The organism is Sphingopyxis sp. PAMC25046 (genome assembly GCF_004795895.1).
GTDB lineage: Bacteria > Pseudomonadota > Alphaproteobacteria > Sphingomonadales > Sphingomonadaceae > Sphingopyxis.
The window spans coordinates 3854542-3966252 of sequence record NZ_CP039250.1 but is presented as its reverse complement, the minus strand read 5'-3'; the positions used below and the strand labels follow the sequence as shown (position 1 = coordinate 3966252).

111 protein-coding genes and 2 tRNA genes (2 of these 113 cut by a window edge) are annotated in these 111711 nt (G+C 66.1%); 55 read left to right on the top strand and 58 right to left on the bottom strand.

Annotated elements, in window-relative coordinates; translation table 11 throughout:
- From hisB to E5675_RS18590, 5 genes are all read left to right on the top strand, one after another.
- On the top strand, positions 1-441 hold the 3' portion of the coding sequence (gene hisB / locus E5675_RS18610) for an imidazoleglycerol-phosphate dehydratase HisB (RefSeq protein ID WP_136175819.1). Its footprint begins 147 nt before the window's first position; 441 of the gene's 588 nt are visible here — the last part of the coding sequence; the start codon falls outside the window, past its left edge; the stop codon is at positions 439-441.
- 9 nt (positions 442-450) lie between these two features.
- Positions 451-1059: an imidazole glycerol phosphate synthase subunit HisH gene (hisH, locus tag E5675_RS18605; RefSeq protein WP_136175818.1), complete on the top strand. Its 609-nt coding sequence runs from the start codon at positions 451-453 to the stop codon at positions 1057-1059.
- Entirely contained in the window at positions 1047-1793 is a 747-nt protein-coding gene (gene hisA, locus E5675_RS18600) for a 1-(5-phosphoribosyl)-5-[(5-phosphoribosylamino)methylideneamino]imidazole-4-carboxamide isomerase (protein WP_136175817.1), read from the top strand. Before hisH ends, hisA begins: the two co-directional genes overlap by 13 nt.
- 115 nt (positions 1794-1908) lie before the next feature.
- The gene (gene hisF, locus E5675_RS18595) at positions 1909-2673 is read left to right on the top strand and encodes an imidazole glycerol phosphate synthase subunit HisF (RefSeq protein WP_136175816.1); all 765 of its coding nucleotides are present in this window, start codon (positions 1909-1911) and stop codon (positions 2671-2673) included.
- 65 nt (positions 2674-2738) lie between these two features.
- Positions 2739-3827 (top strand): ionic transporter y4hA, encoded by a 1089-nt coding sequence (locus E5675_RS18590; protein WP_136175815.1) that lies wholly within the window; start codon positions 2739-2741, stop codon positions 3825-3827.
- 116 nt (positions 3828-3943) lie between these two features.
- Here E5675_RS18590 and E5675_RS18585 read toward each other — a convergent pair whose 3' ends face one another.
- Positions 3944-5080, bottom strand: a complete 1137-nt coding sequence (locus E5675_RS18585; protein ID WP_136175814.1) for a beta-ketoacyl-ACP synthase III — start codon at positions 5078-5080, stop codon at positions 3944-3946.
- A 192-nt stretch (positions 5081-5272) separates the two neighbouring features.
- On the opposite strand from E5675_RS18585, the gene E5675_RS18580 reads away from it, so the two are divergent.
- Positions 5273-5824, top strand: coding sequence for a hypothetical protein (locus tag E5675_RS18580; RefSeq protein WP_136175813.1), 552 nt, complete (start codon positions 5273-5275; stop codon positions 5822-5824).
- Between the two features lie 218 nt (positions 5825-6042).
- Here the strand turns inward: E5675_RS18580 and E5675_RS18575 are convergent, their stop codons facing one another.
- From E5675_RS18575 to E5675_RS18565, 3 genes are read right to left on the bottom strand one after another with little or no spacing between them, the layout of a single operon-like run.
- Positions 6043-6576 (bottom strand): SRPBCC family protein, encoded by a 534-nt coding sequence (locus tag E5675_RS18575; RefSeq protein WP_136175812.1) that lies wholly within the window; start codon positions 6574-6576, stop codon positions 6043-6045.
- The gene (locus E5675_RS18570; protein ID WP_136175811.1) at positions 6560-6955 is read right to left on the bottom strand and encodes a metalloregulator ArsR/SmtB family transcription factor; all 396 of its coding nucleotides are present in this window, start codon (positions 6953-6955) and stop codon (positions 6560-6562) included. The genes E5675_RS18575 and E5675_RS18570 overlap by 17 nt, the downstream gene beginning before the upstream one ends.
- 48 nt (positions 6956-7003) lie before the next feature.
- Positions 7004-7690: a hypothetical protein gene (locus E5675_RS18565; RefSeq protein WP_136175810.1), complete on the bottom strand. Its 687-nt coding sequence runs from the start codon at positions 7688-7690 to the stop codon at positions 7004-7006.
- A gap of 216 nt (positions 7691-7906) precedes the next feature.
- Between E5675_RS18565 and E5675_RS18560 the strand changes: the two genes are divergently transcribed.
- The 9 genes from E5675_RS18560 (at position 7907) to E5675_RS18520 (ending at position 18486) form a co-directional block, all read left to right on the top strand.
- On the top strand, positions 7907-8599 hold the full coding sequence (locus tag E5675_RS18560) for a peptidylprolyl isomerase (RefSeq protein ID WP_136175809.1): 693 nt from the start codon (positions 7907-7909) through the stop codon (positions 8597-8599).
- 61 nt (positions 8600-8660) lie between these two features.
- The gene (locus E5675_RS18555; protein WP_136175808.1) at positions 8661-9455 is read left to right on the top strand and encodes an outer membrane protein assembly factor BamD; all 795 of its coding nucleotides are present in this window, start codon (positions 8661-8663) and stop codon (positions 9453-9455) included.
- Positions 9456-9589: 134 nt separating this feature from the next.
- Positions 9590-11260: a DNA repair protein RecN gene (recN, locus tag E5675_RS18550; protein ID WP_136175807.1), complete on the top strand. Its 1671-nt coding sequence runs from the start codon at positions 9590-9592 to the stop codon at positions 11258-11260.
- Complete coding sequence (locus E5675_RS18545; RefSeq protein WP_210727563.1) at positions 11257-11940, top strand: GNAT family N-acetyltransferase; 684 nt, start codon at positions 11257-11259, stop codon at positions 11938-11940. Before recN ends, E5675_RS18545 begins: the two co-directional genes overlap by 4 nt.
- On the top strand, positions 11937-12332 hold the full coding sequence (locus tag E5675_RS18540) for a putative quinol monooxygenase (protein WP_247594683.1): 396 nt from the start codon (positions 11937-11939) through the stop codon (positions 12330-12332). The genes E5675_RS18545 and E5675_RS18540 overlap by 4 nt, the downstream gene beginning before the upstream one ends.
- Positions 12329-14503, top strand: a complete 2175-nt coding sequence (gene ligA / locus E5675_RS18535) for an NAD-dependent DNA ligase LigA (protein ID WP_136175806.1) — start codon at positions 12329-12331, stop codon at positions 14501-14503. Before E5675_RS18540 ends, ligA begins: the two co-directional genes overlap by 4 nt.
- 169 nt (positions 14504-14672) lie before the next feature.
- The gene (locus E5675_RS18530; protein WP_136175805.1) at positions 14673-15065 is read left to right on the top strand and encodes a hypothetical protein; all 393 of its coding nucleotides are present in this window, start codon (positions 14673-14675) and stop codon (positions 15063-15065) included.
- Positions 15066-15136: 71 nt separating this feature from the next.
- Positions 15137-17137, top strand: a complete 2001-nt coding sequence (locus tag E5675_RS18525; RefSeq protein ID WP_136175804.1) for a TonB-dependent receptor — start codon at positions 15137-15139, stop codon at positions 17135-17137.
- 11 nt (positions 17138-17148) lie between these two features.
- Positions 17149-18486 (top strand): PepSY domain-containing protein, encoded by a 1338-nt coding sequence (locus E5675_RS18520; RefSeq protein WP_136175803.1) that lies wholly within the window; start codon positions 17149-17151, stop codon positions 18484-18486.
- On the opposite strand, the gene E5675_RS18515 is transcribed toward E5675_RS18520, so the two are convergent.
- Entirely contained in the window at positions 18483-19355 is an 873-nt protein-coding gene (locus E5675_RS18515) for a sterol desaturase family protein (protein WP_136175802.1), read from the bottom strand. The genes E5675_RS18520 and E5675_RS18515 overlap by 4 nt on opposite strands.
- A 68-nt stretch (positions 19356-19423) precedes the next feature.
- On the opposite strand from E5675_RS18515, the gene E5675_RS18510 reads away from it, so the two are divergent.
- From E5675_RS18510 to phhA, 5 genes are read left to right on the top strand one after another with little or no spacing between them, the layout of a single operon-like run.
- Positions 19424-20074, top strand: a complete 651-nt coding sequence (locus tag E5675_RS18510) for a Crp/Fnr family transcriptional regulator (RefSeq protein WP_136175801.1) — start codon at positions 19424-19426, stop codon at positions 20072-20074.
- A gap of 19 nt (positions 20075-20093) precedes the next feature.
- A complete protein-coding gene (gene modA, locus E5675_RS18505; RefSeq protein ID WP_136175800.1) occupies positions 20094-20858 on the top strand; it encodes a molybdate ABC transporter substrate-binding protein in 765 nt (254 codons plus the stop codon).
- Positions 20858-21553: a molybdate ABC transporter permease subunit gene (gene modB, locus E5675_RS18500; protein ID WP_136175799.1), complete on the top strand. Its 696-nt coding sequence runs from the start codon at positions 20858-20860 to the stop codon at positions 21551-21553. The genes modA and modB overlap by 1 nt, the downstream gene beginning before the upstream one ends.
- Positions 21543-22163 (top strand): ATP-binding cassette domain-containing protein, encoded by a 621-nt coding sequence (locus tag E5675_RS18495; RefSeq protein WP_136175798.1) that lies wholly within the window; start codon positions 21543-21545, stop codon positions 22161-22163. Before modB ends, E5675_RS18495 begins: the two co-directional genes overlap by 11 nt.
- A 39-nt stretch (positions 22164-22202) precedes the next feature.
- Entirely contained in the window at positions 22203-23075 is an 873-nt protein-coding gene (gene phhA / locus E5675_RS18490; RefSeq protein WP_136175797.1) for a phenylalanine 4-monooxygenase, read from the top strand.
- A gap of 3 nt (positions 23076-23078) precedes the next feature.
- On the opposite strand, the gene E5675_RS18485 is transcribed toward phhA, so the two are convergent.
- The 5 genes from E5675_RS18485 to E5675_RS18465 form a co-directional block, all read right to left on the bottom strand.
- Positions 23079-23891: a hypothetical protein gene (locus tag E5675_RS18485; protein ID WP_136175796.1), complete on the bottom strand. Its 813-nt coding sequence runs from the start codon at positions 23889-23891 to the stop codon at positions 23079-23081.
- Positions 23892-23953: 62 nt separating this feature from the next.
- Positions 23954-24925, bottom strand: a complete 972-nt coding sequence (locus tag E5675_RS18480; RefSeq protein ID WP_136175795.1) for a 50S ribosomal protein L11 methyltransferase — start codon at positions 24923-24925, stop codon at positions 23954-23956.
- Complete coding sequence (locus E5675_RS18475) at positions 24926-25618, bottom strand: SDR family oxidoreductase (protein ID WP_136175794.1); 693 nt, start codon at positions 25616-25618, stop codon at positions 24926-24928.
- 53 nt (positions 25619-25671) lie between these two features.
- Positions 25672-27024, bottom strand: a complete 1353-nt coding sequence (locus E5675_RS18470; RefSeq protein WP_136175793.1) for a methyl-accepting chemotaxis protein — start codon at positions 27022-27024, stop codon at positions 25672-25674.
- A gap of 103 nt (positions 27025-27127) precedes the next feature.
- Positions 27128-27595 carry an Lrp/AsnC family transcriptional regulator gene (locus E5675_RS18465; RefSeq protein ID WP_136175792.1) on the bottom strand — a complete coding sequence of 156 codons (468 nt, stop codon included), beginning with the start codon at positions 27593-27595 and terminating at the stop codon, positions 27128-27130.
- 158 nt (positions 27596-27753) lie between these two features.
- On the opposite strand from E5675_RS18465, the gene ald reads away from it, so the two are divergent.
- Both ald and E5675_RS18455 read left to right on the top strand, forming a co-directional pair.
- The gene (gene ald, locus E5675_RS18460; RefSeq protein ID WP_136175791.1) at positions 27754-28869 is read left to right on the top strand and encodes an alanine dehydrogenase; all 1116 of its coding nucleotides are present in this window, start codon (positions 27754-27756) and stop codon (positions 28867-28869) included.
- Between the two features lie 21 nt (positions 28870-28890).
- Positions 28891-29124, top strand: coding sequence for a hypothetical protein (locus E5675_RS18455; protein ID WP_136175790.1), 234 nt, complete (start codon positions 28891-28893; stop codon positions 29122-29124).
- Positions 29125-29346: 222 nt separating this feature from the next.
- On the opposite strand, the gene E5675_RS18450 is transcribed toward E5675_RS18455, so the two are convergent.
- Together E5675_RS18450 and E5675_RS18445 are read right to left on the bottom strand one after the other, a co-directional pair.
- Positions 29347-30114 (bottom strand): sulfite exporter TauE/SafE family protein, encoded by a 768-nt coding sequence (locus E5675_RS18450; RefSeq protein ID WP_136175789.1) that lies wholly within the window; start codon positions 30112-30114, stop codon positions 29347-29349.
- Between the two features lie 271 nt (positions 30115-30385).
- Positions 30386-31312, bottom strand: a complete 927-nt coding sequence (locus E5675_RS18445; protein ID WP_136175788.1) for a LysR family transcriptional regulator — start codon at positions 31310-31312, stop codon at positions 30386-30388.
- Positions 31313-31395: 83 nt separating this feature from the next.
- On the opposite strand from E5675_RS18445, the gene E5675_RS18440 reads away from it, so the two are divergent.
- Positions 31396-31731, top strand: coding sequence for a hypothetical protein (locus E5675_RS18440; protein WP_136175787.1), 336 nt, complete (start codon positions 31396-31398; stop codon positions 31729-31731).
- Between the two features lie 262 nt (positions 31732-31993).
- Here the strand turns inward: E5675_RS18440 and E5675_RS18435 are convergent, their stop codons facing one another.
- Genes E5675_RS18435 through crtY form a run of 9 tightly spaced genes read right to left on the bottom strand, consistent with a single transcriptional unit; the run spans position 31994 to position 40924 of the window.
- The gene (locus tag E5675_RS18435) at positions 31994-32707 is read right to left on the bottom strand and encodes a tRNA (guanine(46)-N(7))-methyltransferase TrmB (protein ID WP_136175786.1); all 714 of its coding nucleotides are present in this window, start codon (positions 32705-32707) and stop codon (positions 31994-31996) included.
- Between the two features lie 52 nt (positions 32708-32759).
- Positions 32760-33980: a methionine adenosyltransferase gene (gene metK, locus E5675_RS18430; RefSeq protein WP_136175785.1), complete on the bottom strand. Its 1221-nt coding sequence runs from the start codon at positions 33978-33980 to the stop codon at positions 32760-32762.
- 52 nt (positions 33981-34032) lie between these two features.
- On the bottom strand, positions 34033-35622 hold the full coding sequence (gene lnt / locus E5675_RS18425) for an apolipoprotein N-acyltransferase (RefSeq protein WP_210727562.1): 1590 nt from the start codon (positions 35620-35622) through the stop codon (positions 34033-34035).
- Positions 35623-35673: 51 nt separating this feature from the next.
- On the bottom strand, positions 35674-36192 hold the full coding sequence (locus tag E5675_RS18420) for an AAA family ATPase (RefSeq protein ID WP_136175784.1): 519 nt from the start codon (positions 36190-36192) through the stop codon (positions 35674-35676).
- The gene (pnuC, locus tag E5675_RS18415) at positions 36189-36758 is read right to left on the bottom strand and encodes a nicotinamide riboside transporter PnuC (RefSeq protein WP_136175783.1); all 570 of its coding nucleotides are present in this window, start codon (positions 36756-36758) and stop codon (positions 36189-36191) included. The genes E5675_RS18420 and pnuC overlap by 4 nt, the downstream gene beginning before the upstream one ends.
- Positions 36755-37714, bottom strand: coding sequence for a phytoene/squalene synthase family protein (locus E5675_RS18410; RefSeq protein WP_136175782.1), 960 nt, complete (start codon positions 37712-37714; stop codon positions 36755-36757). The genes pnuC and E5675_RS18410 overlap by 4 nt, the downstream gene beginning before the upstream one ends.
- Positions 37714-38295 carry a TIGR00730 family Rossman fold protein gene (locus tag E5675_RS18405; protein ID WP_136175781.1) on the bottom strand — a complete coding sequence of 194 codons (582 nt, stop codon included), beginning with the start codon at positions 38293-38295 and terminating at the stop codon, positions 37714-37716. Before E5675_RS18405 ends, E5675_RS18410 begins: the two co-directional genes overlap by 1 nt.
- The gene (locus E5675_RS18400; RefSeq protein WP_136175780.1) at positions 38292-39770 is read right to left on the bottom strand and encodes a phytoene desaturase; all 1479 of its coding nucleotides are present in this window, start codon (positions 39768-39770) and stop codon (positions 38292-38294) included. The genes E5675_RS18405 and E5675_RS18400 overlap by 4 nt, the downstream gene beginning before the upstream one ends.
- Entirely contained in the window at positions 39767-40924 is a 1158-nt protein-coding gene (gene crtY, locus E5675_RS18395; protein ID WP_136175779.1) for a lycopene beta-cyclase CrtY, read from the bottom strand. The genes E5675_RS18400 and crtY overlap by 4 nt, the downstream gene beginning before the upstream one ends.
- A gap of 74 nt (positions 40925-40998) precedes the next feature.
- Here crtY and E5675_RS18390 point away from each other — a divergent pair, with 74 nt between their 5' ends.
- Positions 40999-41757: a sterol desaturase family protein gene (locus E5675_RS18390; protein ID WP_136175778.1), complete on the top strand. Its 759-nt coding sequence runs from the start codon at positions 40999-41001 to the stop codon at positions 41755-41757.
- Positions 41708-42112, top strand: coding sequence for a DUF2141 domain-containing protein (locus E5675_RS18385; RefSeq protein WP_247594901.1), 405 nt, complete (start codon positions 41708-41710; stop codon positions 42110-42112). Before E5675_RS18390 ends, E5675_RS18385 begins: the two co-directional genes overlap by 50 nt.
- A gap of 335 nt (positions 42113-42447) precedes the next feature.
- Here E5675_RS18385 and E5675_RS18380 read toward each other — a convergent pair whose 3' ends face one another.
- Complete coding sequence (locus E5675_RS18380) at positions 42448-43980, bottom strand: class I adenylate-forming enzyme family protein (RefSeq protein WP_136175776.1); 1533 nt, start codon at positions 43978-43980, stop codon at positions 42448-42450.
- Between the two features lie 87 nt (positions 43981-44067).
- Between E5675_RS18380 and E5675_RS21845 the strand changes: the two genes are divergently transcribed.
- From E5675_RS21845 to E5675_RS18360, 4 genes are all read left to right on the top strand, one after another.
- The gene (locus E5675_RS21845; RefSeq protein ID WP_247594682.1) at positions 44068-44781 is read left to right on the top strand and encodes a response regulator transcription factor; all 714 of its coding nucleotides are present in this window, start codon (positions 44068-44070) and stop codon (positions 44779-44781) included.
- 96 nt (positions 44782-44877) lie between these two features.
- On the top strand, positions 44878-46410 hold the full coding sequence (locus tag E5675_RS18370; protein WP_136175775.1) for an acyl-CoA synthetase: 1533 nt from the start codon (positions 44878-44880) through the stop codon (positions 46408-46410).
- A gap of 4 nt (positions 46411-46414) precedes the next feature.
- The gene (locus E5675_RS18365) at positions 46415-47032 is read left to right on the top strand and encodes a 2-hydroxychromene-2-carboxylate isomerase (protein WP_136175774.1); all 618 of its coding nucleotides are present in this window, start codon (positions 46415-46417) and stop codon (positions 47030-47032) included.
- Positions 47029-47832, top strand: coding sequence for a crotonase/enoyl-CoA hydratase family protein (locus tag E5675_RS18360; protein WP_136175773.1), 804 nt, complete (start codon positions 47029-47031; stop codon positions 47830-47832). The genes E5675_RS18365 and E5675_RS18360 overlap by 4 nt, the downstream gene beginning before the upstream one ends.
- Here the strand turns inward: E5675_RS18360 and E5675_RS18355 are convergent.
- The 6 genes from E5675_RS18355 to E5675_RS18330 all read right to left on the bottom strand — a co-directional run bounded on the left by E5675_RS18355 (position 47829) and on the right by E5675_RS18330 (position 51594).
- Entirely contained in the window at positions 47829-48518 is a 690-nt protein-coding gene (locus tag E5675_RS18355; RefSeq protein WP_136175772.1) for an ATP12 family protein, read from the bottom strand. The genes E5675_RS18360 and E5675_RS18355 overlap by 4 nt on opposite strands.
- Positions 48515-48751, bottom strand: a complete 237-nt coding sequence (locus E5675_RS18350) for a hypothetical protein (protein ID WP_136175771.1) — start codon at positions 48749-48751, stop codon at positions 48515-48517. Before E5675_RS18350 ends, E5675_RS18355 begins: the two co-directional genes overlap by 4 nt.
- Positions 48748-49368: an FMN-binding negative transcriptional regulator gene (locus E5675_RS18345; RefSeq protein ID WP_136175770.1), complete on the bottom strand. Its 621-nt coding sequence runs from the start codon at positions 49366-49368 to the stop codon at positions 48748-48750. The genes E5675_RS18350 and E5675_RS18345 overlap by 4 nt, the downstream gene beginning before the upstream one ends.
- Positions 49368-50570 carry an RluA family pseudouridine synthase gene (locus E5675_RS18340; RefSeq protein ID WP_136175769.1) on the bottom strand — a complete coding sequence of 401 codons (1203 nt, stop codon included), beginning with the start codon at positions 50568-50570 and terminating at the stop codon, positions 49368-49370. The genes E5675_RS18345 and E5675_RS18340 overlap by 1 nt, the downstream gene beginning before the upstream one ends.
- Positions 50567-50947 carry a fluoride efflux transporter CrcB gene (crcB, locus tag E5675_RS18335; protein ID WP_136175768.1) on the bottom strand — a complete coding sequence of 127 codons (381 nt, stop codon included), beginning with the start codon at positions 50945-50947 and terminating at the stop codon, positions 50567-50569. The genes E5675_RS18340 and crcB overlap by 4 nt, the downstream gene beginning before the upstream one ends.
- 65 nt (positions 50948-51012) lie before the next feature.
- Complete coding sequence (locus E5675_RS18330; protein ID WP_136175767.1) at positions 51013-51594, bottom strand: thermonuclease family protein; 582 nt, start codon at positions 51592-51594, stop codon at positions 51013-51015.
- A gap of 386 nt (positions 51595-51980) precedes the next feature.
- Here E5675_RS18330 and E5675_RS18325 point away from each other — a divergent pair, with 386 nt between their 5' ends.
- From E5675_RS18325 to E5675_RS18300, 6 genes are all read left to right on the top strand, one after another.
- Complete coding sequence (locus tag E5675_RS18325) at positions 51981-52871, top strand: MarR family winged helix-turn-helix transcriptional regulator (protein ID WP_210727561.1); 891 nt, start codon at positions 51981-51983, stop codon at positions 52869-52871.
- Positions 52872-52909: 38 nt separating this feature from the next.
- On the top strand, positions 52910-53422 hold the full coding sequence (locus E5675_RS18320) for a hypothetical protein (protein ID WP_168707929.1): 513 nt from the start codon (positions 52910-52912) through the stop codon (positions 53420-53422).
- A 75-nt stretch (positions 53423-53497) separates the two neighbouring features.
- The gene (locus E5675_RS18315) at positions 53498-54469 is read left to right on the top strand and encodes a magnesium and cobalt transport protein CorA (RefSeq protein WP_136175766.1); all 972 of its coding nucleotides are present in this window, start codon (positions 53498-53500) and stop codon (positions 54467-54469) included.
- Positions 54470-54543: 74 nt separating this feature from the next.
- Positions 54544-54619: transfer RNA gene (locus tag E5675_RS18310), tRNA-Val, on the top strand.
- Between the two features lie 60 nt (positions 54620-54679).
- Positions 54680-55177 (top strand): GFA family protein, encoded by a 498-nt coding sequence (locus E5675_RS18305; RefSeq protein WP_136175765.1) that lies wholly within the window; start codon positions 54680-54682, stop codon positions 55175-55177.
- A gap of 49 nt (positions 55178-55226) precedes the next feature.
- Positions 55227-56684 (top strand): amidohydrolase family protein, encoded by a 1458-nt coding sequence (locus tag E5675_RS18300; protein WP_136175764.1) that lies wholly within the window; start codon positions 55227-55229, stop codon positions 56682-56684.
- Here E5675_RS18300 and E5675_RS18295 read toward each other — a convergent pair.
- Both E5675_RS18295 and acnA read right to left on the bottom strand, forming a co-directional pair.
- On the bottom strand, positions 56681-56956 hold the full coding sequence (locus tag E5675_RS18295; RefSeq protein ID WP_136175763.1) for a hypothetical protein: 276 nt from the start codon (positions 56954-56956) through the stop codon (positions 56681-56683). The genes E5675_RS18300 and E5675_RS18295 overlap by 4 nt on opposite strands.
- Positions 56957-57029: 73 nt before the next feature.
- Positions 57030-59702 (bottom strand): aconitate hydratase AcnA, encoded by a 2673-nt coding sequence (acnA, locus tag E5675_RS18290; RefSeq protein ID WP_136175762.1) that lies wholly within the window; start codon positions 59700-59702, stop codon positions 57030-57032.
- A 247-nt stretch (positions 59703-59949) separates the two neighbouring features.
- On the opposite strand from acnA, the gene E5675_RS18285 reads away from it, so the two are divergent.
- From E5675_RS18285 to E5675_RS18265, 5 genes are all read left to right on the top strand, one after another.
- A complete protein-coding gene (locus E5675_RS18285) occupies positions 59950-60294 on the top strand; it encodes a metalloregulator ArsR/SmtB family transcription factor (protein ID WP_136175761.1) in 345 nt (114 codons plus the stop codon).
- On the top strand, positions 60291-60746 hold the full coding sequence (locus E5675_RS18280) for an ArsI/CadI family heavy metal resistance metalloenzyme (RefSeq protein ID WP_136175760.1): 456 nt from the start codon (positions 60291-60293) through the stop codon (positions 60744-60746). The genes E5675_RS18285 and E5675_RS18280 overlap by 4 nt, the downstream gene beginning before the upstream one ends.
- On the top strand, positions 60743-61252 hold the full coding sequence (locus tag E5675_RS18275; protein ID WP_136175759.1) for an arsenate reductase ArsC: 510 nt from the start codon (positions 60743-60745) through the stop codon (positions 61250-61252). The genes E5675_RS18280 and E5675_RS18275 overlap by 4 nt, the downstream gene beginning before the upstream one ends.
- Positions 61230-61916: an MIP/aquaporin family protein gene (locus E5675_RS18270; protein ID WP_136175758.1), complete on the top strand. Its 687-nt coding sequence runs from the start codon at positions 61230-61232 to the stop codon at positions 61914-61916. The genes E5675_RS18275 and E5675_RS18270 overlap by 23 nt, the downstream gene beginning before the upstream one ends.
- Before the next feature lie 269 nt (positions 61917-62185).
- Positions 62186-62800, top strand: a complete 615-nt coding sequence (locus E5675_RS18265; protein ID WP_136175757.1) for a hypothetical protein — start codon at positions 62186-62188, stop codon at positions 62798-62800.
- 180 nt (positions 62801-62980) lie between these two features.
- Here E5675_RS18265 and E5675_RS18260 read toward each other — a convergent pair whose 3' ends face one another.
- Positions 62981-63139 carry a Flp family type IVb pilin gene (locus E5675_RS18260; RefSeq protein ID WP_136176569.1) on the bottom strand — a complete coding sequence of 53 codons (159 nt, stop codon included), beginning with the start codon at positions 63137-63139 and terminating at the stop codon, positions 62981-62983.
- A 231-nt stretch (positions 63140-63370) separates the two neighbouring features.
- On the opposite strand from E5675_RS18260, the gene E5675_RS18255 reads away from it, so the two are divergent.
- Both E5675_RS18255 and E5675_RS18250 read left to right on the top strand, forming a co-directional pair.
- A complete protein-coding gene (locus E5675_RS18255; protein WP_136175756.1) occupies positions 63371-64018 on the top strand; it encodes a DUF2975 domain-containing protein in 648 nt (215 codons plus the stop codon).
- Positions 64018-64233, top strand: coding sequence for a helix-turn-helix transcriptional regulator (locus E5675_RS18250; RefSeq protein WP_136175755.1), 216 nt, complete (start codon positions 64018-64020; stop codon positions 64231-64233). The genes E5675_RS18255 and E5675_RS18250 overlap by 1 nt, the downstream gene beginning before the upstream one ends.
- 71 nt (positions 64234-64304) lie before the next feature.
- Here E5675_RS18250 and E5675_RS18245 read toward each other — a convergent pair whose 3' ends face one another.
- From E5675_RS18245 to E5675_RS18210, 6 genes are all read right to left on the bottom strand, one after another.
- Positions 64305-65309, bottom strand: coding sequence for a LacI family DNA-binding transcriptional regulator (locus tag E5675_RS18245; RefSeq protein WP_247594681.1), 1005 nt, complete (start codon positions 65307-65309; stop codon positions 64305-64307).
- Between the two features lie 61 nt (positions 65310-65370).
- Positions 65371-66366 carry a DUF2891 domain-containing protein gene (locus E5675_RS18240; RefSeq protein WP_136175753.1) on the bottom strand — a complete coding sequence of 332 codons (996 nt, stop codon included), beginning with the start codon at positions 66364-66366 and terminating at the stop codon, positions 65371-65373.
- 109 nt (positions 66367-66475) lie between these two features.
- Positions 66476-67414 carry a DUF979 domain-containing protein gene (locus tag E5675_RS18230; RefSeq protein ID WP_136175752.1) on the bottom strand — a complete coding sequence of 313 codons (939 nt, stop codon included), beginning with the start codon at positions 67412-67414 and terminating at the stop codon, positions 66476-66478.
- Positions 67411-68082, bottom strand: a complete 672-nt coding sequence (locus E5675_RS18225; protein WP_136175751.1) for a DUF969 domain-containing protein — start codon at positions 68080-68082, stop codon at positions 67411-67413. Before E5675_RS18225 ends, E5675_RS18230 begins: the two co-directional genes overlap by 4 nt.
- A 202-nt stretch (positions 68083-68284) precedes the next feature.
- Complete coding sequence (locus E5675_RS21840) at positions 68285-72088, bottom strand: hydantoinase B/oxoprolinase family protein (protein WP_247594680.1); 3804 nt, start codon at positions 72086-72088, stop codon at positions 68285-68287.
- Positions 72072-73718: a CHASE domain-containing protein gene (locus E5675_RS18210; RefSeq protein ID WP_136175750.1), complete on the bottom strand. Its 1647-nt coding sequence runs from the start codon at positions 73716-73718 to the stop codon at positions 72072-72074. Before E5675_RS18210 ends, E5675_RS21840 begins: the two co-directional genes overlap by 17 nt.
- A gap of 166 nt (positions 73719-73884) precedes the next feature.
- On the opposite strand from E5675_RS18210, the gene E5675_RS18205 reads away from it, so the two are divergent.
- Positions 73885-74535, top strand: a complete 651-nt coding sequence (locus E5675_RS18205; protein WP_136175749.1) for a glutathione S-transferase family protein — start codon at positions 73885-73887, stop codon at positions 74533-74535.
- Positions 74536-74703: 168 nt separating this feature from the next.
- Here the strand turns inward: E5675_RS18205 and E5675_RS18200 are convergent, their stop codons facing one another.
- The 4 genes from E5675_RS18200 to E5675_RS21835 all read right to left on the bottom strand — a co-directional run bounded on the left by E5675_RS18200 (position 74704) and on the right by E5675_RS21835 (position 78499).
- Positions 74704-76299 (bottom strand): ABC-F family ATP-binding cassette domain-containing protein, encoded by a 1596-nt coding sequence (locus E5675_RS18200; protein ID WP_136175748.1) that lies wholly within the window; start codon positions 76297-76299, stop codon positions 74704-74706.
- A gap of 660 nt (positions 76300-76959) precedes the next feature.
- On the bottom strand, positions 76960-77379 hold the full coding sequence (locus E5675_RS18195) for an addiction module antidote protein (protein ID WP_136175747.1): 420 nt from the start codon (positions 77377-77379) through the stop codon (positions 76960-76962).
- A gap of 363 nt (positions 77380-77742) precedes the next feature.
- The gene (gene bfr, locus E5675_RS18190) at positions 77743-78225 is read right to left on the bottom strand and encodes a bacterioferritin (RefSeq protein ID WP_136175746.1); all 483 of its coding nucleotides are present in this window, start codon (positions 78223-78225) and stop codon (positions 77743-77745) included.
- Between the two features lie 100 nt (positions 78226-78325).
- A complete protein-coding gene (locus E5675_RS21835) occupies positions 78326-78499 on the bottom strand; it encodes a (2Fe-2S)-binding protein (protein WP_081933078.1) in 174 nt (57 codons plus the stop codon).
- A gap of 182 nt (positions 78500-78681) precedes the next feature.
- On the opposite strand from E5675_RS21835, the gene purS reads away from it, so the two are divergent.
- Positions 78682-78912 carry a phosphoribosylformylglycinamidine synthase subunit PurS gene (gene purS, locus E5675_RS18180; protein WP_037555366.1) on the top strand — a complete coding sequence of 77 codons (231 nt, stop codon included), beginning with the start codon at positions 78682-78684 and terminating at the stop codon, positions 78910-78912.
- A 14-nt stretch (positions 78913-78926) separates the two neighbouring features.
- Entirely contained in the window at positions 78927-79592 is a 666-nt protein-coding gene (purQ, locus tag E5675_RS18175) for a phosphoribosylformylglycinamidine synthase subunit PurQ (protein WP_136175745.1), read from the top strand.
- Here the strand turns inward: purQ and E5675_RS18170 are convergent.
- Positions 79554-79931 carry a hypothetical protein gene (locus E5675_RS18170; RefSeq protein WP_136175744.1) on the bottom strand — a complete coding sequence of 126 codons (378 nt, stop codon included), beginning with the start codon at positions 79929-79931 and terminating at the stop codon, positions 79554-79556. The genes purQ and E5675_RS18170 overlap by 39 nt on opposite strands.
- Before the next feature lie 6 nt (positions 79932-79937).
- The gene (locus E5675_RS18165) at positions 79938-80729 is read right to left on the bottom strand and encodes a queuosine precursor transporter (protein WP_136175743.1); all 792 of its coding nucleotides are present in this window, start codon (positions 80727-80729) and stop codon (positions 79938-79940) included.
- Between the two features lie 70 nt (positions 80730-80799).
- On the opposite strand from E5675_RS18165, the gene E5675_RS18160 reads away from it, so the two are divergent.
- Positions 80800-80876 (top strand) — tRNA-Arg (locus E5675_RS18160).
- A gap of 152 nt (positions 80877-81028) precedes the next feature.
- Here the strand turns inward: E5675_RS18160 and E5675_RS18155 are convergent.
- Positions 81029-82732, bottom strand: coding sequence for a DUF885 family protein (locus E5675_RS18155; protein ID WP_136175742.1), 1704 nt, complete (start codon positions 82730-82732; stop codon positions 81029-81031).
- A gap of 461 nt (positions 82733-83193) precedes the next feature.
- On the opposite strand from E5675_RS18155, the gene E5675_RS18150 reads away from it, so the two are divergent.
- The 6 genes from E5675_RS18150 (at position 83194) to E5675_RS18125 (ending at position 92856) form a co-directional block, all read left to right on the top strand.
- On the top strand, positions 83194-86028 hold the full coding sequence (locus E5675_RS18150) for a TonB-dependent receptor (protein ID WP_136175741.1): 2835 nt from the start codon (positions 83194-83196) through the stop codon (positions 86026-86028).
- Positions 86029-86115: 87 nt separating this feature from the next.
- Complete coding sequence (locus tag E5675_RS18145; RefSeq protein ID WP_136175740.1) at positions 86116-88344, top strand: prolyl oligopeptidase family serine peptidase; 2229 nt, start codon at positions 86116-86118, stop codon at positions 88342-88344.
- A gap of 25 nt (positions 88345-88369) precedes the next feature.
- The gene (locus E5675_RS18140) at positions 88370-90019 is read left to right on the top strand and encodes a DUF885 family protein (protein ID WP_168707928.1); all 1650 of its coding nucleotides are present in this window, start codon (positions 88370-88372) and stop codon (positions 90017-90019) included.
- 8 nt (positions 90020-90027) lie between these two features.
- Positions 90028-90507 (top strand): DUF3830 family protein, encoded by a 480-nt coding sequence (locus E5675_RS18135; protein ID WP_136175738.1) that lies wholly within the window; start codon positions 90028-90030, stop codon positions 90505-90507.
- Between the two features lie 12 nt (positions 90508-90519).
- The gene (locus tag E5675_RS18130; RefSeq protein WP_136175737.1) at positions 90520-91419 is read left to right on the top strand and encodes a bile acid:sodium symporter; all 900 of its coding nucleotides are present in this window, start codon (positions 90520-90522) and stop codon (positions 91417-91419) included.
- A 135-nt stretch (positions 91420-91554) separates the two neighbouring features.
- Complete coding sequence (locus E5675_RS18125) at positions 91555-92856, top strand: FAD-binding oxidoreductase (RefSeq protein WP_136175736.1); 1302 nt, start codon at positions 91555-91557, stop codon at positions 92854-92856.
- A gap of 13 nt (positions 92857-92869) precedes the next feature.
- Here the strand turns inward: E5675_RS18125 and E5675_RS18120 are convergent, their stop codons facing one another.
- Positions 92870-93340: a MarR family winged helix-turn-helix transcriptional regulator gene (locus tag E5675_RS18120; RefSeq protein WP_136175735.1), complete on the bottom strand. Its 471-nt coding sequence runs from the start codon at positions 93338-93340 to the stop codon at positions 92870-92872.
- A 101-nt stretch (positions 93341-93441) separates the two neighbouring features.
- Here E5675_RS18120 and E5675_RS18115 point away from each other — a divergent pair, with 101 nt between their 5' ends.
- Positions 93442-95199 carry a DUF885 family protein gene (locus tag E5675_RS18115; protein ID WP_136175734.1) on the top strand — a complete coding sequence of 586 codons (1758 nt, stop codon included), beginning with the start codon at positions 93442-93444 and terminating at the stop codon, positions 95197-95199.
- Here the strand turns inward: E5675_RS18115 and E5675_RS18110 are convergent.
- The 4 genes from E5675_RS18110 to E5675_RS18095 all read right to left on the bottom strand — a co-directional run bounded on the left by E5675_RS18110 (position 95182) and on the right by E5675_RS18095 (position 101406).
- Entirely contained in the window at positions 95182-96615 is a 1434-nt protein-coding gene (locus E5675_RS18110; RefSeq protein ID WP_136175733.1) for an indolepyruvate oxidoreductase subunit beta family protein, read from the bottom strand. The genes E5675_RS18115 and E5675_RS18110 overlap by 18 nt on opposite strands.
- Positions 96615-98738, bottom strand: a complete 2124-nt coding sequence (locus E5675_RS18105; RefSeq protein WP_136175732.1) for an indolepyruvate ferredoxin oxidoreductase subunit alpha — start codon at positions 98736-98738, stop codon at positions 96615-96617. Before E5675_RS18105 ends, E5675_RS18110 begins: the two co-directional genes overlap by 1 nt.
- 7 nt (positions 98739-98745) lie before the next feature.
- Positions 98746-99525 (bottom strand): cyclase family protein, encoded by a 780-nt coding sequence (locus E5675_RS18100; RefSeq protein WP_136175731.1) that lies wholly within the window; start codon positions 99523-99525, stop codon positions 98746-98748.
- Between the two features lie 66 nt (positions 99526-99591).
- Positions 99592-101406: a tetratricopeptide repeat protein gene (locus E5675_RS18095; RefSeq protein ID WP_136175730.1), complete on the bottom strand. Its 1815-nt coding sequence runs from the start codon at positions 101404-101406 to the stop codon at positions 99592-99594.
- A 194-nt stretch (positions 101407-101600) separates the two neighbouring features.
- On the opposite strand from E5675_RS18095, the gene E5675_RS18090 reads away from it, so the two are divergent.
- Entirely contained in the window at positions 101601-102938 is a 1338-nt protein-coding gene (locus E5675_RS18090; protein ID WP_168707927.1) for an amidohydrolase family protein, read from the top strand.
- A 10-nt stretch (positions 102939-102948) separates the two neighbouring features.
- Here E5675_RS18090 and E5675_RS18085 read toward each other — a convergent pair whose 3' ends face one another.
- On the bottom strand, positions 102949-103422 hold the full coding sequence (locus E5675_RS18085) for a MarR family transcriptional regulator (protein ID WP_168707926.1): 474 nt from the start codon (positions 103420-103422) through the stop codon (positions 102949-102951).
- A 428-nt stretch (positions 103423-103850) separates the two neighbouring features.
- Between E5675_RS18085 and E5675_RS18080 the strand changes: the two genes are divergently transcribed.
- Positions 103851-105176: a M24 family metallopeptidase gene (locus E5675_RS18080; protein WP_136175727.1), complete on the top strand. Its 1326-nt coding sequence runs from the start codon at positions 103851-103853 to the stop codon at positions 105174-105176.
- Between the two features lie 40 nt (positions 105177-105216).
- Here the strand turns inward: E5675_RS18080 and E5675_RS18075 are convergent, their stop codons facing one another.
- The 8 genes in view from E5675_RS18075 to E5675_RS18040 are tightly spaced (at most 14 nt apart) and all read right to left on the bottom strand, a layout consistent with a single transcriptional unit that may run on beyond the window.
- Positions 105217-106392: an acyl-CoA dehydrogenase gene (locus tag E5675_RS18075; RefSeq protein ID WP_136175726.1), complete on the bottom strand. Its 1176-nt coding sequence runs from the start codon at positions 106390-106392 to the stop codon at positions 105217-105219.
- A gap of 14 nt (positions 106393-106406) precedes the next feature.
- On the bottom strand, positions 106407-106814 hold the full coding sequence (locus tag E5675_RS18070; RefSeq protein ID WP_136175725.1) for a RidA family protein: 408 nt from the start codon (positions 106812-106814) through the stop codon (positions 106407-106409).
- A complete protein-coding gene (locus E5675_RS18065; protein ID WP_136175724.1) occupies positions 106811-107215 on the bottom strand; it encodes a thioesterase family protein in 405 nt (134 codons plus the stop codon). The genes E5675_RS18070 and E5675_RS18065 overlap by 4 nt, the downstream gene beginning before the upstream one ends.
- A complete protein-coding gene (locus E5675_RS18060) occupies positions 107215-108381 on the bottom strand; it encodes an acyl-CoA dehydrogenase family protein (protein ID WP_136175723.1) in 1167 nt (388 codons plus the stop codon). Before E5675_RS18060 ends, E5675_RS18065 begins: the two co-directional genes overlap by 1 nt.
- Positions 108381-109190, bottom strand: coding sequence for an enoyl-CoA hydratase family protein (locus E5675_RS18055; RefSeq protein ID WP_136175722.1), 810 nt, complete (start codon positions 109188-109190; stop codon positions 108381-108383). Before E5675_RS18055 ends, E5675_RS18060 begins: the two co-directional genes overlap by 1 nt.
- On the bottom strand, positions 109187-109684 hold the full coding sequence (locus E5675_RS18050) for a MarR family transcriptional regulator (protein ID WP_210727560.1): 498 nt from the start codon (positions 109682-109684) through the stop codon (positions 109187-109189). Before E5675_RS18050 ends, E5675_RS18055 begins: the two co-directional genes overlap by 4 nt.
- Entirely contained in the window at positions 109681-110442 is a 762-nt protein-coding gene (locus E5675_RS18045; RefSeq protein ID WP_136175721.1) for an SDR family NAD(P)-dependent oxidoreductase, read from the bottom strand. Before E5675_RS18045 ends, E5675_RS18050 begins: the two co-directional genes overlap by 4 nt.
- Position 110443: 1 nt before the next feature.
- Positions 110444-111711 carry the 3' portion of a bifunctional salicylyl-CoA 5-hydroxylase/oxidoreductase gene (locus E5675_RS18040; protein ID WP_136175720.1) on the bottom strand. It continues 1033 nt past the right edge of the window, so the window shows 1268 of its 2301 coding nt (coding positions 1034-2301); the start codon falls outside the window, past its right edge; the stop codon is at positions 110444-110446.

The window sequence follows — 111711 nt, the reverse complement described above, 5'->3', positions numbered from 1 at the left end:
GACATTTCGATGGCCGTGAAGGGCGACCTTCATATCGACCAGCACCACACGGTCGAGGACAGCGCATTGGCGCTCGGCGAAGCGGTGGCCAAGGCGCTCGGCGACAAGCGCGGCATCGCCCGCTATGGCGAGGCGCACGCGCCGATGGACGAGACGCTGACGCGCTGCGTGCTCGACATTTCGGGACGCCCGCACTGCGTCTATAAATCCAGCTTCTCGCAGCCGCGGCTCGGCGAGATGGATACCGAGATGTTTCCGCACTGGTTCCACAGCTTCGCGCAGACCGCGGGCATCACGCTGCACATCGAAATGCTCTATGGCGAGAACAACCATCACATCGCCGAAAGCATGTACAAGGCGCTTGCGCGTGCCTTGAGGCAGGCGGTCGAGATCGACCCGCGCAAGGGCGACGCGATCCCCTCGACCAAGGGCGTTCTCTAGGGGCCATCCATGAGCGTTGTTGCCCTGATCGACTATGGCGCGGGCAATCTTCGCTCGGTGCATAATGCGCTCGTCGCGGCGGGCGCCGACAATGTCGCGGTCACCGCCGATCCCGATGTCGTAGCCAAGGCCGACCGCATCGTGCTGCCCGGCGTCGGCGCCTTCGCCGCGTGCATGAACGGGCTTTCGGCGATTCGGGGACTGATCGCGGCGATGGAGCAGCGCGTGCGCGGCGAGGGGGCGCCCTTCCTCGGCATCTGCGTCGGCATGCAATTGCTCGCCGACGCGGGCGAGGAGCATGGGACGCACAAGGGGCTCGGCTGGATCGGCGGTACGGTGCGCGCCTTCGATCCGGCGCCGGGCCTCCGCATCCCGCACATGGGCTGGAACGACGTCGTTCCAACCTTCGCGCACCCGGTGATCGCGGCGGGCGAGGCCTATTATCTCCACGGCTATCATTTCGCCGATGCCGCGCATGTCGCCGCGACGAGCAGCCATGGTTCGACCTTCGCGGCGGCGGTGGCGAAGGACAATATCGTCGGCGTCCAGTTCCACCCCGAAAAAAGCCAGGCCTACGGCCTCGCGACACTAGAGAGATTCCTCGCATGGCGCCCGTAGATTCTGGCCTGACCATCTTCCCCGCGATCGACCTCAAGGGCGGGCAGGTCGTGCGGCTCGCCGAGGGCGATATGGCGCGCGCGACCGTCTATGGCGACGATCCCGCGGCGCAGGCGCGCCTCTTCGCCGATGCGGGCGCGTCGCACCTGCATGTCGTCGACCTCGACGGCGCCTTCGCGGGCGAAAGCGTCAATGGCGCGGCGGTCGAGAGCATCATCGCGGCCTTTCCGGGCAAGGTGCAGGTCGGCGGCGGCGTCCGTAATCGCGAAGGCGTCGACCGCTGGCTCGCGCTCGGCGTCGAGCGCGTGATCATCGGCACCGCCGCGCTCAAGGATTCCGAATTCGTCAAATCCGCCGCGCGCGACCTGCCCGGCCGGATCGTCGTCGGCGTCGATGCCCGCGATGGCATGGTCGCGACCGAGGGCTGGGCCGACGTCTCCGACGTCCGCGTCGAGGATCTCGCGCGCCGCTTCGAGGATGCCGGCGTCGCCGCCTTGCTCTTCACCGACGTCGGCCGCGACGGGCTGCTCAAGGGCTGCAATGTCGAGGCGACCGTGGCGCTCGCCAAGGCCGTGAGCATCCCCGTGATCGCCAGCGGCGGCGTCGCCGACATCGGCGACATCCATGCGCTTCGCCCGCACGTAGCCGACGGCATCGAGGGCGTGATCACCGGCCGCGCACTCTACGACGGCCGCCTCGACCTTGAGCAAGCGATTGCGATGGGGCGGGCGTGAGAAACGCCCTCTTCTCCGCTAGTGTCGAGCGTAGTCGAGACACCTCCTGGCTGGGCGCTTTGCTTCGGCGTGTCTCGACTTCGCTCGACACGAACGGGGTTGGGGGGGCGGGTTCGTGACCGTCCGCGTCCGCGTCATCCCCTGTCTCGACGTCGCCGACGGGCGCGTGGTCAAGGGCGTCAATTTCGTCGATCTGCGTGACGCGGGCGACCCGGTCGAGGCCGCGCGCGCCTATGACGCCGCGGGCGCCGACGAGCTTTGCTTCCTCGATATCAGCGCCAGCCATCAGGGCCGCGGCACCTTGCTCGACATGGTCGCGCGCACCGCCGAGGTCTGCTTCATGCCGCTCACCGTCGGCGGCGGCGTGCGCAGCGCCGACGATGCGCGCGCGCTATTGCTCGCGGGCGCCGACAAGGTCGCGGTGAACAGCGCCGCGGTCGCACGCCCCGAACTCGTCGCCGACATCGCCGATCGGTTCGGCAGCCAGTGCGCGGTCGGGAGCATCGACGCGCGGCGGGTCGAAGACGCCCGCTGGGAAATCTTCACCCATGGCGGCCGCAAGCCCACCGGGATCGACGCGCTCGAACACGCCGTCCGCCTCGCCACCCTCGGCGCGGGCGAGCTGCTCGTGACCAGCATGGACCGCGATGGCACCAAGGACGGCTACGACCTCGCGCTCACCCGCGCGATCGCCGACGCGGTCAGTGTGCCCGTGATCGCATCGGGCGGCGTCGGCAACCTCGACCATCTCGTCGCCGGCGTGATCGAAGGCGGCGCCAGCGCGGTGCTCGCCGCCAGCATCTTTCACTTCGGCGAAGCGACGGTGGCCGAGGCCCATGCGCGGCTCGCCGCGGCGGGGCTGCCGGTGCGCGCGCATTAAATTGCGTCCCCCAAAAAATCGGACTGGGGGTATTCAGGCGCGAAAGCGGCTGCAATAGAAGCCCGATGACCGCAAAGCTCCGCCTCGCCGATCGCACCAACGACATCTTTCCGATCCTCGGCTTCGTCGCCGCGATGGCGAGCCTTGCGATGCCGCTCAACCCCTGGCTCGTCGCCTTCATCCTCTGCGGCGCGGTCGTCGCGGCGGTCCACCATGCCGAGGTGATCGCGCACCGCGTCGGCGAACCCTTCGGCACGCTGATCCTCGCGCTCGCGGTGACGGTGATCGAGGTCGGGCTGATCCTCACCCTGATGCAGGCCGAACCCGAAAAGGCCCAGACGCTCGCGCGCGACACGGTGTTCGCGGCGGTCATGGTGATCCTCAACCTCCTGATGGGCCTCTGCCTTTTGAGCGGGGCGATCCGCCATCACGAACAGCGTTTCCAGCGCACCGGCATGGGCGCCGCGCTTGCGACGCTGACGGTGCTGACGGTCGTCACGCTGGTGCTGCCCAATTTTACCTCGAGCGTGCCGGGCCCCTTCTATTCGGCAACCCAGCTCGGTTTCGTCGCCGTGGTGTCGCTGATCCTCTACGCGACCTTCGCGCTCGTCCAGACGGTCCGCCACCGCGATTATTTCCTTCCCGACGGCGATGCTGACGGTGACGGCGTACCCGACGCGCACGCCCCGCCGCCGAGCATGCAGCGCACCGCCATTTCGGGCGCGCTGCTCCTCGCCAGCCTCGTCGCGGTCGTGCTGCTCGCCAAAAATCTTTCGCCGGTGATGGGCGCGCTGCTTGCCGACTGGGGCGCGCCGCCCGCGGTGCTCGGCGTGCTGATCGCGGCGCTGATCCTCGCGCCCGAAGGGCTCGCGGCGGTGCGCGCGGCGAAGGCCGACCGCCTCCAGACCAGCCTCAACCTCGCGCTGGGATCGGCGCTCGCTACCATCGGGCTCACCATCCCGGCGGTCGCGATCCTGTCGATCGTCGCCGACCTGCCGATCGGCCTCGGCCTCGACGCCAAATCGACCGTGCTGCTCTTCCTCTCGCTGATCGTGTCGGTGCAGACGCTGGCGAACGGCCGGACGACCGTGTTGCAGGGGGTGATCCACCTGATGCTCTTCGCGATCTATCTGTTCACGACGTTTGTGCCGTAAATCGGTTTCAGCTTTGCTGAAACCAGGCTGCGCCGGCCCGCTCCCCCACCCGGCCTCCCTAGTTTAGTATCCTGTGGGAGGCCGGGTGGGGGAGCGGGCCGGCGCAGCCTCGAACATCACGTCTTGCGAACGAACACCGTCCCCGCGCTATACCCCGCGCCGAACGAACAGATCAGCCCGGTATCGCCCGCGACCATATCCGCATGGTTCAGGTGAAAGGCGATGATCGACCCCGCGCTCGACGTATTGCCATAGGTGTCGAGCACCGTCGGACTTTCATCCTCGCTCGCCTCATGGCCCAGCACGCGCTGCGCGATCAGCCGGTTCATATTGGTGTTCGCCTGGTGCAGCCACAGCCGGCGCATGTCGGCGCCCTCAAGGCCCAGCACTTCCATCTGCTCGACGATCATGTTCGCGACCATCGGCACGACTTCCTTGAACACCTTGCGGCCTTCCTGGACGAAAAGCTTGTCCGACTTCGGCCCCGACTGGTCGATCCCGCCGTGCCCGCGGTTCAAAAAGCCGAAATTGTTGCGGATATTGTTCGAAAAGACGGTCTTCAGCTTGGTGCCGAGAATGTCCCAATGCCCCGCCGGCGCGATGTCCTTGTCCTCGACCAGAATCGCGGTCGCGACGTCGCCGAAGATGAAATGGCTGTCGCGGTCGCGCCAGTTCAGATGCCCCGAACAGATTTCGGGGTTCACGACGAGCACGCTCCTGGCATGGCCCGCGCGGATATAGTCGGCGGCGGTCTGGATGCCGAAGGTCGCCGACGAGCAGGCGACATTCATGTCGAAGCCGAAGCCGTCGATCCCGAGCGCGTCCTGAATCTCGACCGCCATCGCCGGATAAGCGCGCTGCATGTTCGACGCGGCGCACAGCACGGCGTCGACATCGCCCGCGTCGCGCCCGGCGCGCGCCAGCGCATCCTTCGCCGCCGCGACGCCGATTTCGGCGAGGATCGACAGCTCGTCGTTGCCGCGTTCGGCGATGCGCGGCGCCATGTGCGCCGGATCGAGAATGCCCGCCTTGTCGACGACGAAACGCGATCCGATCCCGCTTGCCTTCTCGATGAACTCGACACTCGATTCGGTCAGTTCGGGTGCGTCGCCCGCCGCGATCGCCGCGGCATTTTCTCTATTGTGCAGCGCAACATACTCGTTAAAACTGGCAACAAGTTCTTCGTTGGAGATCGCTTCGGCGGGGGTGAAAAGGCCGGTTGCGGAAATGACCGGCTGCGGTGCGTTGGACATGGTGGACCTGCGTGTGTCTTATGGATTCAAGACACTCTGATTAGGCCCCGTCGCGGCATCGCGCAACGCCCCGTGATTTGCTGAACGAGTCCCGACGCCATGGTTAACCTGCCACTAACCAATATGGTGGCAGACTGTTTGATGCAGGCCTCCGGGGGGATGGCTCCCCGGGCGCCGTGCGGGAGCATGACCATGGCGACGCGTTCAGGACCGGCCGCAGGCGACCTGTCCCTTTCCGAAATCAAGGAATTTGCGGGTTTTCCCGCGGCAACCCAGCGCTACATCCGCCGCTCGCTCGATATTGGGCTCGAACGCGACGATGCGATCGCGCGCTGGTCGCGCGACATGGTCGAGGAAACCGCGATCCGCGTCCAGGCGCGCGTCTACCAGCGGCTCGGCGAAGTGCGCGCGCATGTCCCCGACGACAGCGGGCTCGATGCGCTCGAACATTTCATGGCGCCGCTGATCGCGGTGTCGGCGTTCGACCTCGGGCAGGATCGCCTGCCGGGCTTCGCTTCCTACCGCTTCCTCTACGAACGGCTGCTCGGCGCGCACGCGCGGCCGTGGCTTCCGGGCGCCTTCTGCGCTGCCGCCTCGCTGCCGCACCTCCACCCCGACAAGCGCAAGATCCTGCTCCAGTCGATCAGCGAAGCGGCTGCAACCGCCCCCGGCTGGTCGGCGCGCGAGCCGAGTTTCTTCCCCGAATGGGTCGACAAGATCGACGAGACAAAACCGGCGAACTGATCGGCGGTTTTGGGGTGGGGGGCTGCCATTGCATGCTCTCACTTTCGTCATCCCGGGCTTGACCCGGGACCCGCCTTTTCTTCCTGACGACGGCGAAAAGGCAAGGCAGGCCCCGGGTCAAGCCCGGGGTGACGGTAATGGGAATGCCCGCTTCCGGTCGTTTCCAGCCATGGGGAAGGGCCGCAGGCGCGGCCCTTCCCGTCGGTATCGCAGGCAAATCAGCCGAACAGCCGCTCGGCATAGGCGTCGCGCAGCCGAACCCAATTGTCCCAGTGCGGCGCCGCCTGCGTTTCGCGCGCGCGCGCTTCGAGCACGTCGAGATGCGCGTGCCAGCCGGCGCTGACGTTGAGCAGCACTTCGGGATCCTCGATGCGCTTGTGGACGATCGTGAGCAGGACCTCGTGGCCGCGTTCGTCGAGTGTGAAGGTCACGCCGCCGGTACTGCCCCAGCTGATCGACAACAGGCGCGGCGCATCGATCGCGATAATCTCGCACGTCATCCGGTGTTCGTCGCCGAAACCTTCGGGCCGCTTGCCCGGCGGATCGGTGAGTTCGTCGTTGCGCCACACGAGTTCGACCGGTGCGCCCACCATCTGTTCCATCGCGCCCGCGGCAAGCCATTGGCGGCGCAGTTCGCTGTCGGTCAGATAGGCCCAGACGCGTTCGGCGGGGCCGGGGAGGAGGCGCTCGATCCGCAGCGTCGCGGGGTCGGCCAGTGTACCGAAATGGTCTTGGTCAAGCATCGTCGTCATCGTCATTCTCCTTCTTTCCGGGGGCAGGCTTTCTTGGGGGAGGCGGTGCGGCATCTTCGGCGCGCAGGATTTTCTCGAGCAGGTCGAGGCGATCGGTCCAGAAGCGGCGATAGATGCCGATCCACTGGTCCGCGTGCATCAGCGGGACAGGGTCGAGACTGCAAACATGCGTGCGGCCGCGAACGTCGCGGCGGACCAGCCCCGCATTTTCCAGCACCTTGATATGTTTCGACACCGCCGCGAGCGATATCGCAAAAGGCTCGGCCAGCTCGCCCACGGTGCGCTCGCCGGAGGCCAGCTCGCCGAGCATGGCGCGGCGCGTCGTGTCGCCGAGCGCGTGGAAGATCGTATCGAGACTGTGCGAATCATGTTCAACCATGTGGTTGAATATGGCCTCTCGATTTTTATTGTCAACCGATTGGTTGAATTATTTGGCGGCCACCCCTCCGATTCGCTTTCCCGCGTCCTCGAGATAGAGCGACCAGTTGGCCGGACATTTGTTCACCGGCTTGGGCAATCCCTGCATTCCTTCGGTGATCCAGCAATCGTTGAAGATCGAGCAATAGCAGGAGCGAACTTCCAGCTTCCACCGTTCCTTGTTGAACGTCTGCCACAGCTTCTCGGATTCGGGAGTGCGCGGAAAGCTGACGAATTCGATGGTTTCTCCCGGCCGGACGGCGATGCCGGTCGAAGGCGAGGTGGAAAGGCGCACGCCCTGCATGCCGGCTTTCGCGCAGCAGGTTTTGAGGAGTTCGACCGGCGTCTTGATCGGCTTGCCTTCATAGCGGACTTCGATCGGACCGAGGATCGCGGGCCCGACACCATTATTCGTCAGCGACAGCGAAATATCCTGATTGCCATCCTCGTCCCCATTGCTCGTTCCGAAGGTGACGAAGGGCATCACGCCGCCGGTCTGCATCTTTTGCGTCGCGTCGGCCTGTACGAAGGCGAAATAGGCGAGCGCGAGCGAGGCGATCAGCGCGGGCAGTCCGATCACGAAATGCGCCACGGTGATGAAGGGAAGGTAGCGCAGGAAACGCGATCCGAGATCGGCGGCGACGTGCGCCGGGGCGCCTGAGGCCGGCGCTGCTTCGCGGTTCGGCGTTTCGGTCATGGCTTCGGCTCCTGCTCGTTTCGAGCGGTGCCTAGCGCGGCTTTCGTCCCAATTTCAATTACCCTGTTTGTCGACGTTGGTTCGCAATAGCGATTGGGCGGGGGCGGCGTAGCGCTCTGGCTCTGCTTCGGCGGGATAAGGCTCTGGCGGCGCCGCAGGCGCCAACGCGGCTGAAAGCGCTCGCATCGAGCGCGCGATTGCGCTTATGATCGGTTCATGCTGACCCTCCTTGCCGCGCTCGCGCTCGCCGCCCAATCGACTCCCGTCCCGCCCCAGGCGACGCAATTGCCGCCGCCGGTGCCGCCCGTTCCGGCGCCCGCCACTCCGGTCGTCGAAGCCGACACGCGGCCTTATGTCGCGCTCGTCACCGATCTCGGCACGATCACCGTGCGGGTCGAAGACAAGCGTGCGCCCGTCACCGCCGCCAACTTTCTCCGCTACGTCGACGCGAAACGGCTCGACGGGTTCAAATTCTACCGCTCGACGAAGAGCTGGGGTCCGGCGAACCAGCTGATCCAGGCGGGCAATCGCGGCGACGCGCGCCTGAATTTCCCGCCGATCGCGCACGAGCCGACGACGACGACCGGTCTCACCAACTGCAAGGGCGCGTTGTCGATGGCGCGGCTCAATCCCGGCGACGCGACGAGCGATTTCTTCCTGCTCCTCTCCGACATCAAGGGCTTCGATGCCGACGCGGTGGGCGGCGACGGTGCGGGTTTCGCGGTGTTCGGCGAAATGGTGGCCGGCGCCGAGGTCGCCGAGGCGATTTTCAACGCGCCGATCTCGCCCACCGCGGGCGAAGGCGTGATGGTCGGCCAGATGCTCGAACCCCAGGTGACGATCAAGACCGCGCGCCGGGTTCCCGCGCCGGCGGGCGCGCCGCAGGGATGCGTGGTCAAGGCGCCGTAAAGCTGCGCCGAACCCCCATCATTTATTTTGCGTTCATCCGCGCTGTGGCTATACCGCGCGCATGACTCGATTTGCCCCCTCGCGCGCGACTATGCGCCTGCTCGCCGCCGCTCTCGTGATCACCCCGATGCTGGCGGCCTGCGCCGGTGGCGGCGGGGTCAAGAAGGACACGCGTTACGTCGCGCGCGACGTCAACACGCTGTACCGCGCGGCGCAGGACCGGCTCGACCGCAAGCAATATGGGTTGGCCGCGGCGCTGTTCGACGAAGTCGAACGTCAGCACCCCTATTCGCCCTGGGCGCGCCGTGCGCAGCTGATGAGTTCGTTCAGCTATTATATGGACCGCGAATATACGCCGGCGATCGAAGCCGCGCAGCGCTTCCTCGCGATCCACCCGGGCAACAAGGACGCGCCCTACGCCTATTATCTGATCGGCATTTCCTATTATGAGCAGATCAGCGACGTCACCCGCGATCAGAAGATCACCCAGCAGGCGCGCGCCGCGCTCGGCGAGGTGATCCGCCGCTATCCCGACAGCCGCTATGCCGCCGATGCACGGCTGAAGGTCGATCTGGTGCAGGACCATCTTGCGGGCAAGGAAATGGAGATCGGCCGTTTCTACCAGCGCAGCTCGAACTGGCTCGCGGCATCGATCCGTTTCCGCGAGGTTGTCGACAAATATCAGACGACCAGCCACGCGCCCGAGGCGCTCTATCGCCTGACCGAATGCTATCTCGCGCTCGGCATTCCGGTCGAGGCGAAGAAATCGGCAGCCGTGCTCGGCGCCAATTATCCGGGCAATGAATGGTACGAACGCGCCTACAAGCTGATGCAGAGGCACGCACCCAGCGCGTGATGTCTGGCGGTCGCCCCCGCGCAGGCGGGGGCCGCTATCGGCATGGTATAAGCTTGCCGGCGGCCCCCGCCTGCGCGGGGGCGGCGAACCATTACCGAATAGATTCGCATTTTGTTCTGCGGTAAGGGCGGGTCATGCTGACGGCGCTGTCCATCGCCAATATCGTTCTCATCGAACGGCTCGACCTCGATTTCGAGGCGGGGCTCGGCGTGCTAACCGGCGAAACGGGAGCGGGTAAATCGATTCTGCTCGATGCGCTCGGCCTCGCGCTCGGCGCGCGCGCCGACAGCGCGCTGGTGCGGCAAGGTAGCGACAAGGCGCAGGTGACCGCCAGCTTCACCCCGCCCGCGGCGGATACGCCGCTCGCGGCGCTGCTCGCCGATAACGAGATCGGGCTGGAGGCGGGCGAGCCGCTGCTGATCCGCCGGACATTGAAGGCCGACGGCGGCAGCCGCGCCTTCCTGAACGACCAGCCCTGTTCGGCGGCGTTGCTGCGCGAAGTCGGCAGCCATCTGGTTGAGATCCACGGCCAGCACGACGACCGCGGCCTGCTCGCACCCGCCGGGCATCGCGCCTTGCTCGACGCCTATGCGCGCGCCGACACTGGCGCCGTGGCGGCCGCCCATGCGGCGTGGCGCGCCGCCGAGGACAAACTCGCCGCCGCGCGCGCGGCGATTTCCGAAGCCGAGCGCGACCGCGAATGGCTCGAACATTGCGTCGCCGAACTGCAGGCGCTCGCACCCCAGCCGGGCGAGGAAGCCGAACTCGCCGAAGCGCGCGCCGCGATGCAGAAGGGCGAACGGATCGCGGGCGATCTCGGCGCGATTCTCGAGGCCTTCGACGGCAGCGCGGGCGGCCCGGCGCTGCTGCGCGGCGCGGCGCGGCGGCTCGACCGGCTCGCGGGCGACCATCCGCTGCTCGCCGAGGCGCTCGCGGGGCTCGACCGCGCGATCATCGAGGCCGACGAGGCTGAAACCAGGCTGCACGAAGCCGCGCGCGCGATGGAATATGATCCCGAACGGCTCGAGGCGACCGAGACGCGGTTGTTCGAGCTACGCGCGATGGCGCGCAAACATGGTGTCCAGCCCGACGAACTCGCCGAACTCACCGGCACGCTTGCCGCGCGGCTCGACGCGATCGAGGGCGGCAGCGCGGGGCTGGCGAAGCTCGAAACCGCGGTCGCCGAAACCGCCGCCGCCTACACCCACGCCGCGACCGCCCTGTCGGACCAGCGCGCCAGGGCAGCAACCCGGCTCGACGCCGCGGTCGCGGGCGAACTCGTCCCGCTCAAGCTCGACGCCGCGCGGTTCCAGACCGCGATCGAACGTCTGCCCGCCGAACGCTGGGGCGCCGAGGGGATCGACCGGATCGAATTTCTCATCTCGACCAACCCCGGCGCCCCCTTCGCGCCGCTCGCGAAAATCGCGTCGGGTGGCGAACTCTCGCGCTTCATCCTCGCGCTGAAGGTTGCGCTCGCCGAAGAGGGCGGGGCCGACACGATCATCTTCGACGAAATCGACCGCGGCGTCGGCGGCGCGGTCGCCAGCGCGATCGGCGAACGGCTGGCAAGGCTCGCGGGCGCGGGCAAGCAATTGCTTGCCGTCACCCACAGCCCGCAGGTCGCGGCAAAAGGCGCCGCGCATTTCATCATCGCCAAGTCGAGCGAAGGAACGGTCACGCGCACCAGCGTCCATGCGCTCGACGACGCCGGCCGCCGCGAGGAGATCGCGCGCATGCTGTCGGGCGCCGAAGTGACCGAGGAAGCGCGCGCGCAGGCGGAGCGGCTGCTGGACGTCGCGGCGTGACGGTGCATCCGCTCGATCGCCCGATCTGGTCGATGCTCACCGGACGGCAGGCGCATCTGGCCGAAGGCGACGCGCGGGCGCTCAGGATCGATCGCGGCTATGGCGTGTTCGGCGTCGCCGCCAACACAGGCGCCGAGGCGCAGGCGGCGCTGGCCGCGCTCGTGCCCGAAGATGGCGAACTCTGGATCGTCGAGGGCGAGCCCTGGCCGGTGCCCGCCGGCACGCGCGAGGTGAAGCGCGCTGTGCTTGCGCAGATGGTCGCGGAGGGCCCACCGCCCGCGCCGCGCGATGGCGAACTCGCGATTCTCGCGCTCGGTGAGGCCGATGCGGCCGAAATGGCGGCGCTCGCCGACCATGCCAAGCCCGGCCCCTGGGGACCGGCGACGCACCGCTACGGTCCCTTCTTCGGAATCCGCGAGGATGACCGCCTGCTCGCGATGGCGGGGCAGCGCATATTGGTTCCCGGCATGGCGGAGGTCAGCGGCGTTGCGACATGGGCCGATTGCCGCGGCCGCGGGCTAGCGCGAGCGCTGATCGGGCACGTCATGCGCGAAATGGTCGCGCGCGGCGAGACGCCCTTCCTGCACAGCTATGCCGATAATGCGGGGGCGATCGGCCTCTATGAATCGCTCGGATTCCGCATCCGGCGGCAGGTGCATGTGCTGGTGCTCGCGAAATGAACCGGCGCGAGCATCTGACCGCGATGCTGGCGATGGCGGCGGCACTGCTCCCCGCGACGAAACTCTGCGCATTGGAGGCCACGATGGAAGAAGCCGATCCGCAATATGGCTTGCTCGGCCAGATGATGGCGCAGCCCGGCCAGCGGGCCGCGCTGGCCGCGATCCTTGCCGAAGGCACGGGCGAAATGCCCGGCAACATCGCCTATCTGATCGGCGAGGACAGCGCGAACCCCGATGCGATCTGGATTGTCGAACTTTGGGACAGCAAGGAGGCGCACGCCGCCTCGCTCAATCTTCCCGCGGTGCAGGACGCGATCAAGAAAGGCCGCCCGCTGATCGCCGGATTTGGCACTCGCGCCGAATTCACGCCGGTGGCAAAGGCCGGTGCATGACCGAAATCGAATCGCTGTCCGAGGCCGAGGCCGCCAACGAATTGATGCGCCTTGCAAAGCAGATCGCCTATCACAGCAAACGCTACCACGCCGAGGATGCACCCGAGATTTCGGATGCCGACTATGACGCGCTCGTCCGTCGCAACAATGAAATCGAGAATGCCTTCCCGCAGCTGATCCGCGCCGACAGCCCGAACAATCTGGTCGGCGCCGCGGTCGAGGGGTCGCCGCTCGCCAAGGTGACGCATGCGCAGCGCATGATGAGTCTCGACAACGCCTTTGCGGCCGAGGATGTCGAGGAATTCGCCGCGCGCGTGCGGCGCTTCCTCAATCTAGGCGCCGACGCCGCCATCGCGATGACCGCCGAGGACAAGATCGACGGCCTCTCCTGCTCGCTGCGCTATGAAAAGGGCAAGCTGGTTCAGGCCGCGACGCGCGGCGACGGCAGCGTCGGTGAAGATGTCACCGCTAACGTCCGTCACATCGCCGACATCCCGCAGGAACTGAACGGAGATGCACCCGAGGTTTTCGAGATCCGCGGCGAAGTCTATATGGCGAAGACCGACTTCGTGGCGCTCAACGCGCGATTGATGGAGGAGGGCAGGGCCCTCGCGGCACAGCGCGAACAGGATTTCGATCCCGCCGCAGTTCGCCAGTTCGCCAACCCGCGCAACGCTGCCGCGGGCTCGCTCCGCCAGAAGGACGCGAGCGTCACCGCCTCGCGCCCCTTGCGCTTCCTCGCGCACGGCTGGGGCGAGGTGAGCGCGCTTCCCGCCGAGACCCAATATGATGTGATGAAGGCGATCGAGGGCTGGGGCGTCCCCGTCTCGCCGCTGCTCAACCGCTTCGAGAGCGTCGATGCCGTCCTCGCCCATTATGCCGAGATCGAGCGCCGCCGCGCCGAGATGGATTACGACATCGACGGCGTCGTCTACAAGGTCGACCGGCTCGACTGGCAGCAGCGCCTCGGCTTCGTCGCCAAGGCGCCGCGCTGGGCCATCGCGCATAAATTCCCCGCCGAGCGCGCGCAGACGACGCTTGAGGCCATCGATATCCAGGTCGGCCGCACCGGAAAGCTCACCCCCGTCGGGCGCCTCACCCCCGTCACCGTCGGCGGCGTTGTCGTGTCGAACGTCACGCTCCACAACCGTGACGAGATCGGCCGCCTCGGCGTGCGCCCGGGCGACCGCGTGGTGATCCAGCGCGCGGGCGACGTGATTCCGCAAGTCGTCGAAAATCTCACGCGCGACGAAGAGCGCGCGGCGTTCGTCTTCCCCGACCATTGCCCGGTGTGCAACAGCGAGGCGGTCGCCGAGGAAGGCGAGGTCGACGTGCGCTGCACCGGCGGCCTCATCTGTAACGCGCAGAAGTTCGAGCGCCTGCGCCATTTCGTCAGCCGCGGCGCGCTCGACATCGAGGGGCTGGGCGAAAAGAGCATCGCCGAGTTTCTGGAACTCGGCTGGCTCGACAAGGGGCCCGCCGACATCTTTCGGTTGAAGGCACATCGCGCCGAGCTGCTCGGGCGGGAGGGGTGGAAGGAAAAGTCGGTCGACAATCTTTTCGCCGCGATCGAGGCAAAGCGCGCGCCCGACGCGGCGCGGCTGCTCTTCGGGCTCGGCATTCGCCATGTCGGCGCGGTGACCGCGCGCGACCTGCTCAAGGGGCTCGGCGATATAGGGCGGCTTCCCGAGAAGGCGGCGGAGATTCGCGCCTATTTGGATGCGAACCCCCGCGGCGAGGGCGAGTCCGACGGCAAATTTACGGCGCGCCGCGTCGAGGCGTTCAAGGCGATCCTCGAAGTGCGTGCCGACGGCATCGGCCTCGCAGTCGGCGAAGCACTCGCCGATTTCTTCCACGAACCGCACAACCGTAAATTGTGGGACGACCTGCTCTCGGAAGTCGCGCCGCCGCTCTATGTCGTCGAAACGCGCGAAAGCGAGGTATCGGGCATGACCGTCGTCTTCACCGGCAAGTTAGAGACGATGAGCCGCGACGAAGCCAAAGCGCAGGCCGAGGCGCTCGGCGCCAAGGCCGCGGGATCGGTGAGCGCCAAGACCGACCTCGTCGTGGCCGGCCCGGGTGCGGGATCGAAGCTCAAGCAGGCGGGCGCGCTCGGCATCCGCGTGATCGACGAGGCGGAGTGGGCGAAGATTGTGGAATCGGCGGGATAAGCAACCTCCTGGTCGCCCCGGACTTGATCCGGGGCCCATGCCGCCGGCGCAGTGGATGCCGGATCATGTCCGGCATAAGGGCCGATAAGACGCCCGCCGAATAGCCGGGAGCGAAGTGGGGCAATCTGTCCGCTTGCCAGCATCGCGCGCGCGCCATAAGGCGCGCAGCGTGGGCCTGCTCGCCGCCTTTCGCCGTCCCGGCATCCTGCTGCTCCTGCCGCTGCTGCTCGCGCTCGCTGCGCGGGTGCTCGTCGCGCCGGGCTGGATGATCGAGAGCGATGCAGGCGGGTCGATCACCGTGCGCATCTGTTCGGACCCCGCCAATCCCGGCGGAACGATGACGATCCCGCTTGAGAAGGCGGGCAGCCACGATGCGGGCGAAACGCAGCAGCATTGCCCGTGGGGCGCGCTCGCGGGTGCGCCGATCGTTCCCGATCTGCCGATGCTCGCCGCCGCCCCGATGGAGGCGGAGCCCGCCCCGGTCGCGACCCCCTCGCTCGGCTATGCGCCGGGCATCGCCTCGCCGCTTCCGCCGAGTACCGGACCCCCTTCCTTCGCCTGATCCAGCCTGAACGGCCGTCCGCGCCCTGCGCGGTGCGGCGCCATGCCTGTTTTTCCGGGGAAGATATCTCCATGATCCAATTCGCTTATCGCGCGGCGCCCTTGCTGGCGCTCGCCACCTGTATTGCTGCCGCTCCCGTCCATGCCGAAGAAGCCGACTCGACGATCATCGTCACCGCGCCGCAGCTCACGAACGAAGCCGAGGAGCGCGCCGCCAAAACCGCCGGCGGCACCGACGTCGTCGGCCACGAGGATTATGCCGACAAGTCGATCGTCAGCTTGCGCGATACGCTGGCCTTTTCGCCCGGCGTCTATCTCCAGCCGCGCTACGGGCAGGAAGTGCGCATCTCGATCCGCGGGTCGGGCCTGTCGCGCGGCTATCATATGCGCGGGTTGACGCTGCTGCAGGACGGGGTGCCGATCAACCTCGCCGACGATAATGGCGATTTCCAGGAACTCGAACCGATCTTCTTCGATCATCTCGAGGTCTATCGCGGCGCCAATGCGCTGCGTTTCGGTTCGGGCACACTCGGCGGCGCAATCAACGGCGTGACGCCGACGGGGCGCACCGCCGAGGGCGTCTATCTGCGTGCCGACGCCGGCCGCTTCGATAGCCTGCGCGGGCTGATCGCGGCGGGCGTCGCGAGCGGCGCGGTCGACGCATGGGGCGCGATCAGCGCCGACACATCGGACGGCGACCGCGATCATGCGAAACGCCGCAGTTTCCGCTTCAACGGCAATGTCTGGATGCAATTCAGCGATGTCGTGTCGAACCGCCTCTATGTCAGCATCAACAGCATCGACCAGCAGATCCCGAGCGCGCTGACGATGGAACAGGCGCTGACCACGCCGCGCCTCGCGACCGCGGGGACGGTCGCAGGCGACCATGGGCGCGACATCGATTCGATCCGCATCCAGAACCGGACGCGCTTCGACTGGGGCGCGGTGAAGCTCGACGTCGGCGCCTTCGTCAACGCCAAGTCGCTCTACCATCCGATCTTCGAGCTGGTCGATCAGGAGGGGCTCGATCGCGGCGGCTATTTCCGCCTCGATTACGCTGGCGGCATAGTCGAAGCGACGCTGGGCGGCGAACTGCGCGTCGGCGACATCAGGGCAAAGCGTTTCGTCAATCGGGGCGGCAAGCGCGGCGCGCTGCGCGTGAACGCCGACCAGCATGCCCGCGCGGCATCGCTCTATGGCGAAGTCCGCGTCCGCCCCGTGCCGATGCTCACGCTGATCGCGGGCGGCATCTATGCCGACGGAAAGCGGCGGCAGACGATGAATTTCAACGCCTCCGCGCCGGAACAGGGCGGCACGGTGGGGCGCGCCGATTTCGATGCCTTCTCGCCCAAGATCGGGCTGCTGTTGGAACCTGTGGCGGGAGCGCAGATTTACGCCAACTACAGCCGGTCGGTCGAATTTCCGGGATTCATCGAACTGGGGCAGGTCGCCGCCTTCGTCCCGCTCGACGCGCAGCGCGCGTGGACGGCCGAGATCGGGACGCGCGGCAAGAAGGGGCCGCTGAACTGGGACGTCACCTATTACCGCTCGACGATAAAAGGCGAATTGCTGCAATTCGACATCGGCCCCGACATTCCGGCCTCGACCTTCAACGCCGGACGCACGCTCCACGAAGGTATCGAGGCGGCGCTGGAGGTGCAGGCTGCCGAGTGGCTCCGACTGCGCCAAGTCTATGCCTACAGCAACTTCCGCTTCCGCAATGATGCGCAATTCGGCGACAACCGCCTGCCGGTCGTGCCGAGGCACGTCTATCGCGCCGAACTGCGCATCGGCTCCGACGCGTTGCACGTCGCGCCGAACCTCGAATGGGTGCCCGACGGACCGTTCGCCGATTACCGCAACCAAGCGTCGACGCCGGGCTATGCGCTGATCGGCGTGACAGGTGGGGCGACGATCGCGCAGGGCGTCGACGCTTTCGTCGATGTCCGCAACGTCACCGGAAAAAAGGCGATCGGCGACATCAGCGCGGCGATCGCAGTGACGCCCGCGTCGGCGATCTATTACCCCGTCGAGCGCCGCGCGGTCTCCGCCGGCATCCGCGCGCGCTTCTGAAGGGACGGGGGATGACCGACAGCAATCGCATTCCGCTCTATCGCACGATCTGGCGCTGGCATTTCTACGCCGGGCTGTTCGTCATCCCCTTCGTGCTCGTCCTGTCGGCGACGGGCGCGGCCTATCTGTTCAAGCCCGACCTCGACCGGTGGGAGGAGCGCGCGTGGCGCGGCTTGCCGACCGCGGGCGCGGTCGATGCCGACGCGCAGGTCGCCGCCGCGCTCGCCGATTTTCCGGGGGCGAGCTTTCATTATTACCGCGTTCCCGAGGGGCCCGGCGACGCCGCCATCGTCCACCTCGGCCTGTCGAACGGCACGATGCGCGACGTCGCGGTCTCGCCGCAGGGCCGCGTGATCGGCTCGGCCGATCCCGAGCGGCGCCTATCGGCGTGGCTGTCGGCGATCCACGGCAGCCTGCTCATCGGCCGCACGGGCAGCCTGTTGGTCGAGCTTGCCGCGAGCTGGGCGATCGTGATGATCCTGACCGGCCTTTATCTCTGGTGGCCGCGCGCGCGGGGGCTCGCGGGGGTGGTGTGGCCGCGCCTGTCGCTGGGCGCTCGCACCGCGCTGCGCGACCTTCACGCCGTCACCGGCTTCTGGGTCTCGGGCTTCGCGCTCGTCCTGCTTTTCACCGCCCTGCCGTGGACCGACGTCTGGGCGAGCGGCTTTCGCGCCGTGCGCGCCGAAATGGGCTGGGTGTCGGGCACGCAGGACTGGAAGGGTGGCGCCGATCCGCACGCCGCGCACGATCGCAAGGCGATGGTGATGGCCGATCATGCTGCGCGCGCCGCGCCGACGATCCCGCTCGCGCGCATCGTCGAACGCGCGCGTGCCGAGCATATGCCCGCGCCCGCGATCGTCCAGCCGCCGGGCGCGCCCAATCTCTTCGGTCCGCCGAACGGCGCCACCTGGACGCTGACGACGCAGACGCAGAACCGGCCGCAGGTGCGCAAGATCAGCTATGATCCCGCGACCGGCGTCGAGGTCGCGCGCAGCGGCTTTGCCGACAAGCATATCATCGACCGCGTGGTGAACATCGGCATCGCCTGGCACGAAGGCCAGCTGTTCGGCCGCATCAACCAGTTGATCGGCGCCCTGACCGCGCTCGCGCTTTTTACCCTCGCCGTCTCGGGTTTCCTGATGTGGCGGCGCCGCAGGCCCGAGGGCGCACTCGGCGCGCCGCCTTCCGCGCGCGACTCGACGCGGCTGAGGGGCGTAGCGGCGATCATCCTGCTGCTCGCGGCGCTGCTGCCCTTGCTCGCCGCCTCGTTGATCCTGCTCTGGATCGTCGAGCGGCTGCTACTGCCGCGTCTGCCGCACGCCGCGCGCTGGCTCGGCGTCGCGGCCTAGGTTGCCGCCGCCGGTCCCGGCGCCGCCGGCACGGCGCCGGGGATGCGTGCATCCATATCCTGGTTCTCGGGAAAGATCGGCCACAGGAGTTGCTGTCCCAGCGTCGCGGGCGGCAGATTCTCGACGCCATAGCTTTGCGGATAATGCCGCGTGATCTTCGCGGTGCCGAACAGCACGTCCCAGAAGAAGAGCAGGTTTCCGAAATTGCCCTTGTAGTTTACCGCAGGATCGTCGGCGTGGCGGCCGTGATGCGCGTGGTGCGTCGCCGGGGTGCTGATCGTGCGTTCGACGACCCACATGACCGGCGACAGCGCCTTGATCCGGTAGAGCGGCGCGTCCCAGGCGACGTCGCTGTGCGCGCCGATGATCACCGCCATCTTGACCACCAGATAGCCCGCATAGAACCAGCCGAGCCCGAGATAGACGAGCACCCCCGCGAACCAGATGCTCGGCATCATCGCATAATAGATGATGTTGTTCCGGTAGACGAGCCGCACGCTCATATAACGCGCATTATGATGCGCGCGGTGGAGGTTGTAGAGCCAGGCGAAGCTGTGGCTCGCGCGGTGCCACCAATATTGCATCATATCCTCGAAGACGAGGAACAGCGCGAGCGCGGCGAGGAACGGCGCATTCGCGAGCGCGCCCTCATAGTGCGGAAAGAAACGGTGGCCGAGCGCGCCGACGACCAGCAGGATCGCCGGCTGGGTTACGATCAACAGCATGAAGGTGCTGACGATCTCGATGATCCCGTCGTGGCGCGATTGCTCGTCCTTCGCGAACAGGCGCGTGCGGATCAGCTCGATCAGGCAGAAGCCGAGATAGATCGCCGCGACGATCGCGCTCGACTGGGCGGTGGTCAGGTGCATCCTCAATCTCCCTTCGCGGTTTCGCCGCTTGTTATTGCGCGCATCGTGTCGCAAAAGCGGCGACAGAAATGCAAAGGTCTTATCAATTGGCGCTCGCCGAGCGCACCCGCCTCGCTGGCGAGGAACGCGACCGCCTGCTCGCGGCGCGCCAGCCGCGCGGTTTCGTCGACGGCCAGTTCGTCCAGCATCAGGGCGATCCCGGCGACGCCTTCTGGGCGGTGATCGAGGGGCATGTGCTCGTCGGCCGCTACGCCGAGGACGGCGCCTTCACTGCCTTCGCGGTGCTCGGGCCCGGCGACATTTTCGGCGAACTCGCTTTCTTCACCGGCTTGGAGCGGCAGGTCGATGCGATCGCCAGTGGCCCTGCGCGGCTGGTCGCCATCGATCGCCCGCTGCTCCGCCGGCTGATGCAGGACGACGTTGGGTGGGCCGAGCTGTTGCTGCGCAGCCTGGGGCGCCAGCTTGCGGTGTCGCTCGATATCATCGACGCCGAACGGCGGCTGCCGACCGCCGAACGACTGCGGCGTCTGCTCGCGGCGATGGCCGCCGACGCGCCCGACGGCCGGACGATTCGCTCGACGCAGCAGCAACTTGCCGACCTGCTCGGCGTCTCGCGCGTGACGCTCGGCGCCGCGCTCCGCTGCCTTGAAGGCCGCGGCGAGATCGCCCGTGGCTACCGCCATATCCGGCTGCGCGCGCCGCTTTCGCCGGGTGGGTGAGGGCGCTATAGCTTTGCCGATGGCCCGTTTCCTCCACCTGTTTGCGCTGCTCTTCGCCTTGTTGCTGACGCCCGCCGCGATCGCACAGGAGCGCGGACCGGTGGTGCTTGCGGCGGCAAGCCTGCAGGAATCGCTCACCGAAGCGGCGAACGCCTGGGCGGCGAAGGATCACGCCAAACCCGTCCTCTCCTTCGCAGCCTCGTCGGCACTTGCGCGACAGGTGATCGCGGGCGCGCCCGCCGACCTCTTCCTGTCGGCCGACGAACCGTGGATGGACGCGGTGGCGAAAGCGGGCATGCTGCGTGCGGGAACGCGCGCGACCTTGCTCGGCAACCGCCTCGTGCTGATCGCGCCCGCGGCGAGCCGGACAAAGCTGACGATCGCGCGCGGCTTCCCGCTCGCAAGAGCCCTTGGCACCGGCCGCCTCGCGCTCGCCGATCCGGATGCGGTGCCGGCGGGCAAATATGCGAAGGCCGCGCTGAGCCGTCTTGGCGTCTGGACCGGCGTTGCGGCCAAGGTCGCGCCCGCCGAAAATGTCCGCGCCGCGCTGGCGCTCGTCGAGCGCGGCGCCGCGCCGCTTGGCATCGTCTATGCGACCGACGCGCGCGCGTCGAAAGCGGTGCGCGTCGTCGACACCTTCCCCGCGACCAGCCATCCCCCGATCCGCTACCCGTTCGCGTTGCTCAAGGCATCGCGGCACCCGGATGCGGCAGGATTCCGTAACTTCCTCCTCTCGAAACAAGGCCGCGCCATCTTCGCTCGCCATGGTTTCACGGCCCCCTGATGTTATCTCCAGAAGAGTGGGGGATCGTCGCGCTGTCGTTGAAGGTCGGCGGCGTCGCTGTGCTCGCGACGCTTCCCATTGCCTTCGGTCTTGCATGGGTGCTCGCGCGGTACCGTTTTCCGGGACGCGTGATCCTCGACGGGCTCGTCCATTTGCCGCTCGTGCTGCCGCCCGTCGTCACCGGCTGGCTGCTGCTCATCGCCTTTGGCCCGCTCGGCCCTATCGGGCGCTGGCTTGAAAGCTGGTTCGGCGCGACCCTGATGTTCCGCTGGACCGGCGCTGCGCTCGCCGCGGCGATCATGGCGCTACCGCTGATGGTGCGCGCGATGCGGCTGTCGATCGAGGGCATCGACCGGCGGCTCGAGGGCGCGGCGCGGACGCTCGGCGCCGGCCGCTGGCACGCCTTCCGCACGATCAGCCTGCCGCTCGCGCTTCCCGGTATCCTCGCCGCGCTCGTGCTCGGCTTCGCGCGCTCGATCGGCGAGTTCGGCGCGACGATCACCTTCGTCTCGAACATCCCGGGCGAAACGCGCACACTGCCGCTCGCCATCTATTCGGCGCTGCAGGTGCCGGGCGGCGAGGCGATGGTGACGCGCCTCGCGCTGCTCTCGGTTGCGCTGTCGCTCGGCGCGCTCATCCTCTCCGAATGGCTCGTGCGCCGCACCCATGGCGAAAGGCAGCGCCGTGGCGATTGATATCGACGTCTCGCGCCGCCTCGGCGATCGGGTCATCGCCACGCGCTTCACGGCCGGACCGGGGCTGACCGCGCTGTTCGGCCCGTCGGGGGCGGGCAAGACGAGCATCCTCAATATGGTTGCGGGGCTGCTGAAGCCCGATCGCGGGCATATCCGCATCGGCGACCGCACGCTGTTCGACAGCGCGACCGACCTGCCGCCCGAGGCGCGCCGCGTCGGCTATGTCTTTCAGGACGGGCGGCTCTTCCCGCACCGCCGCGTGCGCGCGAATCTGCTCTACGGCCACGACCTCGCGCAACCCGCCAATCGCTGGATGAGCCTCGACGAAGCAACCCGATTCCTCGGCATCGGCCATCTCCTCGGCCGCTGGCCGCAGAGCCTGTCGGGCGGCGAGGCGCAGCGCGTCGCGATCGGCCGCGCGCTGCTCGCGGGTCCCGAAATCCTGCTGATGGACGAACCCTTGTCGTCGCTCGACGCCGCGCGGCGCGGCGATATCATGACGGTGATCGAGCGGATTCGCGACGAACTCAAACTGCCGATCCTCTATGTCAGCCACGACCGCGCCGAGGTCGATCGCCTCGCGACGCAGGTCGTGGAGATCGGAGAATAAAGTTTCACTTGAAACCATATTGATGATAGAAGCTGTCCTATGGAAAGCCAGTTTACCCACGTCCACGACACGCCGCCGCCGGGCGCCGCGGCCGACTGGACGATTCCGCAAGATTGGGACGCCTTCACCGCCGACGAACATGCGATGTGGGATCGCCTCTTCGCGCGCCAGTCGGAGATGCTGCCCGGCCGCGCGTCCGAAGCCTTTCTGCGCGGCATCGACGTGCTACGCCTCGAAAAGCCGGGCATTCCCGATTATCGCGAACTCAATGCGCGCCTGACGGCGGCGACGGGGTGGCAGGTCGTCGCGGTGCCCGGCCTCGTCCCCGACGATGTGTTTTTTGACCATCTCGCGAACCGGCGCTTTCCCGCGGGCAATTTCATCCGCACGCCCGAACAGCTCGATTACCTCCAGGAACCCGACGTCTTCCACGACGTCTTCGGCCACGTCCCGATGCTCGCCGACCCGGTCTTCGCCGACTATATGGTCGCCTATGGCGAGGGCGGGCTGCGCAGCCTTAAATTCGATGCGCTGAAGCAACTCGCGCGGCTTTACTGGTATACGGTCGAATTCGGCCTGATCCGCGAGGCGGGCGCCTTGCGCATCTATGGCGCGGGCATCGTCTCGTCCTTCGCCGAAAGCGTCTTCGCGCTCGATTCGGACAGCCCGAACCGCATCGGCTTCGACCTCGCGCGCGTGATGCGCACCGACTACCGGATCGACGATTTCCAGCAGAATTATTTTGTCATCGACAGCCTCGACCAGCTGCTGAGCACGACGGTGAACACCGATTTCGCGCCGCTCTATGCCGCCAACGCCGCGCTGCCGCCGATTCCGATCGCCGACATCTTGCCCGGCGACGCGGTGATCACCCGCGGTACGCAGGAATATGCCCTCGCCAAGAGCGGCTGACGCTCACTCGCTTTCCTTGCGCACCGTCGATATCAGCTGACGCCGCTGCTGAAAGGCTTCGCGGTCGGGCGGCACGGTATAGATACCGCGGAGCAGCGCCGCGTCGTGGCGCGACAGTTCGCGGCGCTCGGTTTCGCCGTCGAACAGCGCGAGGATCGACTCCTTCGGCGGCGGGGGATTGCTCCGGAATTCGGCGAGCGCGACCATGGCGGCGTAGGAGGCGACCGAGTCAAGCGGGGTGCCATCGGCCTGATGGACGTCGATCACGACCGTCGCGGTCTGCAGCGCCCGCACGACCTGCGTGCTGACGATGCTGCTGTTATAGAGCTTTATATAATAATCATTGATCGGCATGCCGTCGCGGCTCTCGTCGCGCGTCGTATACCACCAGCGGATCGCACCCGTCCCGTCGAGCACGCGGTCGCGCGCCACGGGCCCTAGCTCGGCGAACTGTTGGGGCGCCTTGCGGCGCGCCGCACGCGCGAGCGCGCGCCCGTCCGCGCTGAAAGCGACGACGATATTGGGTCGGCATTCGGCTGGGGCGACATCGGCACCCGCCGCAGCGGCGACGGCGCGGACGCGTGCATTGACGATCGCGGCCACATGATCGTCGACCCCTATTGTGTGTGGACAAACAGGGTCTACCCATCGCGCGAGCGGTTTGAGCTGCACGACCCCGGAGCGGCGCACATATTCGGCCGCGCGCTTCTTTGCTTCCTCGCGGGTCAGCGGCGTCCCCGTGACGATGATCGAATCGGGATCGTCGCCGGCAATGGGCGCGGCGGCGAGCAGGGCGAGGGCGGCAAACAGGCTCATGGCCGATTCTCCCGATGACGTGCCAAAAGCTAGCAAGCCACCGGTAAAATTCAACTATTTGGCTACCAGCTCCCGAAACTGGCATCCGACGGGCTGGCGCGGTGCAGCGCGCGTTCCCTGCGCCGCCAGCCGTAACGGCGGCGCTTGACGAGCAGCAGGCACGGCCATTCGGCGCTGCCGCCGCGCGCGGCGAGGCGAAAGCCCTGCGCGCGATAGGCCGCGAGCACCGGCTCCATCTGGCGCGCGATCAGCCCCGCGAGAATCGCATGGCCCCCCGGCGCGGTCGCGGCTGCGATATCGGGGGCAAGCGTGATCAGCGGCCCTGCAAGGATATTGGCGATAACGAGGTCGTAGGGCGCGCGGTGGCGGATCGCGGGATGGTCGGTCCCGGGCGCCACCGCGAGCGCGAGCCGTCCGCCGCCGCGGCCCAAGGGCACGCCGTTGATGCCGGCGTTGTCGCGGGTCACAAAAATGCTCGCGGGGTCGATGTCCGACGCGATGACCTTCGCGCGCGGCCACAGTGCCATCGCCGCGAACGCAAGCAGCCCCGTCCCGGTGCCGACGTCGGCGACGTTGCGCGGGCTCGCGCCTTGCCGAGCCAGCCGGTCGAGCATGGCAAGGCAGCCCGCCGTCGTATCGTGGCCGCCGGTGCCGAACGCCTGGCTCGCGTCGATCAGGAAGGGTGTCGTCCCCGGCGGTATGCGGTCGGCGTAGCTGCTCGTATGGACGAAAAAGCGTCCCGCCCGCACGGGCTCGAGCCCCTGCTGCGACAGGGTCACCCAATCCTCTTCGGGCAATTCTTCGACGACGGGTTTCTGACCTTTCGCGCTCGGCACGAACGACTGCAACAGCTTCAACAGCGCCGCATCCGGCTTGGCGTCCATATAGGCGTCGAGCTGCCACAGCCCCTTGTCTTCGTCGATCTCGCGCGTCACGACGACGGGTGCCTCCGGCATCGCGTCGAGCTCGGGAATTTCGCCCGACAGCGCCTCGGCCTCGTCGCGCGTGCAGGGGAGGGAGACGATCCAGCTCATCTAGCGCACATAGCTCGCGCCGTTCACGTCGAGCACGGCGCCGGTCATCGACGCGGGCGCATCGATCGCGCACCAGCGCGCCATCTCGCCCACCTCGCCCGGCATCGCGACGCGCCCGAGCGGAATGTCGGCGAGCAATTTGTCGCCGCCGCGGCTCGCGATATAGTCGTCGGCCATGCCCGTCATCGTAAAGCCGGGGCAGATCGCAAAGGCAAGGATGCTATCCTTGGCATAGGCGCGCGCGATCGTCTTGGTCATCGCGACCATGCCCGATTTCGACGCTGCATAATGCCAGTGCGCGGGGCTGTCGCCGCGGTAGGCGGCGCGGCTCGCGATATTGACGATGCGGCCGGGAGCGCCGCGTTCGTGCCAATGCAGCACCGCGTGGCGGCACAATTGCGCAGCTGCGGTCAGATTGACCTGCATCGTGCGGTTCCAGTTCGCGAGCCAGTCGGCGTTGGCGTCGCCCAGCGGGTTGCGCTCGAATACGCCGGCATTGTTGACAAGCACATCGATGTGGCCGTCGAGCTTGTCGAGGCTCGTCTGCCACAGCCGGTCGGGGGTCGCGGGATCGGACAGGTCGCCATCGGCGCTCGACAGCGCGACGACTTTGGTCGCGTCGCCGGTCAGTGCCTCCGCGATCGCGGCACCGATGCCGCGGCTCGCGCCGGTGATCAGGATATGCGTGCTCATGCCCTCGCCTTAGGCAGCGGGGCAGGGCTTGCCAAGAAAAGAGGAGCGCGTGTTTACGCCACCCGGCGGCTGAATTCGCTCGCGGCCTGTTCCAGCTGCTGGAGGCGCCCGCCCATCTTGGCGAATTCCTGGCTCAGCACGCTGATCTCGTTCGCGACCATGCCCGAATCGTTGCGGATGCTCGCGATCGTCGACGACATGCTGTCGGCGGCGAGCGCGGTCTCGTCGACGGCGGCGGTGATCGAGGTGACCGTCTGCGCCTGCGCGTCCATCGCGTCGCGGATGCGCTGCGCCGAGGTCTGCACCTCGACGATCGTCTGCTGGATCGACTGGTTCGCGCTCACCGACCCCCGCGTCGCCTGCTGGATCGCGGTGATCTTGCCTGCGATATCGTCGGTCGCGCGCGCGGTTTCGTTGGCAAGGCTCTTCACCTCCTGCGCGACGACGGCAAAGCCGCGGCCCGATTCGCCCGCGCGCGCCGCCTCGATCGTGGCGTTGAGCGCGAGAAGATTGGTCTGCCCCGCGATCTCGCGGATCAGGCCGAGGATCGATTCGATCGATTCGGCGTGGTGCGACAGCGTTTCGGACATGGCGACGGCTTCGCCCGCCTGTTCGGACGCGCGCGTCGCGACACTCGCCGATGCTTCGACTTCGCTGCGCGCATCCTCGATCGCACGGATCAGCCCCGCGGCGGTCGACGCGGCCTCGCGCATCGCCATCGCCGACTGTTCGGATGCGGCGGCGACTTCGCTCGTCTTGGCGATCATGCCCTTCGCCGCCTGGTCGGCCGAGGCCGCCTGTCGTGCGAGCTGTTCGCGCACGCCGTCGGTATCCTGCACCAGCGAGGCGATCGAACGGTCGAAATCGCCCGCGAGCGTCTGCCGCTCGCTCGAAAACACCGCGCGGTCGAGCTTCGCCGCATAACGCTGCATGATGTCGAATTCGAGCAGCGCGAGACGGTTGATCGCGCTCGTCAGCCGCGCGAGCCGCTCGGCATCGCCGACGCACGCCTCGACGACATATTCGATCGTCAGGCGATGGCTCTCGGCGATGCACGACATGACCGAGGCGAGCGGCAGCTTCACGCGCCGCGCCATATGCGTGTTTTGGCACGCGATCGTCGCGACCTCCTGCCCCGCGGCGTCGGCATATTTGGTGAAGGTATGGCGTGCGCTGCCGCGGACATAGCTGTCGTAAAGCTCGCCTTCGACCTTGCGGTCGACGCTCGGCAGCTTGTTGAACGCGTCCCAATAGGCGCGCGCGACCGCATCCTCGCGGCCGGCGATGATCGTGTGGATTTCGGCCCCGCACGCGGCGAGCTGGCCGTCGAGATCGTAAAAGGGAAAACGTTCCGACATCAAAATCGGATCGATCTGCTGCTTATGAATCGGATTTTCCTTCACCATGATCTTGGCTTCCTGATCGATCCCAAACGCGCTAGTCTGCCGCTCGCCACGCATCCCGCGGAACTGGTGAACGGGATATGCGATAGAAGTGGTAAAGGCGGTGTTAACCGGCCGCAGGGACCGGATAGCCCTCGAACGCCTTGATCGTGCGCAGCGCAAAGGCACTATGCATCGCCGCAACGCCGGGCAGGCGCGACAGGCAGTGGCGGTGCAATCGGTCGAAATCGGCGACATTGCGCGCCGCGACGCGCAGCCGGTAATCCGACGCACCCGAAAGCAGCTGGCATTCCAATATCTCGTCGAAGCTTTTGACCGCGCTTTCGAACGCGGTCAGCGCCTCCTCGCTCTGCGACGTCAGGCTGATGTCGACGAAGACGTCGAGGCCCAGCCCGATGCTCTCGGGGTCGAGCCTCGCGGTATAGCCCGTGATGATCCCCGCCGCCTCGAGCGCCCGGATGCGGCGATGGCACGCCGAGGCCGAAAGCCCGACGATATCGCCCAGCTCCGCGGCTGGACGCGGGCCGGTGCGTTGCAGCAAGTCGAGCAGCTTTGCGTCGATTCGGTCGATCATTGTGCGTCCTCGGGCCATTTCACGCATAATCCGTGCGTAATCCTCGCGAATCCGGGCGGCATATGCAAGCACCTCGCGGGGCATTTCTGCTAAAAGCGCCGACAAGTTTTCGGCGGCGCAGGACGACCGTCGGCGACATCAATATTCGGAGAGCGACCATGATCATCGGCACCCCCAAGGAAATCAAGAATCACGAATATCGCGTCGGCCTGACCCCCGAAAGCGCGCGCGAACTCGTCGTTCACGGCCACCGCGTGCTCGTCCAGACCGGCGCGGGCGAAGGCATCGGCGCGCACGACCGCTTCTACGAACAGGCGGGTGCCGAGATCGTCGCGACCGCCGAAGAGATTTTCGCGCAGTGCGACATGGTCGTGAAGGTCAAGGAACCACAGCCGGTCGAACGCGCGATGCTGCGCGACGGCCAGATCCTCTATACCTATCTCCACCTCGCGCCGGATCCCGACCAGACGCGCGACCTGATGAAGTCGGGCGCCGTCTGCATCGCCTATGAAACCGTCACCAGCCCGCACGGTGGGCTGCCGCTTTTGAAACCGATGAGCCAGGTTGCGGGCCGCATGTCGATCCAGGCCGGTGCGACCGCGCTCGAAAAGGCGCATGGCGGCCGCGGCGTACTGCTCGGCGGCGTTCCGGGCGTGGCGCCGGGCAAGATCTGCGTGATCGGCGGCGGCGTGGTCGGCTTCAACGCGGCGCAGATGGCGGCGGGTCTCGGCGCCGACGTCACCATCCTCGACCGCGATCCCGAAGTGCTCGAACGCGTCGGCACCTTTTTCGAGGCGCGGGCAAAGACGCGTTTCTCGAACCGCGCCAACCTCGCCGAATGCGTCGCCGAGGCCGACCTCGTCATCGGCGCGGTGCTGATCCCCGGCGCCGAGGCGCCCAAGCTGGTGACGCGCGAGATGCTCGGCACGATGCGCCCCGGCTCGGTGCTCGTCGACGTCGCGATCGACCAGGGGGGCTGTTTCGAGACCAGCCACGCGACCACCCATGCCGACCCGACCTATGTGGTTGACGGCATCGTCCATTATGCGGTCGCGAACATGCCGGGCGCGGTCGCGCGCACCAGCACCTATGCGCTCAACAACGTCACTCTGCCGCATGCACTCCGCATCGCCGACCTCGGCTGGAAAGAGGCTTTGAAACGCGACGTGCATCTTGCGCAGGGTTTGAACGTTTGGAACGGTAAGGTGACGTTCGAGGCCGTAGCCGAAGCGATCGGAACCGATTATGTGCCTGTCGAACAGGCACTCGCCTGACAACAAGGAACGACAGAGACGATGACCGACCAAGTGCCGCCTCCCCCGCCCGAAGAGGAAGAAGAAAATGAAGTGCTGCGCGCCTCGCGCGAGTTGCAGCAGCAAAAGGAAGCGGCCGACGCCGCCGAGGCGGCCGACCGGGAAGCCGCAAAGGGCAAGCGTGGCTGGAAAACCGCCGCCGCAGCGGGCATCGGCATCGGCTCGGCCGCGGTGATCGCCGCGCTGCTCTATGCGAACCGCGACAAGATCAGGTAATTCGGACTGAACGCCGGTTGGAGAGGGCGGCCGTGCGCCGCCTGAGGCCCCGTCGGCGGTTTCCGGGGTGGGCAATGGCAACTACCGGTCGTTCGGTCCTTCGTCATCCCGGACTTGATCCGGGATCCACTGCGGCGCGGACGTCATGGACCTCGGATCAAGTCCGGGGTGATGACGATGCAGGACAGGTCCGCAACCGGCCGTAACCCGCCGTCACGACCGTCAAACCAGCGCCTTGTACAGCCCGAACGCGCTCGTCGCGGTCAGCACGACGCCGACCAGCATCAGCATGACCTTCGGCGAGAAGCGTTTCGCCATCATCGCGCCGATCGGTGCGGCGACGACGCCGCCGATGATCAGGCCGAGCGTCGGGCCGAGAATATCGTCGATACCGAGGTGCCAGATAAAGGCGAGCGAGACCGCGACCGCGAGGAAGAATTCGACGCTGTTCACCGTGCCGACGACCTTGCGCGGTTCGCCGCCCTGGACGAGCAGGTTCGAGGTCACGACCGGGCCCCAGCCGCCGCCGCCCGCGGCGTCGAGAAAGCCGCCGACCACCGCGAGCGGGCCGACGACCTTGGGCTTCGAAAATTTGGGCGGATAGAGCACGCCGCGGATCAGCAACCAGATCCCGATCAGAACGAGATAGCCGAGCACGAAGGGCTTCACGACCTCGGCGTGCAGCGACGACAGCACATAGGCGCCGAGCACCCCGCCGATCACCCCGGGGACGAGCAGGCGAAAGAAGAGCGGCCAGTCGATGTTGCGGTGGAACACATGGCTCAGCCCCGACACGCCGGTGGTGAAAATCTCGACGACATGGATGCGCGCCGACGCGGTGGCGGGCGGGACGCCGAGCACGGCAACGAGCAGCGTGTTACAGATCACCCCGAATGCCATGCCGAGCGCGCCGTCGACGAGCTGCGCCGCAAAACCGATCAGGATGAACGGCAGGAGTGCGGTAAAGTCGATGGCCGCAAGATCGATCATGATTCATCCCAACTCATTTAGTTGACAACTTGCTGCCGCGATTTGGGGCAATGCGCCAGCCCAATTTTTCTGCTGGCGGCAAAGGGATTTGTTTCCGCGCCGGGCCGATTATCGAGGGGACAGCCTTCAGGACGGGTTGAGATTCAGCTCCCGGTGAGTCGAAAATGGTGGTTTTCCGTGACCCGGAGCGCAGCGTGCTTTTTGCACGTGAGCACCGGAAGCGCGGAAGGCCGCCATTTGCAGGCCGCCGGGGGCTGAATGTCGGCCGGTCCTAGGCGGAGATCTCGTCGGGCAGATACTCACGCACATAATCGATGAAGGCGCGCAGCTTGGGCATCACCTGTTTGCGGCCGGGATAATAGAGGAAGAGGCCCGAGGTCGCCGACGCATAGTCGGTGAGCACCAGTTCGAGCTCGCCGTTTTCCACCATTGCCTTCGCCATCGGTTCGGCCATCATGCCCATCGCGACGCCGGCGCGGATCGCGACCAGCGCGGCGATCCAGTCGTTGACGATCACCGGCCCGGTGACGCTGACGTCATATTCGCGGTTTCCCTTCTCGAACGTCCACGGCATCAGCGCCCCGGTCGCGAGGCGAAAGCGGACGCAGCGATGGTCGCGCAGCTCCTCGGGGGTTTCGGGGCGGCCGTGCTTCGCCAGATAGGCGGGCGCCGCCGCGACGACGAAACGGAAGGGGCCGGTCAGGCGGACGGCGATCACGTCGGCGTCGAGCGATTCGCCCATCCGCACCCCGGCGTCGAAACCCCCGGCGCTAAGGTCGGCCAGCGCATCGTCGGCGTAGATCTCGAGTTCGATATCGGGATAGGTTTCGCAAAAACCCGCGATGATCGGCTCGAACAAAGGCTGCACCGCGCCGCGCATCAAATTGATCCGCAGCCGCCCCGCGGGCCGGTTGCCGAGGTTGCGCGCCGCTTCATAGGCGTCGGCCAGCCCGGTATAGGCGGGCGCCGCGCGTTCGAGGAACATCTCGCCCGCTTGCGTCAGGCCGACGCTGCGCGTCGTGCGCATGAACAGGGGCGCGCCGACGCGCGCTTCGAGCGCCTTGACCGTCTGGCTGATCGCGGAGGGGGAGACGCCGAGGTCGGCGGCGGCGGCGGAAAAGCTGCGCCTTTCCGCGACACGCAGGAAGGCTTCGATCCCGTCGAGCGCCCCTTGGGGGATTGTTAAATCCTGCTTCAAAGCACTTGCAGATTATAGAGGATTATCTAAGTGCGCAACCGCGCCTATAAAGGTTGCACAACGAAACGAAAGGAACCTCTCCCATGGCCTATCAGCTCTCCTCTTTCCGCCGCTTTCCCACCGCCTTTGCCGTCGTCGCCGCCTCGGCGCTCGCTTTTACCGGCCTGATGGCATCGGCGACTCCCGCTTATGCCCAGTCGGGCGGCGATTATCGCTGCGCCGGTCTCGCCGAACAGGCGCATGTCGCCGCGAGCGGCATCGAGGGCAGCAAGCAGTCGAGCGCCAAGCGCTTCGTTTCGACCGGCAAGAAGCTGTGCGAAGCGGGTAACGAACGCGCCGCCGCCAAGCAGTTCCGCGCCGCGCTCAAGATCGCCGGCGTCGCCGAAGTCGAAACCGACAGCCAGATGGCTTCGCGCTAAGACACCAAGACACCAATCTCCGGAACCGTCCTCTCCCTCTCCCCGACGGATCCACAAAACTGGGGCGGCACTCGACACGAGGCCGCCCCATTTGTTTATGCGCGGTGCGCGGGTTAGGATCCGCCGTCATGCCCGGCAAGAAACCCCGCCGCGAAACATCCCGCGCCGCGAAGCCTCCGGTGCCGCTTTGCCGCTACGAAGAACTCGCGATGCGCGAGAATCGGCTGCGGCAGGCCAGGGCCGCGAAACCCGAATCCAGGGACTAGATCCGCCGGTAGCGGAAATACCAGACCTCGTGCCCCTGCGCGCGCGCCTTGGCTTCGTAGCGCGTTTCGGGCCAGCCGCCCGGGCGCTGCTGGAAATCGCGCGCGTCCTTCGCCAGCCATTCATACTGGTGGCGGTGGCGGCGCATCACCATCAGCGCGTGCTGCAGATAGATGGGATGGTCGGTGCCGAAGCGGAACTCGCCGCCGGGCTTCAGTTTCGCCGCGATCAGGTCGAGCGGGCCGTCGTTCATCATCCGCCGCTTGGCGTGGCGCGCCTTGGGCCAGGGGTCGGGGTGGAGCAGATAGGCGAAAGACAGCGCGCCGTCGGGAATCCGCCGCAGCACCTCCAGCGCGTCGCCATGGTGGATGCGGACGTTGCCGAGCGGCAGGCTGGCGCCATGATCGCCCGCGACATGGACCAACGCCTGCGCCACGCCGTTGATGAACGGCTCGGCGCCGATGAAGCCATGGTCGGGCAGCATGTCGGCGCGCCCCGCCATATGCTCGCCGCCGCCAAAACCGATTTCAAAATGCAACGGACATGCCTGCCCGAACAGACGCTCCGCGGAAACTTCGCCAACTTCGGGAACCGCGATCTGCGGCAACAGCGTATCGACCAGATCCTGCTGCCCCGCGCGCAGCGGCTTGCCCTTCGAACGGCCGTAAAGGCGGTTGAGGGTGGTCGGATCGCCGGGTTTATGCGCAGTCATGCCGCGCCCGTTAGCGCGGCGAAGCGGGGGCGGCAAGCGCCCCCGGCCCACATCAGGCCGCGAGCGCCGCCTTGAGCTTGTCGACGAGGTCTGTGCGCTCCCACGGGAAGGCATCGCCCACGGCGGTGCGGCCGAAGTGGCCGTAGGCCGCGGTCTGCCGATAGATCGGCTTGTTGAGTCCGAGGTGGGTGCGGATGCCCTTGGGCGTCAGGCGCACGAGCCCGGGAATTGCGGCTTCGATGCGGCCTTCCTCGACGGTGCCGGTGCCGTGCAGGTCGACATAGATCGACAGCGGTTCGGCGACGCCGATCGCATAGGAGAGCTGGATCGTGCAGCGGCGTGCGAGGCCCGCGGCGACGATATTCTTCGCCAGATAGCGCGTGATATAGGCCGCCGAGCGGTCGACCTTGGTCGGGTCCTTGCCGCTGAACGCGCCGCCGCCGTGCGGGCTGGCGCCGCCATAGGTGTCGACGATGATCTTGCGCCCGGTCAGCCCCGCGTCGCCATCGGGTCCGCCGATCTCGAAGCGGCCGGTCGGGTTGATATGATAGACGGTGTTCGCGGTGAGCAGTTCGGCGGGGAGCACATCGGCGATCACGCCAAGGACATATTTGCGCAGCTCGCTATATTTCGCCTCGTCGCCTTCGCCATTGTGGAAATAATAGCCCGGTGCATGCTGCGTCGACACGACGATCGCGGTCGCCTCGACCGGGCGCTCGTTGGCGTAGCGCAGCGTGACCTGGCTCTTGGTGTCGGGCTCGAGGAAGGGCGCAGTGCCCGCCTTGCGGTCGGCGGCCATGCGCTCGAGAATCTTGTGGCTGTAATCGAGCGTCGCGGGCATTAAATCGGGGGTCTCATCCGACGCATAGCCGAACATGATCCCTTGGTCGCCCGCCCCTTCGTCCTTGTCGCCGCTTTCGTCGACGCCCTGTGCAATATGCGCCGACTGGCCATGAAGGTTGTTCTCGAAGCGGAAGCTCTGCCAGTGGAAGCCCGACTGCTCGTAGCCGATCTCGCGCACAGTGTTGCGGACCGTCGCCTCGATCTCCTCGAGCGCGCCCGGCGCCCAAGCGTCATTTTCGAACACGCCCTTGCAGCGAATCTCGCCCGCGAGCACGACAAGCTGCGTCGTCGTCAGCGTTTCGCACGCCACGCGCGCCTCGGGATCCTTCGACAGGAACAGGTCGACGATCGAATCCGAAATCTGGTCGGCGACCTTGTCGGGGTGCCCCTCCGACACGCTTTCGGAGGTGAAAAGGAAGCTGTTGCGCATGGGAAAGCCTTCTCGAAATCGAATATAAAGGATGCTTTATGTCCGCGCGCTGTTAGCGTCCCGAGCGCCGGAACGCAATGGCCAGCGCGAGCAACAGCAGCGCGAAACCGACGGGCAGACTATTGCCGAAGCGGGCGAAGAGCGTCGGAGCGCGCGCGGTCGGCACCTTCGTGTCGATGCGACCCGCCTTGTGCATTGGCAGCGATTCGACGATACGCCCGTCGGCATCGATGACCGCGCTGATCCCGGTGGGAGTCGCACGGATCACGGGCAAGCCTTCCTCGATCGCGCGGAGGCGGGCTTGGGCGAGATGCTGGGGAGGGCCCCAGCTGCCGAACCAGGCGTCGTTCGATGGGTTGAAGATGAAATCAGGGCGATGGGCGCGATCGACGACCTGGCCTGAAAAGATGATCTCGTAACAGATCTGCAGGCCCGCGCGGCCGAAGGCGCCGAGGTCGAGCGTGCGCGGCCCGGGGCCGGGCCAGAAATCGATGTCGCCGGGCGCGAGCCGCGACAGGCCGATCGCTGACAGGATCGGCCGCATCGGCAGATATTCGCCGTAGGGCACCAGATGCGCCTTGTCGTAACGGGGGCCCAGCGTGCCGTCGGCATGCACCGTCATCACCGCATTGCGGGCGCCGACGACACCGCCCGCCTTGTCGAGTTCGAGCTTGAGCGCGCCGAGCAGCATGATGTCGTTCGGGTTCATCAACCTGACGATCCGCGCGCGCGCTTCGGCGGGCGAGCGGTCGTAGTAGATCGACGGATAGCCGCGTTCGAGATAATCGGGAACGGCGGCTTCGGGCCACAGGATCAGCCGCGGTATGTCGTCCTTCGGCGTCGTCAGCCGCGCGAGCTTGGCGAAATTGGCGTCGGCCTTGCTGCCTTCCCACTTGTCCTCCTGCCCGACATTGGGCTGGACGACGGTGATGGGTATCCGGACGACGCCCTTGGATCGGACGGCGGCGTCGGCGCTGCCGCCCAGTTGCGAAACGAAAGCTGCGCCCCAGAAAAGCAGCACGCTGCCGAATAGCGCGGTGGCGGCGACGCGGCGGCGAAACCACGCCAGTATCAGCACCCCCACGAGCAGGAAAACGATCCCGCTCATGCCATAGGTCCCGATCCAGCGCGCGGGCATGGCCGCGTGCGGGACGGTGATCACCCCCATCGGATTCCATGCGAAGCCGGTAAAAATCCAGCTGCGGAGCCACTCGGTGAGAATCCAGAACCCGCCGAAGGCCAGCAGATAGGACGGCGCCGCGAAATGCGTATCGCCCTTCGGTTTCGCCAGCCAGGCACCCCATGCCGTCAGCGCGGGATAAACCGCCAGATAAAGCGACAGCAGCACGACCGCGATCCAGCCCAGCCACGCCGGCATCGCCGCCTGATAGGTGAACGCGGTCGCGATCCAGTTCAGACCGACGACGAAATGACCGACGCCGAACGCCCACCCGATCCCCAGCGTGCGCCAGCCGCCCGCGCTTCGTGCGACCAGCGCCATCCAGCCCGCGAGCGCCAGCAGCGTCAGTGGCCAGAGGTGGAGCGGCGCAAACCCCGTCGCCGAAACGGCGCCCAGCAACAGGGCGAGAAGCTTTGGCCGATGGTCGGCGAAAGCGGCGATGCGGAGGGAATGCGCTGTCACGCGCGTTGCTTTAGCCGCGCGGCGGAGCTCCGACAATGACGATAGCGGCCGTTAGCTCAGCCCGGCCGCCTCGATCGCCGCCAGCGCACTCTCGACCCGCGCATCGCCTTCGCCCTCGACCCACGTCCATGGAAGCCGGCGCCGGTCGAGTTCGCCGATCGCGACCTCCATGAATTGCGCTCGCGCCAGTTCGCTGCCGAACAGGCGCGTGCCGTCCTCTTGCCAGGGCAGGTCCATCGCGGGGACGAGATAGAGGTCGGCTACCGCGTCCCACAGGTCGATTTCGGGCAGGCGGCGGCCGAGCAGCATGATCGCCCACGCCTGCGTCATCAACGGATCGGTGTCCGATACGAGCCATTCGGGCTTTTGCGCGAGTGCGGCCTCGGTCGCCGCGCGATGCCCGTCGAAGATCGCGAGCAGGTCGACCTCGTCGAGGTCGGTGCCGTTGGTCTCGGCATAGGTGCGGCCATATTCGGGGACGACGAGGCCGCCAAGCCGCAGCGCGAGGCGCGGAGCGAGCGTCGATTTGCCGGTGCTTTCGGCCCCGTGCAGGCAGATATGGCGCGTCACAGCGCCACCCGGCCCGTCGCGGCGGCGCGGCGCCACTGGATCAGCCCGTCGATCGACAGGCCGAGCAGCACGACATAGACCGCGCTCGTCGCATATAGCCCGCGCGCGGCGAAGAGCGGCACGGCGATCAGGTCGACGAGGATCCAGAGGAACCAGCTTTCGACGCGCCGCCGCGCGAGCAGCCATTGCGCAGTGATGCTGAGCATCGCGATCGCGCCGTCGATCCATGGCGCGACGGCGTCGGTATATCGGTCCATCGCAAAGCTCCAACCGGCCCAGGCGGCGATCGTTGCCAGCGCCCAGCCCCGGCGGGCGCGGCCGGTCATCCAGCGTACGGGTACGCCGCCCTCGTCGCGCGCACGCGTCCACGCCGCCCAGCCGTAAAGGTTGAGCGCGAAGAAAAAGCCCTGAAGCAGCATGTCGCTGTAAAGTTTCGCTTCGAAGAAGACGAAGGCATAGAGCGTCACCGCGACGAGCGCGAAAGGATAGTTCCACACGCTGCGCAGCGCGACGAGCGCAACGTTGACGAGGACCAGCGCCGCCGCGAGCCCCTCGATCGGGCTCATGCCGACGGTTCGCGGCGCGGACGCGTCCACAACCCGTCGCGGCTGATCCGCCGCTGCGGCGGACGGCGCAGCACCGACCAGCCGGCGCGCGCGATCCAGCCGAGCTTGGCGAGCAGGCTCGAGGCCGCGCGATGATCCCACGCATGGTCGCCGCGGCGGCGCACCTCGCGCGCGATGTCGCCATAGATGCCGGCGGCGGCGAGCACCGCCCAGCGGCTGCGCGGAGGCAGCTTGCGTGCGCCCCAGCGCCCCGACGCCTCATATTCCCCGGCCATCTCTGCGAGCCATTTGGCCATCACCGACAGGCGTCCGCGAAAGGCCGGGTGCATGTGCTGCCCCGGCGGGATGTCGAGCTCGACCATCCATTCAACGGGTAGATAACAGCGGTCGGCGGCGGCATCCTCGGCGACATCGCGTGCGATATTGGCGAGCTGGAAGGCGATGCCGAGGTCGGAGGCGCGATCGAGTGTCGTTTCGTCTTGCGCGTCGATCCCCATAACCAGCGCCATCGCGACCCCGACGGCGCCCGCGACATGATAGGAATAGCGCAAAAGGTCCTGCTCGCTGCGCGGGCGCCAGTCTCGGGCGTCGAGCTCGAACCCCGCGATGATGTCCTCGATCACCGCGCGCGGGATGGCGACCTCGGTGAGCAGGAAGCCGAGCGCGTCAAAGGCGGCCTCGCCGGTCGGTTCGCCGGCAAAGGCCTTGTCGGTCTGCGCGCGGATATGCGCGACGGCGGCGGCGGGGTCGTGGCCCGGCTTCATCGCGCCGCCATGATCCTGTCCGTCGGTCAGATCGTCGGCGGCGCGGCACCAGGCATAGAGCAGCCAGACGCGCTCGCGCGTTTCGCGGTCGAAGAGCTGGCTCGCCAGGGCAAAGCTTTTCGATCCGCGCGCGATGCTGTCGTGCGCGAAACCGTGGAGGGCGTGTGCGTCATAGACCCCCTCCTCGGTCATCAGAGGTTTTCGGCCTTCATCGCGAAGATCGTCTTGTGCGGCACATAGGCGGCCATCTTGTCCAGCAGTTCGTCGAGCCCGGCGTCGACGATCATGATCCCGGCGTGCGCGGGGCGGATGAAACCGACCTCGATCATATTCCGGTTGAACGCAATCAGGTCGTTATAGAAGCCCGCTGCGTTGAGCAGCCCGACGGGCTTTGCATGATAGCCGAGCTGCGCCCAGCTGATCGCTTCCCAGAGTTCGTCCATCGTGCCGACGCCGCCGGGGATGGTGAGGAAGCCGTCGGAGAGGTCGGTGAACATCTTCTTGCGCTCGTGCATGCCGCTGACGACATGGAGTTCGGTGACGCCGCGGTGCGCGACCTCGGCGCCGACGAGCGCATCGGGAATGATTCCGATCACTTCGCCGCCGGCTTCCAATGCGCTGTCGGCAACGGCGCCCATTAGCCCGAGCCGCCCGCCGCCATAGACGACGCCGATACCTCGTGTCGCCAGCGTGCGGCCGACGTGGCGCGCGGTTTCGATATATATCGGATCTTCGGGGGTCGCGGACCCGCAATAGACGGCAAGGCGTTTCATATATCTTCCAACATCAATCGGGCGGTCGCCTTGGCGCTTCCGACCACCCCCGGGATACCCGCGCCCGGATGCGTCCCCGCGCCGACGAAGTAAAGATTCGAAATCACGTCGTCGCGATTATGCGCGCGGAACCAGGCGCTTTGCCACAGCACCGGCTCGAGGCTGAACGCGCTGCCGAGGTGCGCCGACAGGTCGCGGCCGAAATCGGCGGGGGTATAGTGGAAGCGCGTGACGAGGTTGGCGCAGAGGCCCGGCGCGACACGGCGCTCGACCTCGTCGAGGATCGCGTCGGCGAATCGTGTGCCGAAGTCACCGTCCCAGTCCGCCTGCGCCTTGCCGAGATGCGCGACGGGGGCGAGCGCATAGAAGGTCGAGTGCCCCGGCGGCGCCATGCCGGGATCGGTGATGCTCGGATGGTGGAGGTAGAGCGAGAAATCATCAGGCACTTTGCCACCGTAAATGTCGTCGAGCAGTCCCTTGTAGCGCGGCCCGAACAGGATGCTGTGGTGTGCGATGTCGGGATAATCGCCCTTCACACCGAAATGGACGACGAAAAGCGAGGGCGACCAGCGTTTACGCGACAGGCTCTTTGCGGCGCTGTTCCCGCGCGGATGGCCGCCGAGCAAATCCCGATAGCTGTGCATCAGATCGGCGTTGGTCGCGACCATGTCGGCCTCGCCATGCCAGCCGCCCTGTGTCGTCACGCCGATCGCGCGGTCGCCCGCCGTGTCGATCCGCGCCACCGGATCGTTGAGGCGTAGCGTCCCCCCAAGTCGCTCGAACAGGCGTACCATGCCGCGCACCAGCGCATTGGTGCCGCCGCGCGCGAACCACACGCCGCCCTCCTTCTCGATCGTGTGGATCAGCGCGTAGATGGCGCTCGTCGTCATCGGATTGCCGCCGACGAGCAACGTATGGAAGGAGAGCGCCTGCCGCAGCCGCTCGTCGCGCACATAGGAGGAGACGATCGCATAGACGCTGCGCCACGCCCGATATTTCATCAGCGCCGGCGCCGCCCGGACCATCGAAGCGAAGTCGAGAAAGGCGACCGCGCCTAACTTCACATAGCCCTGTTCATACACCCCCTTCGAATATTCGAGAAAGCGGTCGTAGCCGGCGACATCGGCGGGATGGAGCTTCGCGATCTCCTCGCGCAGCGCCGCTTCGTCGTTCGAATAGTCGAAATTCGTGCCGTCGGGCCAGTTGAGGCGGTAGAAGGGCGTGACGGTGACGAGCTCGACGTCCTGCCCCATATTCTGCCCGCTGAGTGCCCAGAGCTCTTCGAGGCACGGCGGGTCGGTGATGACGGTGGGGCCCGCGTCGAAGGTGAAACCGTCGCGTTTCCAGTGATAGGCGCGGCCGCCGGGTGCGTCGCGCGCCTCGACGATTGTCGTCGCGACGCCCGCCGATTGCAGCCGGATCGCTAGTGCGAGCCCGCCGAAACCGGCGCCGATGACGATGGCGCGGCGGGTCATCGCCAGTCGAGCTTCGCCAGCGCGGCGATCGCGCGGCCGACAGGAACCGGCGGCTTGCCGGTGAGCAGGCGCAGCTTGTCCGCGCTCGTCGAGCGACCGGCATAGAAGCGCGCGATCAGTCGCGGCGACAGGCGGTAGAAACGCTCGAAGACGCGGAAACGCGCGCCGGGCTCGGCCGCGCGGAACAGCATCGCGCCGAGCATCCGGTAGAAACGCTGGCGCCGCCACGCCGCCGCCGCGCGGCCGCGCAGGACGGCGGCAAGATCGGGCCGGTCGACGAGCGCGGGCAACGCTGATGCGGTGCGCACGGCATGGGCAAGCGAATAGCCGGTCGTCGCGTGGAACAGGCCGGCGCGCACGCCGATCCGCGCGGTGCGGTCGGACGCCGGCCACAGCCGCTCGAAATCGCCCGCGATGACCACGGGCAGCACGCCGTTTTCCTCGCGCGTCGTCGCCTTGACCTTCCAGCCTTGCGCCGCGGCATAGGCGGCGATGCGTTCGCGCACCGCCCCCGCATCGAGGTCGGCGTCGTCGCCGTAATAAGTGTCCTCGACGAACAAGGTCTCGGCATCGAAGGGCAGCAGATAGACGAAACGATAGCCGTCCAGCTGCTCGACGGTCGCGTCCATCACGACCGGATGGTCGACGCCATGCCCGCCCTTCACCGTCAGCGCCTGTCCGACGAACTTCTGCCAGCCGCAATCGAGCCCCGGAAATTTGCCCGCGCCGCGCGCGTCGATGACATGATTCGCCGACAACCGGCCGCCGCGCGTCAGCAGCAGATGGTCGGGCGCGACATGCTTCGCCTTGTCGGCGATGATATGCCCCGCGGGCAGCGCCGCCGCGACCGCTTCGGCGAGCGCTTCGCCGGTGATGCTCTTATATCCCATGCGCAATCTGCGCTCGTGCCCGGGAAAGCGGACATCGTACCGCGGCCAGTGATGGCGCACGAGCGGCGCGACGAGCCAGCGGTCCTTCTTTGCGATGTCGCTGTCGAAAAAGGACCAGATGTGATTGCCGCCGACCGGTCCCGGTTCGACCAGCCGCACGTCGAGGTCGGGCCGCTTCGCCGCGAGCGCGAGCGCCGCAAGGCCGCCGGCGAGCCCGCCGCCGACGATCGCGATGTCGCATTTATCGATGTTCTGCCCCGCCATCCATCCGCCTTAGCCACCCGAACGCGCGGGCGCAAAGCCATTGCAACGCGGCGGCGAGCGGCTAGCCTTGCGCCATGACCGGCTGGACGATACTTTTTTCCGCGCTCGCGATGACCGCGATCGTCGGCGTGCGCTATCTGATCACCAGCGGCGCCTTCGCCTTCGCGACAAAGTGGAGGCACCCCGGCCTGTATCGCGGGCTGGAACCGCAGATGAAGCGCGAGATCGGATGGAGCCTCGCGAGCGCCGCCATTTATGGGATTCCGGCGGGCATCGTCGCCTGGGGCTGGCAGGAACATGACTGGACGCGCATCTATACCGACATCGGCGCCTATCCGCTCTGGTATCTGCCCGTCAGCCTCTTCGTCTATCTCCTGCTCCACGACACATGGTTCTACTGGACGCACCGCTGGATGCACCGCCCGGCGCTGTTCCGCGCCGCGCATGCGGTCCATCATGCGAGCCGCCCGCCGACCGCGTGGGCGGCGATGAGCTTTCATCCGCTGGAGGCGATCACCGGCGCCATCGTCATTCCAGGGCTCGTCTTTCTGGTCCCCATCCACGTCGCGATGCTCGGCCTCGTGCTTGCGATCATGACGGTGATGGGGGTCGGCAACCATATGGGGTGGGAGATGTTTCCGCGCGCGCTTGTTCATGGACCCGCAGGGAAATGGCTGATAACCGCAACGCACCATCAGGCGCATCATGCGGCTTACCGGGGGAATTATGGCCTTTATTTTCGCTTTTGGGACAGGGCGTGCGGCACGGATATCGGGCTTGGCTATTTTGCCCGCGCTGCTGACCGCCGCGAGCCCGCCGCCGCCGACGGTTGAGGTCAGCGTCACCGGGCTGCGCAGCGCGAAGGGGCAGGTCCTCGTCTGCCTGACCACGAACCGCAAGGCCTTTCCCGATTGCAGCAAGGATGCGAACTCTGTGCGCATGGCGGTGAAGGCCGCCGACGCGGAAAATTTCGCCATCCATGCACCCGCCGCCGGAACCTATGCGATCGCGGTCGTGCATGACGAGAATAGCAACAACAAACTCGACACGGCGATCTTCCTGCCGAAGGAGGGCTTCGGCTTTTCACGCAACCCGACGATCACCGTCGGGCCGCCGAGCTTCAAATCGGCCAGCTTCGCGGTGGCGGGCGACATGCGCCAGTCGATCAGGATGAAATATATGCTGTGAGGGGACGCGGCGGCTTAGGGGTGGAGAGCTGTCGTTGCTCTTCTCCACTTCCGTCATCCCGGGCTTGACCCGGGATCCCGCTTTTGGGGGCGTCGACCGGTCTTCGACATCAAGCGGGACCCCGGATCAAGTCCGGGGTGACGAACGAGGAAATATCCTCCCTGTGGCGAAGCCATGGGGAGGTGGCAGCGCGAAGCGCTGACGGAGGGGCTCATGGCGCAACGTCGCGGCCCCTCCACCACCGCCTGCGGCGGCGGTCCCCCTCCCCATCGCTTCGCGACAGGGAGGATTTGATGGCAACTATCGGTCGCTTTCAGACCTTCCTTACCTGCAGTTCACCCGGCGTGGGCGTCGCGCAGTTCGCGCTTCAACACCTTGCCGATCGGACTGCGCGGCAATTCTTCAACCATCGTAATTGCGCTGATCCGCTGCGTCTTGCCGACCTTGGCGTTGCAGTCGGCGCGCACGGCCTCGGCATCGGCGCCGGGTTTCAGCACGACGAACGCCACCGGCGTTTCGCCCCACTCCTCGCTCGGCATCCCGACGACCGCCGCCTCGACGACGCGATCGTCGGCGATCAATATCGCTTCGAGGTCGCTCGGGAAGATGTTGAAGCCGCCCGAAATGATCATGTCCTTCGCGCGGTCCATCAGCGTCAGAAAGCCGTCTTCGTCGATCCGTCCGATGTCGCCATGGCGATAGAAGAGATTTCCTTCGCTATCGTACCAGTGCATCGCCTTGGTCGCGTCGGGACGGTTGTTGTATCCGGTCATCATCGCGGGGCTGCGGCCGACGACTTCGCCGACCGACCCTTGCGGCAGTTCGTTGCCATCCTCGTCGATCACCTTCGCGATATGCCCGGGCGCCGGCTTGCCGACGGTGTGGAGCTTGTCGGGAAATTGATGCGCCTCAAGGATGAACGCCGCGCCGCCTTCGGTCATGCCGTAAATCTCGACCAGCCCGCCCGGCCAGCGCTCCAGAACATCGGCCTTCAGCGCCGCCGGAAAGGGCGCCGAGGTGCAATATTTCATCACGAAGCTCGACAGGTCGAAGCTGCCGAAATCGTCGAGCGCCATGATCCGGCGATATTGCACCGGCACCAGCATGCAGTTGGTCGCGCGCTCGCGCGCCGCGAGTTCCAGAAAGCCGCGCGCGTCGAATTTCTTCATCAGCACGACCTGCCCGCCCGAGCCGACGGTGGGCATGAAGCTCGCCATCGTCGTATTCGAATAGAGCGGAGTCGACAGGATCGTCACGGCCTGGGGTCCATAGGCAGGCGCACCACGGACGATATGCTGCCAGCGCATTGCATGGCTGTGGACGATGCCCTTGGGCGTGCCCGTGGTGCCCGACGAATAGATGATGTTGAACCCGTCTTCGGGCCGGATATCGATCGGGACGGGTTTGGCGCCCGCGAGCGACAGCCAGGCGTCGAGCGGCGTTCCCGCGTCGCTGCCGTCCATCGCGATCAGGTCGCTCGCGGCGATGACCTGCCCGTCGAGGCTCGATTTCGCGGCGTCGTCGAGGAACAGGTGGCGCGCGCCGGTGTCGGCGATCATCGCCGCCATCTGCTCGCCCGTCGCGCTGTTGGTGACGAGTCCCGCGACGCCGCCGGCGCGCAAGGTGCCGAGGATCACCGCCATCTGCTCGACGCTGTTGAGGCCGGCGATCGCGGTGCGGTCGCCCTTGGCGAACCCATCCTGCTGCAACCGCGCGGCGATTCGGTCGGTCAATTGATCCAGTTCGGACCAGCTCAGCCGCCGGAACGGGTCCGCAGCCGCTACGGCATCGGGACGCTCCGCGGCATGGGCACGGACAAGGTCGGGCAGGGTGGCGAAGTCGCCGTCAAGCATTTCGATACTGGTCATGCCTATCGACTAGCACAGCCGAAAGGCGGTGCAATGCCGGTGGGGCGGCGAGGCGACAAGATGTTGCGTCGACGACGGGGGATGCGGATGGCCTCATCGGATATTGCAGGGGACGGCGACAGGAAGTTGCTGGTCGCGCTCTATCATCCGCGGGCGGAGCGGGGCCGGGCGCTCGGCGGTGCCTTCGAGGCCGCCGGCCTTGGCGTGCAAACGCTGCCGCAGCATGTGGACGGGCTCCGCACATGGATCGACAGCTGCTTCGATATTCTGCTGATCAACCCGTTCCTCGGCTGGCAGGAGCCGGTCGAATTTGTCCGGCTGGCGCGGTCGATTGCGGGGCGGCGCCCGCTGCTTGTCCTCTCGGATCGGGATTCGCCCGCTGACCGGATGGCGGCGCTCGATGCCGGCGCCGATGATGCGGTCGGATGGACCGATAATCTGCCCGAAGTGCTGGCGAGGATCGCCAGTCTGCTCAGGCGCAGCCGCATAGCCGCCGGGCAACTCGGAGCCGGCGACCTGCGCATCGACCTGATCGACCGGCGCGTCGAGCGTGCGGGGCGGCTGATCCGCCTGCCACTGCGCGAATTCGATCTGCTCGCGAACCTGGCGCGCGTTCCCGACCGGCCGGTATCGCGCGACGAGTTGCTCCGCGCCGTGTGGCGGCTCAATTTCGATCCCGGCACCAACCGGGTCGAGGTGCATATGTCGCGGCTGCGCGCCAAGGTCGACCGCGGTTTCGACTGGCCGATGCTCCATACGGTGAAAGGGCGCGGCTATACGTTGCGCTCGCGCCCCGGTTGACGATCCTGTCACGAGCCCCAGCTTGCTTGACCAAAAGTTTCAGGTTGCTACTCATCTTCGACATAAAGAAACCAGTGATTCCGGAGATGATGCCCGATGCACCCCTCAGTCCACGCTCGCGCCAACCCCGACAAAGCAGCGATCATCGTCGCCGAGACGGGCGAGGCGATCAGCTATGGCGAACTCGACGCCGCCTCGAACCGCGCCGCGCAACTCTTTCGGTCGCACGGGCTGGGGCATGAGGACGTCGTCGCCTTCATGCTCGACAACACCCCGCATTATTACGGGCTGACCTGGGGCGCGCAGCGCGCGGGGCTGCGCTATGTGTGCATCTCGTCGCGGCTGACGCAGGACGAAACCGACTATATCCTCGAAAATTCGGGCGCGCGGATCTTTGTTGTTTCGGCGAGCCTCGCCGCCGCGGCGCAGCAGCTCACGACCGGGATCAAGCGTTTCGCGATGGGCGGCGCCATCCCCGGTTACGAAAGCTGGGAGGATGCCGTCGCGGCGATGCCCGCGACGCCCGTTGCCGACCAGCGCGCCGGGGTCGACATGCTCTATTCGTCGGGCACCACCGGCCGGCCCAAGGGCGTGCGCGTGCCGCTGCCCGAGGATCCGGCGATCGACGCGGTCAACAGCCTCGTCATGCTCGCCTCGGCCGTGTTCCAGATCAATTCGGACAGCATCTATCTCTCGCCGGCACCGCTCTATCATGCCGCGCCCTTGCGCTGGTCGATGACGATCCACCGCCTCGGCGGCACCGTCGTCCTGATGAAGAAATTCGATCCCGAGGCGGCGCTGTCGCACATCGAAAAATATCGCGTGAATTCGAGCCAGTGGGTGCCGACGCATTTCGTGCGGATGCTCAAGCTCCCCGACGGTGTCCGCACCCGCTACGACACCTCCTCATTGAAGGTCGCGATCCACGCCGCGGCGCCGTGCCCGGTGCCGGTCAAACAGGCGATGATCGACTGGTGGGGCCCGGTGCTCTTCGAATATTACGCTGGCTCCGAGGGTAATGGCATGACCTTCATCTCCAGCCCCGACTGGCTGACGCACAAGGGCAGCGTCGGCCGCCCGATCCTCGGCACCGTCCATATCATGGGCGAGGACAACGAGACCGAGCTCGGCCCGGATGAGGAGGGCACGATTTTCTTCGAGAGCGAAAATGTCTTCGAATATCATGGAGATAATGAAAAGACGGCTTCCAGCCGCAACTCGAAGGGCTGGTCGACTCTTGGCGATGTGGGCAAACTTGACGATGAAGGCTTCCTCTACCTCACCGACCGCAAGAGCTTCATGATCATCTCGGGCGGCGTGAACATCTATCCGCAGGAAATCGAGAATCATCTCGTCACCCACCCCAAGGTCGCCGACGTCGCGGTCGTCGGCGGCCCGCACGACGAAATGGGCGAAGAAGTGATCGCGGTGATCCAGCCTGCCGATATGGCCGAAGCTGGCGAGGCGCTCCGCGACGAACTCATCGCCTTTGCGCGCGAGAAATTATCAGGGGTGAAAATCCCGCGCCGCATCGACTTCCTCGAAGCGCTGCCGCGCCACGATACGGGCAAGCTCTACAAGCGCCTGCTCCGCGACCGATATTGGGAGAAGGCGAAGGCGGAGGCCTGAGCCGATGAGCGCGCGCGTCGAATTCTTCTTCGACCTGTCCTCACCATGGACCTGCCTGGCGTTCCACAATCTGCCCGGCGTGCTCGATCGCACGGGCGCGACCGCGATCTATCGGCCGATCCTTGTCGGCGGGGTGTTCAACGCGGTGAACCCCGCCGTCTATGCGGCGCGCGAGCAGGCCGACAACCGCCGGCTCCAGCATAGCTGGAAAGTGCTGAAGGACTGGGCGCGGCTTGCGGGCGTGCCGATGAATTTCCCGTCAGAGTGGCACCCCGCGAAAAGCATCGCCGCGATGCGCTTCTGCTGCGCGCTCGAGGAGGATCAGGCGGCGCTCGTCCGTTTCGCGCGCGGCGCTTTCGTGAGCTATTTCGACCGGCAGGAAAATCTCGACGACCTCGCCGTGGTCGCGGCGGTCGCCGATGCCGCGGGGCTCGACGGCACCGCGCTGGCTGCGGCGGCGGGCAGCGACGCAGTCAAGGCGCGGCTGCGCACGAACACCGATGAAGTCATCGCCCGCGGCGGCTATGGCTCGCCGACGATTTTCGTCGACAAGGACGATATGTATTTCGGCAACGACCAGCTTCCGCTCGTCGAGGCCGCGCTTAAAAGGACTCTCCGATGAAGGACCGTATTTCGATCACCATGCAGGGCGGCGGGATTGCCGACGTCCGGCTGATCCGCAGCGACAAGATGAACGCGCTCGACGCGGCGATGTGGGAGGCGCTGGCCGAAGCGATCGACCAGTTGAAGGCGACGGCGGGCCTGCGCGTCGTCGTCTTGTCGGGCGAGGGCCGCGCCTTTTGCGCGGGGCTCGACCTTTCCAGCCTCGGCAACGATCGCGATCCGGGCGCGAGCAGCGCGGGCGGGGGGCTTGCGGACCGCACGAAGGGCATCGCGAACAACGCGCAATATGCGGCGTGGGGTTGGCGCGAACTGCCGGTGCCGGTGATCGCCGCGGTGCACGGGGTCGCTTTCGGCGCGGGCAGCCAGATCATGGCCGCCGCCGATATCCGCATCGTCCACCCCGATACGCGCATCGCGATCATGGAAATGCGCTGGGGGCTCGTCCCCGACGTCGCGGGCATGGCGCTGTGGCGTACGCAGGTCGCCGACGATGTGCTGCGCGAGCTGATCTATACCAACCGCGAATTCAACGGGTCCGAAGCCAAGATTCTGGGCTTTGCGACGCATGTGTCGGACGACCCGCTGGCGAAAGCGATGGAACTGGCCGGGGTCATCACCGACAAGAATCCGCACGCGATCCGCGGGGCGAAGCGGCTGTGCAACATGCTCGCCGATGCGAGCGACGCTGAAATCCTGCAGGCCGAAAGCGACGAGCAGGTGAAGGTGATCCGCACGCCCAACCAGATGGAAGCGGTGATGGCGGGGATGCAGAAACGAAAGCCGAATTTCGTCGATTAGAGCAGGGTCAGGAATCGCGCCGCATTGTCCCAGTCGCGCTTGTTCGCCGCGCGCGCCTTTTGCGCTTCGCTGTCGGCGCCCCAGCGGCGTTCCTGATAAAGATCGTCGAGGCTGACGGCCTCCCACAAGGCGTTGGCGTCGAACGCGCTTTCGAGCAAGGCGAGACCGGCGACAAGCGATCCACCGATCGTCACCAGCGGGGTCAGTGCGGTGATCCGCCATGCCTCCTGCGCAAAAACCGCATCCTGCAGCGTCGCAATCGTCGCTTCGGGCTGATCGACCGGCAGCACGCCCTGCGTCAGCGCAAACTCGATGTTGTACCGCGCCTCGGCCCAGACAAGCAGCGGGTTCCACGCCGCCGCCTGTTGGGCCTGCAGCGCCGCATCGCGCGCGTCGCGATAGCAGAAGAGGTCGCTTTCGGCATAAGCGGCGACGGGCGCGGCGAAGGCGGCAAGGTCGGGGGCCGCGAGATCGATCGCGGCGTTGGTCAGGCCTGTCATCGGCATCGCTGCAGGATCGAGTGTCTCGCCGAGGTCGCGCCATTCGGCGGCGATCGCTTCGGCGAGTGCGGCGCTTGCAACGGCCAGCGGTGCGCGCTGCGGCGTACGCACTGGCCGCCCGTCGAGCGCGATGCCCCAGCCGTCGCCCTCGGCGACGACGGCGACCTCTTTCCAGAAGCGCTTCACAGCTCTTTGGGCGACCGCCAGCGGCGCGCGAGCAGCAAAGGCATGACCGCGAAATCGAACGCGCCGACCAGCACGATCGCGGCGCCGATCCAGCGGTCGGTCGGTTGGCCGGCCAGCGCGAAACCGCCACCGATCAGGATAAAACCGATCGCGACGAAGGCTGCGCCCATCAGTCGCATGATCGAGAGGGCGAAGAAACGTTTCTTCGCGAGGGCGTCGTCGGCTTGGCTCATGCGCCCTCCCTATCGCCGCCGAGGTGGCGCATCAACTGCGCCAGAGCGCCATGACCGGTCGTCTCGACGCCCGCCGCGACGCGCTCGCGTTCGGCGGCGGACTTGTTCTGCGACAGCTTGATCGTCGGGCGCCACGCGGTGATCCGCAATTCGAAGCCGGTGATCGCGCCCGTCATCTTGCTGAACAGGGCCGCGTTCATCTTGTCGCGCGTCCACGGCGGGGTCGCGCCGACGCGCGCTTCATGCTGGGCGGACAATGTATCGAGCTGTGCGACCAGTTCGGCATCGTCGAGTTTGCGTGCCACGCCTTCCATCTCGATCGCGACATAATTCCACGTCGGCACCTGGTCGGCGTCGGCGTACCAGCTTGCGCTGACATAGGCGTCGGGTCCTTGTACGACGGCGAGCGCATTCGTCCCGGCCAGATGGCGCGTGAGAGCATTGCCGCGCGCGAGGTGGAACTGCAGCGTCGTCCGGTCGTCGCTCAGCACCACCGGTGCATGCGCGACGCGCGGCCCGTCGGGAGTGTTCGCGAAGATCGCGGCAAAGCCGATCTCGCGCACCAGCAGTTCGGCAAGGTCGTCCTGCTTTGGCCGGAAAGCGCTGTTGGGGTGCATCAGCGCGGCCGCGCCGGACGCGGCTGCGGTTTCTTCGTGCCGGGCTTCCGCGCCGTCGGCTTGCCGATCTTCGCTTTGGGTTTCGGCTTGCCGACATGGTCGGTCGGCTTGCTCGTCGCGGTGCGGCCGCGCCGCTCGCCGCGCCGCGCCTTGCGGATCTGCTTGCTGTGCGCCTTGGCGGCGGCTTTTTCGGCAGCTTTGGGCGGCGGGCCCTTGGCGATGTCGTCGATGCCGATTTCGCCGAGCAGCAGGTCAAAGCCGAGCGCGTCGAGGCTCGCGGCGAAATGCTCTGGCACTTCGGCATGCACGTCGATCGCGCCGCCGTCGGGATGGTCGATGCGCAGGCGGCGGCTGTGCAGATGCATCTTGCGGCTGATCGAGCCGGTCAGGAAGGCACCCTTGCCGCCATATTTGCCGTCGCCGACGATCGGGTGGCCGATCGCTGCCATATGGACGCGGAGTTGGTGCGTGCGCCCGGTGAGCGGTTGCAGCTCGACCCACGCCGCGCTGTTCCCCGCACGTTCGATCACGCGGTAGCGCGTCTTCGATGCGAGCCCGCTGTCATGCACGTGCATCTTCTCGCCGCCCGATCCCGGCTGCTTGGCGAGCGGCAGGTCAATCTCGCCTTGCTGGATGTCGGGTACGCCGACGATCAGCGCCCAGTAGGTTTTCTTCGCGCTGCGGTTCGAAAAGCTTTTGGCGAAATAGGCGGCGGCGCGCGGGGTGCGCGCGATCAGCAGCGCGCCCGAGGTATCCTTGTCGAGCCGGTGCACCAGCTTGGGCCGCGTCGGGCCGTCGAATTTCAGCGCGTCGAGCAGGCCGTCGACATGCTGCTCTGTCTTGGTGCCGCCCTGCGTCGCAAGGCCGGGCAGCTTGTTGAGCACAATCGCGCTCGCATCGCGGTGGATCATCATCCCGGTTGCGAGTTCTATATCGGCGTCGGTCAGCGGGCGGCCCTTGCGCGCCGGGCGCGCCGCGGTTTCGACCGGCGGAGTCGGCATGACGAGCTTTTGCCCCGTCGAGATGCGGTCCGACACATCGGCCTTCCTGCCGTCGAGTGTGAGCTGTCCCGAGCGCGCCCAGCGCGCGAGCAAGGCGTGCGGCGTGCCCTCGCGGTGGCGTTTGAACCAGCGGTCGAGGCGGATGCCGTCATCCTCCTCGGCGACGGTCGCGCCGTCGAGCTTTGGCTTGGGCTCGCTCATGCCGGCACCTGGCGCATGATGAACAGGCCGAGCCCGCAGGCGGCGATCGCGCCGATCACCGACGCGAGGGCATAGGCGGCCGCCTGAGCATTTTGACCGCGTTCGAAAAGCATCCAGAATTCCATGCTAAAAGAGGAGAAGGTGGTGAAGCCGCCGAGGATCCCGACGCCGATAAACAGGCGCGCGGTTTCGCCGCCGTCGCTGCTGCGTGCGAGCGCGCCGATCAGCAGCCCCATCAACAGGCCGCCGACGATATTGATCGACAGCGTCCACCAGGGAAAACCGGGGCCGAGCCGCGCGAGCATCGCTTGGCCGACCAGATGGCGGGCGCCGGCGCCGATCGCGCCGCCGATCATTACGGGAAACAGGCTGTTCATATGGTTTGCCCTAGCCCGAAACTTTGGCGAGGCATAGCGGGTGCGTCGCGGCGGGCGGCCTGACGCTAAGCGTCGGGCCGGGCCATCGCGGTGGCCGGCCGTTCATGCGCCGCGCGCCAGTCGGCGGGCCGCACGAAATCGCCTTGCCAGATCCCGCGCCGCTTCGCCTGCGCCTCGGCCTCTTCGACCATATAGGCGTCGCTGGTCGCGATCGCGCCGCCGAGCCGCACCATCTCGGCGCCGAGATCGATGCCGTCGGGAAGGAGTCCGGTGCGGCAGGCGGCGAGGATGCGGTCGTAACGATCCTTCGCCGCGACCTCGCAATGGAGTGGGCCTCGCCCTGCGAGCTTTTCGAGCATCGCGCGCGCTTCCCGGCCGCACGGCCATCGGCTCGCGTCGGCGCGCGCGCAATCTTGCCGATATTCGGCCGCGTCGATCCCCGTCAACCGGATAGTCAGCGTGCTGTCTTCATGCCGCACCGTCAGGCTATCGCCGTCGATGATATGGACAATGGGCACCGTCGCAATAGGTGCCGGTAACCACACCCACGCCGCCAGCGCCAGGCCTGCGAGCAACAGCAACGCGATGAGCGAACGCAGCCGCCGCCGCCAGCGCAAACGGGTGAGGGGAGACGGAGCGCGGGTCATGGTCCCCGAGTGCGCCCGCGGCGACCCGATTGGCAAGTCCGAATAAAAGATTGACTATGAGAACAAATCATGTCCAAAATGGATCATTCCGTTCTATCCTACATAGTGGCGACTCATGCCAATTGCGCTTTTGGGTCCGGATTGGCGGCAAACAGGAACGAACAAAAGGTGAATAACGCCGGAATGACGACATAGTTACGCCAAGGTGGAGCGATGGAAACGGGGGCTGCAGCATGATGGACCAGAGGACGCAAATCGACTTCGACACGTCGGTTCTTCCGGATCGGGGTTTTCGTTCGGGCGAGGTTTGGCCAGGGGCACAATCCAGGGACCCGAGTCCTGACGCTGTCGCGTCGCCGCTATTGTTCGTCGGGACCCGCGCGGATTTGCCCGATATCGCTGTCCTCTCCGACATACGGGTGGCCGGAACGGTCGGGACGTTGCAGGCGGCGAGCCATATCCGGCGGACCGATACGCTCGATATCGTCTGGCTGGCGGCAGCAGACGCGATGGAGAGCGAGACGCTGGCCGACATTTGCGCGGCAGCGGGCGAGCAGGGATGCAACCTGATTTGCGAAGCCTCTTTGTCGGCGCTCGACCGAATCGTCGCGGCCATTCCTGCATCGATCGAGGTCCAGCTACTCATCGACGCCGATCCGGCCGACAAGCTCGTCGCGCTCGCGGCGGCACGACGCACGCGGTACGGGGTGGTCCATGATATCGCCCGCGACGACGCCATGGAGCGGATCGACCGGCTGCAAGAGGAAGTCGCGCGCATTTCCCGCCTTCTCAGCGACCTTGCGGGACAGCGGAGCGGTCTTCCCGGTACGCCGACCGGCTTCGTGCCGTGGGACGCCGATTCGGCCGCAACAGAGCAGGTTCGCGCGCCGACGCGCGACTATGCGGCAATGCCGCGCAGCTTCGTTCCCGAAGACCGAGTGCTCGACCGGCAGCGTGCGAAAGCGGTGCGGCGGATGCTGCGGCAGCGGCGGATGCGCGAGCAATATTTCCCGGCCGACCTGTTCGCCGATCCGGCGTGGGACATGTTGCTCGACCTTTACGCCGCGCGGCTCGAGCGTCAGCCGGTGTCAGTGTCAAGCCTGTGCATCGCGGCCGCTGTTCCCGCGACGACGGCGCTGCGCTGGATCAAGACGATGACCGACGCGGGCCTCTTCGTGCGGGAAGCCGACCCGCACGACGGCCGCCGCATCTTCATCGCGCTGGCCGAGGGAGCCTTTGATGCGCTTGCCCGCTATTTCGAGGCACTCGACGAATAGCGATGGCCCGGTCGGGAGCGGGGCGCTAGTCTCGGCGGATGAAGAACGAAGCCGAAGTGGTTGTGAACGACCGGATGCAGAAGGGCTATCGTTACACGCGCACGGCACCAATGGGGCGGGCATTCGATCCCGATTTCGAGCCCGAACTCACCCCGGCGGAGATGCTTAAGCTGGGCGTGTTCTGCGGGAAATATATGACCGACTGTGCGGCCGAATTCCCTGCAAGCTGGTTCAGAGAGGCGAAGCTCGCGCCGCAATATCCTGATTGTTCGCTGAACTATTTCGGCGTTCGGGCGAGCGTGCCGCTCCGCGTCTGGATCGAAAAGGGCTGGATCCATCCCGACGATCCACGCGGCTGGTTCCAATGGTATTGCCGCTATTATTCGGGACGGCGGATGCCGGACGAAGATCGCCGGCAGATCGCGCGATGGCGCGCGTTCCGGCGTCATGCGGCGCAGGTGCGCAAGCATTGTGAGCCCGGCGATCCCTTTTGTCGCCCGAAGCAGCGCCAGGCACTGCTCCAATGGGCGTATGACAGCCGGGACATATAATCCGGTCGGAGAGGTGATTTCCGTTGCGGTTCACGCGCACTATATAGGCGCCGCACGCAAGGGAGTTTCCACCGAATGCCGATCATGGCCGCCCGCCTCTATCATGACGGCAAGCTCGTCCGCGACCTTGGCCCCGACGAGACGATTCCCGATGATTGCGACACCGGCGATTTCTTCTGGCTTGGCCTCTACGAGCCGACGCCGGGCGAGCTTGCCGGCATCGCCAAACGGTTCGGCCTGCATCCGCTGGCGGTCGAGGATGCGCTGAAGGCGAATCAGTTGCCCAAAGTCGAAACCTATGGCGACCAGCTATTCATCATCGCCCGGACCGCTAATCTCGACGGCGATACGATCCAGCCGGGGGAAACCGCTTTTTTCATCGGCCCGCATTTCTTCGTCAGCGTCCGCCACGGGTCGGCGCGGACGCACACCGATGTCCGGGCGCGGCTCGAAAGCCTGCCGGCGAAACTCGCACATGGTCCCGATTATGTTCTCTACGCCGTGCTCGATTTCATCATCGATGGCTATTTTCCGGTGATCGATTCGATCGAAGAACGGATGTTGGCGGTCGAGGACAGCGTGATGGACACCCCGCTCGACGCCAGCGAAATCCGGCATCTTTACAAGCAACGGCACGAGATCATCCGTTTTCAGCGGCTGGTCGGAATGATGAAAGAGGTCGCCGGCCGCCTGACCGCGGATGACGATATGCCCAATATCGACCTAGCGGTGCGTCCCTTTTTTCGCGACGTCTGGGATCATGTCCAGCGCGCCGAATATCGCCTCAACGGGCTGCGCGACATTGCCGCGTCGGTCATCGAGACTAACGGTATGCTCGAACAACAGCGTCAGGGCGTGATTACCCGTCAACTCGCCGCCTGGGCTGCAATCCTCGCGGTTCCGACCGCGATCGCGGGGATTTACGGCATGAATTTCGAACATATGCCCGAACTCGGCTGGACCTTTGGCTATCCGATGATCGTCGGCGCGATGGGCGCGATCTGCCTCACGCTCTATTGGCGCTTCAAACATATCGGCTGGCTCTGACCGCGGGCGACCGATCGCTTGCCAGCGACGGCGGCTTGTGGCAGGGGCGCTCCTCCCTGATGGCGACATCCTGGGGGCGCTTAGCTCAGTTGGTAGAGCATCTCGTTTACACCGAGAGGGTCGGCGGTTCGAGCCCGTCAGCGCCCACCACGAACCTTCCTTTCGATTACGCGTTGGCGCTAGCGACCCTCGATCGCGAAAGGATATTCCATGCCGACCAAACTCGAAGGATCCTGCCGGTGCGGCGCAGTGCGCTTTTCGGTGACAAGCCATACGCCGGTTCCATATCAGCTCTGCTATTGCTCCATCTGCCGCAAACAACAGGGCGGCGGCGGCTATGCGATCAACCTCGGCGCCGAAGCCAAGAGCTTGACAATCAACGGCGAGAAGCATCTGGGCCTTTATCGCGCGCGGATCGAGGATGACGAACATCCGACATGTCGGCTATCCAGCGGCGAGCGGCGCTTTTGCCGCGCGTGCGGGTCGGCGCTGTGGCTTTACGACCCGGACTGGCCCGATCTCGTCCATCCCTTCGCTAGCGCGATCGATTCGGAGCTTCCGGCGGCGCCGTCGCGCGTGCATCTGATGCTCAAATACAAGGCTGGCTGGGTCGAACCCGCCATCGGACCCGGCGATGCGGCGTTCGACCTTTATCCTGCAAAATCGATCGAGCAATGGCACAAGGATGAGGGTGTCTGGGTCGCTTGATCTCGCGTCCGACGCGGTTAAGGGGAAGTCATTGGAAAGGCCACCTCCCATGAAACAACTGCTTCTCGCTCTCGCTCCGGCGCTGCTCGCTCTTGCCCCGTCCGCACTCGCCGCACCGAAGCAGGGCGATGTAGTCATCCGCCATGTCTCGATCGTCGATGTCGAAGCGGCGAAGACGATTCCCGGGCAAGCGGTGGTGCTGAAAGGCGACGATATTGTCGCGGTAGGCGCCGACGGCGAGATTGCAAAAGACTGGCACGCGGGGCGAACGATTGAGGGCAAGGGCCGCTATCTGATCCCAGGTCTTTGGGACATGCACGTCCATTTCGGCGGCGGGCCCGAGTTGATCGAAGAGAATAAGGCGCTGCTGCCGCTCTATATCGCGAACGGAATCACGACGATCCGCGACTGTTCGGGGGATCTGCCCGGCGAGGTGCTCGCCTGGCGCGGCGAGATTGCGAAGGGAAAGCTGTTCGGACCGCGGCTGTTGACCTCCGGCGCGAAGATCGAAGGGATCGCACCGGTCTGGAAGGGCACGATCGAGGTCGGCAGCGAGGCCGATGTCGATGCAGCGCTCGACCGCCTGAAGAACCGTGACAAGGTCGATTTCGTCAAGATCACCGACAGCACGCTGAAACCCGAACTCTTCCTCTATGCGCTGCGGCAGGCGAAGATCCTCGGCCTCAAGACGTCGGGGCACATCCCGATGGCGCTGACCGTCGATCAGGCGGTCGACGCGGGGATCAGTTCGATCGAGCATCTCGACTATGCCTATAATGCCGGCGCGAAGGACGAAGCCGCGATCGCCGCCGATTTCGCCGCGAAGCGCATCGACCGCGCCGAGGCGAACCGCCGGCTCGACGCGGGGTTCGACCGCGACACCGCGATGGCGGCCTATCGCCGCTTTGCGGCGAAGGGCGTGTCCGTCACGCCGACGCTCAACGGTAGCCGCATCATCGCCTATCTCGACCGCGACGATCATTCGAAGGACGAGGGGCTCGCCTATATCGGGCCGAAGCTGCGCAAGACCTATGACTGGCGGATCGAGCGTGCGGCCAAGGCCGATGCGGCGGCGATCGCGGCACGGCACAAGCAGATCGAAGATGTGGCGACGATCCTGCCGATGCTCGCCGAAGCGGGGGTGCCGATCATCGCGGGGACCGATGCAGGCTTCTTGAACAGCTTCAACTATCCGGGTTTCGGGCTGCACGATGAAATCGAGCTTTTCATGGCGAAGGGGCTGACTCCGGCGCAGGCGCTCGCTTCGGCGACGCGTGCGGGACCGGCATGGTTCGGCCAGCTCGATCGTTATGGGGCGATCAAACCCGGCATGGCGGCCGATCTGGTGCTGCTGACGAAGAATCCGCTTGAGGATATTGCGGCGACGCGCGCCATTGACACGGTGGTGCTGCGCGGAATGGTGCAGGATCGCGCCGCGCTCGACAAGATGCTCGCCGATACGCGCGCGAAGGTCGCGGCGTGGAACGCTGAGGGGGCGGCGCGCTAGGGGATCGCGGCGCGCGCTGCTTGCCGCGCGCGCCAGACGCTCCACAGCGTGAACAGTCCCATCGCGGCCCATATGACGTTGAGCACGGCCGAGGGCAGCGCGCCGTTGTAGCCCGAATTGACGATGAAGCCGCCGGCGCCGATCACGTTCATCCACTGATAGAAATAGCTCCGCCCTTCGAGCTTGCCGAGCGACAGCAGGATATAGGCGGCGAGGATGATCGCGGCGGCGTTCCAGCCGATAACCTCGATGACGATGACCTCCGCGTCCATGCGGCCCTTCTCCAAATGAAAACGCCCGCCCCAGTGAGGGGGCGGGCGCTCATAGCATCAGCGGCGCGCGGCGTCAGGCCGCGAGCTTGCGCAGCACGTAATGCAGGATGCCGCCGTTCATGTAGTACTCGACCTCGTTCGCGGTATCGATGCGGCAGAGCGTGTCGAAGCTGAAGGTCGAACCGTCGCGGCGGGTGACGTTCACGGTGACCGTCTGGCGCGGCTTAAGGTCCGCAATGCCGGTGATGGTGAACTGGTCGTCGCCGGTCAGGCCCAGCGTCTCGCGGCTTTGCCCTTCGAGGAACTGCAGCGGCAGCACGCCCATGCCGACGAGGTTCGAGCGGTGGATACGCTCGAAGCTTTCGACGATCACCGCGCGGACGCCGAGCAAATTGGTGCCCTTCGCCGCCCAGTCGCGCGACGAGCCGGTGCCATATTCCTTGCCCGCGATGACGACCAGCGGGGTGCCGTCGGCCTTGTGGCGCATCGCGGCGTCGTAGATCGGCATGACCTCTTCGCCGTAGCGCGACATGCCGCCCTCGATGCCGGGGACCATTTCGTTTTTGATGCGGATGTTGGCGAAGGTGCCGCGCATCATGACGTCGTGGTGGCCGCGGCGGGCGCCGTAGCTGTTGAAGTCGGCCTTGCTAACCTGATGTTCCATAAGCCATTTTCCGGCCGGCGAGTCCGCCTTGATGCTGCCCGCGGGGCTGATGTGGTCGGTGGTGATGCTGTCGCCGAGGATCGCGAGCGGCTTTGCGTTCACGATGTCCGACACCGGCGCCGGGGTCATCGTCATGCCCTCGAAGTACGGCGGGTTGGCCACGTAAGTTGAGCCCGCGCGCCACTGATAGGTGTCGCTGCCCTCGACCTCGATCTTCTGCCAATGCTCGTCGCCCTTGTAGACATGGGCGTAGCGCGCCTCGAACATGTCGCGGCTCACCGCGCCCGCGACGACCGACGCCACTTCCTCGTTGGTCGGCCAGATGTCGGCGAGGAAGACGTCCTTGCCCGACTGGTCCTGCCCGATCGGCGTGGTGGTGAAATCCTCGATCACCGTGCCCTTGAGCGCATAGGCGACCACCAGCGGCGGCGAGGCGAGGAAGTTGGCTCGCACGTCGGGCGACACGCGGCCTTCGAAGTTACGGTTGCCCGAGATCACCGCCGCGGCGACGAGACCATTTTCGTTGATCGCCTTCGAAATCGGTTCCGCCAGCGGGCCCGAGTTGCCGATGCAGGTCGTGCAGCCATAGCCGACGAGGTTGAAGCCGATATTGTCGAGATGCTTCTGCAGCCCGGCCTTTTCGAGATAGTCGGTGACGACCTGCGACCCCGGCGCGAGGCTGGTCTTGACCCACGGCTTCGGCTTCAGCCCCAGCGCGTCGGCCTTTTTCGCGACGAGACCCGCGGCGACGAGCACGCCGGGGTTGGAGGTGTTGGTGCAGCTGGTGATCGCGGCGATGGTGACGTCGCCGTCGCCGATGTCGAAATCCTTGCCCTCGACCGGCACGCGCGCCTGCGCCTTGTTGTATACCTTCGCCATGTCGGCGTTGAACACATCGTCGACGTCGGGAAGCGATACGCGGTCCTGCGGGCGCTTCGGCCCCGCGAGCGACGGCACGACGCTGCCGAGGTCGAGTTCGAGCGTGTCGGTGAAGATCGGGTCCGCGGCACCCTCGACGATCCACAGCCCCTGCGCCTTGGCATAGGCCTCGACCAGTGCGATATTCTCTTCGCTGCGGCCGGTCAGGCGCATATAATCGAGCGTCTTGTCGTCGACGCCGAAGAAGCCGCAGGTCGCACCATATTCGGGCGCCATATTGGCGAGCGTCGCGCGGTCGGCGAGCGACAGCGAGGCGAGGCCGGGGCCGAAATATTCGACGAAGCGGCCGACGACGCCCTTGGCGCGCAGCATCTGCGTCGCGGTGAGCACGAGGTCGGTCGCGGTGACGCCTTCCTTCAGCGCGCCGGTGAATTTGAACCCGACGACTTCGGGGATCAGCATCGACACGGGCTGGCCGAGCATCGCGGCCTCGGCCTCGATCCCGCCGACGCCCCAGCCGAGCACGCCGAGCCCGTTGATCATCGTCGTGTGGCTGTCGGTGCCGACGCAGGTGTCGGGATAGGCGACGGTCGCGCCCGACGCATCCTCGCTCGACCACACCGCCTGCGCGATATGTTCGAGGTTGACTTGGTGGCAGATGCCGGTGCCCGGGGGCACCGCCTTGAAATTGTCGAGGCTCTTCGATCCCCATTTCAGGAAGTCATAGCGTTCGCCGTTGCGATAATATTCGATCTCGACATTCTGCTCGAACGCCTTGGGATGACCGAATTCGTCGACCATGACCGAGTGGTCGATGACGAGGTGGACGGGGACGAGCGGGTTGATCTTCGACGTGTCGCCGCCGAGCTTCGCGATCGCATCGCGCATCGCGGCGAGGTCGACGACGCAGGGAACGCCGGTGAAATCCTGCAGCAGCACGCGCGCGGGGCGATACTGGATCTCGCGGTTCGAATGCGGGTCCTTCTGCCAGTCGACCAGCGCCTGCACGTCATCGGTCGACACGGTGAAGCCGCCATCCTCGAAGCGGAGGAGGTTTTCGAGCAGCACCTTCATCGAAAAGGGCAGCCGCGAAACGTCGCCGAGCTTGGCTGCGGCCTTGTCGAGCGAATAATAGGCGTATTTCTTGCCGCCGACGTCGAGCGTCGAGCGGGTGCCCAGCGTGTCGTTACCCGTGGTGGTCATAGGATTGCAGTCCCCATGTTGGCGCGGCGGGGAATGACGGCCGAGGCCCGTTCGGGAGAGCGGAGCCCAAGCGGAGTCGCACGCGCAGGTTTATGTTGGCGCCGCCTTACGCCTAGGTCACGGAAATGCAAGGGGGTGGGGGAGAACTGGTTGCGCGGCCAATCTCCATTTCCATATTTATCAAAATGAGCTTGACCGGGCGGTTTTCTGCTGTCATTTCGATCTTAATGGAAATGAGGATTCGCAAATGAAAGCCGACGCAGCCATCGACGCCTTGGGCGCCCTTGCGCAGGCGCATCGCCTCGCGCTGTTCCGCATGCTGGTGCAAGCTGGCAAGGACGGGCTGGCGGCAGGCGTGATCGCTGAGAAGCTTGGTGTGCCGAATAGCTCGCTGTCGTTTCACCTAACCCAGCTTCGCGAGGCGGGGTTGGTTTTGCAGGAACGGCAGCATCGCTCGATTATCTATCGCGCCAATTATCCGGCAATGAATTCGCTGGTCGCTTACCTCATGGAAAATTGCTGTGCCGGTGCCGCCGATTGCGGCGCGGGGGCGGCGTGTGAATCCCCCGCACAGGAAAGGAAAAGCGCATGAAGCGTCTGCATGTTCATGTCGGCGTCGAGAATCTCGATGCCTCGATCGGCTTTTATTCGACCATGTTCGGTGTCGAGCCGACGGTCGTGAAAGACGATTATGCCAAATGGATGCTTGAAGACCCGCGCGTCAATTTCGCGATTTCGGCGGGCAACCATGCGCGGAACGGTATCGAGCATCTCGGCATACAAACCGAAAGCGCAGAAGAACTTGATGAAGTCTATGGTCGCCTGAAAGCGGCGGACGGGCCGGTACTCGAAGAGGGACGGACGACGTGCTGCTACGCCAAATCGGAAAAGAGCTGGATCGCCGATCCCGATGGCGTCGTGTGGGAAGCTTTTTTTACCGACGGGGAGGCAACGACCTACGGCGATAGCCCCGCGCTCGATCAGCTTGCCAGCAACGGTGCGGGTTCGACCTGCTGCGTGCCCAAGTTGGTCGGTGCGGCATGACCCGCCCCTTCAACGTCCTTTTTCTTTGCACGGGCAATTCGGCGCGTTCGATTCTGTCCGAAGCCATATTGAAGCGCGAAGGCGAGGGGCGCTTTCAGGCCTTTTCGGCGGGCAGCTTTCCGAAGGGCGAGGTGCATCCTGCCGCCTTGGCGTTGCTCGGCGAGCTGGGGTATAAAACCGGAGGTTATCGGTCGAAGAGCTGGGATGAGCTTGCCGGGCCTGACGCGCCGTCGCTCGATTTCATCTTCACCGTCTGCGATAACGCAGCAGGCGAGATGTGCCCGGTCTGGCCGGGCAAGCCAGTGACGGCGCATTGGGGCATCGAAGACCCGGCTGCCGTCGAAGGCGACGGGCAGCACGAGGCCTTTTGGCAGGCTTATCTTGCCCTGAAACGGCGTATCGATTTGCTGCTCGCCCTGCCGCTCGCAAGCCTCGACGAACTGAGCCTTGCGGAACGGCTGCGCGCCATCGGCAAGATCGCCGATGAGGAGGCGGCGCTTGGCTGACGTCGCGCCGCTTGCGCGGCGTATCGCGGCTGAAGGCGTAGGCGCCTTCTTTCTGTTCGCCTGTGTCATCGGGTCGGGGATCATGGCGCAGGCGCTGTCGGCCGGGAATGACGGCGTCGCCTTGCTCGCCAACACGATCGCGACCGGCGCGATCCTGTTCGTGCTGATTACCATGCTCGGTCCGATTTCGGGGGCGCATTTCAATCCGGCGGTGACACTGGTCTTTGCGGCGCGCCGCGAGCTGCCTTGGGTCGACGCGGCGGCCTATATCGCGGCGCAACTAGCCTTCGGCATCTTGGGCGCTTGGGCGGCGCACCTGATGTTCGATTTGCCAACACTTCAGTTTTCCGTGAAGGCAAGAACCGGGCTGGGTCAGTGGACCGGCGAGTTTGTCGCGACCTTCGGCCTTGTGCTGACAATCCTCGGTACGGCGAAATTCAAGCCGCAGGCCGTAGCGGCCTCGGTGGGGTTCTATATCACTGCCGCCTATTGGTTTACGTCATCGACCAGCTTTGCGAATCCGGCGATCACCGTGGTGCGTAGCCTTTCGGACACGTTCGCCGGCATTGCGCCGCGAGACGTGCCGATGTTCGTTGCCGCACAACTGATTGGCGCATCGAGTGCAATGGCCGTCGGAAAATCGCTTTTTTCGCCACAAAAATAGTTCTTTCCTACATTATCCAAATAGGTTCAAAATCATTCCGATTCATTCCAAGTGATTCGGGAGATGGAGCTATGGGGCGTAAGGTGGCGCGGGGTTCGCGGGGGAAATCGGTTGTAGGCTCAGGCGGCGGTGAGGATCGAAACAGGCCCTCCCGTGGTCGGAGCCACGGGTTTCCGACCACCCCCTCCCGGAAGCGGGAGGGGAGCAAGGTGCGCGGCGCCGCTGGGCCCCGGATCAAGTCCGGGGTTCGCGAGCGGGAGAATCCCTTCATGCCCGGGCTGCGCGTGCGGTCGGACGGGTGGACGGCGGCGCGGACGCGGGTGTTTCTGGCTACGCTGGGGCGCACGGGGTGCATCACCGATGCCGCAAGAATCGCGGGGGTCAGCACGACGTCGGTCAATCGGTCGCGCGCGCTGTTCGCGCCGTTCGACAAGGCGTGCGGCGAGGCGATCGCGCGGGCGCTGCGCGGGTTGGAGGCGGTCGCTTACGAGCGCGCGGTCGAGGGGCGCGAGATGGTGATCCTGCGGAACGGCAAGGAGGTCGAGCGGCGGATCGTGCCGTCGGATTCGATGCTGGGGCTGTTGATCAAGCGCGGCGACCTGAAAAACGGGAAGGACGTGCAATTAACGGCGGAGGAGGCCGCGGCCTATGAATTGCCCGCGGCGGTGCGGCACCGCTTTCTGTCGCGCGAGGAATTTTTCAGCGGCATCGTCTTCAACGGGTTTCGCGACGATCCGGACGGGGGCAAGGGGCAGCGGCCGACGCCCGAAGAAACCGACGAGGCGATCATCGCGCGGCTTGCCATCCTGCGCAAGCAGCGCGGCTGGGAACGGATATTGTGCGACGAATGCCAAGAGCCGATCCACGGCGATCCGGCGGCCTAGGGTCAGGACCCTAGGACCAATCGACATTCAGCCCTGGATTCAGTTCTGGCGGCCTGCAAAGGGCGGCTCTCCATGCTTCCGGTGCTCATATGCCATCAGCACGCTGCGCTCCGGGTCGCGGAAAACCGCCATTTTCGACTCGCCATCTTTTGAATGTCGATCGGTCCTGGCCTCGCCGGCTCAGCTCAGCGCGTCGGCGATCGTGTTGAAGATGTTCGCCAGATTGAGCCCGAGCGTCTGAAAGGCGATGAGGCACGCGAGCGAAATCAGCGCGGCGATCAGCCCATATTCGATCGCGGTGGCGCCGCGCCTGTCCTTCAGCAATGTCGTTATCCGCATCACGTTTCGATCCTTTTCCCCTTCAGGCCCCTCGCGCGCCGCATAGCCGGGCGGATGTCGCGCCACGGTTCGCGAAGGCGGTTAACGCAGGCGAAACGCCAGTCCGGACGCCGCGGACGCACGGCGCGATATCGATGCCATGTTTTACATCGATGAATTTATGTAAAACATAAAATAATCATTGTGAGAGGATGGTCTGGGCGCTATCGGGCTTGGCGAAAGGAATTCGTCATGCCGATTCGCCTGCTTCGCATCCTGTTGACCGTCGCGCTGGGGCTGGCGTTGCTCGGCACGGTCGTCGGGCTGGGCTTCTGGCTCTTTGCGCTCGCGACGGGGCAGCCGCTGCAGACCACGCTTGCGGTGGTGACCGATACGCCGGGGCGGGCGCTGCCGGTGGTCGACGCGGCGGGGCGCGCGGTGGGATCGATGCTGTTCGATCACGGCCGGCTCGACGTGCAGGCGGGCGGCGCGGGTTACCGGATATTGCAGGGGATCGACCTGGCCGCGAGCGGCGGGCTGACGATCGCGATGCTGCTGTGGCTGCGGCGACTGACGCTGTCGATCGGCGCGGGCGCGCCCTTTGCCACGCCCAATGCGGGGCGGTTGCGGCGGATCGGCGCGGCGATGGTCGCGCTGTCGCTGTGGCGCGTGGCGAGCGATGTGCTGGCGCAGGCGCTGCTGCTGCCGCGCATCGCGCCGGACGATCCGGGCATTGTGCTGTTGTCGTCGGTGTCGGCGGCGGTCGCGGGCAAGGCGGGGGTGCGCATCGACCTGACGATCGACCCGGCGCTACTGCTCACCGGGCTCGGCGTCCTGGCGCTTGCCGAGGCGTTCCGCGCCGGAGCGGCGCTGCGCGAGGAAAATGAGGGGTTCCTCTGATGCCGATCATCGTCAACGTCGATGTGATGCTGGCGCGGCGCAAGATGTCGCTGAGCGAGCTTGCGGAGCGCGTCGGCATATCGCTGACCAACATGTCGCTGCTCAAGACGGGCAAGGTGAAGGGGGTGCGTTTCGCGACGCTCGAGGCGATCTGCGCGGCGCTCGACTGCCAGCCCGGCGACATATTGGAGTATCGCGCCGCGGCGGACGGGTGATGTGGGGCGACGCGTCGCTGCTCGCCTTTATCGCGGCGTGGCGCGGCGGATTGTTCGCGCGCGCCGTGCGCTCAGGCGGTGCCGCGGACGACGAGGTGGACGGGGATGCGCGTGCCGCTGCGCGTGCGTTCGTCATCCTCGAGCGCCATCGCGACGAGCGCCTCTCCGGCCGCGTCGAGGTCGGGTTCGAGCGTGGTGAGCGCGGGGTCGGCGAGGGTGCCGGCGCGGATACCGTCGAAGCCGATCAGCGCGACATCCTGCGGCACGCGGCGGCCGGCGTCCTTGAGCCCCTGCAGCACGCCCAGGGCGAGCATGTCGCTGGCGGCGAAGATCGCGTCGGTTTCGGGATGCGCCGCTAGCAGCGCCTGCACCGCGGCGACGCCCTGCGCATGGCGGTCGGCGGCGGGCGGAGGCTCGGCGACGACGGGGGTGAGGCCGTGGAGGCCGAGCGCGGCGGTGAAGCCGTCGCGGCGCTCGTCGAACTGGCGCTGCGGCGACTGCTGCGGCCCGACGAAGGCGATGTGGCGGCGGCCGGTGGCGATAAAATGCTCGGCGGCGAGCTGGCCGCCGATGTCATTCTCGCTCCGCATCCAGTGGAAGGGGCTGCCCGGGCTGCCCCAGCAGACGAAGTCGAGCCCCGACGCCTGCGCGTCGGCGAAATATTTCCACGCCTCGCGGTTGCTGGTCGTGCCGATGACGATCATCGCGTCGGCGAGCCCCGAGGCGACGAAATCGGCGCGGAAATTGTCGGCATTTTCCTGGAACGAGACGAGCAGGTTGAAGCCGCGCGCCGAGGTCGCGGCGGCGATGCTGCCGAGCAGCGCGAAATAGAAGGGATTGATCGCGCTGCGGTCCTCGCCGGGGCGGCAGATGGTGACGAGCGCGATCGTCTCGCTGCTTTTCAGGCGCAGCGACGAGGCGTGGCGGTCGACGACATAGCCGAGTTCGCGCGCCGCCGCCGAGACACGCGCGCGCGTCTCGGCGTTGACGCCGGGCGAGTTGCGGAGCGCGCGCGAGACGGTCGATTGCGACACGCCGGCGCGCTCGGCGACGTCGAACGATGTGGGACGCAGCATCTTTCCGTTCACCTCTGGCCTCTCCCCCTTGCGCCGTCTGTTGCCGCGAGCGCGGGGCTTGTCAATCGGTGAGGCCGTCGAGTGCGAGCAAGGCGAAGCTCGCGAGCCAGTGTTCGCCCATATAGTCGCCGGTGACGTGGGGGAGCGCGGCGGCGAGGTGGCGTTCGGCGGCGGCTTCGGCTTGGGCGGCGACGGGATGCGCGGCGCCGAGCGCGGCGGCGATGGCGCGCCAGCTCCACGCGCGGCTGAGATTGAGGCCGTCGAGATGCGCGATCTTGCCGTCGCTGCGGTCGGAGACGGTGGCGGGGGTGAAGAGCGTCGCGGGTTGCTGCTGCGCGGCGCGGGGGAGGAAGGTGTCGAACCAGCGGGGGAAATCCTCGCCGAGGATGGCGGCCATCAGATGCGCTTCGGTGAGCGCCGAGGAGAGGAATTCGTCGCCGCCGGGTTCCCACGCCTGGCAGTCGCGGTCGCCGGCGAACCAGTCGCGGGCGCGCGCGTCGATCAGCCGGGCGAGAGCGGGGTCGCGGGGCGCGGCCCAGTGGCGCGCGAGCAATAGCGCGAAGGCGATGTTGAAATGGGTGCCGACGCGCAGGGGATAGGTGAGCTTGGGGAGGAAGGCGTGGAAGCGCGCGGCAAAGGCGAGCGCGAGCGGTTCGAGCGCGGCGCCCCACGGGGCGTCGTGGCGGGCCGCTTCGGCGTGGAGCGCGAGCAGCCACGCCCAGCCATAGGGGCGCTCGAAGGCCGCCGAATAAGGGCGATCGAGGAAAGCAAGCTCGCCCGCGACCTTTTCGGGGACGAGCATGGTGTCGGCGCGCGCACGAATGTCGGCGGCGACGGGCAGGTCGGGGAAGCGGCGCGCGAGGCGGAGAATCTGCCACCAGCCGTGGACGCAGCTGTGCCAGTCGAAGCTGCCGTGGAAGATCGGGTGATGCTCGCGCGGGGGCTTGGCGTCCTCGGGGCCGGTGAGGACAAGGTCCATCTTGTACGGATATTCGCGGCCGAGGTGGGCGAGGGTGGCAGCGGTGAAGCGGGCGGCGTGGTCGGGGGTGAGGTGCATGGGTATTTTCCTATCCGTTCGCATCGAGCGAAGTCGAGATGCCCATCGGTTGTGCATGCCTTCGGGGTGTCTCGACTTCGCTCGACACGAGCGGGATTTGGGCTGGGCGCTAGAACGCAAAGAGCCAGATGAAGACGATGTTCACCGCGAGCAAAGGCACGGCGGTGCCGATCTGCGCCTTGATCACGCCATAGGGATTTTTGAGCTCGAGCAGCGCGGCGGGGACGAGGTTGAAGTTTGCCGCCATCGGGGTCATCAGCGTGCCGCAGAAGCCCGCGAGCATGCCGATCGCCGCGACCACCGCGGGGTCGCCGCCATATTGCTTGATCAGCAGCGGCATGCCAACCGCGGCGAGCATCACCGGGAAGGCGGCGAAGGCGTTACCCATCACCATCGTGAAGAGCGCCATGCCGAGCCCGAAGGCGAGGGTGGCGCCGAACAGGCTGCCTTCGGGAATCGCGGTGCCGATGAGGTCGCCGACGACTTCGCCGACGCCTGCCAATGCGAAGACCGCGCCGAGGCTGGCGAGCATCTGCGGCAGGATCGCCGCCCAGCCGACCGCGTCGAGCAGGCGGCGGCCCTGTTGCAGCGGGAGCAAAGGCGGCGGTTTGAGGCGCGTCATGCCGACGGCGAGCGCGATGAGCACGCCGAGCGCGAGCGAAATCAAGGTGGCTTGCTTGGGATCGGCGAGGCCCGGCACCCATTTGAACAGGAAGGTGCCCGCGAGCGCGACTGCGGGGATGATCAGCGCGACGAGGAGGAGGAAGGGGCCGTGGCGCGCCGCCCGTTCGGCCTGAACGTCGGCGGGGATATCGCCGCCGGGGGCGCGGCCGATCTGGCCGGTGCCGGCGATGGCCACCAACGCGAGCACGAGCAGGCCGTTGCCGAAGTCGCCGAGCCGGTCGCCCGCGAGCATCGAGACGGCGAGCAGGCCCCAGAAGGCGGCGTTGCCGAAGCGTTTCGGGTTGGTGTGGTCCCGAAGTCCGAGGAAGGCGAAGGCCGCGAAGGTCAGCCCGGCGAGGACATAGACGAAGCCGAGCGTGATCATGCGCTCGCCTCCGCTTTTGCCATGCGCTGTTCGAGGCGGCGGAGGCGGAGGCCGTGGATGATGAAGGCGGCGATCGCGGTCGGGATCGCCCACAGCGAGAAGTGAAGCGGCTCGATGATATAGCCATAGCCTTCGAGCACGCCCTTCATCAGCAGGATCGATCCGATCGCGAGGAAGATGTCCTCGCCGAAGAAGAGTCCCACATTATCGGTGGCGGCGGCGAAGGCCTTGACCTCCTCGCGCTGGTCTTCGGTGAGCGCGGCGTTCTTCGCCTCGGCGGCGGCTTCGGCCATCGGCGCGACGAGCGGGCGGACGGTCTGGGGGTGCCCCGCGACCGAGGTCAGGCCGACCGCGGCCATCGCCTGACGGAGCAAGAGGTAGGAGGTTAGCAGACGGCCGAGCGTCGCGCCCTTCATCCGGCCGATTAGCGTGCGGGCGTGCTGTTGCAGGCCGTAAGCTTCGAGCAGGCCGATGACGGGGAGGACGATCCAGACGATCGAGACATAGCGCGTGTCGTTGAACGCCTTTCCGAAGGCGGCGACGATCGCGGTGACGTCGAGTCCGGCCGCGAGCCCGGTCGCGAGGGCGGAAGCCATGATGACGAGCAAGGGATTGAAGCGGAGCAGGAAGCCCGCGATGATGATGAGGATGCCGATCAGGACGAGCATGGCTAATTTCCTCCCGATTGATGGGGGAGACAGCGAGACTTGGCTGCTTGCTGACTGGTCGCAGCGTTGGGGGTGTGGTTTTGGCCGGAGATGGTGGTGCGGCGACGCGCCTTCACCCTCATCCAACTTCGCCTAATCGCTTCGCGATAAGGCTTCGTATCCTTCTCCCATCGAGGGAGAAGGAGGCGGTGCAGCGATGCTTTCAATCCCGATCCCCCTTGGCATTTCCATAGCCCCCGCCGCCGGGCGTTTCGATCACGAAGGCGTCGCCCGCTTCGAGATCGGCGCTGCCGGTGGCGCCCAGCATTTCGACCCGGCCGTCGGCGCGTTCGACCCAGTTGCGCCCCGGTACGGCATCGTCGCCGCCCGCGAGGCCCTTTGGCGCGATCTTGCGGCGATTGGCGAGGATGTTCGCCGCCATCGCTTCGCGGAAGCGGATACGGCGCGTGGCGCCATCGCCGCCGTGCCAGCGGCCCGCGCCGCCCGAGCCTTTGCGGATCGAAAACTCCTCGACGATGACAGGGAAGCGCGTTTCCATCACTTCGGGGTCGGTCATGCGGCTGTTGGTCATATGCGTCTGAATGACGCTGGTGCCGTCGAAGCCGGGACCGGCGCCCGAACCGCCAGCGATCGTCTCATAATATTGGTGCGCGTCATTGCCGAAGGTGAAATTGTTCATCGTGCCCTGCGCCGGGGCCATCGCGCCGAAGGCTGCAAACAGCGCGTCGGTGATGACCTGGCTCGTCTCGACATTGCCCGCGACGACCGCGGCGGGATAGCTGGGGCTGAGCATCGAGTCCGCGGGGACGATCAGCGTGACGGGGGCGAGGCAACCCTCGTTCATCGGGATCGGATCGTCGAGCATCGTGCGCAGCACATAGAGGACGGCGGCGCGGACGACCGGCATCGGCGCGTTGAAATTGTCCGGGAGCGTCGCCGACGAACCGGTGAAGTCGATCGTGACGTGGCGCGCTTCGCGGTCGACCTTCACGGCGACCGCGACTTCGGCGCCATTGTCCATCGCGTAGCGGAACTGGCCGTCGTCGAGCCGCGCGATGAGCTGGCGGACGGCGGTTTCAGCCTGACGCTGGCCGTGCGCCATATAGGCCGCGACGGTAGCAGTGCCGTGCGCGGCCGAGAGGTCGGCGAGCGCGCTGGCGCCGCGCTGGCAGGCGGCGACCTGTGCCTTCAGGTCGGCGATGTTGAGCGTGGGGTTGCGGGCAGGGTGGTCGCCCGCGATCAGATGTGCGTGGACATCGGCGTCGAGGAAATGGCCGTCGTCGACGATGAGCCTGTTGTCGAAGAGGATGCCTTCGTCGGCGATGCTCCTGCTGTCGGGGGGCATCGAGCCGGGGGCGATACCGCCGAGGTCGGCGTGGTGGCCGCGCGCGGCGACGAAGAAGCTTGGGGTGTCGCTGTCCACGAAAACTGGCATGATGACGGTGATGTCGGGAAGATGCGTGCCGCCGTCATAGGGGGCGTTGAGCGCATAGGCGTCGCCGGGGCGGATGCCGCGGCCGTCGCGCGGCCGGCCGTCGGCGCCGGGACCGCGCTGGCGCAGGATGGTGCGGACGCTTTCGCCCATCGAGCCGAGGTGCACCGGCATGTGCGGCGCGTTGGCGACGAGGCTGCCCGCGCCGTCGAAGATCGCGCAGGAGAAATCGAGCCGCTCGCGGATGTTGATCGACGAGGCGCTGTGCTGGAGCGCGCCGCCCATTTCCTCGGCGATCGCCATGAACAGGCTGTTGAAGATTTCGAGGCGGATCGGGTCGGGGTTCGATTTATCCTCCCCGTCGCGCAGCGATGGGGAGGGGGAGTGCTGGGTTGGATTGCCCCCGGCAATCCAAGTCCGGTCCGGGGGACCGGACGACCCAGCGCTCCGCGAAGCGGTGGTGGAGGGGCCGCGAGCGTTAGCGAGCGCGGCGCGCTCGGCCCCTCCGTCAGCCCCTGCGGGGCTGCCGCCTCCCCATTGCTGCGCGACAGGGAGGATCGTCTTGGCGAGCCGCAGCGTCCCTTCCTGCTCGACCGTCGCGGTCCAGCCGGGTTCGACGATGGTGGTCGAGAGCGCGTCGATGACGATCGCGGGGCCGGCGATGCTGCGGCCGGGGACGAGGGCGTTGCGCTGGTGGAGCGGGATGGCGTGCGCCGCGCCCGCGAGCCAGGCGGTGACGGTTTCGGGTTCGGTTTCCGCGGTCGGTGCGGGCGGGGGCAGGCTGGCAGCAGCGTCGCCCGCTTCGGTCAGTTCGACGCGGATGCGGTCGACGACGAGGTTGGCGTGCGGGGCGTAGCCGAAGCGCTGGCGGAAGGCGGCGGCGAAGGCCTGCCGGACCTCTGCGGGCGGCGCGAGCGGCAGTTCGATCGCATTGTCGCTGTCGGCGAGACGGACGAAGAGCAATGTTTCGCGGGTTGTTTCGGCACCGGGAGACAGGTCGGCGCGGGCGTGAGCGGTGAGTTCTGTTTCGACCTGGCCGAGTGGCGCAGCGCACTCTTCGTCGAGTTTCAACGCGAGCGTGCGCTCGCGGATCGCCGAGGGCTTGGCGAGGCCCATGCCATAGGCCGAGAGCACCCCCGCGAGCGGGTGGAGCAGGATTTCGTCGATTCCGAGCGCGTCGGCGACGAGGCAGACGTGCTGGCCCGCGGCGCCGCCGAAGCCGACGAGGCTGTAGCCTTGGGTGACGTCGTGGCCGCGCGCGATGGTGATGCGCTTGATCGCGTTCGCCATCTGCTGGACCGCGATGGCGAGCAGGCCTTCGGCGAGCGCTTCGGGGGTGATGTTTCTGACCTCGGCGGCCATCGCGGCGAATTTTTCCACCACCACCGCGCGGTCGAGCGGCTGGTCGCCGTTCGGACCGAAGAGCTTGGGGAAATGATCGGGCTGGATCTTGCCGAGCAGGACGTTGCAGTCGGTGACGGTGAGCGGGCCGCCGCGGCCATAGGCGGCGGGGCCGGGGTTGGCGCCCGCGCTTTCGGGGCCGACGGAGAGGCGTGCGCCGTCCCAGCGGCAGATCGAGCCGCCCCCCGCCGCTACCGTATGGATGCGCAGCATCGGGGCGCGGATGCGCGTGCCCGCGACGATAGTCTCGTTATCGCGTTCGAGGCGGCCGGCATAATGGCTGACGTCGGTCGAGGTGCCGCCCATGTCGAAGCCGATGAGGCGCGTCTTGCCGAGCGGCGCGGCGCTGCCGACCATGCCGACGATGCCGCCCGCGGGGCCCGAGAGGATCGCGTCGCGGCCGTGAAAGGCGCTCGCGGACGCGAGGCCGCCCGAGCTTTTCATGAATTGCGGGTCGATGCCCTCTCCGAGCTGCGCGACGAACTGATCGACATAGTGGCGCAGCACGGGCGAGAGATAGGCATCGGCGAGCGTCGTGTCGCCGCGGCCGACGAGCTTGATCAGCGCGCTGACGTCGTGGCTCGTCGAGATTTGCGTGAAGCCGAGCTCGGCGGCGATGGCGGCGAGGTGAAGCTCGTGCGCGGGGTAGGCATAGCCGTGCATCAGCACGATTGCGACGCTGGAAAGGCCGCGGTCGCGCGCGGCCTGTAGCGCGGCGCGCGCGGCGCGCTCGTCGAGCGGGGTCAGCACTTCGCCGTCGGGGGCGATACGCTCGGCGATTTCGGCGACCGCGGCGTGCGGCGGCGGCGTGCGGTCGAGTTTGCGCGCGAAGAGGTCGGGGCGGTCCTGATAGCCGATCGTCAGCGCGTCGCCGAAGCCCTGCGTAATCGCGAGCAGGGTGGCCTCGCCTTTGCGTTCGAGCAGCGCGTTGGTCGCGACGGTCGAGCCCATGCGGATCGCGAGCGGGGGCAGCGGGCCCGCGCCCGCGCCGGTAAGGTCGCGGATCGCAGCCACCGCGGCGTCGCCGGGACGCGCGGGATCCTCGGAGAGATATTTGGTCGTGACGACGGCGCCGTCGGGGCGCCGCGCAACGACGTCGGTGAAGGTGCCGCCGCGGTCGATCCAGATTTGCCAGAGGGGGCCGGGACCCATGTCGTCAGTCGGGGGTGCCATTGTCGGGCCAGCGAATGACGATGGCGAGGCGATTGTCAACCGCGGTGCGGCTCCAGCTGCCCTTCAATTGCCGCTCGATCAGGGTGCGGATGAACTGGGTGCCGAAACTTTCGCTTTCGATATGCGGGGTTTCGGGGAGGTCGCTTTCGGTCCAGTCGAGTTCGATCTCTCCGTCGTCGCGGTGCCAGCCGACCGCAAGATGCCCCTTGCCCGCGAGCGCGCCATATTTGATGCTGTTGGTAACGAATTCGTGGATCGCGAGCGAGATCGCCTGCGCTCCCTCGTCGTCCAGGCGGACGTCGGGCCCGGAAATGCCCGCAAGCTGCTGTTCGGGTACCCCGGCAAGATCGAGTTCGCGGCGGACGATCTGCCCGAGTTCGACGCTGCCGACCGCGCCGGTGACGAGCATCTGCTTGGCGTCGGACAGCGCGCGCATCCGCCCGTCGAAGCGCGCCTCGAAATCCTCGAGACTGGTCGATTCGCGCAAGGTAATGCGCGCGAGCGCGCCGATGCGCGCGAAGGCGTTCTTCATCCGGTGCGCCATCTCGCCGATCATCAGCTCGCGGTCGGCGGCGCGCAGCGCCTGTTCGTCGGCGAGCGCCTGGAACGCGCCGACGCGGCGTTGCTGGAGGCGGTGGAGCTGCATCGCGAGCAGCATGATCGCGAAGCCGAAGAGGAAGATGGCGAAGGGCCGCCCGATCCGTTCGAGCAGCCGGCCGTAGGAGATGCGCATCGTCCATTGCCGGTCGGCGATGCGGAGTTTTTGTTCGTGCGTATCCCAGCCCATCGTGCCGTGGCGGAAGACGAGCGGCGCCGACGGGCCTTCGCCGGCATAGATTTCGAGCCCCGCGATCGCGTCGAGCTGCGACCCGAGCACCGCGGTCATCAGGTCGTTGGTGCGGAAGGGGGCGTAGACGAAGGCTTCGATCGGCCGCGCGTTGGGGGCGGTGGCGACGACCGGCGGCGGCGATGCCTCGCCGGGCGGCTGCGCGCCGCCGGGCGCGGTGCGGCCGGCATAGATGGGGACGTAGATCAGGAAGCCGGGCTGCCGCCGCGCGACGCCCTTTTCCTGTACGAGCTGGACGATGCCGCTCGCCGCGGGCTGGCCGGTCTGCCACGCGCGGCGCATCGCCTCGCGCCGGATGCGCTCGCTGTACATGTCATAGCCGAGCGCATTCTGGCGGCGCGGGGTATAGGGTTCGACGAGTATGATCGGAAAGCCGATCGGCTGGCTGGTCGCGGGCCAGACGGTTATGTCGCGCCCGTAATTCTGGCGCAGCATCGCCTCGGCCGCCGCCGGCGTTCCTTGCCGCATCGCCACCGCGATGCCGATCCCCTCCATCCCCGGCGCGTGGACCTGCGGCTGTAGCGACGCGAGATAGGCGCGGATGCCGGGCCCGCTCGACTGGCTGTCCGACTGATAGAGGGCGCGCACGCCCTCAAGCACCGCGATATGGTCGCGCAGCCGCATGTTGACCTGTATCGCGACGCGGTCGGCGCGGTCGGCTTCCTCGCCGCGATTGTAAAGAAAGCTGGCCCCCGCCGCGAGCAGCGTGGCGACCAATATCACAAGACCCACGAAGCGGGCGGAGAGCGCCAGCAGCCGATCTGCCCACAACGAAGGGCGCATCTGTTCATCCTGCCTGATGGCTGCCGCGGCAGCGCCCCCCTCTGCCGCCCGATGTTCCATGCCGCGCCGTCCTTGGCAAGTTTATTTCGCGCGCATGCGGCAGCGACGGGCGGGTTGCGATCCGCAACCTTTCGCATATGGTGACGCGAAGAAAAGGAGAGACGCGATGATCATTTACGGGTCGGTGGTATCGCCGTTCGTGCGCAAGCTGCTCGGCTATCTGGGCGAAAAGGGGATCGAATTCGAGTTGAAGGGCGTCGGCATCGGCGACCCCGACCCCGGCTTTCGGGCCGCCTCGCCGCTCGGCAAGATGCCGGCGATGGACGATGAGGGCTTCCTGCTCGCCGATTCGAGCGCGATCATCCAATATGTCGAGGCGAAATATCCCGAGCCCGCGCTGATCCCCGCCGACCCGCAGGAGCGCGGGCGCGTGATCTGGTGGGAAGAGTTCGCCGACACGGTGTTCGCCGCGTGCAGCGGCAAGATATTCTTCAACCGCATCGTCGCGCCCAAATTCCTCGGCCGCGAAGGCGATCTTGTCGCGGCGGCCGAGGCCGAGAGCAAGGAATTGCCGGGGCTGCTCGCCTATCTGGAAAGCGCGATCCCGGCGTCGGGTTTCCTCGTCGGCGACCGGCTGACGCTCGCCGACCTGGCGGTCGCGTCGCCGCTGATGAACTTCCGTCACTGCGGCGCGGGCGTCGACGCGGCGGCCTACCCCAAGGTCGCGGCATGGAGCGAGGCGATATTGTCGCGGCCGAGCATGGCGCCGTGGATCGCCAAGGAAGAGCGGCTGATCGAGCGCGTGCTGGCGGGCTGAGGTTGGTAGAAGGGTCCATCTCTTTATCGTCATCCCGGGCTTGACCCGGGACCCGCCTTCCTTCTGGTTAACCGTGAAAAGAAACGCAGGCCCCGGGTCAAGCCCGGGGTGACGGAAGTGAGAGCGTGCGACGGCAATTCTCCACTCCAAACGGTCCCCGGCGCCGGGCTATTCGCGCCCCAACGCGATCACCCGTTCCACCCCGATCGCATCGAGGAACGCGCGGTCGTGGCTGACGACGAGCAGCGCGCCGTCATAGGCGGCGAGGCCGGTTTCGACGGCGGTGAGCGATTCGACGTCGAGATGGTTGCCGGGCTCGTCGAGGATCAGCAATTGCGGCGGGTGCGGCGCGCCGAGGACGCAGGCGAGGCCGGCGCGAAGCATCTGGCCGCCGCTGAGTGTCCCGGCGATGCGGTCGGCGGCGTCGGCGCGGAAGCGGAAGCGCGCGAGCGCGGCGCGGCACTGGTTGTTCGTCGTACCGGGATTGAGGTCGAGGAAATTGTCGGCGATCGAGCGCGCGGGGTCGAGCAGGCCGACGCGCTGATCGAACAGCGCGAACGGGACGCCGACGCGTAGCTCGCCCGACCAGGGGGCGAGCGTCCCGGCGATCAGTGCGAGGAGCGTCGATTTGCCCGAACCATTGGGGCCCGCGATCGCGACGCGCTCGGGGCCGGTGAGCGTGAGCGACAGATTTTCGATGACCGGCCGGCCTTCGACATAGCCCGCGCTGATCCGGTCGAGCGCGAGGACGGTGCGCGAGGCGGGCAGCCCGGTCGAGGGCAGCGCGACGGCGAGCGGATCGACGACCTCGATCTTGCCGCGCGCGGCGTCGCGCACCTGTTCGGCGTCGGCGCGCTGGCGTTCGGCGAGGCGCCGGTTCGCGCCGACGCTTTCCTCGGCGCGGCGCTTGAGCGTCCCGAGCAGGATCGCGGGCTCGTCGCCGCGCGCCGCCTTGCGCCGGCCGCCGGCGTCGCGGCGCGCCTGCCGTTCGGCGGTGACCTGCGCCTGGCGCCGCACCCGGCCGAGTTCCTTTTCGGCACCCGCGAGTTCGGCTTCGACCGCCGCCTGTTCGATGTCCTTGCGCGCGCGATAGGCGCTCCAGCCGCCGCCGTAGCGCGCCGCGCCGAGGCCCGTCAGCTCGACGATCGCGTCCATCTCATCGAGCAGTTCGCGGTCGTGGCTGACGACGATCGCGCCGCCGCGCCAGCCGGCGAGCAGATCGCGCACGGCTTCGCGGCCCTCGCGGTCAAGATTGTTGGTGGGTTCGTCGAGGAGCAGGAAGTCGGGCGCGGCGAACATCGCGCCTGCGAGCGCGGCGCGGGTGCGCTGGCCGCCCGACAGCGACGCGAGCGGCGTGTCGGCGGCGAGCGGCAGGCCGACGCCCGCCAGCGCCGCGTCGATCCGCGCGTCGAGCGTCCAGTCGGCCTCGCCGATCTCGTCGACGCTCGCTTCGCCCGCTTCGGCCCTGCGCAGCAGCGCGAGCGCGGCGCGCGCGCCGAACAGGTCGGCGATGCTTTCGTACGCCGCGACCTGCACCGTCTGGCGCAGCATCGCGATGCTGCCGGTTGTCGCGATGCTGCCGCTTGCGGGCGAAAGCTCGCCGGTCAGCAGGCGCAGCAGCGTCGATTTGCCGACGCCGTTGCGGCCGACGACGCCGACCCGCTCGCGCTGGAAATGGAGATCGAGGCCCGAAAGGACGGCGCGGCCGTCAGGCGTGGACCAGCCGAGGTTGGCGATGGTGATCGAGGGAGAAACGGGAGACATGAACAAGGACTTTCCTGGCGGCAAGGCGGGGCGGCATTGCGGTCAGATTGTCGTTCATGGCGAAAGTCTCCGGTGCGATTGAGGGGATTATGTAGGGAGGCGGGGGGCGCGATGCAAATTTTCCTTTGGCGCGGTGGTGGAGGGCGACGCCGCGACAGCGGCCTCTCTGTCAGCGTCCGCGTTCGGAGCTTATGCGAAGACTGGAAAGACCCGATTGCGGGCGAAACGCATTCGGGTGCATATGGCGCATGGTTGTCGACAAAATGAAACTATTTGAGGACGCTAGGAAACGCTGGCCTTGTCGCTTTCGCATAACTCCAACTGACGGAACTCCCCGCTTCGAGGCCGATCCGGCTTTGGCGGCCGTTTACCGGTCGATAGAAGCTTCTTGCAATCCGGTCGGTGTGTGGACTGCAGGGGATGAGTGGCGGAAGCTTGCCAACTGGTCTTTCCATCAAGCGCTGTGGCAAGTTGCGGAGCATGTGTCGGAGGAACGGTCTGTCCACCGCGAAGAGGTGTCATTCGATGCTTTCGACCATTGGATGCGGTTTAACCTTTCCGACGAGATGTGGAAACAGGAACGCGAAGCGTATGAGGCTAGCCCTCCTCACTTCCAATAAGGCGGTTCACACCGTCCGCGCCCCACCCCAAAACCGCTGGTCACACCGGGCGCGGGGCCCGCGCGCGGATGAAGTTTTCGAAGGCGACGAAGAGCATCTCGCGGGCGTCGCTGCCGAGCATTTCGGCGGTCAGCCAGTCGAAGTGGACGCGGTCGCGGCGCGCGGCGGCGCCGACGATTGCGGCGAGTAGTGCCTCGTCGAAGCTGACGTGCGGACAGCAGGGCGGGGCGACGGCGAAGGGTTCGGGCCAGACATGGCCGATCGCCTCGACGACGAGGCGAAAGCGGCGCGCCGCGAGGATGTTGCCCCAGCGGCGTTCGAGTTCGGGCATCGGGTCGCGCTCGCCGCGGCGGCAGAGAATGCAGTAGCGAAGGGCCAGCACGGCCTGCGCGGCTTCGACCGTGAGGTCGCGCACCAGCGGCTGTTCGGTGAGTTGGCGGATCAGCTCGCTGCTTTGCATGAGGTTCGTTTCTCCCGGCCCTTGCAGTCCCACGGTCCGCTTCGCCCCGTTCGGAAAAAAGATGCCGGCCGCTTTGGTGCAGCTTGAAGTTGCAGCGGCCGGCAGGAGGGGACTGCCCCACCTTGCTATTGAGAATTATTCGCAAATACAAGCAAAAAAAGAGGCGCCCGAAAGCGCCTTGGAAAACCTGGGGTTTTCCGTGGATTCGTCGCCCCGGTGAAGGCGGGGGCCGCAATCGGTTTGCACATCCGCGCAGGAAAATTCCGACAACGGCCAGTTAAGGGTGGGACATGCCCCGCATGTCCAAGGGTTGTCCGGGGGACAACCCGACCCTTCACGCCTTCGTGGGGGCGACGATGATTCTCAGTCGTCGCTGGCGGGCTTCGACTGGAGCTGGATATAATTTTCGATGCCCATGCGCTCGATCATCTCGAACTGCTTTTCGAGCTCGTCGACATGATGCTCCTCGCTTTCGAGGATGTCGGCGAAGAGGTCGCGGCTGACATAGTCGCGCACGCTTTCACAATGGGCAATGGCGTCCTTGAGCAGCGGGATCGCTTCTTCCTCGACCGCAAGGTCGGCCTTGAGGATTTCCTCGACCGTTTCGCCGACGCGCAGGCGGCCGAGCAGCTGGAAGTTGGGGAGGCCGCCGAGGAAGAGAATGCGGTCGGCGAGCTTGTCGGCGTGCTTCATCTCGTCGATCGACTCTTCGCGTTCGAACGCGGCGAGGCGCGCGACGCCCCAATTGTCGAGCATGCGATAGTGCAGCCAATACTGGTTGATCGCGGTCAGCTCGTTCTTGAGCGCCTCGTTAAGGAAATCGATGACTTTTTCGTCGCCCTTCATGGTGTCTATCCTGTCATTTTTCTTGGAATGGGAGTGGGCGCATTATAGGCGCCCCGGCCCCATCAGGCCAAGGTCAAAAATGGCGGAAAACCAAGAAAAATCAGGCGGTCGCGGCGGCGTCGCTGATGATATTGCGAGCGAATGACAGGCATTGTCCGCACTTGGGTTTGCGACCCAATTGCGCATAGGCCGCTTTGGCGCACCGCAATTGGCCGCTCCGCGCGACATCGCGCAGCTGGCTTTCCCTTATTGCGTTGCAGACACAGACGACCATGTGCGAATCCTTCTCAACAATGTCGATGTAGGGATAGTGCGAGAGATTCGCAACAGGAAAGATGCGACTGGTTCGCAATGTGAAGAGCCGCATTTTTCGTGGGCGTGGCCCTTGCCCGGAACGTGATTCGCGGGCATAGGCGCGCCCATCTTCCACGCCCTTCCAGCAAAAGGTTCGCCCCGATGAAAGTGAATGTCTATGTGACGCTCAAGCCGGGGGTGCTCGACCCGCAGGGCAAGGCGATCCATCATGCGCTCGAAGGGCTGGGTTTCGGCGGCGTATCGGACGTGCGCGCCGGCCGTTTCATCGAGCTCGACGTCGCTGACGGCACGAGCGACGCCGATCTCGACGCGATGTGCGCCAAGCTGCTCGCCAACACGGTGATCGAAAACTACCGCATCGAACGGCCGTAAGAGGAGCCAGACCCATGAAGACCGCCGTCATCGTCTTTCCGGGTTCGAACTGCGATCGCGACATGGCGGTCGCGCTCGAGGCTGTCACGGGCAAGGCGCCCGCGATGGTGTGGCACCGCGAGAGCGAATTGCCGGACGGGGTCGACTTCATCGCGCTCCCCGGTGGCTTTTCCTATGGCGATTATCTGCGTTCGGGCGCGATGGCGGCACGGTCGCCGATCCTGCGCGCGGTTTCGGACGCCGCCGGGCGCGGCGTGCCGGTGCTCGGTGTGTGCAACGGCTTTCAGGTGCTGACCGAGGCGCAGCTGCTGCCCGGCGCGCTGATGCGCAACGCGGGGCTCAACTTCGTCTGCCGTACCGTGCCGCTGACGGTCGAGAACAGCCAGTCGCTGTTCACCGCGGGCTATCGGGCGGGCGAGGAAATCGACATCCCCGTCGCGCATCACGACGGCAATTATTTCGCCGACGCGGCGACGCTCGACCGGATCGAGGGCGAGGGGCGCGTGGCGTTTCGTTACGCCGACGGCGTCAACGGATCGGCGCGCAATATTGCGGGTGTGCTCAACGATGCGGGCAATGTGCTCGGCATGATGCCGCACCCCGAACGCGCGATCGACCGCGCGCATGGCGGAACCGACGGGCTACGCCTGTTCGAGGCGGCGCTCGGCGCTCTCGCCTAGGTCGGGCACGGCGCGCTGCGGTTGCAGCCAGCGCCCGACGAGCAGCAGCACCGTCGGCCAGAACATCGTGTTCCAGATGTCGTGCCAGTGCGCCGCGTCGGGCTGGATCGCCGAACGGCTGTATTCGGCGGTCAGGTCGAGCCATTCGCCGCCGCAGGCCATGACGAGCACTGCGATCCACGCCGCGACCCATCCGCCGCGGCCGCGCCACGCGAGGCGCACCGCCAGAAACAGCGTCATGCCGAAATAGACGTGTAGCGCATCCTTGCCGAGGCCGGTCGCCTCGATCACCGACAGCTTGCGGGCTTCGAACAGCGACGCGATTTCGATCAGGGTCATGCGCGGTCAGACTTTGGCGCCAAAGGGGTTGAAGTCGGTGCCTTCGTCGAACACGTCGACACCTTCGCGGCGCTTCAACGCGCCGACGACGACATAGGTTGCGGGGGTCAGCACGGCTTCCCACGCGACTTTCATCGCCCAGTTGGTGGTGAGGACGAGGAACACCTGTTCGGTTTCCCAGATGCCGAGAAAGGCGATGGGGTAGAAGATCAGGCTGTCGACGCCCTGGCCGAAAATCGTCGAGCCGATCGTGCGCATCCACAGGTGGCGTCCTTCGGTCGCGAGCTTCATCCGCGCGAGGACATAGGAGTTGACGAACTCGCCCGCCCAGAAAGCGGCCATCGATGCGAGCACGATGCGCCAGGCGGCGCCGAACACGCTTTCATAGGTTTGCTGGCAGACCGAGCCGGGGCCCGCCGCGTCGATGCCCGATTTGAGCGCCAGCGTCTCGGTCCCGCTGCACCACCAGTCCTGCGCCGGCGGCATTGCGAGCACGATCCAGCTCATCACCGCCATGAACAGGAGCGCGGCGAACCCCGTCCAGATCACCCGCCGCGCGCGGGCATAGCCATAGACCTCGGTCAGCACGTCGCCGATGACATAGCTGATCGGAAAGAAGAGGATGCCCGCGCCGAAGGTCAGCCCGCCGACCATCGACAGCTTCGACGCGCCGATGATGTTCGAGAGCAGCAAGACGGCGACGAAAGCGGCCATGACGAGGTCGTAATAGCGAAAGTGCCGAATGCTTCCGGCGCTGACATGCGCGGGTTCGGCGGGGGTCGCGTCGGAATCGGTCATCGGCCGCTGCTTAACCTGCTTTGCGGCGGACGCAAACCGCGCTATTCGCGGCGCCGCACAGCCGTGCCGCGCGCCCGTAGCTCAGCTGGATAGAGCACCCGCCTTCTAAGCGGGTGGCCGCAGGTTCGAATCCTGCCGGGCGCGCCAACATCTCCGCGGAAATTGTTGGGGCAACTTTACGCTGCCTCCGAGGCAAACTTGTTCGCCTTGGTGACGGTTCTTAGACGGTTTTTCGCAGGAAATCGGTCGGTCATCTTCGCGGCCGATGTCGGCCGTAGCGAGCCGCGAGATGGCTCCCCTTACGGTTTGTGGCTGACATCGGCAATCAGCGGTTCATGAAGCCATAGCTTCTTGATTTCGTCGTCGTAGCCGGTGAGGTCATAGCGCAGCAGCGATACCGGCAGGCGGCCGGTGTTCATCAGATAGTCGTGATAATCCCTGATCGAGAATTTGTCGCCGAGCTGGCGTTTGCGATCTACCAGCAGCTTTTGAAGCTGCATCGCGCCGATCGTATAGGTCATGCCGTAACCCGGCGGACGCCGGATATAGATGCCCGCGTCGACGCGAGCGACATTGTCATCGAGATAGGGTGTCCACTCCTTCCAGAAATTCATGGTCTGGTCGACGGTCATCTCGTTGCGCTGCATCTTGACGTCCCCGATCGTCCGGGCGGCGCGGAAGAGACCGAAGATATAGATGAGCTCGCGGGTGCGCGGACGATCGTCGAACAGCCCCAGCTGGAGCGCGTTTTCTTCCAGATAGAAACCCCAGCCTTCGGTCCGGCCGCTGTCACTGATATGGCGGCGGATCGGGTGCGAAACCCGCTTGCCGGTCATGCCGTCGAACCGGTGGCCGGGAAAGGTCGCGTGAAGATGGTCGGGCGAGGCGTCGCGGAACTGCACCTGCTCCCAGAACATCGGCCCGTCGGGGCGGACGATCCATGGCGCGTTGAAGCCGACTTCCTGATAGGTGCCGGGAATATAGTCGGGGATCGTGATGATCTCTTCATCCTTCAGCCATTTGCGGATCTTGGCGTCGGTGCCGGCGAGCTGCGCCTCATATTCCTCGGCCGATCGGGGCAGCTGAAGTTCGGGCAGGTTGCGATTGCGGTGCCGCTCGGTCGTATAATTGGCCCAGTGCCGTTCGAGTTCGCGCTGAGCCAGCGTGACGATCTGGTCGGAATCATAGGGCATCAGGCGTACGTTGGTGAGGAACCAGTCATAGGCCGGTTTGCCCACTCCGGCCGGGGCGGTCATCGAGGGACGCGCGCCGACCAGCCAGTCGCGGAACCCGGCGATCGCCTGCTCCGCGGCCTCGATCTCGGGCAGCAGCGCAGGTTGCTGCTTTGCGGCGCGGCCGTGCAGATCGGCGAACCAGCCGATCAGGCCTTCGGGTTCGACGGGGCGGTAGGGCATGCCGTGGCCGACGCCGTCGCCGTGCGTCAAGCTGTGGATCGCGAGATCGGCATAGTCGGCAGCGACCGAGTCGAGGTTGATGCGGGCCTGAGCGAGATAGGCGGGGATCGCAAGCAGCCGCGTGCGGAAGGTTTCGAGCGCGTCCCCCTTCAGCGGTACGTCCGTATAGGCAAGTCGCTGAAGCTCGTCGACATACATGCCCGGATCGCGTGCCCAAGGCTTGGTGACATTCAGGGTAAAGTCGGCAAGGTCCATTTGCGCGCGGACCGCCAGATAGTCGACCTGCTTGTGTCGATCCCAGCGCGCGACCGCGAAGTCGGGCAGTCTGGCCTGAAAGGCCCGTAATTCGGCACGGCGCTTTTCGACGGCGGCGGGGCTATAGTCGATGACGCCGTCGATCGCCTTTGGCGTTTTCCATTCGTTGAAGGCCGTGAACAGCGTAACCAGTTCGTCATAGCTGCCCTTGCCGTCCGGCGGCGTGGCCTGCAGGGTCGAGACCTGCTCCGCCGCGCCGGCCGCCGCGAGCGGGGTAAGGCTGGTGGTGCTTGCGATCAGCGCGGTAACCGCCACGACGAATGCCTTGCGCATCGATAAGGTCTCCTCTGTTGTCTACCGGCGAATCATCGATCCACCGCTTGATTATTAAAACTAAAAACGCGTGATTTTGGTTATGATGTTATAGCTGAAGCCCTTGGTCAAGTGGCCATATTGCGTCCGCCACGGGGCAGGATGAAGCAGACGGGTAACCTCGATCTCCGAATCCGTCGTTTCGGGGAGAGGGTAGGGCACTGGGCGCGAGCGGGAATATTATTCTTTTAATTACAATATATTATATAGAATATTCCCTGACCGTGCACCGGACGAGATGCGCGGCGGGAAACGCGACGGCGCATCTAAAATGACACTTTTCACATTTTTTTGCGTCACGGAATTGACTGTGCCGCATCAATATGATCAAAATCACGCAACTGTTCACGGGAATGACTGGCACCAAATGCCGGCGACCGTGAATTTCGCAGGCGGGCGTTCCAGTTCAGGGAGTGACGAGCATGGATATGAAGCGGGTAGCAGCTGTTCGGGCAGGATTGAGGGGCGGTTCAGCACTGCTCCTGTCGATGGCGGTTATGGGGTCGGCGATGGCGCAGGAGCCGATTGCCGAGGATGGAGGCGCGATTGTCGTTACCGGGTCGCGTATCCCGCGGCCCGACGTCGAATCCAACAGCCCCGTCAATGTGATCGGTCAGGACGAAATCAAATATTCGGCCACCGTCGAGACCGAGCAGTTGCTGAATGCCCTGCCGCAGGCGGTGGCCGGCGCGGGCGCCCAGTCGAACTCGGGCAACGGTTCGGCCACGGTCAATCTGCGCAATCTTGGCGCCGTTCGTACGCTGGTGCTGCAGAATGGCCGCCGGATCGTCGGCGCGTCGCAGGATGGCGTCGTCGACCTCAACATGATCCCACCTTCGCTGGTTCAGCGCGTCGAGGTCGTGACCGGCGGTGCGTCGGCCGTATATGGTTCGGACGCGATGGCGGGCGTCGTCAACTTCGTGACCAAAGATGATTTCGAAGGCTTCGAAATCGGCGGATCCTATGGCCTCAGCGACGAGGGCGATGCCGAACGTTATAATGTCGATCTGACTGTCGGCGGCAATTTTGCCGATGGACGCGGCAACATCGTTTTCCACGGCAGCTATTATGATCGCGCGATGGTCAAGGGCGCAGCGCGCGACCATGCGATCGAATATTTCGCCGACGCCATCGTCGACGGCAAGCCGGTACTGGTGCCGGCGGGCAACGGGGTCACGCCGCAGGGCACGATTTTCAGCCCGCAGCTTGTCGGACTGACCGACCCCTACGGCAATACGATCGGCACCGCGGGGATATTCTTCGCCGACGAAGGCTGGCGCGCCTATCGCACGAGCGATGGCTTCAACGATCGTCCCTTCACCAACATCCAGATGCCGATGCAGCGCTGGCAGGGGTCGGTGATCGGTCATTATGACGTGACCGACGATGTCACGGCCTTCTGGGAAGGGTCGTACGTTCACAGCAAGATCAACTCGACGCTCGGCGCGGTGCCGATGAGCAGTTCGGGCTTCATTCCCGGCTTCCAGCTCGACATCCGCAACCCGTATCTCGATCCGACGCTGCGCGATTTCCTGAGCACGAACATGGATGCGGACGGCGACAGCCTGGTCCCGGTCAATATCAATCGGCGCCTGCTCGACGGTGGTTCGCGTACCAGCGACCAGACGCGTGATTTCTACCGCTTCGTCGTCGGGCTGAAGGGCGACCTGACCGACCGGCTGAAATGGGAAGTCTTCTACAACCAGGGTGAAACGAAGGTCACCGACGTCCAGGGCGGCGGCGTGCTGATCGACAATTTCGCCAATGGTTTCCTGACCGACCCCAATGATCCCTATAAGTGCGCGATCGCCGATGCCGATTGCGTCGTACTCAATCCCTTCGGGCTCAATTCGCTGACGCCCGACATGATCAACTATATCTACACCGATCTCACCAACATCACGACGATCCGCCAGAAGCAGGTCGGCGCAAGCCTGACGGGGTCGCTCTTCACGCTCCCTGCCGGCGACGTCGGCATCTCGATCGGTGGCGAATATCGCAAGGAAAGCTCGGCATTCGATCCGGATCAGCTGTATGTCCAGGGCAAGGCGCTGTCGCGGTCGGCGGGTCTCAGCCCGACGGCAGGTTCGTTCGACGTCGCGGAGCTGTACGGCGAACTTTATGTGCCGATCCTCGCCGACATGCCCGGGGTGGAATTGCTCGCATTCGAGGGCGGCCTGCGCTTCTCCGATTACTCGACCGCGGGGTCGGTATGGTCGTACAAACTGGGCGGTGAATATTCGCCGTTCCGCGGCCTGAAGTTCCGCGGCCTTTATCAGCGCGCAGTGCGCGCGCCGAACGTCGTCGAACTCTTTTCGGGGGCCACCAATACCGCCCCGCAGGCGCTGGACTTCTGTAACGCGGGTCCCGACCGGACGCAGCAGGAACGCGACTTCTGCGTGAACTCGCTGGGTATCCCGGCGGCGGTCATCGATGTGTTCCAGCAGGAAAACCAGCAGATCCGTGCGATCACCGGCGGCAATCCCAATCTGCAGGAAGAAACGTCGGATACCTGGTCTGTCGGTGCGGTCATCCGCCCCGAATTCATCCCGAACCTGCAGCTGACGGTCGATTATTACAACATCAAGATCGACGATGCGATCGGCTCGTTCGGCGGCGGGCTGCAGGCCGTGATCACGGCCTGCAACTCCGACCTGTCGCTGGATAACATCTTCTGCCAGCCGCTGCGGAACCGCACCCCCGACGGCCAGCTCTACGACGTGCCGCTGCTTAACGCCAATATCGCCAAGCTGGAGGCGTCGGGGATCGACTATCGGCTCGACTACCGGCACAGTCTGGGTTCGGTCGGAAGCCTCAGCTATTATATTTCCGGTACTTATCTGATCGACGCCATTACGCAGGGCAGCCCGATCGTGAACCCGGTGAACTGTGCTGGCTATATCGGCGGCGGCAGCTGCAGCACCGCCAACCCCAAATGGCGCTTTACCCAGCGTCTGACGTGGGAAATGGACAAGTTGCAGCTTTCGCTCCGCCACCGCTTTATCGGCTCCACGAAGGATGGCCGTATCGCGGGGGCAAAGGCTTCGGGCGCGGCGACTCCCTTGCTCGCCGTGCCCGAAACCGGCGACGTCCACTATTTCGACCTCGGCGCCAATGTCGACGTGCGGGAGAATTTCAGCCTGTTCGCGAACGTCGACAATCTGTTCGACCGCGATCCACCCTTCTACCTCTACGAGCGTGAAACCTACGACGCGATCGGTCGCCGGTTCACGATCGGGTTCCGGGCGAACTTCTGAGTGGAAAGGTGTGGGCTGCGGCGGCAAGGTGCCGCCGCGGCTCCGCCGGTCGCGTTCGAAGTCGTGTGAAGCTGGGAATAGTCGTCGATGAACAAAGTGGGTCTATTGGGAATGGCCGGGGCGGCGCTGGCGCTCGTGTTGGCATCGCCGCCGGTCGTGGCGCAGGATCGGCCCGTGCCGGTTCAAGGCGCCGCGAATGTGGCCGGAACGTCGCTGTCGATCGACGAGCTATACCGGTACAAGAGTCTGGTCGGCACGACGCCCGAAGGATATTCCTGGTCGGCCGACGGCGGCAGCGTGCTGTTCCTGTGGAACGACGAAGGCTACAGCTTCCGCGACATCTGGTCCTATTCGGTCAAGAGCGGAAAGAAGGTCCGCCTGACGACGCTCGGTCAGGACAGCAAGCCCGAGGCCGAGGCGAAGGGGATCGCGCAGGCGGTCGCGCTGGACAGGGGGCGCATCGCCTTCACCCTTGGCGGCCAGCTCCATATCCGCGAGGCGAACGGTACGATCGCCAAGGTCGAAACCGACAAGCAGGCGATCCGGAAACTCGCGGTTTCGCCCGACGGAACCCGGCTGGCCTTCATTTCGGGTAACCCGGTCGACATGCGAAACCGCGTGACGCTGGGCGGCGTGCTGTGGGTGCGCGATGTTGCGGCGAGGGCGGTCAATGCCGCGCGCCGCGTTGCGGGCGACGCCGACCCCAAAGTCTATATCGAGGATTTCCAGTGGGCCGAGGATGGCAAGGCGATTGCCTTCCAGCAGTCGGACGATCGCGCCATGCCCGAGCGCGACATCTTCTATAACGCCAAGGGCGAGTTGCAGAACAATCGTGTCGTCCGCGCGTTCCCGGGTGACGAGACGACCAGGGCGACCGTTGGCGTCGTGACGCTCGCGTCGGGCGAAACGCGCTTCTACGACCGTCCCGATGCGAAGCACCATGTGTGGGATTACGGCCTTTCCGGCGACGGCAAGCGTCTATTCGTCAGCGGCTCCGACATGGAGGCGAAGGAACATACGATCTACGTCTATGACGTGGCGACCGGTGCGCGCGAGACCTTTTACCAGCTTCGCGAGCCCAGGCATCTGCGTCCCGACTGGAAAGTCGCATGGGCCCCGGGCGACGATGGTCTGATCATCATGACCGATCGCGACGGTTGGCTGCACCTTTATCACCAGCGCGCCGCGGGCGGGACACCGCGCCAGATCACGCACGGCAAGTGGGAAGTCGAAGGCTTTGCGGTCGACCGCAAGGCGGGGCAGCTTTATTTCACCGCGAACGAGTCGCGCCTCGCGGACCGGCAAATCTATCGTGTGCCGGTCGCGGGCGGAAAGATGCAGCGGATCAGCGGCGCGGCGGCGGGCACGCACCAGCCCGTCTATTCGCCCGATTTCGGGCACATCGCCGATTGGTACAGCAACGACACGACGCCGCCCGAGCTCTATCTGGTCGATACGGCCAAGCCGGGTCGGGCAACGCAGGTGACCAGATCGCCGCAGCCCGAATTCTATCAGCAGACTTGGGCCGATATCGGCTATGCCGAATTCCCGAGCCATGTCGACGGGACGAATCTGCTCGCGCGTATCAGTCTGCCGGCCAATTACGATCCCGCCAAACGCTATCCGGTGATCGTCGGGTCGGTCTATTCGGACGCGGTGCGCAACCAGTGGGGCGGGCGGCGCGCGCACCCGACGTGGGGGATCGATCAATATTTCGTCGCGCAGGGCTATATCGTTCTCAACGTCAACATCCGCGGGTCGTGGGGGCAGGGCCGCGACCATAATCAGACGCAATATCACAGCTATGGCGAGACCGACATCAACGACCTGGAGAGCGGGGTGCGTTATCTGGTCGAGAAAGGCTATGCCGATCCAAAGCGCGTCGGCATCTGGGGGTCGAGCTATGGCGGGTTGATGACGATCATGTCGCTCTCGAAGAAACCCGGCGTCTATGCGGCGGGGATCGCGGGCGCGCCGGCGACGAACGTGTGGCACGCCTATCCGTCGCAGATGTGGATCATGGGGCCGCCCGAGGGTGCCGACATGCCAGCGCGCTACGAGGCGCAGTCGGCGCTCTATCAGGCGAAGGGGATCAGGGATCCGCTGATGATCATCCACGGGACGCGCGATCCGGTCGTGCTCTATTCGGACACGATCGCGCTCGCCGAGCAGATGATCCAGCGCGAGCAGATGTTCGAACTGGTGACGCTGCCCGGTGCCAACCACGCATGGGCGAGCGACAATCTTCCGCAGGCGCGCTTCGCCTTCAAGAAGATGATCGATTTCTTCGACCGCAACGTGAAGAACCGGAAATAGGATGCTGCGGCGGGCGATTTCCCTGATGGCCGGCGGTGCCGCTCTGTTTTCGGCGTCGAATGCGGCGGCGCAGGCCGAGGTGCAGCAGCTCGGTGCCGATTTCTGGGCGTGGCGCGCGACGACGCAGCCGGCGACGAGCGACGATATCCCGCGCATCGTCCGGCCGCAGAGCTGGACGCCCGACTGGTCGCCTGCAGCGGTCGCGGTACAGCAGAAGCGGCTCGCAGCGTTCGAGGCGGAATGGAAGGCGCTGGCGGACAAGCCGCAAACGGTCGGAGAGACGGTCGATTACCGCCTCGTCGGATCGGCGCTGTCGCGCGTGCGCTGGGAACTCGACCATGTCGCGGCCTGGCGCCGTCAGCCGCATTTCTACGTCGCGCAGGCGCTGAACCCCATCTTCGAGGTGCTGCTGCCGCCGCCGCCGCTCGAGCGCGCGCGGATCGACGATGTGATCCGGCTTCTCGGCAACGCACCCGCGACCCTTGCGGCGGGCAAGGCGAACCTCACCGACATGCGCGGCCCGTTCGTCGACGCCGCGCTGCACCAGATTGCCGATGTGCCGGCGAGCCTCGACGGCATGGTCGCGGGAATCGACCCGCACGCCACACCCGCGCAGCGCCGGGAGCTGAAGGACGCGAAGGACAAGGCGGTCGTCGCTTTTGCCGATTTCGCCGCCTTTCTGAAAGCGAAGCGCGCCGGGCTTTCCGAAATCACCGCGGTCGGGCGCGACTCCTACCGCTATTTCCTCGGCAGCGTGGCGCTCTACCCCTATTCGCCCGAGGAACTGCTCGTGATGGGGCGGCAGGAATGGGCGCGTTCGGTGCTGTTCGAGGAACTCGAGCGCAACCGCAACGCGGGCGTCGCCGAATTGCCGATCGGCCGCTCGATCGAGGCGGTGACCGCGAAGCTCGACGCCGACGAACTCAAGGTGCGGGCGTTCTTGCGCGAAAAGAATCTGCTCACCGTTCCCGACTGGGCGGGGCATTATAACGCGCAGCCGTTCCCCGCCTATCTTGCACCGATCGGCTGGCTGGGGCGCACCTTCGATCTGACCAGTCAGGCGCGGGTCGGGCAGGATGCGACGGTCTATCTTCCAGAACCGTCGCCGAAGCTGGGCTATTTCAACCTGTCGATCGCCCGCGATCCGCGGCCGATCATCGTGCACGAGGGCGTGCCGGGGCATTTTTTCCAGCTGACGCTCGGATGGAAACACCCCAACCCGCTGCGCCGCCATTATTACGACAGCGGCGCTAACGAGGGCACGGGCTTCTACGCCGAGGAGATGATGCTCCAGGCTGGCCTGTGGGCCGATGCGCCCAAGACCCGCGAGATCATCTATAATTTCGCGCGGCTGCGGGCACTGCGTGTCGAGGTCGACGTCAAGCTCGCGCTCGGCGAGTTCAGTATCGCCGAGGCGGCCGATTATCTGGAAAAGATGGTGCCGATGGACCGCACGACGGCCGAGGAAGAGGCGATCTTTTTCGCCGCGTCGCCGGGACAGGCGATCAGTTACCAGATCGGCAAGATGCAGACGGCGGAATTCCTCGCCGAGGCGCGCGTCCGCGAAGGCAAGGCGTTCGATCTCAAGCGCTTTCACGATTATCTCTGGCAGAACGGCAATGTTCCTGTTGCGCTCCAGAAAGAGGAATATCTGGCGATGGTGAGCGGAAAATAGGGGGCGGCATGCGTTTCATCAGACTGATTGAGCCGCAATCGGGACTTTCGGCACGGTGCCGGCTGCTCGACGACGCGGCGCCCGAATCGACGGCTTTCCTGTGGGATCTCGCCGAACGCCGCGCGGGGTTCGAGGCAATGCATGCGATCTGGACCGGTCCGGAAATCTCCATCCCGATGCCGGCCAGCACGCTGCCGGCCGGGATGGCGCAGCCCGCGATCCCGGCCGAGAACGCTACATCCTATCCCGACGCGGGCGACATCGTGCTCGCCTATCTGGCGGCGGGCAGCACCAGGGGACTTCCCCCCGGCCCCTTCTATGACATCGGTCTCTTCTACGGCGGCGGCGGGCGGCTGCTGATGCCGTTCGGCTGGATCCAGGCCAATGTCTGCGCGCGGATCGTCGACGAGGACCTCGCCAAGGCGCAGGCCGATTGCCGCACGATCCGCCGCAATGGCGCCTGTACCCTTTCGCTCGAAACCGCCTGAGGACATTCGCGGATGACTTATGACGATCTTATGTCCTTCCTGGGGAACTGGCTGCTGCCGGGGTCGCTGGTCGCGATCATGGTCTCGATGGGGCTGTCGCTGACCGCCGACGATTTCCGTCAGGTGTTCCGCAACAAGCGCGCGCTGATCTTCGGCGTCTGTTCGATGCTGATCGTGCCGCCGCTGATCGGGCTTTCGCTCGCGCTGACCGTGGCGCCGACCGCGGCGCTGGCGGTCGGCTTCGTCCTGCTCGCGACGACGCCGGGTGGGATGCTGTCGAACCTGTTCACCGACATGGCCAAGGGCGATCTCGCGCTGTCGATGTCGATGACGCTGATCCTCAGCATGATCTACATCTTCGTCATCCCCTTTTACGCGCATTTCGCGCTGCTCCACTTCATGGGGCTCAAAGCCGACGTACAGGTGCCGCTCGCGTCATTCTTCTGGGACATTTTCTCTATCACCGTGCTGCCCGCGACGGTTGGTTTCGTGGTCCGTGCGTGGCGTCCGGATTTCGCGATCTGGTTCAAGCGCTACCTGAAAAATGCCGCGACCATCGTGCTGTTCAGCTCGTTCGGTGTCATCCTCTACGACCAGGTTCCGGTGCTGCGCGAAAATCTGGGCGCGCTCTTCTGGATTACCGTTGCGCTCAACCTCACCATGGTCGTGGTGGTGATGACGATCATGCGCTTTGCCGGCTTCACCCGGCGCGAGAATGTCGCGATCGGGATCGAGCATCTGATGCGCCAGGAAGGCACCGCAATCTTCATCGCCGTATCGATCGTCGGCAATAACGAAATGTCGCTGCCGATGATCATGAACACTCCCGTCGCGCTCTGCTTCGTGCTGCTTTTCGTCGCCATCGCGCGGCGAACGGGCCGGCCGGCGCAGGGGGTTCCCGCCACGATTTGAAACACAACAGTCCGGCGACCGACCGGGCGAGCAGGAAAGTTCGCATATGACATTGTCCCGAGTTGAGGGCGTCGTGACGGGGTTGCTCCCCCTCGTCGCGATACCCTCCCCCTCCGTCTGGTCGACGGAGCGGTAATGCAGCATCGATCCATATCCCGCGCCGCGCGCAACGGCAGCGTGACGGCTCCCTTGTGGACCGCGACCGCCGCACCCGGTCCCGTTCTGGCGCCGCTCGCAGGCCATGTCGAAACCGATATTCTGGTAATCGGCGGCGGCATCGCGGGCACCGCGACCGCGCTGCACCTCGCCGAAAGGGGGACGGACGTCGTACTCGTCGAGGCCGGCCAACCCGGCGACGGCGCGACCGGCCAGAGCGGGGGACTCATCGCGCCCGATTATATCCGTCATTCGCCCGAAACGATCGTGCAGGCCCTCGGCCAGGAAGCCGGCGAGCGCCTGACGCAGATGATCGGTGCGTCGGGACAGCGCGTCTTCGATCTGGTCAGGCGTCACGATATCGACTGCGATGCGCGGCAGGACGGCTTTTATACGCCTGCACACACCGAGGCGCTGGCGGACGCCCAGCGGACCTTTGCCAATCAGTGGCGCGCACGCGGCCATGACGTCGATTTCGTGGCAGACGACGAGGTGCGGCGGCTGTTCGGGGCGGATCGCTATTGCGGCGCGCTGCGCTTTGCGGGCGGCGGCAGCCTGAATCCGCTTGCCTATGTCCGCGGGCTTGCTGCCGCGGCGGTGCGTCATGGCGCGCGCCTGTTCGCCAGCAGCCCGGTGCGATCGCTTGAGCGCCGGAACGGCGGATGGGTATGCCGGACGCCCGGCGGCACCGTACGCGCGGGCCGCGTCGTGCTGGCCGCCAACGGGGGCAACGCCGCGCTCCATCCGGCGATGCGCCGTACGACCCTGCCGCTGCACGTCTTCCAGTTCGCGACGGCGCCGCTCGACGCGGCGCAGAGGGAGGCGATCCTTCCGCAAGGCGGCGCATTCACCGACAAGGTGCCCTATCTGTTCAGCGCACGGCTCGACGGGCACGGGCATCTGATCTCCGCCTTTCCCGTATCCTTCCTCGTGCGCGGCGACGAGGCCTGTTATCGCGAGGCGCGGCGGCGCCTCAAACAGCATTTCGCGGCGATGCCCGATCCGCAGGTCGACTATCTGTGGCGCGGCCTCGCATGGGTGAACACCTCGTTCCTTCCCGAAGTTTACGACCTGGGCGACGGCGCGATCGCAATTCAGGCGTGCAACGGGCGCGGTATCTCCACGAACAGCGTTATCGGCGCCGAGGTCGCCGAGATGCTGGCGACGGGGAACCGCGATGCGCTTTCGGTGCCGGTGCGCGAGCCCTCGCCCGTGCGCTTCCACGCCGGTGCGGCCATGCTGCCCAAATTGCTGATGTCGATGGCCTATCTTTCGAACTGAGACGATGGGGAATTCAGGGCGCCAGCGGTTCGAGATTGTCGTGAAGGCGTCCGAGCAGCGCGATCAGTTGCTCGAACTCCTCGGGCGCGAGTCCCGCGACCAGATGCTCATAGATGGGTGCGGTGACTTGCCGCGCCTTTTTGAGCCGGGCCTTGCCGGCGGGCGCGAGCGCGACGAGCGTAACGCGCGCGTCGTCGCGGCTTGGCGCCGCCGTAACCAGTTCGGCCGCAGCCATCCGCTGGATAATGCGCGTCATCGTCGACAGGTTGATCACCGCAGCCTCGGCGATTTCGCGCGCGCCGCGCGGCGATTTTTCGCCAAGGATCATCAGCACCCGCCAGCTCGGGATATCGAGACCGATCGCGCGCAGCCGCGCGTCGATGATGCTGTTGTACCGGCTCACCAGCCTGTTGAGCAGGTAGAAGGGGTATCGTTTGACCCGAAAGGCGGCGGCGCCGGGATTGCCCGACAGAAAGACGTCCATGAGCGCCGCTTTAGCCGAATGCCTGTCTGTTTCAATCCGCCCCGTCCGATCCACGATCGATCCGCAAAGGGTGCGGCAACATCCCCCGAAAGGAAATCCCCATGGCCAATCTGACCGCACAATCGAGCAGGCGTTGGTGGCGAATTTTGGCGCTGGGCACCGCAGCGGTGCTGCTGACCGGCGCGAGCGCGCCCGAGCTGTCCGGGCTGGTCGTGCGATACGAGCATTTCGCCGAGGACTACCCGATGGAAGCGGGGCGGTCCGACCCGTCGCGTTCGCGCGAAGGTTGGCCCGGCGAAACCCCTGAGGGTATGGCGCGCCGCAAGGCTGAACTCGAACGGATTGCCGCTGAGCTCGACGCACTGGATGGCGCGACGCTGACGGGCGAGGATCGCGTCAATCGCGACTATCTGCGCGAACTGATCGGCTGGCGGATCGAGGGCATCGATTTCGACGAGCGCCGCTTTGCTTTTGTCGCGCATGAGGGCTTCTACAACACACCCTATTCGCTGGCCCGCGGGCTCGACGTCAAAAGCGAAGCCGAAGCGCGCGTGTGGGCGGAGCGGATGCGCGGCATCCCCCGCTATTTCGCCGAACAGCGTGCCAATCTGGAACGTGGTGTCGCAACCGGCTGGACGCATCCTGGGGTGGTGATCGATGTCGCGGTTGCCGTGCTCCGCAACCAGATCGCGGTTCCTGCCGCCGACGATCCGATGCTCGCGTCGCTGACCGCCTATCCCGCTGTACGCGCCGAGGCACAGCGGTTGATCGAGCGCGAGATCCGTCCGGCGCAAAAGGCCGCGCTCGCCTATATCGACGGCCCGTACCGCGCAAAGGCGCGCAAGGAGCTCGGCATCGCGGCGGTGCTCGGCGGGCGGGCCTATTACGATTTCCTGCTCCGCTATTACACGACGACCGACCTGACCGCCGAACAGGTGCATGCGATGGGTCTGGCGGAGGTGCAGCGGATTCGCGCCGAGATGGACAAGGTCATCGCTTCGACCGGTTTCGAGGGGGGCTTTGCCGACTGGCTGCGCTTTCTGCGGACCGACCCGCGCTTCTATGCCACCAGCCGCGAGGGACTGATCGAAAAATATGCCGCCGCGTCGAAACGGATCGACGGCGTGCTGCCGCGTTATTTCTCGGTGCTGCCGCGTCAGCCGTTCACCATCGTTCCGGTGCCGCGCGAGCTCGAGGAAGGCTATACGACGGCGCGGGGCGGCGGGGGCGGCGATTTCGCCAGGGGCTTTGCCGGCACCTTTGTCGTCAACACCTCGCATCTCGATCAGCGGCCGTTGTACGAGGTTCCGGCCCTCAGTCTGCACGAGGCGGCGCCCGGCCACCACACGCACGGCGCGCTCAATAATGAAAATCCCGAGCTGCCGTCTTTCCGCCGCGCGCGCGACCTGCTCGCTTTCCGCGAAGGCTGGGCGCTCTATGCCGAACGGCTGGGGCACGAAATGGGCGTCTATCGCGATGCCTATGAAAAGTTCGGCAGTCTTTCGACCGAGATGTGGCGTGCGTGCCGGATGGTCGTCGACACCGGGATTCACGTCATGGGCTGGAGCTATGCGCAGGCCCGGCAATGTTTCGCCGAAAATACCGCGCTCGCCGACATCAACATCGACACCGAACTGGCGCGCTATATCGGCGCGCCGGGCGGCGCGGTCGCGTACAAGGTCGGCGAGCTCAAGATCGTCGAGCTGCGCCGGCGCGCCGAGGCGGCGCTGGGCGCGCGGTTCGACATCCGAGCGTTCCACGACCTGATCCTCGCACAGGGGCAGCTGCCGATGACGATGCTCGAGGCCAAGGTCGACGCGTGGATCGCGGCGCGCAAACGATCAGGAGGCGAGGGCTAGCGCCAGCGCCTTGCCATCCTCGTCGGCCAGCGCGGCGTCGCGCAGGCGGGCGATGTCGGCGGCTGCGAGGCTGCCGGTGCGATAGCGATCGACGATACGTGCATAATTGCCGAGCCCGCGTTCGAACGTATCGCCATAGCCCTTGATCAGCCGCTGGCATTTTACGAGTTCCAGGGCGGTCGCGGGGTCGGCGGCGCGGACGAGCGCCAGCCAGTCCTCGATGCGTGCCTGTTCCAGCCTGTAGCGCAGCGTGCCGCGCCGCCAGCGCCGCCAGCCGGCGAGTAGCGACAGCATCAGGAACCAGCGCAGGCTGGTCGTTTCGACGTGCCGGCCCTTGGTGAACAGCGGTTTCAGGCGGCGCGAGAGCGACCGGCTGGCGAGGATGCGGCGACCGAGCGCCGCGGGCATCGTCTCGCAAATCTCTTCGAGGCGCGGGTGCATATATTCGGTGAGCTGGACGATCTGGTCGTCTTTCGCCTTCACTTCGCCGCGCACGCGCGCGAAGCGGCTGGCGCGGACCTTCAGCCCCGCGACGCGGATCGTGTCTTCATAGGACATCCAGAGCGCAAGATGCCGGGCGGCCTCGGTGACGAGTTCGGGGTCCCGATCAAGGCTTTCGAGCCGGTCGAGATAAAGACCGGCATAGGCGGCGTCCTGATAATCCATCAGCCGCTTCACGCCCTCGACCGAAAATTCATGCGCTTCGGGCGGCAGCTTGGCTTCGATGCGCGCGAGCAGCGCGCGCCCGGCTTCGGTGGTGGGGGCGACGGGGGGCGGCGAGGCGGGTGCGGCTTCCGCCTTGCCCTGTGCGGTGTCGAAGCCAGCCGAAAAGCCGCGCAGATTGGCGTCGATCGCCTTGCCGCCGGCGCGGATCGCGTCCTCGAACGCGGCGCGCGAAAAGGGCAGGGCGCCGCTGCCCGCGAGCGCACCGAACATGATCGAGCTGATCACGCTGCCTGCCCGGTCGGCGGCGTCGTCCATGTCGAAACCGATGAAGCGGCGCGCGCGCTCGTGCGCGGCGGCGATGATGCGTTCCCCGCTTGCGCGGCCGTCGCCCATCGCCGACTTTTCATCGATGGCATAGACGCGGTGCGTCGAACCGATCAGCAGCGTGTCCTGCGACACGAAGCCGCGCAGGATCGCGCGGCCCGCTTCCATCAGTTCGGATGCCACGACGATATCGACGTCGCCGGGTACCGGCATCAGCGCAAGCACGGGCTGCGCCGCGCTTCCGGCCGGGAACATCTCGATATAATAGACCGTCGCGCCGGTGCGCTGTGCGACGCCGGGGACCGACGTGCCCTGCGCGACATAGCCGTTTTTCATGCCGAGCTGGACGATCCAGTCGGCGAGCACGCCGCCGCCCTGACCGCCGAGGCCGAGCACCGCGATGGTGATGCGTTCGCGCCGGCGCATCAGAACGCCCTCGCAGCAAGCTTGCGCGCCGATCGCTTCTGGAGTGCGCCGATCACCCAGCCGCGCAGCCGTTGGCGCACGCGGTCGCGCCCGTTGGGGTTTGCGATGATCCGCGCCTTGTAGAAGGAAGGGCAGAGCACGGCGGCGTGACTGACCTCGCCGCAGACGCCGCAGCCGACGCAGCTGTTCTCGACATGCGCGACGGGGTCCTGTCGCAGCGGGTCGGGGTTCGCGCGGATCGTCAGCGACGGGCAGCCCGACAGGCGGATGCAGCTATGGTCGCCCGTGCAGGTGTCGGGATCGACGCCGAAGCGCTCGCGCACGACCCGCTCGCCCGCTTTCATCGCCTTCGCGAGTTGCGGCTTGAGGCGCCGCTGGCGATTGAGCTGGCATTCGGACTGCGCGACGAGCACTTTCGGGCCCTTTTCGGGCGTGGTCAGCGCGTCGCGGATCGCATCGCGCATTCCTGCGACGTCATAGGTGCGCGTGCGTGTCCGCGCCCAGGCGATGCCGACGCCGCGCACCGCGCGCTCGATCGGATTGTTCGTCTGGCGGTGCGGCGGCGTCGCGCGCGACGAGGGGATGTCCTGACCGCCGGTCGCGGCCGAATAGCCGTTGTCGACGATGATCGTCAGATTGTCGTCCTGATTGAAGACCGCGTTGCCGATGCCCGAGGTCAGCCCGTTGTGCCAGAATCCGCCGTCGCCCATGATCGCGACGGCGCGCTTGCCCTCGGGCTTGAACGCCGACGCGCCCGCGGTGCCGAGGCCATAGCCCATCGTGGTGTTGCCGATGTGGAACGGCGGCAGGATCGAAAAGAGATGGCAGCCGATATCCGCCGAAACGTGGAGTTCGCCGATATCCTTCTGCACCAGCTTCATCGCCGAAAAGATCGGCCGTTCGGGGCAGCCGGTGCAAAAGCCGGCCGGGCGTTGCGGCACGGCGCTCGGCGGCAGGGCCGGCGCGCGCGCCGCTTCCTCGGCCGGTGCGCGCTCGGGGGCGTGGGCGCGGAGGAATTTCGCGATGCCGTCCCTGATGACCGCCGCGGTATATTCGCCCGCGCGCGGGAGCACCTCCTTGCCGACGATGCGGGTCTGGAGGTCGGCGCGCCGGACGAGCGTGTTGAGTTCGTGCTCGATGAATTCGGGCTGGCCTTCCTCGACCACGAGCACCGCGCGCTTGCCCGCGCAAAAGGCCTGCACCTCGTCGGGGATCAGCGGATAGGTGACGTTGAGGACATAGACAGGCAGCGCAGCGTTGCCGAACGCATCGGACAGGTTGACCAGTTCGAGCGCGCGATTGAGCGAATTGAACAGCCCGCCCTGGACGATGATGCCGATCTCGTCGCTGGCGGTGCCGAAATGCTCGTTGAGTCCGTTCCGCTTCACGAAGTCGATGCCCGCGGGCCAGCGCTTTTCGATCTTTTCGACCTCGTGCAGGAAATTGGCGGGCGGCAGGACGATACGGCTGGTGTCGCGCGTCGGAGATGCCGCGGCGTCGGCGACGGTCAGCGGGGGTCGCCGGTTGTCGCGTGCGACGAAGCTTCCGGTGACGTGACACGCCCTTACGCGCAGTTCGAGCATCACGGGGGTGTTCGACGCCTCGGACAGCTCGAACCCCTTTTCGACCATGTCGACGATCAGCGGCAGGCTGGGCCGCGGGTCGAGCAGCCACATCTGCGACTTCATCGCAAAGGCATGCGTACGCTCCTGCATGATCGACGAGCCCTCGCCATAATCCTCGCCGAGGATGATCAGCGCACCGCCGGTCACGCCGCCCGACGAGACGTTCGAGAGGGCGTCCGATGCGACATTGGTGCCGACCACCGATTTCCACGCAACCGCGCCGCGCAGCGGATAGTTCACCGATGCCGCCAGCATCGCCGCGGCGGTTGCCTCGCTCGCCGAGCTTTCGAAATGGACGCCGAGCCCCGCCATCAGGTCGCTCGCGTCGGCGAACACGTCCATCAAATGGCTGATCGGCGACCCCTGATAACCGCCGACATAGGCGACCCCGGCCTGGAGCAGCGCCTTGGTAACCGCAAGAATGCCTTCGCCTTCGAAAATCTCGCCGTCGCCGAGCCTGAGCTGCTCGACCTCCGCCTTGAACGACCGCTCGGCCATCTCTGCCTCAGTCCGCCACGAGCGCGAGGACGCGCAAGGGGCTGCCCGAGCCGCCCTTGATCTTGAGCGGCGCGGCGACGATCACGCTGCCCGTCGCGGGCAACTGGTCGAGATTCTCGAGGCACTGCAGACCGTAACGGCCCGCGGCGTGGAACAGGGTGTGCGCGGGATAGGCGGGGTCGAGCAGATGCGCCTGCCCGGCGTCGGTCCCGATCGTTTCGACCCCCAGTCCGTGGGCGTCGCGTTCGTCGACGAGGAACCGCACCGCCTCGGCCGACGGTCCCGGCGTGTGCGCACCGTCTTCGCGCCGGTTGGTATAGGCGTCGACGTCGCGCTTCGACCAGTCGGTGCGAAGCATCACCCAGCTACGCGGCGGGATGCGGCCATGGTCGGCCTCCCACGCTTCGATGTCGGCGACGGTGAGCAGATAATCGGGATCGACGGCCGCCTTGTCCGAAATGTCGATGACCACGGCTTCGGCGACGAAATCGGCGGGTGCGACCGTATCGACGGCATTGTTCGGCAGGTCCTTGCCCGTGATCCAGTGGATCGGCGCGTCGAAATGCGTGCCGGTGTGCTCGCTGACGGTGAAATTGTTCCAGTACCACGCGACGCCGCGATCATCGTATCGCGAGATTTCTTCCTGGCTGAACGCGGCGCACTGGCCGAATTCGGGTGGCAGGACCAGCGTCGGCGTTTCGGGCGACAGCGTCTGGGTGAGGTCGATCGTGCGGATCGCACCCGAAGCGACCCCGGCGGCGAACTGCTGAAGAATCTGATTGGCCATTCTGAACTCCTCTCGAACCGGAATGTGCAATGATAAACTTGCACATGCAAGTATTTTGACGGCCGCTCAGCTCGTCGGCACGATGTCGAAGGCGATGGTGGTGCGGTGATCGTCGGCGGCGAAGGGGATCGTCCCGTGATAGAAATAGGACGGAAAAAGAACGAGCAGGCCGGGTTCGGGGCGGACGGTCCGCGCGATCTGTTCGCGTTCGCCCAGGTTCAGCCCCGTCTCGCCAAATTTCAGCCACCCCTGCTCGCCGTCGGCGATCGCGTCGGGCAGCGCGACATAATAGACGGCGCTGATCCAGCCTTCCGGGTGAATATGGTTCTGGTGATGGCCGCCGCTGTGCAGCCGGACCGACCACGAACCCGAAAAGGCAAAGCCCGACGCCTTGCGACACAGAAACGGATGCGCGGGATCGGCGGGCAACGCGTCGATATATCGGCGGACCCCCGCTTCGATCATCGCGCGAACCGCCATGATCTCCGGGACGTCGCGGCTGAAGAGATCGTCGGCGGTCTGGGTGCCACCGCGCAGCGTCTGTTCGAGCGGATGTTGGCTGCCGATATGGAGCGCGCCCAGCGCACGGTCGAGTTGACGGTTGAAGCTGGCGACGTCGCCATTGCCGGGCGCGAGCCGGGCGGCGCCGATCAACCCGGGATCGGTCAGCCATTTTGCGCGCGCGTCACCGGTCAGGCGCCACATTATGCCTTGCAATGCGAGCGCCTGCTGGTCCGCCGGATCGGCGGCGAGCCGGCGCGCGATCCGCGGAAGCGCGTCGGCGGGACGGTCGAGGATGAGGAGCGCGCGAGCCGACTCGCGCAGGCTGGCGGCATGTCCGGCGTCGGTGGCGAGCGCCGCGTCGAACGCCACGAGCGCCGGATCAGGCTGGCGGGCCGACCAGAGCGCCTGGCCACGCCGGTAATGGAGATCGGCACCGCCGATGCCGCGCGCGGTCGCGGGCGCCAACAGGTCCGCCGCGGCCTGCGGTTCGCCCGCCAGCGTCAACCGGTTCGCCAGTCCCGCGAGCAGGCCCGGATCGTCGGGGCGATCGACGAGCGCTTCGCGATAGCTCTGCACATGGGCCTGTATCCGGCCGTGCTTCCACAGCATCCGGCTCAGCGAATCATGGATTTCGGCATCGGCCGGCGTCAGCCGGATCGCGCGGCGATAGGCTTCGGCTGCCGCGTCGATCCGCCCCAGATCCTGCAGACAGTGGCCAAGGTTATAGTGGATTTTCGCCTCGCTGGCCGAGCGGGCGGCGCATTCGCGAAAGATTGGCAGGGCCTCGCCGGCGCGGCCGGCGACCCGCAATGCGACCGCCAGATTGTGGAGCCAGGGGAGGTGACCGGGTCGCAGGCGCAGCGCAGTGCGCCAGGCATCGATGGCGCGCGCACCCTGTTTCATGTCGCCAAGCGCCTGCCCGAGTATTGCCCACGACCGGGCATGGTCGGGCCCGGCACCGAGTGCCGGTTGCAGCGTATCGCAGGCCGATGCCGGTTGGCCGAGCGCCAGCAGGGCGAGTGCGAGATTCATCCGGGCGTCGGCATAACCCGGCTTTAGCGCGAGCGCCCTTTCATAGGCTTGCACTGCGTCGGCGTATCGGCCTCTATCCGTCAGGCTGTTGCCGAAATTGTTGAGGACATGGGGCTGATCCGGCCGGATAGCGAGCGAGCGGTCGAACAGGGCAATCGCGGCATCATGGTCGCCGCGGCTGCGAGCGACCATTCCCAGCAACTGCAACGCATCATGGTGATCGGGAACGGCGATCAATATCCGACGCAGGCCGGCTTCTGCCGCGTCGAGTTGTCCGGTGCGGGCGAGCGCCATCGCATCGCCGAGTTGCTGCCCGATCATTGCCTGCGATTCTGCCAGCTGCATGTCGCGGTTCCCGCGGCTGCGATCGCTTGCCGATCGAGCCGCCAGGGAGAGCGAAGCAAATCCCTCTTGTTTCGTCAAGCAAATCGCGCTTTAAATCATGTGTAAATTCACATTTATGGGAGGTCGCCATGTCCGTCGCAGCCGTTCGCAGTTCGCTCCGTTTCCCCCGGAAATATGCGTTTTTGGGAGCGGGAATGCTTGTCGCGCTCGCGATGCTGCCCGCGCATCTCCACGCCGCGACGCGCCCGATTCCCGAAACCACCGACGACGTGCGCCGCCTGCCGATCCCGCCGGTCGATCGCAGCGCGGAACCGGTCGTGGTGATCACCGGCGGAACGCTGATCGACGGGCGAGGCGGCGCGCCGATTTCCAATGCGGTGGTGGTGATGCAGGGCGACCGGATCGTTTCGGCCGGGGCGGCCGGGGCGACGCCGGTGCCGGCCGGGGCCGCGCGAACCATCGACGCGACGGGCCTTTATATCATGCCGGGCCTGATCGACCTTCACATCCATTTCACGCAGCAGCGTTGCCATGACTTCGGCAAATATTCGGACAGCCCGGCGGGTGCCGCGATCCGGGGCGTCGCGCTGGCCGAACAGTTGATCGGCGCCGGCATCACCGCGGCGCGCGACGTCGGTACGGTCGATGATGTCGCGCTGCGGATCAAGGAAGCAGTCGAACGCGGAATCATTCGCGGGCCGCGCGTGCTGTGGAGCGGGCGCATCATTGCGACAACCGGCGGCCATGGCGACGAAGTGACCTCGACCGCGACGGGCCGGCAGAAGCCTGCGCTGGGCGGGCCGAGCAAGGGTTTCAACGGCCCGTGGGAATGGCGCACGGCGGTGCGGCAGCAGATCCGGAGCCTCGCCGACTGGATCAAGCTCGGTGCGCCGGCCGACAAGGAGGAACTCGCTGCCGCGATCGACGAAGCGCATTCGCTGGGAGTGCCCGTCGCGATCGACAGCTATGGCAAATATACCGACTGGGCGATCGAGGCGGGGGTCGACACGCTCGAGCATCCGCTGCTGATGAGCGACCAGGCGGTGCCGTTGATGAAGAAGCATGGCACGGCATTCGTGCCCACGATCGGGGCTTTCGACAATCTGCTGAACGGCGGCTATCCGACCGCGGGAATCCCTACCGGCGGCTTCTATCACACCCATTCGCGCCGTTTCGTGATCGATCAGCAGGACCATCTGAAACGCGTCGCCGAAGCCTATCGCGCCGGGGTGCCGATCGGCGTCGGCACCGATATCCCGTTCGAGAACGACGTGCGCTATCCCGACGCCTATTTCCGCGAACTCGATTATTTGAGCGAGGCGGGGATGAGCAACGCCGATGTCCTGGCATCGGCGACGCGCGTCGGGGCGGAGATCATGCGCATGGGCGACAAGCTCGGCACGGTCGAGAGGGGCAAGATCGCCGACCTTTTGATCATTGGCGCCAATCCGCTCGATTCGTTGAAGAATCTTCGTGACGTCCGCTATATCGTCGCCGACGGCAAGATCGTCGTCGACGGCCCGGCACGCTGAGCCGCCGACGCTATTCGATCGGAAGCTTGCTGAGGTTGGCGCTGATCTTTTGAAGCGTGCGCAGCAAATGGGCGATGTCACGATTGCTGACGCCGTCCATCGCGCGCGTGAACTGGCGTCCGACGATCGGCGTCAGCTTGCGCAGCGTCTGTTGGCCGGCGGCAGTCAGCGTAACTTCGGTGATCCGGTTGTCTTCCGGATTGGGTTCGGTCGAGACGAGGCCCTGCTCGATCATGCGGTCGATGATCCGGCTGATCGTCGACCGCTTGGTCAGTGCGGCTTCGGCGATCGCGCCGATGCTCGCGGGCTGATGTTCGCGCAGCACCGTCATGACACGATAGATAGGTTTCGACACGCCGTGCTTGTGCAGCACCTTGTCCATATCTTCGTGATATTTGAAATCGGCATGCGCCATCAGGTAGAACGGCGAGTTTTCCAGGCGGAAGGTCGGACTGCTCGGGTCATAGTCGCCACGCTTTTCCATTTTTCCCTCTGCCCTGCCTGCCGATTTCCCCGTCGACCTTGTGTTCATGTGTTCCTCAAATGTCTTGTTCGATCAAGCCGTTCCGTCATGGCGGGCTGGCGCTGACAGCGAATTAGCCGAAAACATATGTATTTGCACTTAGTTATGGCGATCGGGCGTGCGAAAGCCCCGCCCGGGCGATAGAAGCATATCCGTGATGTTCGTGTGACGGTCCGGATTTCTGCGCCCGGTGTCACGGCATTGATGTTCATGAACAGACGCTTCCCGGCAAAAGGGGGGTGGTGCGTCAGTGCGCAGAAGCCTTGCGGATCACGCCTTCCCTGCTAACGTCATAATCAAACGATATTCGTGTGAATATGAATATATATTCAAATGCTGGCGGACGCCGGGGTCTGTGTGACGGCTTGCGCTGGTTGAGGAGGATGGACATGCGGGCGAATCGACTCGATCGGCTGTTTGCGGGCCTGGCGGTGCTCTCGTCGCTCGCCGCGACCCCGACACCGGCGCAGGAAGCAAAGCGGCGCTGGGATCAACTGTGCCAGATACGGACGGAAAAGCTCGATCGGATCCTTCCGCAGGCGATGCGCGAAAATGACATCGATATGTGGATCGTTGCCTCGCGCGAAGGACATGACGATCCCAACGCTGCGATGCTGGGGGGCGGTTATGTGGGCGATGTCGGCTATTATGTGTTCACCGATCGCGGCGGCGAACGGATCGAGCGCGTGGCGATGGGGATCGGCGGCGCGGCCTTCGATCAATGCCCGCTATACGATATCAAGGCTTCGCCGGCAGAATTGCGGCGCCTTGTCGCGGAACGGGCGCCGAAACGCATCGGTATCAACACCGCGACCGAGATCGGCACGGCAGACGGTCTCAGCCACAGCCTGCACGAGAAATTGCGCGAGACGCTCGGTCCCGAATTCGCGTCGCGGCTGGTGTCGGCGGAAAAGCTGGTGTCCGATTTCCGGTCGCGGCACACCGCGGCCGAAATCGCGGCCTTTGCCCGCGCGGGCGATTATTCGCGGACGATTGCCGAGCGTGCGCTGTCGAGCGAAGTAATCAGGCCCGGCCAGACGACCACCGGCGACGTCGCCTGGTGGATGATGGAAGAATTGCACAGGGAAGGGCTGGGAAACAGTTTCGGCATCCCGAGCATCTATGTGCTCGGCCCCGGTGAACGCGGCCCGACCTCGGGCGACCATGTCATCCAGCCGGGCGATCTGATCACGATGGACTGGGGGGTAAACTACCTGCTTTCCTATACCGACATGAAGCGCATGGCCTATGTGCTGAAGCCGGGAGAGACGGCGCCGCCGCCGGGGGTGCAGCGCGCCTTCGACAAGGCGGCCGAGATCCGGGGAATGATTCTCGACGTCGTGCGCCCCGGCGTCGCCGCGGGCGACGCGCTGGCGGCGGTGAACCGCCGCGTGGCGGAAACGCCGGGCCTCGTGCTCGGCCGCTATGACGATCCGAGCGCCGATCCCGCGGTGTCGGACGTCGTGATCGGCAGCCATTCGGTCGGCGACTGGGGGCACGGGTCGGGGCCGTCGATGGCCGATTTCAACCCGCTGCGCATGACCTATACGCTCCGCCCCGGCAATTTCCTGTCGATCGAGCTGTTTCTTTATACCCCTGTTCCCGAATGGGGCGGGCGCAAGATCAAAATCCCGCTTGAGGATAATGGCGTCGTCACCGAGCGCGGCTTCGAGTGGACCGCTCCCCCCGCGAGCCGGATCTTGCTGGTGAAATAGCGGGCGCCGCATCGGGGGAGGGCGGCACCCGCGGGCGCGATCAAAAGGCGGCTATGCCGGTTATGGCGCGGCCGAGGATCAGCGCGTGCACATCGTGCGTGCCTTCGTAGGTGTTCACGGTTTCGAGATTCATCATGTGACGGATGACCTGATATTCGCCGCTGATCCCGTTGCCGCCGTGCATGTCGCGCGTCATGCGTGCGATGTCGAGCGCCTTGCCAACATTGTTGCGCTTGACGATGGAGATCATTTCGGGCGCGAAACGGCCTTCGTCGATCAGCCGCCCGACGCGCAGGCTGGCCTGCAGTCCGAGCGCGATGTCGGTTTCCATGTCGGCGAGCTTTTTCTGGAACAGCTGCGTCGCGGCGAGCGGGCGGCCGAACTGGTGCCGGTCGAGCCCATATTGGCGCGCGGCGTGGAAGCAATATTCGGCGGCGCCCAGCGCACCCCAGCTGATCCCGTAGCGCGCACGGTTGAGGCACGAGAAGGGGCCCTTGAGCCCCTCGACGTCGGGGAGCAACGCGTCTTCGGAAACCTCGACCTCCTCCATCGCCACCATACCGGTGATCGAGGCGCGAAGGCTGAGCTTGCCTTCGATCTTGGGCGCCGACAGCCCCCGCATCCCCTTTTCGAGTATGAAGCCGCGGATCGCGCCGCCGTGCGCGTCGGATTTGGCCCAGACGACGAAAACATCGGCAATCGGCGCGTTCGAGATCCAGGTCTTGGTGCCCGACAGGCGATAGCCGCCGTCGATCTTGACCGCGCGTGTCCGCATCCCGCCCGGGTCGCTGCCGGCGTCGGGTTCGGTCAGCCCGAAACAGCCGATCCACTCGCCGCTCGCCAGTTTCGGCAGGTAGCGCCGCTTCTGCTCTTCGGAACCGAAGGCGTGGATCGGATACATGACGAGACTCGACTGCACGCTCATCATCGAGCGATAGCCCGAGTCGACGCGCTCGACCTCGCGCGCGATGAGGCCATAGGCGACATAGGAGGCACCGACCCCGCCATAGGTTTCGGGAATCGTCGGGCCGAGCAGTCCGAGCTCGCCCATTTCGCGAAAGATTTCGGGATCGGTGCGCTCGGTCGCGAACGCCTCGATCGCGCGCGGCGCCAGCCGGTCCTGAGCATAGGCGCGCGCGCTGTCGCGGATCATCCGCTCATCATTTTCCAACTGATCGTCGAGAAGGAAGGGGTCGGCCCAGTCGAATTTCTGCATGTCTCGACCCTCGCTCAACCGGCGTCGGGGACGACCGCGATCGTCTCGATCTCGATCCTGGCTTCGGCCTCGACCAGCGCGACCACTTCGACCACCGCCATCGCCGGGAAATTCTTGCCGATCAGGTCACGATAGGCTTCGCCGATCGCCGGCAGGCTGGCGAGATATTCGTCGCGGCTCGTCACATACCAGGTCATGCGTACGATATGCTCGGGCCCCGCGCCGCCTTCGGCGAGGATGGCGAGCGTGTTCACGAGTATTTGACGGAACTGGCCGGCGAGGTCGGGCGCGACGAAGCGTTCCTCTGTATCCCAGCCGACGACGCCGGCGGTGAAGACCATGCGGCCGGTTACTGCGACGCCATTGGCATAGCCGCGCGGGCGCTTCCAGCCGGGCGGAAGAAGGCTTTGATGAGCAGTCATGGCAGTTCCTTGTTGAGTCGTTCGAGAAGTTCGGGGGACCAGGGCCGCGAGCTTCCCCTGGTCAGATCGGTGAGCACCTGCGTGTAGCGCACCGCGAAGCGCGGTTCGCCGCTGCAGGCGATATCGACCGCGAGGTCGACCGAACTGCGCCCGACGCGCGTGACCCCGACGGTGAAGTCGAGCCTGTCGCCAAGCCGGCTCGGCTCGGCGAAGTCGGCGTGAAGGCTGACGGTGGGCAGGCCGAGCCCCATTTCGAGGTGCATCTGGCGGCGATCGATGCCGAGCACCGCTGCGGTCCAGTCCTCGATCGCCGCGTCGCACAGTTCGAAATAGCGGGGGTAATAGCCGATGCCCGCAGGGTCGCAGTGCGCGAAGCGCAGCGGCAGGCTGGTCCGGAACATCAGGATGCGCTCTGGGCGAGGTGCTGGCGGGCGATGACGACCTTCTGCACTTCCGACGCGCCTTCGTAGATGCGCAGCGCACGCACCTCGCGGTAGAGCGCCTCGACCGGGGCGCCGACGGTCACGCCGAGCCCGCCGAACATCTGCACCGCCTTGTCGATCACCGCCTGCGCGCTGTCGGTCGCGTGCAGCTTTGCCAGCGCCGCTTCGCGCGTGTTGCGCTCGCCGCGCACGTCGCGCAGCCAACCGGCGCGGTAGATCAGCAGCGCCGAGGTGTCGACGTCGAGGACCATTTCGGCGAGCTTCGACTGGGTGATGGCATTATCGGCGAGCGTGCCCGGGCCCAGCCTGCGGACCTTTGCGCGCGCGGTCGCCTCGTCGAGCGCGCGGCGCGCGAAGCCGAGTGCGGCGGCGCCCACCGTGGTGCGGAAGATGTCGAGCGTCGCCATCGCCTGCGCAAAACCGCGCCCCGCCTCGCCGAGCAGCGCGGTGTCTGCGAGCGCCATGCCCGTGAAGGTCAGCGTCGCGAGCGGATGCGGCGCGATCACCGCGATGCGTTCGGTCACCGCCAGCCCCGGCGTGTCGGCATCGACGATGAAGGCCGACACGCCCTTCGCGCCCGGCGCTTCGCCGGTGCGGGCGAAGAGGACGTAATAATCCGCAATGCCGCCGTTCGAGATATAGGTCTTGGCGCCGTTGACGACATAACCGTCCGCGGTGCGGTCGGCGGTCGTTTCCATCGACGCGACGTCCGATCCCGACGCGGGTTCGGTGAGCGCGAACGCCGCGATCTTCCGCCCCGCCGCGACGTCGGGCAGATAGGCCTGTTTCTGCGCCTCGGTGCCGAAGAGGCTGATCGTGCCCGACCCCAGCCCCTGCATCGCAAAGGCGAAGTCGGCGAGCCCCGAATGGCGCGCGAGCGTTTCGCGGATCAGCGCGAGCGAGCGGATGTCGAGGCTGTCATGCACCCCGCCATAGGCGGCGGGCACGCAGTAGCGGAGCCATCCCGCGTCGCCGAGCGCGCGGACGAGCGCGCGGCATTCGCCATCGACATCGTCCGAATGATCGTGCGTGATGTTCACCGAACACCAGTCGTCGAGGTCGATCGCGAGGCGGCGGTGACCGTCGTCGAGGAACGGCCAGTCGAGGAAGCTGCGGTCGGCCATCAGTCGCCCGCGAACTCGGGAGTGCGTTTGTCCGCAAACGCCTCGAAGGCGCGGCGGAAATCATTGGTCGCCATGCAGATCGCCTGCGCCTGCGCTTCCATCTCGATCGCGGTTTCGACCGAGACCGCCCATTCGATGCCGAGTTGCGTCTTGGTGATGCCGTGCGCGAAAGTTGGCCCCGCGGCGAGCGAACGGGCGAGCGCGGTTGCCTCGTCGAGCAGCGCGTCGGGTTCGACCAGCCGGTTGTGGAAGCCCCACCGCTCGCCCTCTTCGGCGCCGAGCATCCGCCCGGTGTAGAGGAGGTCCGACGCGCGCCCCTGGCCGATAATGCGCGGCAGGATCGCGCACGCGCCCATGTCGCAGCCGGCAAGACCGACGCGCGTGAACAGGAAGGCGGTCTTGGCGCGCGGGGTCGCAAGGCGCATGTCCGATGCCATCGCCATGATCGCGCCCGCGCCGACGCAGATACCGTCGATCGCGGCAATGATCGGTTGCGGACACGCACGCATCGCCTTGACGAGATCGCCCGTCATGCGGGTGAAATCGAGCAGTTCGGGCATCGCCATTTCGGTAAGCGGCCCGATGATCTCGTGCACGTCGCCGCCTGACGAAAAATTGCCGCCAGCGCCCGTCACGACGATGGCCTTCACCGTCGGGGCATAAACGAGGGCGCGAAAGGTGTCGCGCAGCTCGGCATAGCTTTCGAAAGTGAGGGGATTCTTGCGGTCGGGGCGGTTGAGCGTGATCGTGGCGACGCCTCCGTCGAAATGCCACCCGAAATGTTCGGGCAAAAAGCTTTCCGGATTCATGCCTGTTCCTTTCCATTGTCGGCGGCGAGCGAATCCTTGAGCGCGCCGAGAAGGTTGAAGAGCGTCGTGCGCTGATCGCGCGTGAGGCCGGCCAGCATCATGTCGACCCATTCGTGATGCGCCTCGGCGAGGCCGCTGAAGCATTCCTGCCCGAGCGGCGTCAGCCGGACGATCGACGCCCGGCCGTCGGTGGGCGAGGGCGCGATACTGAGATAGCGATCGCGCAGAAGCGTCTGCACGACACCGGTGACGTTGCCGTTCGAGACCAGCAGCGCCTGCGACAATTGCCCCATCGTCATCCCCTCGGGATGGCGATCGAGCGCCGCCATGACGTCGAAGCGCGGCAGCGTGATGCCATATTGGTCGGCGAAGCGGCGTTTGAGGCGCTTTTCGATCACCGTCGTACAGGTCAGCAGCCGCAGCCACAGACGGACGTTGCCGCGATCGTCGAGCGCGCCGTCGTGCTTTTCGCGAATGGCCGTTCGTTCGCTCACATCACTTCTCCGCCCGCGATCATCACTGCCTGGCCGGTGACCGACCGGCTGGCGGGAAGGCAGAGCCACAGCACGGCCTCGGCGACCTCCGCTGGGTCGATCAGCCGCTTCTGCGGGTTGAAGCGCGTCAACTCGGCAAGCGCTTCGGCTTCGCTGCGGCCGGTTTTCGAACGGATATTTGCAACCGCCTGTCCGACGATGTCGGTGTCGGTGAAGCCCGGGCAGACGGCGTTGGCGGTCAGGCCGGTCGCGGCATATTCGGCCGCGAGCGCGCGCATCAGCCCGATCGCGCCATGCTTCGACGCCACATAGGCGGCGGTATAGGCATAGCCTTTCACCCCGGCGGTCGATGCGACGGTGACGATGCGGCCGGTGTCGGCCGCCAGCAGGTCGGGCAGCGCCGACTGGCAGCAATGGAACAGCGCGTCGAGATTGACCGCCATAGTGGCGCGCCATGCTTCGGCGGTGACGCGGGCGAAGGGGGCGCTGGGCGCGATCCCGGCGTTGTTGACGAGGATCGTGATGGGTCCATGCGCATCGCGCGCTGCTGCAAGAGCGTCATCGATCGCGGCGCGGTCGGCGACGTCGGCAGGGGCGACACAAGCGCCCGGCAACGTGGCTGCGGTGGCCTCCAGCGCCTCGCGCCGCCGGCCGACCAGCGTCAGCCGCGCCCCCTCGGCGGCGAGCGCATGGGCGACCGCGGCGCCGATCCCCGATCCGCCGCCGGTGACGACGGCATGCATGTCCTTCAGTCGCATCCTACCCTCTCAACGCCGCTTCCTGCTCGGCTGCGCGTTTCATGTTGCGGGCGAGCTGGCTTATTCCGTTCCGGTAACCCGGCGGCACCGCCGCGCCGCGATAATCGTGCTGCGCCGCCGCGCGCAGCGTCCACATCGGGTCGATCATATGCGGACGCCCGATCGCGACCAGATCGGCGCGGCCGGCGGCGAGGATCGAATTGACATGATCGGTTTCGAAGATGTTGCCGACCGCCATCGTCGATACGCGCGCCTCGTTGCGTATCTGATCCGCGAAGGGCGTCTGGAACATGCGGCCATAGACGGGTTTGCAATCGGCCCAGGTCTGGCCCGCCGACACGTCGATCAGGTCGGCGCCCGCGGCATCGAACGCCCGCGCGATCAGCACCGCCTCGTCGGGAGTCACCCCCGCGTCGCCCATCCAGTCGTTGGCGGAGATGCGCACCGACATCGGCCGTTCGGCGGGCCAGGCAGCGCGCATCGCGGCGAAGACTTCGAGCGGGAAACGCAGCCGGTTTTCGAGGCTGCCGCCATATTCATCGGTGCGCCGGTTGAGCAGCGGGGTGATGAAGCTCGACAGCAGGTAACCGTGCGCGGCGTGCATTTCGACCATGTCGAAACCGGCGTAGATCGCCATGCGCGTTGCAGCGACGAACTGGTCGCGGACCATGTCCATATCGTCGCGGGTCATCGCGCGCGGCGTCTGGTTGCCGGGGCTCCACGCCACGTCCGATGCGGCGATCAGCGGCCAGTTGCCCTCGCCCAGCGGCTCGTCCATTCCCTCCCAGCCGATCCTGGTCGATCCCTTGGCGCCCGAATGGCCAAGCTGAAGGCAGATCTTGGCCTTGCTTTCGCGGTGCACGAATTCGGTGATACGGCGCCATGCGGCGGCGTGTTCGGGTGTGTACATGCCGGGGCAGCCCGGGGTGATCCGCGCTTCGGGCGAGACGCAGGTCATTTCGGTATAGACCAGCCCCGCGCCGCCCTGCGCGCGCGCGCCATAATGGACGAAATGAAAATCGCCCGGCGTGCCGTCGGTCGCACAATACATCGCCATCGGCGAGACGACGACCCGGTTTTCGATGGCCATCTCGCGCAGCTTGTACGGGGCGAACATCGGCGGCGCGCCCTCGTCGCGCCCGCCCGGCGCGCGTGAATGGAACCAGCGCTCGACGCTTTCGAGCCAGCTTCTGTCGCGTAACCGCAGATTTTCATGGCTGACGCGTTGCGAGCGGGTGAGCAGCGAATAGGCGAACTGGATCGGCTCGA

Coding starts and splice junctions, on each gene's coding strand:
- E5675_RS18105 (WP_136175732.1), bottom strand. CDS start 98,738: ATGGCCGAGCGGTCGTTCAAGGCGGAGGTCGAGCAGCTCAGGCTCGGC.
- E5675_RS18560 (WP_136175809.1), top strand. CDS start 7,907: ATGCTGACCCTCCTTGCCGCGCTCGCGCTCGCCGCCCAATCGACTCCC.
- E5675_RS18170 (WP_136175744.1), bottom strand. CDS start 79,931: ATGACCCTGATCGAAATCGCGTCGCTGTTCGAAGCCCGCAAGCTGTCG.
- E5675_RS18475 (WP_136175794.1), bottom strand. CDS start 25,618: ATGAGCACGCATATCCTGATCACCGGCGCGAGCCGCGGCATCGGTGCC.
- E5675_RS18295 (WP_136175763.1), bottom strand. CDS start 56,956: ATGGACGCGGAGGTCATCGTCATCGAGGTTATCGGCTGGAACGCCGCC.
- phhA (WP_136175797.1), top strand. CDS start 22,203: ATGGAAAGCCAGTTTACCCACGTCCACGACACGCCGCCGCCGGGCGCC.
- E5675_RS18480 (WP_136175795.1), bottom strand. CDS start 24,925: ATGAGCTGGATCGTCTCCCTCCCCTGCACGCGCGACGAGGCCGAGGCG.
- E5675_RS18060 (WP_136175723.1), bottom strand. CDS start 108,381: ATGGCCGACCGCAGCTTCCTCGACTGGCCGTTCCTCGACGACGGTCAC.
- E5675_RS18255 (WP_136175756.1), top strand. CDS start 63,371: ATGCCGATTCGCCTGCTTCGCATCCTGTTGACCGTCGCGCTGGGGCTG.
- E5675_RS18230 (WP_136175752.1), bottom strand. CDS start 67,414: ATGATCACGCTCGGCTTCGTCTATGTCCTCGCCGGGCTGACCTTCGCG.
- E5675_RS21835 (WP_081933078.1), bottom strand. CDS start 78,499: ATGGTCGTCTGTGTCTGCAACGCAATAAGGGAAAGCCAGCTGCGCGAT.
- E5675_RS18140 (WP_168707928.1), top strand. CDS start 88,370: ATGGCCGGCGGTGCCGCTCTGTTTTCGGCGTCGAATGCGGCGGCGCAG.
- ald (WP_136175791.1), top strand. CDS start 27,754: ATGATCATCGGCACCCCCAAGGAAATCAAGAATCACGAATATCGCGTC.
- E5675_RS18085 (WP_168707926.1), bottom strand. CDS start 103,422: ATGGAAAAGCGTGGCGACTATGACCCGAGCAGTCCGACCTTCCGCCTG.
- E5675_RS18340 (WP_136175769.1), bottom strand. CDS start 50,570: ATGAGCGAGCCCAAGCCAAAGCTCGACGGCGCGACCGTCGCCGAGGAG.
- E5675_RS18515 (WP_136175802.1), bottom strand. CDS start 19,355: ATGCACCTGACCACCGCCCAGTCGAGCGCGATCGTCGCGGCGATCTAT.
- E5675_RS18390 (WP_136175778.1), top strand. CDS start 40,999: ATGACCGGCTGGACGATACTTTTTTCCGCGCTCGCGATGACCGCGATC.
- E5675_RS18240 (WP_136175753.1), bottom strand. CDS start 66,366: ATGCACCTCACCCCCGACCACGCCGCCCGCTTCACCGCTGCCACCCTC.
- E5675_RS18275 (WP_136175759.1), top strand. CDS start 60,743: ATGACCCGCCCCTTCAACGTCCTTTTTCTTTGCACGGGCAATTCGGCG.
- E5675_RS18525 (WP_136175804.1), top strand. CDS start 15,137: ATGATCCAATTCGCTTATCGCGCGGCGCCCTTGCTGGCGCTCGCCACC.
- E5675_RS18470 (WP_136175793.1), bottom strand. CDS start 27,024: ATGGTGAAGGAAAATCCGATTCATAAGCAGCAGATCGATCCGATTTTG.
- E5675_RS21840 (WP_247594680.1), bottom strand. CDS start 72,088: ATGGCACCCCCGACTGACGACATGGGTCCCGGCCCCCTCTGGCAAATC.
- E5675_RS18205 (WP_136175749.1), top strand. CDS start 73,885: ATGATCATTTACGGGTCGGTGGTATCGCCGTTCGTGCGCAAGCTGCTC.
- modB (WP_136175799.1), top strand. CDS start 20,858: ATGTTATCTCCAGAAGAGTGGGGGATCGTCGCGCTGTCGTTGAAGGTC.
- E5675_RS18510 (WP_136175801.1), top strand. CDS start 19,424: ATGCAAAGGTCTTATCAATTGGCGCTCGCCGAGCGCACCCGCCTCGCT.
- E5675_RS18250 (WP_136175755.1), top strand. CDS start 64,018: ATGCCGATCATCGTCAACGTCGATGTGATGCTGGCGCGGCGCAAGATG.
- E5675_RS18125 (WP_136175736.1), top strand. CDS start 91,555: ATGCAGCATCGATCCATATCCCGCGCCGCGCGCAACGGCAGCGTGACG.
- E5675_RS18225 (WP_136175751.1), bottom strand. CDS start 68,082: ATGCTCGTCCTGATCGGCATCCTCATCATCATCGCGGGCTTCCTGCTC.
- E5675_RS18150 (WP_136175741.1), top strand. CDS start 83,194: ATGGATATGAAGCGGGTAGCAGCTGTTCGGGCAGGATTGAGGGGCGGT.
- E5675_RS18590 (WP_136175815.1), top strand. CDS start 2,739: ATGACCGCAAAGCTCCGCCTCGCCGATCGCACCAACGACATCTTTCCG.
- E5675_RS18555 (WP_136175808.1), top strand. CDS start 8,661: ATGACTCGATTTGCCCCCTCGCGCGCGACTATGCGCCTGCTCGCCGCC.
- E5675_RS18570 (WP_136175811.1), bottom strand. CDS start 6,955: ATGGTTGAACATGATTCGCACAGTCTCGATACGATCTTCCACGCGCTC.
- E5675_RS18260 (WP_136176569.1), bottom strand. CDS start 63,139: ATGCGGATAACGACATTGCTGAAGGACAGGCGCGGCGCCACCGCGATC.
- E5675_RS18450 (WP_136175789.1), bottom strand. CDS start 30,114: ATGATCGATCTTGCGGCCATCGACTTTACCGCACTCCTGCCGTTCATC.
- E5675_RS18345 (WP_136175770.1), bottom strand. CDS start 49,368: ATGCACCCCAACAGCGCTTTCCGGCCAAAGCAGGACGACCTTGCCGAA.
- crcB (WP_136175768.1), bottom strand. CDS start 50,947: ATGAACAGCCTGTTTCCCGTAATGATCGGCGGCGCGATCGGCGCCGGC.
- purQ (WP_136175745.1), top strand. CDS start 78,927: ATGAAGACCGCCGTCATCGTCTTTCCGGGTTCGAACTGCGATCGCGAC.
- modA (WP_136175800.1), top strand. CDS start 20,094: ATGGCCCGTTTCCTCCACCTGTTTGCGCTGCTCTTCGCCTTGTTGCTG.
- acnA (WP_136175762.1), bottom strand. CDS start 59,702: ATGACCACCACGGGTAACGACACGCTGGGCACCCGCTCGACGCTCGAC.
- E5675_RS18075 (WP_136175726.1), bottom strand. CDS start 106,392: ATGCAGAAATTCGACTGGGCCGACCCCTTCCTTCTCGACGATCAGTTG.
- E5675_RS18115 (WP_136175734.1), top strand. CDS start 93,442: ATGGCCAATCTGACCGCACAATCGAGCAGGCGTTGGTGGCGAATTTTG.
- E5675_RS18580 (WP_136175813.1), top strand. CDS start 5,273: ATGGCGACGCGTTCAGGACCGGCCGCAGGCGACCTGTCCCTTTCCGAA.
- E5675_RS18520 (WP_136175803.1), top strand. CDS start 17,149: ATGACCGACAGCAATCGCATTCCGCTCTATCGCACGATCTGGCGCTGG.
- E5675_RS18360 (WP_136175773.1), top strand. CDS start 47,029: ATGAAGGACCGTATTTCGATCACCATGCAGGGCGGCGGGATTGCCGAC.
- E5675_RS18380 (WP_136175776.1), bottom strand. CDS start 43,980: ATGACCAGTATCGAAATGCTTGACGGCGACTTCGCCACCCTGCCCGAC.
- E5675_RS18090 (WP_168707927.1), top strand. CDS start 101,601: ATGCTTGTCGCGCTCGCGATGCTGCCCGCGCATCTCCACGCCGCGACG.
- E5675_RS18130 (WP_136175737.1), top strand. CDS start 90,520: ATGACTTATGACGATCTTATGTCCTTCCTGGGGAACTGGCTGCTGCCG.
- recN (WP_136175807.1), top strand. CDS start 9,590: ATGCTGACGGCGCTGTCCATCGCCAATATCGTTCTCATCGAACGGCTC.
- E5675_RS18330 (WP_136175767.1), bottom strand. CDS start 51,594: ATGACCCGCGCTCCGTCTCCCCTCACCCGTTTGCGCTGGCGGCGGCGG.
- E5675_RS18370 (WP_136175775.1), top strand. CDS start 44,878: ATGCACCCCTCAGTCCACGCTCGCGCCAACCCCGACAAAGCAGCGATC.
- hisA (WP_136175817.1), top strand. CDS start 1,047: ATGGCGCCCGTAGATTCTGGCCTGACCATCTTCCCCGCGATCGACCTC.
- E5675_RS18565 (WP_136175810.1), bottom strand. CDS start 7,690: ATGACCGAAACGCCGAACCGCGAAGCAGCGCCGGCCTCAGGCGCCCCG.
- crtY (WP_136175779.1), bottom strand. CDS start 40,924: ATGGCGGGGCAGAACATCGATAAATGCGACATCGCGATCGTCGGCGGC.
- E5675_RS18410 (WP_136175782.1), bottom strand. CDS start 37,714: ATGACCGAGGAGGGGGTCTATGACGCACACGCCCTCCACGGTTTCGCG.
- E5675_RS18280 (WP_136175760.1), top strand. CDS start 60,291: ATGAAGCGTCTGCATGTTCATGTCGGCGTCGAGAATCTCGATGCCTCG.
- E5675_RS18320 (WP_168707929.1), top strand. CDS start 52,910: ATGAAGAACGAAGCCGAAGTGGTTGTGAACGACCGGATGCAGAAGGGC.
- E5675_RS18485 (WP_136175796.1), bottom strand. CDS start 23,891: ATGAGCCTGTTTGCCGCCCTCGCCCTGCTCGCCGCCGCGCCCATTGCC.
- E5675_RS18265 (WP_136175757.1), top strand. CDS start 62,186: ATGCCCGGGCTGCGCGTGCGGTCGGACGGGTGGACGGCGGCGCGGACG.
- E5675_RS18285 (WP_136175761.1), top strand. CDS start 59,950: ATGAAAGCCGACGCAGCCATCGACGCCTTGGGCGCCCTTGCGCAGGCG.
- E5675_RS18145 (WP_136175740.1), top strand. CDS start 86,116: ATGAACAAAGTGGGTCTATTGGGAATGGCCGGGGCGGCGCTGGCGCTC.
- E5675_RS18155 (WP_136175742.1), bottom strand. CDS start 82,732: ATGCGCAAGGCATTCGTCGTGGCGGTTACCGCGCTGATCGCAAGCACC.
- E5675_RS18245 (WP_247594681.1), bottom strand. CDS start 65,309: ATGCTGCGTCCCACATCGTTCGACGTCGCCGAGCGCGCCGGCGTGTCG.
- E5675_RS18270 (WP_136175758.1), top strand. CDS start 61,230: ATGAGGAGGCGGCGCTTGGCTGACGTCGCGCCGCTTGCGCGGCGTATC.
- E5675_RS18135 (WP_136175738.1), top strand. CDS start 90,028: ATGCGTTTCATCAGACTGATTGAGCCGCAATCGGGACTTTCGGCACGG.
- E5675_RS18435 (WP_136175786.1), bottom strand. CDS start 32,707: ATGACTGCGCATAAACCCGGCGATCCGACCACCCTCAACCGCCTTTAC.
- E5675_RS18465 (WP_136175792.1), bottom strand. CDS start 27,595: ATGATCGACCGAATCGACGCAAAGCTGCTCGACTTGCTGCAACGCACC.
- E5675_RS18080 (WP_136175727.1), top strand. CDS start 103,851: ATGCGGGCGAATCGACTCGATCGGCTGTTTGCGGGCCTGGCGGTGCTC.
- E5675_RS18065 (WP_136175724.1), bottom strand. CDS start 107,215: ATGTTCCGGACCAGCCTGCCGCTGCGCTTCGCGCACTGCGACCCTGCG.
- E5675_RS18120 (WP_136175735.1), bottom strand. CDS start 93,340: ATGGACGTCTTTCTGTCGGGCAATCCCGGCGCCGCCGCCTTTCGGGTC.
- E5675_RS18440 (WP_136175787.1), top strand. CDS start 31,396: ATGGCCTATCAGCTCTCCTCTTTCCGCCGCTTTCCCACCGCCTTTGCC.
- E5675_RS18045 (WP_136175721.1), bottom strand. CDS start 110,442: ATGCGACTGAAGGACATGCATGCCGTCGTCACCGGCGGCGGATCGGGG.
- E5675_RS18110 (WP_136175733.1), bottom strand. CDS start 96,615: ATGCGCCGGCGCGAACGCATCACCATCGCGGTGCTCGGCCTCGGCGGT.
- E5675_RS18055 (WP_136175722.1), bottom strand. CDS start 109,190: ATGAATCCGGAAAGCTTTTTGCCCGAACATTTCGGGTGGCATTTCGAC.
- E5675_RS18400 (WP_136175780.1), bottom strand. CDS start 39,770: ATGACCCGCCGCGCCATCGTCATCGGCGCCGGTTTCGGCGGGCTCGCA.
- E5675_RS18585 (WP_136175814.1), bottom strand. CDS start 5,080: ATGTCCAACGCACCGCAGCCGGTCATTTCCGCAACCGGCCTTTTCACC.
- E5675_RS18315 (WP_136175766.1), top strand. CDS start 53,498: ATGCCGATCATGGCCGCCCGCCTCTATCATGACGGCAAGCTCGTCCGC.
- ligA (WP_136175806.1), top strand. CDS start 12,329: ATGACCGAAATCGAATCGCTGTCCGAGGCCGAGGCCGCCAACGAATTG.
- E5675_RS18100 (WP_136175731.1), bottom strand. CDS start 99,525: ATGGCCAATCAGATTCTTCAGCAGTTCGCCGCCGGGGTCGCTTCGGGT.
- E5675_RS18070 (WP_136175725.1), bottom strand. CDS start 106,814: ATGACTGCTCATCAAAGCCTTCTTCCGCCCGGCTGGAAGCGCCCGCGC.
- E5675_RS18350 (WP_136175771.1), bottom strand. CDS start 48,751: ATGAGCCAAGCCGACGACGCCCTCGCGAAGAAACGTTTCTTCGCCCTC.
- E5675_RS18405 (WP_136175781.1), bottom strand. CDS start 38,295: ATGAAACGCCTTGCCGTCTATTGCGGGTCCGCGACCCCCGAAGATCCG.
- E5675_RS18540 (WP_247594683.1), top strand. CDS start 11,937: ATGAACCGGCGCGAGCATCTGACCGCGATGCTGGCGATGGCGGCGGCA.
- E5675_RS18200 (WP_136175748.1), bottom strand. CDS start 76,299: ATGTCTCCCGTTTCTCCCTCGATCACCATCGCCAACCTCGGCTGGTCC.
- E5675_RS18305 (WP_136175765.1), top strand. CDS start 54,680: ATGCCGACCAAACTCGAAGGATCCTGCCGGTGCGGCGCAGTGCGCTTT.
- E5675_RS18300 (WP_136175764.1), top strand. CDS start 55,227: ATGAAACAACTGCTTCTCGCTCTCGCTCCGGCGCTGCTCGCTCTTGCC.
- E5675_RS21845 (WP_247594682.1), top strand. CDS start 44,068: ATGGCCTCATCGGATATTGCAGGGGACGGCGACAGGAAGTTGCTGGTC.
- E5675_RS18210 (WP_136175750.1), bottom strand. CDS start 73,718: ATGCGCCCTTCGTTGTGGGCAGATCGGCTGCTGGCGCTCTCCGCCCGC.
- E5675_RS18095 (WP_136175730.1), bottom strand. CDS start 101,406: ATGCAGCTGGCAGAATCGCAGGCAATGATCGGGCAGCAACTCGGCGAT.
- E5675_RS18195 (WP_136175747.1), bottom strand. CDS start 77,379: ATGCAAAGCAGCGAGCTGATCCGCCAACTCACCGAACAGCCGCTGGTG.
- hisH (WP_136175818.1), top strand. CDS start 451: ATGAGCGTTGTTGCCCTGATCGACTATGGCGCGGGCAATCTTCGCTCG.
- E5675_RS18165 (WP_136175743.1), bottom strand. CDS start 80,729: ATGACCGATTCCGACGCGACCCCCGCCGAACCCGCGCATGTCAGCGCC.
- E5675_RS18365 (WP_136175774.1), top strand. CDS start 46,415: ATGAGCGCGCGCGTCGAATTCTTCTTCGACCTGTCCTCACCATGGACC.
- bfr (WP_136175746.1), bottom strand. CDS start 78,225: ATGAAGGGCGACGAAAAAGTCATCGATTTCCTTAACGAGGCGCTCAAG.
- purS (WP_037555366.1), top strand. CDS start 78,682: ATGAAAGTGAATGTCTATGTGACGCTCAAGCCGGGGGTGCTCGACCCG.
- metK (WP_136175785.1), bottom strand. CDS start 33,980: ATGCGCAACAGCTTCCTTTTCACCTCCGAAAGCGTGTCGGAGGGGCAC.
- E5675_RS18455 (WP_136175790.1), top strand. CDS start 28,891: ATGACCGACCAAGTGCCGCCTCCCCCGCCCGAAGAGGAAGAAGAAAAT.
- pnuC (WP_136175783.1), bottom strand. CDS start 36,758: ATGAGCCCGATCGAGGGGCTCGCGGCGGCGCTGGTCCTCGTCAACGTT.
- E5675_RS18575 (WP_136175812.1), bottom strand. CDS start 6,576: ATGACGACGATGCTTGACCAAGACCATTTCGGTACACTGGCCGACCCC.